The sequence below is a fragment of the Nonomuraea sp. NPDC004702 genome (assembly GCF_053601695.1).
Genome location: NZ_JBSGCE010000034.1, coordinates 1 through 113,044 on the forward strand (window position 1 = coordinate 1; position 113,044 = coordinate 113,044).

Consider the following 113,044-nt stretch of genomic DNA (forward strand, 5'->3'; position numbering starts at 1 on the left):
CGCGGGACCCCCGTGCGCACCGGCGATCGGTAACCCGGCTGACCCGATGGGGAATACGTGTGACGTGCGTTGCGTGCCGAGTTGTGCTCAGGGCGGCCGCCCCGGCCAGCACGGCCCAGGCCAGGCGGGTGCCCATGCGCCGGTTCATCGCGCGCTCCCCTCGGGAAGGGAGACCGCGCTCTGCGGCTCCCGGTGACCGTCGCCGTCCGGGTGGGCCGGGGGCCGGTCGCGGGTGGTGTCGGCGACGACGCGGCCCTCGTGCACCCGCACGATCCGGTCGGCGAGGTCGATCATCGCGGGCCGGTGGGCGACGATGACGGCGGTGCGCCCCCGCGCCAGCTGCGCGGTGGCGGCCACGACGGCGGCCTCGCTGCGGCCGTCGAGGCGGGCGGTGGGCTCGTCGAGCAGCAGCGCCGTGGCGTCCGGGCGGCAGAAGCCGCGGGCCAGCGCCACGCGCTGCCGCTGGCCGGCCGACAGGTTCGCGCCGCGCTCGCCGACCACGGTGTCGAAACCCTGGGGCAGGCCGTCCACGAAGTCGGCGTGCGCGGCGGCGGCCGCCCGCCGGACCTCCTCCAGGGTGGCGCCGGGTGCGCCCAGCCGGATGTTGTCGGCCACGGAGGTGGTGAACAGGTGGGGCCGCTGCGGCACGTACGCCAGGGCCGCCCGCCAGCTGTCCAGGTCCAGCTCGCGCAGGTCGGCGCCGTCGACCAGGACGCGTCCCTCGGACGGGCGCAGGAAGCCCAGGACCAGGTGGAGCAGGGTGCTCTTGCCGCCGCCGCTCTCGCCGACCAGCGCCACCCGCTCGCCGGGCGCGATGGTGAGCGTCACGTTCTCCAGGGCGGGCTCGTCCCTGCCGGGGTAGCGGACGGTCACGTTCTCCAGGCGGATCTCCGGCGCGCCGTGCCCGTCGTACGGGCGGGCCGGGCCGGACGGGTCGCCGGCGGCCTCGTCCAGGACGGCGAAGGCCGCGTCGGCGGCGGCCACCCCCTCCATGGAGGCGTGGAACCGGGTCCCCATGGCCCGCAGCGGCAGGTACGCCTCCGGCGCCAGCAGCAGCACCAGCAGCGCCGTCGTCAGGTCCAGCGAGCCGCCGAGCAGCCGCAGCCCGATCGGCACCGCCACCAGCGCCAGCGACAGCGACGCGCACAGCTCCAGCACCAGCGACGACAGGAACGCCACCCGCAAGGTGCGCATGGTCGCGCTGCGGTGGGCGTCGGCGACCTGCCGGATGACCGTGGCCTGGTAGCGGGCCCGCCCGAAGGCGCGCAGCGTGGGCAGCCCGCGCACCACGTCGAGGAAGTGCCCGCCGAGCCGCGACAGGGCGTGGAACTGCCGCTCGGTGACGGCCTTGGTCGTCATGCCCACCAGCGCGCCGAAGACGGGGATCAGCGGCAGCGTCACCAGGACGATCACCGCGCTGCCCAGGTCGGCGGCGAACAGCCGGACCAGCACGGCCACCGGCACCACGGCCGCCACCGCGATCGAGGGCAGGTAGCCGGTCAGGTAGGCGTCGAGGCCGTCCAGGCCGCGGCCGGTCAGCGTGACCAGCTCGCCCGACCGGTGACCGGTCAGCCTGGACGGCCCCAGCTCGCCCAGGCGGGCCAGCAGCCGGTGGCGCAGCGCGGACTTCACGCCCGTCGCGGTGCGCCCGGCGAAGACGCCCTGCGTCCAGGCCAGCAGCGCCCGGACGCCCACGACGGCGGCGAGCGCCCCCAGCGCGGCGGCGGTGAACCGGCCCGACAGCACGCCGGCCAGCAGCTCGGCCTGCGCGAGCACGAGCAGCCCGGCGAGCACGGCCGCGACCATGGTGACGGTCAGGTGGCGGCGCACCGAGCGCTCGGCCCGCATGAGCCGCAGAAGATCCTTATGCACGTGGCCTTCAGAAGAACGAGGGGAGCGGGACGGCGCCCTTACCTGGCCGGAAAGTCCGCCATACCCATACTTGCGCGCCCAGCATGATCGGCGCGAACGGCAACGCCATGACACTGAGCACATTCAACGTAGCCGCCGGCGCGCTGTGCTCCAGCAAGTACGGCATGGCCCCCGCCAGCAGGCCGATCGCGGGCAGCGCGGCCACCAGCCCGGACAGCAGCAGCGCCCGCCCCGACCGCACGGCCCCGAACGCGCCCGGCTCCCGCCAGGCCAGGAACGTCCACCCGTGGAAGGCGAACAGCAGCGTCACCAGCACGCCCAGCAGCACCCCGACCGGATTCACCGGCGAGGAGGCGAACCCGGTCGCGGCGGCGTGCAGCGCCATGCCCCACCCGAAGGACAACCCCAGCGACCCGAACGCGATCATCGCGTCCCAGAAGCCGCGCCACCTCGCGCCGTCCAGCCGCCGCCGGAACCACAGCCCGGCGTCGCGCACGATCCAGCTCAGCAGCATGGCCACCACCAGCGGGTAGAGCCCGAACAGCACCTCGCCCTCCAGACGCGGGTACACCCCGAACAGCGTCCCGGCCACCGCCACCAGCCACACCTCGTTGGCCAGCACGAACGGCGCCATCGCGGCCACCATCCGGTCGCGGTTGCCGCGCGTCCTGCCCAGCACCGGCAGCAGCAGGCCGACGCCGAGGTCGAAGCCCTCCAGGGCGAAGTACCCGGCCAGCAGCACCGCGAAGAACAGGAACCAGATCACTTCCATGTCAGCACTCCTAGTAGCTCAGCGCCGGGGCGGGCTCGGCGCCGGCCGGGACGGCCCCGAGGTCGAGGTCGCGCGGGCCGCGCCGGACGACCCGGGCGATGAGGACGTAGTCGACGACCGCCAGCAGCCCCAGCACGCCGGCGAACCCGATCAGCGAGGCCGTGACCATGCCCGAGGTCAGGCCGGGCGTCAGGGCGTCGGCCACGGTGAGCTTGTGCCAGACCATCCACGGCTGGCGGCCGATCTCCCTGGCCATCCAGCCCAGGATGGCCAGCGCGAACGGCACCGGGGTCATCACGATCAGCACGAGGTGCGTCCACCGCCAGCGCGGCAGCCAGTAGATGAGCGGCAGGAGCACGAACAGCAGCACGAACGCCAGGAGCTGGCCGATCTCGATCATGAGCCCGAGCGGCACCCCGGCGCCCGCATCGCCGTCGAACTTGCCCTCCTGGACGCCGCCGAACTGCGCGTACCCGAAGCCCAGGGCCAGGAAGGCGCCGACCGCCGCCACGCCGACCCCCGTGCGCAGCGACTTGGTGAAGAACAGCGTCTCGCGGGTGCGCCGCCGCAGCTGGTAGGCGCTGGCCCCGGCCAGCACCAGGCCGCCGGTCAGCAGCCCCGCGCCGATGACGTGGGGGAAGGAGAAGACCAGCGTCTTGTTGGTGAGCAGGGCGCCGAAGTCGACCAGCTCCAGCCGGCCGTTCCTGACCACCGAACCGGCCGGGTTCTGCAGGAAGGAGTTGGCGACCATGATGAAGAACGCGCTGGCGTACGCGGTCAGCGTCACCAGCCAGATGCAGGCCAGGTGCAGCCACTTGGGCAGCCGCCCCCACCCGAAGATCCACAGACCCAGGAACGTGGACTCCAGGAAGAAGGCCACCAGCGTCTCCATGGCCAGCGGCGCGCCGAACACGTCTCCGGCGTAGTGGGACAGCCCGCTCCACGACAGCCCGAACTGGAACTCCATCACCAGGCCGGTGACGATGCCCAGGGCGTAGTTGATGACGTAGATCTGCCCCCAGAACCGCGTCATGCCGCCGTGCAGCGCGCTGCCGGAGAGCACGTGGCGGGTGTGCATGAGCGCCACGACCGGCGCCAGCCCGAGCGTGAGCACGACGAACAGGAAGTGCAGGCTTCCCGTCACGGCGAACTGCGTGCGGGCGAGTTCGAGTACGTCCATTCGATCGACTCCGTTGTTGTGTCTACCTACATATAGGCAGCCTACATGTAGACTGGCTACATGGCGAACGGTTGTCTAGGATCAGGAGCATGAATCCAGACGCGCTGCGCGGGCACATGGACGCGTTGCTGCTCTCGGTGCTGGAGCGGGAGCCGCTGCACGGCTACGCGATCATCGAGGCGCTCCAGGAGCGCAGCGGGGGTGCGCTGAGCGTGCCCACCGGCACCGTCTATCCGGCGCTGCGGCGGCTGGAGCGGGTCGGCTACCTGGCCAGCGAGTGGGCCACGGTGGGCGGGCGCAAGCGGCGCACGTACCGGCTGACCGACCCGGGCAGGAAGCAGCTAGAAGGGGAGCGGTCGGCCTGGCGGGAGTTCACCAGCGTGATCGGCGGCGTGCTCCAGGCCGACACCCGGGCCGACGTACGGGCCGACGCGCGGGCCTCAGGCTGACGGGGCGGCGGCGGTCCGGCGGGTGCGGCTGACCCGCAGGCAGCGCGTGGCGCCGTAGATCTGCAGGCCCCAGAACGCGGTCGTGACCAGGTTCGCCAGGAACGCGGGCAGGTAGCCGGTCATCGTGCCCGGCCCGGGGGCGCTGTAGGACAGCACGAGGCTCATGGCGCCGCCGAGCGGCAGCATGCCCCACACGACGATGCCCAGCGACCTGGTCACCAGGTGCGGACGGCGGATCCAGCGCGCTCCCCGGCCCAGCGCCAGCAGGGCGAGGCCGCCGTACAGGCCGGTGGCGAGCTGGCAGATGTCGAGCAGCTTCGAGATCAGGTGGTACCAGGCCGGACGGCCCACCCACAGCGCCGGGTCGGCGGGGTAGGTGCGCCACACCATCGACCACATGAGCGCGGTCAGCGGGACGCTGATGAACAGCAGCAGACCCAGCCGCCGCCCGGCCACGGCGGTCAGCTCGCTCTGGTAGCCGGGGGCGATCTCGGTGACCGGGCCGAACTCGGCGACCGCCAGCCGCTCGGCCTCGGCGCGGTCGAGGCCGTCGGCCTCCAGGGCGTCGGCGGTGTCGGACAGGCTGTCGCGGGCCTCGACGACCAGGTCGCGCTTCGCGCCGGACGGGCCGGAGAGCGCGCGATCGAGGTCGGCCACGTAGTCGTCGATCCGCATGATCCCAGTTTACGGAGTGAGCCGCCGATGGCCTATCAGGGAAGTCCCCGATATTTCGCGCCGCGACTTGATATGTCGGAAAAATCCTACGTATAGTGTCCGACATGCTGATTTCCGGGATCCTCACCGTCACCGTGCCCGTCGCCGACCAGGCGCGGGCGCTCGACTTCTACACCGGCGTGCTCGACTTCGAGGTGCGCACCGACAACCCGTTCCCCATGGGCCGCTGGCTCACCGTCGCCCCCAAGGGTGCGGCGACCACACTCCTGCTGGCCTCCTGGTTCCCCGACATGGCCCCCGTCGGCGGGCTCGTGGTGGCCGCGCCCGACCTCGACGCCCTCGCCGCCCGGCTCGCCGCGCACGACGTCGCCTTCGAGGGGCCGAGCGAGCAGGCGTGGGGACGCCAGCTCCTCTTCCAGGACCCCTTCGGCAACGGGTTCGTGGTCAGCCAGGCATGACCGCCGACCACGTCTTCACCGCGCTGGCCAGCCCGGCCCGGCGCGAACTGCTGCGCCTGCTGCTCCAGGAGGGCCCCCAGCCCGCCGGACGGCTGGCCGAGCGCTTCGACATGAGCCGGCCCAGCGTCTCGGAGCATCTCAAGGTGCTCAAGGACGCCGGGCTCGTGGCCGAGGCCCGCAAGGGGCGCGAACGGCATTACCAGCTGGAGGCCGAGCCGCTCATGGAGATCCGCGACTGGCTCACCCCGTACGAGAGGTTCTGGCGCGAGAAGCTGACCGGCCTGTCCGCGCTGCTCGACGAGATGGAGGAAGAGGATGGCTGAGGACCGGACCGCGATCGGGCTGGACGAGTTCCTCAAGCACCCGCCGGCCAAGGTGTGGCGGGCGCTGACCGATCCCGAGCTGATGGCCCGCTGGCTGATGCCCAACGACTTCCGGCTGGAGGTGGGCCACCGGTTCACGTTCACCACCCAGCCCAGGAAGGCGGTGGGGTTCGACGGCACGGTCCACTGCCAGGTGCTGGAGTTCGAGGCGGAGAAGCTGCTGCGGATCAGCTGGAGCGACCGCAAGCAGGCCGACTGGACGGTCACCTGGCGGCTGGTGCCGGAGGGCCGGGGCACCCGGCTGTTCCTCGACCACGAGGGCTTCGACCCCGACGACCCCACCCAGCAGCTCTCCCGCCGGATCATGGGCGGCGGCTGGCCGCGGCACTTCGCCGTCATCGAAGACCTGGCCGCCACCCTCTGAGCCGGGCCCCTACATGGGCGGGAGCTCGCGGGTCAGGCGCGAGCTCCACGGGCACCAGTGGCCGCCCGGCAGGAACGCGCCGCCCGCCTCGTCGAGGTGGTCCTCCACGTACGTCATGCTCGCGTCGCAGACCTCGATGGCCACGTCGAAGAAGCCGATCGTCTCGGGCTGCAGGTGGTAGCTCCACCGGGCGTTGTAGGCGACGGGCCGCTTGACGATGCGGCCGTGCACGTGCGGCCGCTCGTCGGTGGCCCCGGCCAGCAGGTCGCGGGCGTGCTGGATGGACGCGGGGTCGGTGAGCTGCATGACGAACCCTGACCGGCCGTCGGTGTCGGTGAACTCGAAGTAGGCCTCTCCGGCCGCCTGGGCCGGGACGGCTCCCGCCGCGGCGAGCAGGACGACGGACGCCAGCACAGCGCTGATCTTGGTGACGATGCGGGGCACGGGGGACACCTCCGAAACTGTCGGCCGCACTCTGCGGCTCGTCACCCAAAGTAATCGACCGAATGCGCAAAGTCACTAGGGCGGAAGCCGGAGATGGGCCATGACCTGCGCGGCCACCTCCTGCGGCGGCCGGCCGTCGGTGTCCAGGCGCACGTCGCCCGCCCCCGCCCGGTCGAGGGCGGCGGCCTCCCGCGCCGCCCGCCCGGCCACGGCCCGCAGCGCGTCCGGGCCGAGCCCCCGCAGCTCGTCGCCGGGCATCGCCGGGCCGCCTCCCCGGCCGCGCAGCAGCACGCGATCCAGCAGCGTGGCGGGGGAGGCGTGCAGCCGGAACACGGTCGGGGTCAGGCCGGGAAGCAGGCGGGTGCAGGCGCGGACGGTCTCGTCGGAGTCGGCCCCGCCGGAGACGACCAGGCAGCCGGCCCCGGCCGCCCGGTACCCGTCCCACAGCGCGGCCAGGCCGCGTGCCCTGAGCCGGCGGCCCTCCTCCTCGGTGGACGGGCGCAGCGCGGAGATCTGCCGCAGATCGACGTAGGCGGCCCGTACGCCCGACCGGTGGACGCGGCTGAAGACCTCGTAGCCGACCGTCGACTTCCCGGCCGCCGTCGCCCCCGAGAACCACACCAGGGGAACCGGCACGCCGGAACCGGCACCGTGGCCCTGCGTGTCCGGAAAGGCCGAGGCTGGGCGGATGTCCGCGACGGGCGGCGGCCAGCCGCCCAGCCGGTCGAGCACCAGCCGGGCCGTCTCGGCCACCGTCCGGCCGCCGGTGTCCACGCACAGGTCGGCGTACCGGCTGCGGTCCTGCTCGACGGCCTCGGCCACGGCCGCCTCCACCAGGTCCGGACGCCAGCCCCGCCCCAGGAACCGTTCCCGCAGCTCCGCGTGCGGCACCCGCAACCGGCACACGGTGAACGCCGCGCCGGGCAGCAGCGCGGTGTACTGGCCGACCTCCTCGGGCGTGTCCACGAACCCGGCCAGCACCAGGCAGCGCATGCCCGCGCGCCGGAACCCGGGCCACAGGGCCGCCAGGTTGCGCGCCCGCAGGCGATGCGTGCCGCCCTCCGGCGCCGGATGGCACAGGGCGATCTGGTCGGCGTCGAGGAACGCCGCCTTGACGCCGCCGCGGCCCAGATGGTCGAAGATCTCCCACCCGGCCGAGGACTTCCCGGCGCCCGTGGGGCCCGTCAACCAGAGCAGCGGCAGCGGATCGGTACTCACCGGCGCGACCCTAGCGAGCCCGGTCCGCCGCCTGCCACCGCATTTCGGCCCGCCCGCCGGTGGCTGACCGGTGGTGGACGGCTCGGCCCGGCTACTGGTGGAGGACCGGGTTGTGGTGGACCGCCTGGCGGGCCGCGTGCGAGGTGGAGCTCCACAACACCGCCGCCGCCGTCAGCGCCGCGAGCAGCGTGCACCAGGCCACCGCGCGTCCGAGCCGCATGCCGTACCCCCACAGCAGCCACGACAGCGACAGCCACCAGTGCTCACCGGCCTGGCGGCGCATCTCCATGGCGGCGAACGCGAAGTCCGCCGAGGTGTCGCGGTCCTCGATCCGGCCGCGCAGCTCGGCGTACAGGGCGGCCAGCAGGTCGGGGGTGGTGGGCGAGCCGCCGGAGGCGTCCCAGCCGCGCAGGGCGTGCTCGTCGGCCAGCGCGCTGCGCCGCGAGATCCAGCGCAGCATCGGGCGGCGCAGGCTGACCCGCACGCCGCGCGGCGTGAGCGCGAACGTGCAGTTCCTGACCCGCACCCCGGCCGGGTGCGTGAGCCCGGCGAACCCGCATCCCGACAGGTCGAGGCCGGTCAGCGTGAGGCTGGCGGCGTCCACCTGGCGCAGCGAGCTCAGCATCGACAGGCCCTTTCCGGTCACCGAGGCGGGCCCGTGCAGCACGGCGCCCTCCAGGTCGGCGCTGGAGTCGGTCAGCCGCACGGTGGCGGCCCCGAAGACCTCGGCCCGCCGCAGGTCCACCCCGCAGCGTGCGACCGTCACGTCGAGCAGGCCGTCGGCGCGGGCGCGCGCGGCCGAGAGCCTGCCGGAGGCCGACAGGTAGGCGTCCCCGGCGAAGTGGGCGTAGTCGAACCCCGCCTGCCCGCGCACCTTGCGGAAGGAGAGCGTCCGGCCGAACCTGGCCCCGCGGAACGTGGCGCCGGTGCCCAGGCGGGCGTCGTCGAAGGTGGCGTACCCGTCGAACCGGGCGCCCTCGCAGGAGAGCCCGTGCTCGAAGACGGCCTGGCCGAACAGCGCGTCGCGGGACATCACGGCCCGGTCGAGCGAGACGTGCCCCCGGACGCGTACGCCGTGGAAGGACAGCTCGCGCGTGAACCTGGCCGCCGCCAGCGACACGTTGCCCTCGAAACGGGCCCCGAAGAAGGAGGCGAGCCGCTCGAACCTGGCTCCGTCGAGCGACACGTCCCCGGCGAAGGTCACGCCCGACAGCCTGACGTCGCCGGTGAACCTGGCCCGGTCGAGCCGGGCGCGGCCCGGTCTGCAACTCGTCGCCTCCAGGACCCGCGACAGCAGGTCGCCGTTGACGGTGGTGCCGCGGAGGTCGAGCAGCCTGCCGGGGGACAACCGGGCGAGGACGGCGGGCAGGTCCTCGGCCGGCAGATGCGCCAGGCACAGGCCGGACGGCTGTTGGGCGATTCCGGGGCAGGCAGCAGAAAACGCGCAGGTGACCCAGTCCATGCACTGGTCATACCCGCGTGCCGCCGATGTCAAGGTTCGATGATTTAATGTTCTATCCACTTTTGTGTGGAAATATGCGGTCAATAATCCCTCTAAAGTGCCGGTCATGCGCGTTTTATCCCGAGCAGCACTCGCTGCCCTCGTGGCGGGCGCCCTGACCGCCACGCCGGCCCTCGCCGACACGGCGGCGGCGCCCTGTGACACCCCGGCCGACCGCCGCGTCGCCGAGGTGCAGGGCAGCGGCGACACCGGCCCCCTGACCGGCCAGACCGTACGGGTCGAAGGCATCGTGACCGGCGACTTCCAGCGGACCGACCAGCTCAGCGGCTTCTTCCTCCAGGACCCGCGGCCGGACGCCGACCCCAGGACCTCCGAGGGCCTGTTCGTCTTCGCCCGCGAGTCGTTCAAGGACGTCAAGACCGGCGACCGCGTCCTGGTCACCGGCAAGGCCACCGAGTTCAACGGCTGGACCGAGCTGTCCCCGGTCACCGCCGTGGACGTCTGCGGCACCGGGAGCGTGGCGGCGCAGCCGTACACGCTGCCCCCGGCCGCGGACGGCCTGGAGGCCGTCGAGAACATGCTGCTCACCTTCCCGCAGCCGCTCACCGTGGACGACAACTACAACCTGGGCCGCTTCGGCGAGGTCACGGTGTCGGCGCACGGCCGGCTGTACCAGCCCACCGACCGGCCCGGCGTGGACCCCGCCGCCGACACGCGCCGCTCGCTGCTCATCGACGACGGCTCCAACCGGGAGAACCCGGCGACGCTGCCGCCCGTCACGCGGGCGGGCGCTGTGGCCGCCGGCGTCACCGGCGTGCTCGGGTACGGCTTCGGCGAGTACCGCCTCCAGCCCACCCAGCCGATCGCCTACCTGGACGCCAACCCGCGCACGCCGCGCCCCTTCCCGGTGGTGGGCAACGTGAAGGTGGCCTCGTTCAACACCCTCAACTGGTTCACCACCATCGGCTCGCGCGGCGCGAGCAACGCCGGCGAGCAGCAGCGGCAGCTCGCCAAGCTGGTGGCCGCGCTGAAGGGCCTGGACGCCGACGCGGTCGCCCTCATGGAGGTCGAGAACAACGGCCAGACCGCGCTGCAGGCGCTCGTGGACGCCGTCAACGCCGAGGTCGGCGCCGGCACGTACGCGGCCCTCAGCCACCCCTACCCCGGCACGGACCTCATCCAGGTCGGGCTGATCTACAAGCCGGGCAAGCTCACCCCGGTCGGCGAGACCAAGGCCTCCCAGGACCCGGTCTTCAGCCGTCCGCCGCTGATCCAGACCTTCCGCAGGAAGGGCGGCGGCCAGCCGTTCACCATGATCGTCAACCACCTCAAGTCCAAGGGCAGCTGCCCGGCCGGCGGCCCCGACGCCGACCAGGGCGACGGCCAGAGCTGCTGGAACCCCACCCGCGTCAAGCAGGCGCAGGCGCTGCTCGGCATCATCGGCGACCAGGACCTGCCCAACCCGCTGGTGCTCGGCGACCTCAACGCCTACGGCGAGGAGGACCCGATCGACACGCTGGAGGCCGGCGGCCTGACCAGCCTCACCAAGCGGTTCGTGCCGCAGGCGCAGCGCTACAGCTACCTGTTCGACGGCCTGGCCGGCGAGCTCGACCACGCCTTCGCCGGCAAGCAGCTGCTCAAGCGGGTGACCAGCACCACGATCTGGCACATCAACTCCGACGAGCCGCGCATCCGCGACTACAACACCGAGTTCAACCCGCCCGGCCTCTACCAGCCGGACGCCTACCGCTCCTCCGACCACGACCCCCTGGTGATCGGCCTGACCCTGCCCGGCGGCCACTGACCCGTGAGGAAGGCGCGGCCCGCGGGCCGCGCCTTCCGGCGTTCCGGAACGCCCGCCGCAGCGGGGTTGCGGGCCCCCAGGGCATGGAATGCTGGTGGGGGGTACGTGGTTGACACGGTTGCAATTTCACCGAGGAGCGAGGAGCCACTTGTGGCGACCATCGAAGTAACAGAGAAGAACTTCAACGACATCGCCGACAAGGGCATCGTGCTGCTCGACTTCTGGGCGACGTGGTGCCCGCCGTGCAAGAAGTTCGGGCCGATCTTCGAGGCGGCCTCCGACAAGCACGACGACATCACCTTCGGCAAGATCGACACCGACGCCGAGCAGGCGCTCGCCCAGGGCTTCGACATCACCTCGATCCCCACGCTGATGGCCATCCGCGACGGCATCGTGGTCTTCGCCCAGGCCGGCGCGATCCCGGCCCCGGCCCTGGAGGACCTCATCCGCCAGGTCCGCGCCCTCGACATGGACGCGATCCGGGCCGAGCTCAGCGAGGAGCTGAAGAACGCCGAGCAGAACTGACCCCGGCGGGCCCCGCCGGCACGGCGGGGCCCTCGCGTCGCCCGGCCCGCGCCAGGGCGGCGGCCAGCGGGAACAGCGCGATCACCACGAGCGTGCCGGGCAGCCCGGCCAGGCGTGACAACGCGCCCGCCACGCCGAGCCCGATCCCGCCGCCGACGAAGAACGTCAGGTTCAGCAGGCCCATCGCGCCGCCGCGCCGCTCCACCGGGAAGCTCGCCGACATCCGGGCCGTGATCACCACCTGGGCCAGCGAGAACGCCGGGAACCCGAGCGAGGCGGCCACCACCAGCAGCGCCGCGGCCCACCCCGCCGGCCCGCCGTGCCCGCCCGGCCCGCCGGTGAGCGCTCCGGCGAGCCCCGCCGCGACCAGGCAGAGCGCGAACGCCGCGGCCACCGCGGGCAGCAGCCACGACCGGGTGCCCGCGATCCTGGCCAGCACCACGCCCACCAGTGCGCCCGGCAGCAGCCAGGCGCCGATCGCCGGCACGCTCCACCCGTGCACCCCGGCCAGGAGCTGCGGGGCGGCCCACATGGTGGCGAACAGGCCGCCGTACACGCCGACGCCGATCAGGGCGGCCCCGCGGAAGACGCGGTCGGCCGGCAGGTCACGCGGGACGAACCCGCCCGCGACCGTACGGGTGCGCCGGACCAGCGCGGCCCCCGCGAGCACCGCCACCACCCCGGCCAGCGCCGCGACCGGCCAGGTCAGCCCCAGGTTGGCCGACTGGACGAGCACGAGGAACGCCGACACGCCCGCCGCCAACAGGCCCACGCCCACGACGTCCACCCGGCCGCCCGACCCCGCGCGCCGCGCCACCGGCAGGCAGAACGGCACCGCCACCAGCGCCAGCGCGGGCAGCGCGAGCGTGAGCCGCCACGACAACGCCTGGGTGACCAGCCCGCCGGCCAGCGTCGCGCCCGCCGAGAACACCGCCATCGCGCTGCCGAACCAGGCCAGCACCGCCTGACGGCGCTCCGGCTCGGCCGTCGCCGCCAGGTTCAGCGCGACCGCCGACAGCGCGCCCGACCCGGCCGCCAGCACCGCCCGCGCCGCCACGAGCGCGCCCAGCGACGGCGCCGCCAGGCAGGCCAGTGCGCCCAGCGCCAGCACCGCCGAGCCGAGCAGCAGCGTGCGGCGCACCCCCCACGCGTCCGACAGGCGCCCGAACAGCGCCGTCCCGATGCCCAGCGCCAGCGCGTGCGCGGTCAGCACCCACACCACCGCGCCAGGACGCGCCCCCAGTGCGGCGGCGACGTCCGGCAGGGCGACCCCGGCCGCCGTGACGCCGAACACGGCCGGGCCGAAGAGCGCGCCCAGCCTGATCCCGATCGATCCACTCCCGTTCATGCCGGCCAGTCCATCGCGGGAAGAGCGGGCGAACCAGGAGACGTTCTCCTGGACAGTCATCACAGATCATGATGAATGGAGACACAGTGGAGCTGCGGCAGCTCGCCTACTTCGTCGCCGTCGCCGACGAGGGCGGTTTCGGCCGGGCCGCCGAGCGGCTGCACATCGTGCAGCCCGCGGTCAGCCAGCAGGTGAGCAGGCTGGAACGCGAGCTGGGCGCCCGCCTGTTCGACCGGTCGACCCGGCACGTGCGGCTGACGGAGGCGGGGGAGCGGCTGCTGCCCGAGGCCCGCGAGGTGCTCGCCGCGGCCGAACGGGCCCGCCGGGCGGTCGCCGGCCATCTGGCCGAGGCCACCCTGCGGCTCGGCGTGTCCGCCGCGCCCGGCACCCGCCTGTACCCGATGCTCGACCGGCTCGACCCCGGCCTGCGGGTCCGGCTCGCCAAGCAGGGGCTGGCCGAGCGGCTGGCGGCGGTGCGCTCCGGCGACCTGGACGCCGCGCTGGTGCGTCTGGTGGACGCCGCGCCCGGCCTGGAGTTCTTCCCCGCCTGGACCGAGCCGCTGGTCGTGGCGCTGCCCGCGGCCCATCCGCTGGCCGGCTCCGGCACGCTCAGCCTCGCCCAGCTGGGCGACCTGCCCGTACGGCTCGCCCCCCGAGAGCGCAACCCGCCCTTCCACGACCTGGTCACCGGGGCCCTGGCGCGGGCGGCCGTGGACCCGCCGCGCGGCCCGGCCTTCACCGGCCTGCACGACACGCTCATCGACCTGGCCTCGGGCCCGCCGTCGTGGACGCTGTTCTACCCGGTCTTCGACGAGCTGCCGCCGATCCGCGGCGTGGCCTACGCCGGCCTGGACGAGCCCGAGGTGCGCACGTACCTCGCCGTGCCGGCCGGGCCGCCGACGGCCCGGGTGCGGCAGCTCCTGGCGGCCCTGCCCTGACCGGGCCCCTCACCGCGCCTTTCACTGCGGCCCTCACTGCGGCCCTCACTGCGGCCCTCACTGCGGCCCTCACTGCGGCCCTCACTGCGGCCCTCACCGCGGCCCGGACCGGGGGCCGCGATCCGGCCGTGCGTCAGGGCTTGCGGCCGACGCCGACGTAGCCGACGTCGGTGCCGTTCGTCAGGGCGGGCGGCTCGGTGGGACGCCAGTCCTGGGGGAAGACCAGGCCGGGGTCGGCCAGCTCGTAGCCCTCGAAGAAGGTCAGGATCTCCTTGTCGGTCCGCAGGCTCAGCGCGGCCGTGGCCTGGTTGTAGACCTCCAGCGCCTGCGGGGTGGTGTCCGGCTTGGCGTCGATGGCGTGGCTGATCACCAGGTGACTGCCGGGGGCGCTGACCTCGCGCAGCCGGGCCACGATGGGGTGGGCCTGCTCGTCGGGGATGAAGTGCAGGATCGCCAGCATGAGGAAGGCCACCGGCTGGTCGAAGTCGATCAGCGCGCCCAGCTTGTCCAGCAGGGTGTCCACCTCGCGGATGTCGGCCTGCAGGATGTCGACGTTGTCCGTACGGGCCAGCAGCGCCCGGCCGTGGACGCACACCACCGAGTCGTAGTCGACGTAGACCACGCGGGCCTCGGGCGCGATCTCGTGCGTGTTGCCCTGGGTCGGCAGCCCGGCGCCCAGGTCGACGATCTGCCGTACGCCCGAGTCCACCAGATGCCGCACGGCCCGCTGCAGGAACGCCCGGTTGCTGCGGGCGGCCTCCTTGGTGTTGGGGAACACCTTGAGGATCTGCTCCGCCGCGGCGCGGTCGGCCGCGAAGTTGTCCTTGCCGTCGAGGTAGTAGTCGTACATCCGCGCGACGTTGGGGACGTTGGGGTCGACCCCCTCGGGGGCACTGTCCACGATTTCTCCCGAAATTTCGGTCCTTCGGGTGATCATAGCCTCGCCGACCCCGCCCGCACTGGAATTCGGTTCGGTTGTCCGCGCGGCGCGCGTCACGAACACGCGCCGCGTGGAACCGGTTCAGCCCGGGAGCACGCCGCGCTCAGCGGTACGGCTCCCGGTACAGCTCAGCCCCGGTAGAGCTCGGCCACGCGGAAGGCGAGGTCGAGGGACTGGCCGCGGTTGAGCCGCGGGTCGCAGGCCGTCTCGTAGCGGGTGCCGAGGTCGCCCTCGACGATCTCGTGGCCGCCGCCCACGCACTCGGTGACGTCGTCGCCGGTGAACTCGATGTGGATGCCGCCCGGGTGGGTGCCGAGCGCGCGGTGGACCTCGAAGAACCCGGCCACCTCGTCGAGCACGTCGTCGAAGTGGCGCGTCTTGTGCCCGCTGGGCGCCTCGAAGGTGTTGCCGTGCATCGGGTCGCAGATCCAGGCCACCTGGGCGCCGGCGGCCGTGACCTCCTTGACCAGGGTGGGCAGGTGCTCGCGGATCTTGGACGCGCCCATCCGGGTGATGAACGTGAGCCGGCCGGGCTCGTTGTCCGGGTTGAGCTTCTCGATCAGCGCGAGCGCCTCCTCCGGCGAGGTCGTCGGCCCGAGCTTGACGCCGATCGGGTTGCGGATGCCGGCGAAGAAGTCGACGTGCGCGCCGTCGAGCTGACGGGTGCGCTCGCCGATCCAGACCATGTGCGCCGAGACGTCGTAGGGCAGGCCGGTGCGCGAGTCGATGCGGGTGAGTGCCCGGTCGTAGTCGAGGATGAGCGCCTCGTGGGAGGAGTAGAACTCGACCGTGTGGAACTCCTCGGGCTCGGCCCCGCAGGCCCGCATGAAGGCCAGCGCCTGGTCGATCTCGCGGGCCAGCTGCTCGTAGCGGCGCCCGGCGGGCGACTCGGCCACGAAGTCCTGGTTCCAGGCGTGCACCTGGCGCAGGTCGGCGTAGCCGCCCTTGGTGAAGGCGCGCGCCAGGTTGAGCGTCACCGCCGAGGAGTGGTACGCCTTGAGCAGCCGCCACGGGTCGGGCTCGCGCGACTCGGGGGTGAACTCGAACCCGTTGACCATGTCGCCCCGGTAGGCCGGCAGCTCCACGCCGTCGCGGATCTCGGTGCCCTTCGACCGCGGCTTGGCGAACTGGCCCGCCACCCGGCCGATCTTCACGACCGGCACCTTCGCCGCGTAGGTCAGCACGATCGCCATCTGCAGCAACGTCTTGAGCTTGTTGCGCACGTTGTCGGCGGTCGCGCCGGAGAAGGTCTCGGCGCAGTCGCCGCCCTGCAGGACGAACGCCTCTCCGCGCGAGACGGCCGCCAGCTGCCTCTTGAGCTGGTCGCACTCGCCGGCGAAGACGAGCGGGGGCAGGCCGCCGAGCTCGGCGACGACCTTGTCGAGCTCACCGCGATCGGGCCAGTCGGGCTGCTGGGCCGCGGGGAGGGCTCGCCAGGAATCGAGATCCACGAGATTGCTGCTCACGAGATACGAGGGTATTCCACTGACCCGGCCCCACCGACCCTCTTGTCCACGTTGTGAGAATGCATTTATCAGCTTTCGGGAGACTTCACATGCTCAGGCAGCACCCCGAGGCCGATGAAACGCCGCGGCAGCCGGTTGAACAGCGGAATCCTGGTGAGGTCACGCGGCATCCTGGACGCGTCGAACCGCCGCCCCAGCGCTGGCGTGATCACCTGGTTCTGCACCAGGCGCTGGGCCGCCTGGGTGACCCGCGTGGGCAGCATGCGCCGCCGCTGCAGCCGGTGCAGGACGGACTCCGGGATCGGCAGGCCCGCGGCGAGCGGCGCGGCCAGCAGGTTGGCGGCGGCCACCGCGTCCTGGACGGCCAGGTTGATGCCCACACCGAACACCGGCGACATGGCGTGCGCGGCGTCCCCGATGCACAGGAACCCCGGGCGGTGCCAGCGGCGCAGCCGGTTGAGCGCGACCGTGAGCACGCTGACGTCGTCGAAGCCCTCGATCTGCCCGACCCGGTCGGCCAGGTACGGCAGCAGCGTGGCCACCGGCCGCCTGAGGGCGTCGATGCCCTGCCCGGTCAGCCGCCCGAAGCCGCCCTTGGGGATCAGGTAGGCGAGCTGCCAGTAGGTCTCCCGGTTGATGGCGACCATCATGTGGCCGCTGGAGATGCGCAGGAACGTGTCGTCGGGGTCGTCGTCGTGCCGGGGGAGGCGGAACCAGACCACGTCCATCGGCGCGTGCAGGTCCTGGGGGACCAGGCCGGCGCGGGCGCGCAGCGCCGAGTGCCGCCCGTCGGCCGCCACGGTGAGCGTGGCCCGTAGCTCGTGCTCGCCGGAGGGGTCGCGGTAACGCACCCCCCGCACGGCCCCGCCCTCGCGGATCAGGTCGTGGGCCTCGGCGTTCATCAGCAGCCGGAAGTTCGGGTACGCGCTCGCGGCCGTGGTGACCAGCTTGAGGAAGTCCCACTGGGGCACGAACGCGATGTAGTCGTAGCCGCCCGGCAGGCCGCGCAGGCTGGCGAGCCTGATGTCGCCGGTGTCGGTCACCAGCCGCAGCTCGTGGGCCTTGCGGTGGGGCAGCTTCAGGAAGTCCTCCGCCAGGCCGAGCTCGGCCAGCACGCGCAGGGTGGAGGGGTGGATCGTGTCGCCGCGGAAGTCACGCAGGAAGTCGGCGTGCTTCTCCAGCAGCGTGACCTCGACGCCGGCCCTGGCCAGCAGCAGTCCGAGCACGGCCCCGGCGGGACCGCCTCCGGCTATCACACAAGTCATAATTCATCACCCAATGAGATTGTGTCACGTCCCCGGAAATGAGCAAGCCCCCGCGCCCCTCCGGCGTGCCGGAGGGGCGCGGGGAGGGGGTGGGGTCAGGAGGGCAGGGGCGGGCGGCCGTAGCGGGCGGTCCAGGCGGTGTAGACCGGGCTGCGGGCCGCCACGGCGGCGTGCGCGGCGCGGGCGCTGTCCAGCAGCGCCGGCGCGTGCGCGGCGAACGACGACCGCCAGATGAGCACCTGACGCATCCACAGCGGGTTCCCGCGCAGCGGCAGCACCGACACCCGCTCGCCCGGGTCGTAGAGCGCCTGGCAGGCCGACACCGCGTGCCCGGCCGCGATCAGCTCCCGCCGCACCCCGGCCTCCACGAGCTGGTACCGCCCGCGCGGCGTGAACCCGGCCCGCCGGCACGCCTCCAGCAGGTGCTCCGGCCAGCCCATCCCGTCGGGCGGCGGCAGCACCCACGGCTCGCCCGCCAGCTCGGCCAGCTCCACCTCGGCACGCCCGGCCAGCGGATGGGCGGCGGGCAGCGCCACGAACACCGGCTCGACCGCCACCACGCCCATCCCCATGGCCGGGCCGAGCCGCAGCTCGTGATCGGGGTAGTCGGCCACCAGCGCCACGTCGAGCCGCCCGTTGGCCACCATGTCCACCAGCACCCGGACGTAGTGCTCGGTCTGCAGCGTGATCCGGGCCTCCGGCAGCGCGCCCGCCAGGTTCGCGACGAGGGGCACCACGACGGGGTTCTCGAAGCCGCCCACCCGGATCGCCTGCCCGGCCAGCTCGTACGGCCCCGCCGCCAGCAGGTCGTCCACCCCGGCGAGCACCACCCGCGCCCTGGCCAGCACGAACTCCCCGAACGCGGTGGCCGCCACGCCGCGGTGGTCGCGGGTGAAGACCGCCCCGCCGAGCAGGCGCTCGATCCGGCCGAGCTGGGCGGTGAGCGCGGGCTGGGAGACGCCGAGCGCCGCCGCGGCCCTGGTCACACTGCCGTGGTCGGCGATGGCGCGCAGCGTCCTGAGATGTCTCAGTTCGAGCTGCATCCCGCAGAAGCTATCACTCCGGAGTTATGCCCTTATGGGATGAGACTGCCGGATCCATCGGGCCGATAGTGCATGACATGCGTAGATTCGCGGCCCTGGTACTGGCCGCCGCCGTCCTCTATGTCCCATCCGCCCATGCGTCGGCGGCCGCCGACGGGCCCGGCGCGGCCACGGTCGTGCCGGTCCAGGTCACCGGCGCCCCGGCCAAGCGGTTCAACCTGATCGTCATGGGCGACGGCTACACCGAGGCCGAGCAGGCGAAGTTCCGGGCCGACGTGGACCGGCACCTCAACGTGATGTGGTCGATCGAGCCGTTCAAGACCTACCGCGACTACATCAACGTCTACCGGATCGACATCGTCTCGGGCGAGTCCGGCGTGAGCTGCGACCCCGGCCTGGACGCGCCCCGCCGCACCACCCCGCTGAGCATGGGCTTCTGGGGCGGCTGCAACCCCGGCAGCGTGCAGCGACTGATCACCATGGACAACTCCGCCGCCACCCGGTTCGCGAACCTGGTCACCGGGACGACGTCGGGCAACCGGCAGATCCTCGCCCTGGCCAACAGCGGCACCTACGGCGGCGCGGGCGGCAGCTACGCCACCGCCTCGGGCAGCAACTCCATGTCCGCCCTGATCAGCCCGCACGAGCTCGGCCACTCCCTGGGCGGCCTGCAGGACGAGTACGACTACTACCAGCGCGGCGTCCCCGGCGGGACCTACGGCGGCTCCGAGCCCTCCAGCGCGCACCACAGCCTGCTGACCGAGCAGCAGATGCTCGACCAGCGCCGGAAGTGGTGGCGGTGGCTGGGCGAGGACAGCGAGTCCGGCGGCCCGATCGCCCGCTACGAGGGCGGCCTGTACTACACCAGCGGCGTGTGGCGGCCGAGCAGGCACTCCATGATGAAGACCCTCGGCTACTACTTCGACCAGGTCAGCCGCGAGGTCATGACCCAGCGCATCACCGCCAAGACCACGCTGATCCAGGACTCCACGCCCACCGCCGCGCCCGTCGGGGCCGACCGGGTGCTCTGGGTCGAGCCGATGCGCCCGGTGGGGCACTCGCTGACCACCACCTGGGCCGTGGACGGCAAGAACCTGCCCGGCGACGCCGACGTCCTCGACCTGCGCACGCTGGGCCTGGCCGCGGGCACGCACACGGTCACGGCCACGGTCGCCGACCCCACCGAGTTCGTCCGGGACCCGGCGATCCGGACCGCCATGAGCCGGACCCGCACCTGGACCGTGGACACCACGCTCACCACGCCGCCCGACGGCGTCCAGGCCGCCGTCGTGTCGTCCACGCCGACGGACCGCCCGGCCGGGCGCGAGGCCGTCGTGTACGTCGAGACCACCCACCCGGCGGCGTCCGTCCCCGCCGTCAGCTGGGCGCTGGACGGCCGGCCGGCGGGCACCGGCACCGAGTTCGACCTGGGCGCGGCCGACCTGGCGCCCGGCGCCCACACCCTCACCGCCACCCTCGGCGCCACCACGCTGACCTGGCAGGTCGACGCCACCGAGCCCACCACCGGGTACGAGCTGTCCGAGCCGCTCGCCCGCTCCGGCGACACCTACGTCTACAACGGCCCGTTCACGATGAAGCTCACCGGCGACGACGACCGCGACGGCTACGTGGTCTCGGAGTCCCGGGTGGACGGCGACGGCTGGTTCAACTACTTCGGCTGGCCCACCTCCTCCGAGCTGCCCTGGACGTTCACCGAGCAGGGCACCGTCATCGACTCCCTGGTCTACGGCAAGCTGCCGCGCGGCCGGCACACCGTCGAGTACCGCTCGATCGACGCCGCCGGCAACTACGGGCAGGCCAAGAGCTTCACCGTCACCACCATCGCCCCGCCGCCCGCCTGCGACCGCACGGTCACCGGCGCGCACCGGGGCCCGCTCACCGTGGCCGACGGCGTCACCTGCCTGAAGGACGCCCAGGTCACCGGCCCGGTCACGGTCAAGGCCGGCGCCTCGCTGGTGACCGACGGCGGCCGGATCAGCGGCACGCTCACCGCCGCCGGGCCCGCCGCCGTGCACCTGATCAGGACGCGCGTGGACGGCGCGCTCAGCGTCACCGGCGCGGGCCGGCTCACGGTCGTGGGCGCCGAGCTGCGCGGCGCGGCCGTGCTCACCGGCAACACCGCGCCGATCCTGTCGGGCGCCACGGTCAAGGGCGCGCTCGCCTGCACCGGCAACACCCCCGGGCCGGCCGACCTCGGCGTGCCGAACCAGGTGAACGGCGCGGGCGGCGGTCAGTGCGGCAAGCTGTCAGCGGGCGTCAAGGGGAAGCCGTACGAGGCGGTCCAGGACGTCCGTCAGTGAGCTGACGGCCAGATCGCGGACCCTGGCGTACTCGGACTCCGGGTACTGCCGGGGTCCGTTCTCCACCAGCAGGATCAGGTAGAGGTAGGCGCGGTACAGATCCAGCCGGACGCGGGCCGAGGAGGTCAGCTCCAGCGGCGTCACCTCGCGGTAGCCGGCCAGCAGCGGGTCGTCCTCGCGCAGCTCGTCGAAGATCGTCGGGGTGACGAACTCGGCGATCGGGTCGCCCCAGAACGCCCGCTCGTGGTCGATGATCGCCTGAATGCGCGGCTCGCCGGTCAGGTCGAGGAACACGTTCCCGGCCCACACGTCGAAGTGCACCAGGCACGGCGTGGTCACCTCGTTCAGCACCGGCGCGGCCCGCTCGAAGACCGCCATGATCTCGGCGGCCGGGCGGGGCAGCGGCGCCGGGTAGCGCTCGGTGTCGGCCAGCAGCGCGCCCGCCATGGCCAGGAACGCCTCCCGCCAGGTGGAGCCGACGATCCCGGCGTGCGGGTAGCCGAACACCTCGCCGGTCACCGCGTTGAAGGCGGCCAGGTGGCGGCCGAGCTCCCGGCGCAGCGCCTGCTCGCCCTCGGGCTTGACGTCGTTCCAGGAGACGCCGTCGAGCGCGGTCAGCATCAGGTAGTCGCCGCCGAGCACCGGGTCGTCGAACCCGGCCACCAGCAGCTCGGCCATCGGCACGCCCGCCGCGGCGGCCAGCTCGTAGGCGGCGGCCTCCATGCGCAGCAGGTTGCGCTCGTAGCTGAGCTGGTCGAGGTCGGGCGAGGGGGAGAGCTTGAGCACCACCTCGCGGCCGTCCTCCAGGGTCAGCCGCCACACGGCGTTGGCGTAGCCGTCGGTCAGCTCGACGGCCGTGAAGACGCCCGCCCCCACGGCCCGTCTGGCCAGCGCGTCGAGCTCGGCGGGCGATAAGCGGCGCTTGGTCCTGCTGTCCACGCGAGGCCCCTTCCGGGTTCAGGCGACGCTGATCGTCCAGCTCGCCACGTGTTCGTCGCCCGGCCGCAGCACGACCAGGTCGGTGCCGGAGTTGAAGGCGTCGGGCGGGCAGGTCATCGGCTCGACCGCGACGCCCTCGTAGCCGAGCTGCCGGCTCGTGCAGACCTGCGCCCAGGGCAGCACCGCCGGGTCCCAGGCGAGCCGCACCCCGCCGACCCGCGCCTCGCCGCGGTCGAGCCCGGTGAAGGCGTGGTCGATCACGGTGTCGCCGACCGGGCGCGGCTTCCTGAAGTCGTACGGGGTGCCCGCGACGTCGGCCAGGCCGGCCGGCAGCAGCCGGTCGTCGGTCGTCAGGTAGCGGGCGGCGGGCAGCTCCAGCTCCTCGCCCAGCAGCCACGGGTGGGGCCCGCAGCCGTAGGGGGCGTCGGCCTCGCCGGTGTTGCGGGCCGTGACCGTCGTGGTCAGGCCGCCCGCGTCGAGCCGATGCTCGGCCGACAGCGCCAGCGTGAACGGGTAACCAGGCGCCTCGGCCAGCTCGTACGTCAGGCGCGCCCGATCGGCCCCGGCCTCGGTCACCTTCCAGTCGACGACGGCGACCAGGCCGTGCAGCGCGTGACCGCGGTCGGGCTCGGTCACCTCAAGCCGGTGCGAGCGGCCCTGGAAGGTGTAGCGAGCGCCGCCCACCCGGTTGGGCCAGGGGGCCAGGACGGTGCCCGCGAAGTAGGGGACCGGGCCCTGCTCGGGCCAGGTCGTCACCAGATCGCGCCCGCCGTGCCGGAGCGTTCTGAGCGCGGCGCCGCGCGGGCTGATCTGCGCGGTGTAGCCGCCGCCTTCGAGCTGGGGCACGGGAGAAGATCCTTTCGTCGGGCGTGCGAGCGAGCCGGGCCAGGATAACGCCTGGTCAGGCGGACTCTCGGCGAACCAGGTGCGTGTCGAGGATCACCACGGGCTGGCGCAGCTCCTCGCCGTTGATGCGGGCCACGAGAAGCTGGGCCATCTGGCGGCCCATGGCCTCCGTGGGCTGGTGGACGGTGGTCAGCGGCGGATCGGCGTGCAGCGCGGCCTTGGAGTCGTCGAAGCCGATCACGGCGACGTCGCCCGGGATCGCCTTGCCCGCGGCCTTGAGCACGCGCATCGCGCCCAGGGCCATCGGGTCGGAGGCGGCGAAGACGGCGTCGAGATCGGGATGGCTCTCCAGCAGCTCCTGCATGGCGGTGGCGCCGCTCTCCTCGGAGAAGTCGCCGAAGGCCACGATCTCCGGCAGCCCCGAGGGCAGCAGCGCGTCGCGGTAGCCGGCCAGACGGTCGACGCCCACGCCCATGTCCTGGGGGCCGGCGATCGTGGCGATCGCGCCCCGGCCGAGGCCCAGCAGGTGTTTGACCGCCTGCCTGGCCCCCGCCCGGTTGTCCATGTCCACGAAGCTGTAGGGGTCGAGGCCGACGGGCCTGCCGCCGAGCACGGTCGGCACGCCCATCTCCTCCAGCCTGCCCGGCAGCGGGTCGGCGCCGTGCAGCGACAGCAGCAGCACGCCGTCGACGTGCTGCCCCGTCAGGTAGGTCTCCAGCCGTTCGTGCTCCTCGGGGGAGCGCGCCATCGCCAGGATCAGCTGCAGCCCGGTCTCGGCCAGCGCCGAGCCGATGCCGCGGATGGTGCCGGCGAAGTACGGCTCGTCGAAGACCCGGAACTGGGACTCCGACACCACCAGGGCGACCGTGTCCGTGCGGCGCGTGACGAGGGCACGCGCCGCCCTGTTGGGCACGTAGCCCAGCTCGCGGATGGCCAGCTCGACGGCCTCGCGGGCCTTGGCGCTGACGTTCGGCGAGCCGTTGATGACTCTCGACACCGTGCCCCGGCCCACACCGGCCCGAGCCGCGACTGCCTCAAGAGTCGGTCGGTTCATGTCGCCTATTCTGCCGGATGATCTCCGAGTACCAGTGCGCGCTGTCCTTCAGCAGCCGCTCCTGGGTGTCGAAGTCGACGTGGACCAGGCCGAAGCGCTTGCCGTAGCCCCAGGCCCATTCGAAGTTGTCCATCAGCGACCAGGCGAAATAGCCCTGCAGGGGCACGCCCGCGTCGATCGCCTGCCGGCACGCGCCGAGGTGCGCCTCCACGTACGCCTGCCGCTGCGCGTCGTGGATGCGGCCGTCGGCCAGCACGTCGTCGAAGGCGGCGCCGTTCTCGGAGACCACCATCGGGATCGGCGGGTAGTCCCGCGCCACCCGGGTGAGCACCTCCACCAGGCCGTCCTCGTCGATCTCCCAGCCCATCGCGGTGACCGGCCGGCCGCCGTTGACGAACGAGACGTGCTCGCTGCCCACCCACGGCGAGGCCGTGTCCGTGGGGGCCGCCGCCGCCGACGCCCTGCCGCCGGGCGCACCGGAGACCGTGAAGCGGCTGTAGTAGTTGACCAGCAGCACGTCGATCGGCGCGTTGATGGTCTTCATGTCGCCCGGCCGCACGAGGTCGTCGTCGATCGGGATGTCGTTCAGGACGTCCTCGGGGTAGCGGCCGGTCAGCAGCGCGTCCAGGAAGAACCGGTTCTGCAGGCCGTCGATGCGGCGGGCCGCGTCCAGGTCGGCCTCGCTGCCGGTCTCGGGGGAGATCGCGTACAGGTTGACGCAGCCGCCGGCGCGGCGCGCGTCCATCGCCTGGACGGCCAGGCCGTGGGCCAGGTTGAGGTGATGCGCGCCCCTGATCGCGTTGCGCGGCTCACGCCGGCCAGGGGCGTGCTCGCCCGAGGCGTAGCCGAGGAACGCGGCGCACCACGGCTCGTTGACCGTGCTGAAGGTGTGGACGTGGTCCTTCAGCGCCTCGTGCACGATCGCGGCGTACTCGGCGAAGCGGTAGGCCGTGTCGCGGTTGGGCCAGCCGCCCTTGTCCTCCAGCTCCTGCGGCAGGTCCCAGTGGTAGAGGGTCAGCCACGGGTCGATGCCGTTGTTCCGGAGCTCGTCCGTGAGCCGCTTGTAGAAGTCCAGGCCCTTCTGGTTGACCGCGCCGGAGCCGGTCGGCTGGATCCGCGGCCACGACACCGAGAAGCGGTAGGCCGTCAGGCCGAGGTCCGCCATGATGGCGACGTCCTGGCGGTAGCGGTGGTAATGGTCCATGGCCACGTCCCCGTGGTGCCCGTTGAGCACCCGCCCCGGGGTCTTGGTGAAGGTGTCCCAGATGGACGGGCCGCGTCCGTCCTCGGTGACCGCGCCCTCGATCTGGTACGCCGAGGTGGCCGCGCCGAACGCGAAACCGGGAGGGAAGCGCAGCCCGGGACGAATCTGTTCCTCTTGTGTCGTCACGCCTTGACCGCACCTTCCATGAGTCCGCCGACGATCTGGCGGCCGAATGCGACGAATACCGCGATGAGCGGAATGATGGACAGCGCGGTACCCGCGAAGATCAGCGAGTAGCTGGTCGAGTAGCGCGCGTTGAGCGAGTTGATGGCGATCTGCACGGTCGGGTTGTCCGGCGTCAGCACGATCAGCGGCCACATGTAGTCGTTCCACATGAGCATGAAGGTGTTGATGCCGAGCACCGCCATGCCCGGACGCACGGCCGGCAGCACGACGTTCCACCAGATCCGCAGCGTCGCCGCGCCGTCCACCCTGGCCGCCTCGACCAGTTCGTTCGGCACGGCCTGGCGGGTGTACTGGGTCATCAGGAACACGCCGAACCCGTTGAGCAGGTACGGCAGGATGATGGCCTTCAGGGTGCCGGTCCACTCCAGGCTCACCATCATGCGGTAGAGCGGGACCACGCCCATCTGCTGCAGCGGCACCGCCATCGTCAGCAGCACGAGCAGCAGCAGGATGTTGCGGCCCTTGAACTGCAGGCTGGCGAAGGCGAACCCGGCCAGGGTCGAGATGATCACCACGGACACGGTGACGATCGCCGCGCTGAAGAAGGAGTTGGTCAGGCCGAGCAGGAAGTGCGCGTCCTCGTTCTCCAGCACCGCGACGATGTTCTCGCCGAGGTTGCCGCCGGGCAGGAACTTCGGCGGCACCGAGACGGCGTCGGAGTTCGTGCGCGAGGCGATGACGAGCATCCAGTACAGCGGGAAGGCCGACAGGAAGATGGCCACCCCGAGCATGACCCGCGTCATGACGGTCGGTTTCCAGCCGGTCACTTGGCGCCTCCGATCCGCCGGACGAACAGGAAGTTGACGGCCGCGCCGATGAGGATCAGCAGGAACAGCAGCCAGGCGGCCGCCGCGGCGTAGCCGTAGTCGAACTCGCGGAAGCCCTGCTTGACGACGAACATCGCCACCGTCTGGAACTGGCCCTGCGAGCCGCCGTCCACGTTGCCGTTGTAGAAGGTGGTCGGCTCGGAGAACAGCGTCAGGCCGCCGATCGTGGAGTTGAGCACCACGAAGATCATGGTCGGGCGCAGCATCGGCAGCGTGATCTGCCAGAACTGGCGCCGCCGGGACGCGCCGTCGATGGCGGCGGCCTCGTACAGGTCCTTGGGGATCGTCTGCATGCCGGCCAGGAAGATGATGGCGTTGTAGCCCGTCCAGCGCCAGTCGACCATCGCGGCGATGGCCAGCCAGGACGGGCAGCGCTCGGCCCGCCAGTTGATCTTGTCCCCGCCGAACCAGCCCAGGACCCAGTTGACCAGGCCCCAGTCACGCGCGAACAGCTGGGTGAACACCACCGCGACCGCGACCACCGAGGTGACCAGCGGCAGCAGCACGCTCATGCGGATCGGCAGGCGCCAGCGCAGCTTCTTGTTCAGCGCGTTGGCCAGGAACAGGGCCATCAGCATCTGCGGGATCGTGGCCAGCAGGAAGATGCCGACGGTGTTGGTGACGGCGTTCCAGAAGTCCTCGTCGGCCAGCAGCGCGGCGTAGTTGCCCAGCCCGGCCCACTTGGTGTCGCCGGCCAGGTCGTAGTCGTAGAGCGAGTAGTAGAGCGTGAAGGCCAGCGGGAACAGCCCGAAGGCGGCGAACAGCAGGAAGTACGGGGACACCAGGGCGTACGGCATGGCCTTGACGTCGAGTCGAGAACGCCAGAGGCGGCCGGGCGGGCGGTCGCGGCGATGGTGGTTCCGCGCCGCCCGCGGAAGGGTGTCGAGGCTCATAACAGACCTTTCAGCGGCAAGCCCGGCCCGCTAGCGGCGGGCCGGGCGGGGGAAGATCAGCCCGCGGCCTTCACCGCGTCGTCGACCAGCTGCTGCCAGGCCTTGTCGTAGGCCACCGAGCCGTCGTCCATGCCCTGGATGACCGACTCGACCGCATTCTTGACCTGCGCGTGCTTCACCCCGAGGAAGACCGGCTGCAGGCTCTCCGCGGACTTGGCGAAGATCTCACCGATCGGGGCGTCGCTGAAGAACTCGTTCTTCGCGCCCTGCACGGCGGCGTCGGCCTGGGCCTTGCTGTTGCTCGGCATGTTGCCGAAGTCGGTGAAGATGCTCGCCTCGGTCTGCGCGCTGGTCAGGTAGTCGGCGACCTGCGCGGCCTCCTTCGGGTGCTTGGACTGCTTGGGCACGGCCACCCACGAGCCGCCCCAGTTGCCGCCGCCGCCGGGCACCGAGGCGACGTCCCACTTGCCCTTCATGCCGTCGCCGGCGTTGCCCGAGACCACGCCGAGCATCCAGGACGGGCAGCCGACCGTGGCGAAGGCGCCCTTCTGGGTGCCCGCCGCCCACTCGTCGGTGAAGTTGCGCAGCTTGGCCGTCAGGCCGGACTGGCTGAGCTTGGAGGCGAAGTCGAAGCCCGCCTTCACCGCCGGGTTCTTGTCGACGATGAGGTTGTTGTCCTTGTCGAAGTAGGCGACGTTGCCGTTCTTGGCCGCCTCCTGGTACAGCACCACGTTGTAGAGCGTGTTGGTGCCGTCGGTGAACTTGGTGTCCTTCACCTTCGCCTGGAACTGCTGGCCGACCTTCATGAAGTCGTCCCACGTCGGCCACAGGGCGGCGACCTTCTCGCGGTCCGTGGGCAGCCCGGCCTTCTTGAACAGGTCCGTGCGGTAGCACAGGCTCATGCCGCCGATGTCGGTGCCGAGGCCGAAGATCTTGCCGTCGGCCGTCACGCCGTTCTCCCACTTCCAGGCGGGGTAGTCGGCCTTGCGGCCCTCAAGGCCGTACTCCTTCAGGTCGGCCCACCACTCGGGGTGCGCCTTGGCCAGGCCCATGCCGCCCTCGTCGATGCCGACGACGTCGCCCGCGCCGTTGCCGGACTGCAGCCACTGGATCATCTGGGGCCAGTACTGCTGCTCGAACTGGTCGGTCAGGTGCTCTTCCTTGATCTGGATGTCCTTGTGCTCGGCGTTCCACTTCTCGATGGCGTTCTTGTAGCCGAAGTTGGAGCCGCCGCCGAAGGTCTGCACCCGGATGGTGACGGGCTCGGCCGCCGCCGCGGAGGAGGCGGGGCTGTTGCCGGCGGCCGGCGTGTCGCCGCTGCCGCACGACGCGACGGTCAGCGCCGCCGCGGCCAGGGCTGAGGCCGCGGCCAGACCGCGACGCTTGCTGATCATCATGGGGGACCCCTTCTCGGGTGACTGATGGGAGGTGCACCGCGGCACGCGCTCCGCCGCGGTGGGAGTGTTTGGGAGCGCTCCCACAAAGGGTGCACTTACCGGCTGTGTCCGTCAATCCGCCGAAACGGAACCGTTACCAATCGTGCGTTTTGCCGCCCAGAATCAGGATTTAAGGGGATGAAGGGTGTGAAGGGCTGTTTGGGAGCGCTCCCACCTCAAGAGACATCTTTCGTGCCGCATCAAGGGCATGTCGCCCGGACCCTCCAGGCTTGCTCCCGGTCAGGTGCCGCTGTCACGGAGCGTGACGACCGTCTGGCACGTTCCAACGCCTTACCTGCCGCTCGGCCCGCGCCCGGCTTCCGGAGAGGCGGGGCTCAGCAGGCGGCGGCGCGTTCGTGGAGCAGGGCGCGCTCACGGGAGTTGCGGGTCATCGAGGCCGCCCGTTCGAACTCGGCCCGCGCCTCGCCGCGCCGGCCCAGCCGGAACAGCAGGTCGCCGCGGACGCTCGGCAGCAGGTGGTAACCCTGGAGCGCCGGCTCGTCCACGATCTGGTCGAGCAGGTCGAGGCCCACCGCCGGGCCGTAGGCCATCGACAGCGCCACCGCGCGGTTGAGCTCGACGACGGGGGAGCGGGCCAGCCGGGCCAGCGACTCGTACAGGCCGGCGATGCGCACCCAGTCGGTGTCGCCGGGGTCGAACGCGCGGGCGTGGCAGGCCGCGATCGCGGCCTGCAGCGTGTACGGCCCCGCCGCGCCCGCCCGCTCCTCGGCCAGGCTCTCGGCTCGGGCCAGGGCCGCCAGCCCGCGGCCGATGAGCAGCCGGTCCCACCGGGTGCGGTCCTGTTCCAGCAGCAGCACCGGCTCCCCGGACGGCCCCACCCGGGCCGCCGCCCTGGACGCCTGGATCTCCATGAGCGCGACCAGCCCGTGCACCTCCGGCTCGGCGGGCATCAGCCCCGCAAGGACCCGGCCCAGCCGCAGCGCGTCCTCGCACAGGCCGGGCCGCATCCAGTCGTCGCCCGCGGTCGCCGAGTACCCCTCGTTGAAGATCAGGTAGATGACCTCCAGCACGGACGACAGGCGTCCGGCCAGCTCCGCGCCCTGCGGCACCTCGAACGGGACCTTCCGGTCGGCCAGGGTGCGCTTGGCCCGCACGATCCGCTGGGCGGCGGTCGCTTCGGGCACCAGGAACGCGCGGGCGATCTCGTCGGTGCTCAGGCCGCCGAGCACCCGCAGCGTCAGGGCCACCCGCGCCTCCATCGACAGCGCCGGATGGCAGGCGGTGAAGACCAGCCGCAGCAGGTCGTCCTCGATCTCGTCGGGCTCGGGCGGCTCAGCGGCGGTCTCCAGCCGGTGGCCCAGCTCGGCCAGGTTGCGGGACATCCGCTCGTTCCTGCGGATCAGGTCGACGGCGCGGCGCTTGGACACCGTCATCAGCCAGGCGCCCGGGTTGCGTGGCACGCCCGATTCCGGCCACTGCTCCAGGGCCGCGACCAGCGCGTCCTGGGCCAGCTCCTCGGCCAGGCCGACGTCGCGGACCAGCCCGGCCAGGCCGGCGATGAGCCGGGGCGCCTCGATCCGCCAGACCGCCTCGATCGCCCGGTGGGTGTCGGAAGCCATCACCGGCTCATGACACCAGCACCGTCCGGGGTCCGCAAGCCGAGGTCAGCTCTCCCGCCCGCCCAGACGCCGGCGCATGGCCCTCTCCCGCTCGACCTCCGCCGGGTCGGACGAGGCCGCGTCGGGCGCGTCGGAGGCGTCGTACACCCGCCACACGTCCAGGCCGATCCCGTCATAGCCCTCGGGGACGGGCACGCGCATCGCCCATTCCAGAGCCTCCTCCCTGGACTTCACCTGGATCAGCCAGAACCCCGCGATCAGCTCCTTGGCCTCGGCGAACGGGCCGTCGATCACCGTGGCCCGGCCGCCGCTGTAGGCGATCTGCGCGCCCTGCGAGCTCGGGTAGAGCCCTTCGGCGGCCAGCAGCACCCCGGCCTTGGCCAGCGCCTCGTTGTAGGCGTGCATGTTGTCGACGAGCTCCTGGCTGGGCAGCGCCCCGGCCTCGGTCTCCTCGTTGGCCTTGCCGACGATCATGAATTTCATCCTGCCGTCCCTTCCGTCCGCGGCCCCTGGGGCGGAGCCGGCCTCGCCGAAGCGTCGAACGGGCGCCGGCCGGATCGACACGCGGGCGGACCGTCCGCTTCCAGGGCACCGTACCGGTCGTGCGGCGGGGTGGCCGATGTGCCATCCTCGCCCCATGCCCCAACCCGCATCAGACGCCCCCGTGCCCAACCGGGCCCTGTGGGACGAGCGCGCCCGCGTCCACGGCTCCACCTCGGCCGACCGGTTCTACGACGTCGACGCCTTCCTCGCCGGCCGGCAGACCCTCTACCCGCTCGAACGCCGACTGGCCGGCGACGTCACCGGCCGGGACCTGCTCCACCTGCAGTGCCACTTCGGCCTGGACACGCTGAGCTGGGCACGTCTCGGAGCGCGGGTGACCGGCGTCGACTTCTCCCCGGTGGCGGTCGCCCGCGCCCGCGAGCTGGCGGCCAGGGCAGGGCTGGCGGCCACGTTCGTGGAGGCCGACACGCAGCGGCTGCCGGCGGAGCTGGCCGGCGGCTTCGACGTGGCGGTGGCCACGTACGGCGTGTTGTGCTGGATCGGCGACCTGGACGCCTGGATGCGCGGCGCGGCCATGGCGCTGCGGCCGGGCGGGCGTCTGGTGCTGGTCGACCTGCATCCGGCCTACCAGACGGTGGCCTCGCTCGACCCGCTGGTGGCCGACTGGCCCTACGGCGGCGGCCAGGCCCACCGGGAGACGGTGACCGGCACGTACGCCGACGCCGCGGTGGTGACCGGGACCCACGAGGCGGTCGAGTACCCGTACTCGGTGGGCGAGATCGTCACGGCGGCGGCGCGGGCCGGGTTCACGGTGGCCGAGCTGGGCGAGCACGTCGAGACCGACCTCGACCCGCGCGGCCTGCTGCCCGAGGGCGCGGACGGCCGGTACCGGTTCCCGTTCGGGGACTCGCACCTGCCGATCCTCTACTCGCTGGCGGCGGTCCGGCCCTGAGACGCGGCGAGCGCGCGTCCCTCGTGCGGGACGCGCGCTCGGAGCGGGCGGAGGTCAGCTCGCGTACTGCGGGTATCCGTAGCCGACGACCTGCGACTTCGGACGGACGCGCTCCTCGACCTTGCCGTTGCCGGTGTTGCCCTCGATCGTGGAGATCGTGCCGTCGCCGTTGTCCTTGACGACGAAGCCGACGTGCTGGATGGCGTCCAGGCTCTTGCTGCCGCCCCAGGAGAAGAAGACCACCGCGCCGGGCCTGGCCTCGGCGCCCCAGCGGTCGTTGGCGGCGAACCACTTGGCGTGGGCCACGGTCCAGGCGTCCCAGCCGACCTGCGGGCGGGCGCCGGTCTGCTCGCCGACCCAGGAGACGAAGATCGAGCACCAGGGGGCGTTCAGGTACATGGCGCGGGTGCCGCCGTCGCGGGCGATGGTCTCGGCCGCGCGCTTGGAGTCGGCGTACCACTTCTGGAACTTGGTGCCGCCGCCGTAGGCGTTCTCGGAGGTGCCGACCTGGGCCTTGGCCATCGCCAGGACCTGCTGGGCGGTGACGTTGACCTGGGTCTCCTCCGCCTTGCGGGTCTGGGCGGCGGCCTGCGGCGCGACGGCCGAGTGGCCGGCCGCGGCGGCCGGGCCGGCGCTGTCGGCGGCGGCGGCGGTGGCGTGGGCGCCGATGGCGGAGGCGAGGATGGCCGCGCCGAGCGCGGCGTGGGCGTAGGTGATCTTCGGGGCACGGATGGGACGGTGCGTGGCCATCGAGGGCATTGACTCCTTGCTTCCATGCCGCTTACCGGGTTAGCTGACGGGTTCGGACGTGGAAGCTGCCCTACGGCACCGAAGTGCCGATTCACCCCAAAGGACGTGGGTCCCCGGTTCCGCCCGGAGGCGGATTCAGCGGTCACAGGACGATCCTGTGAAATGTCTTGCGATGGTTGGACAAAGCCGGACAAACCGGACGTCTGCCGCGAGATGCCCCACAAGGTAATACATCGGGCAAGAGCCAGGCAAGTGGCTAAAGGTCCAGCTAGGAGAGTTGGGCCCGTGCTTCGGCCAGAAGCCCCATCATGGCAAGGGATTCGTCAAGCGGCATGATCTCGCTCTCCGTGCGGCCCTCGATCGTGGCCGCGCGCACCTCGCGCAGCTCGCCCGCGTACCCGTTGTCGGCCGGGTCGAGCACCAGCTCCTCCGTCTCCATCGACGGCCCCGACAGCAGCACCCGCCGCGGCGCCCAGAACGGCGCCAGGATGTCGGCCCGCATCGACGTGCCCACCACGCTCGCGTCGTTGGCGTGATGCGCCAGCAGCGACACGTCCACCAGGGCCCGCCGCCCGTCGGGGTACAGCAGCAGCCCGCCGGCCTCGGCGTCGACCCCGCTGGGCGCCAGCGAGCCGGCCATCCGCAGCTCCGCGGGCATGCCGAGCAGCAGCTGGGCCAGCCCGAACGGGTAGATCCCCAGGTCGAGCAGCGCCCCGCCGCCCAGCTCCGGCGCCCACAGCCGATGGGCGGGGTCGTAGGGCAGCGCGAAGCCGAACGAGGCCCGCACCGACCGGATCTCACCGAAGCGCGGATCGGCCGCCACCCGCTGGATGAGCGGGTTGAAGCGCATCCACATGGCCTCCATGAGGAAGACCCCGGCCGCGCGGGCCAGCGCCACCATGCGCTCGGCGTCGGCCACGTCGGCCGCCAGCGGCTTCTCGCACAGCACCGACTTGCCCGCCGCGATGGCCGCCTCGGCCACCTCCAGGTGCTGGGCGTGCGGCGTGGCGACGTAGATCGCGTCTACGGCCGGATCGGCGCACAGGGCCTCGTAGGAGCCGTAGGCCGACTCCGCGCCCAGCTCGTCGGCCAGCGCCCGCGCCCTGAGCGGGCTCCGCGAGCCGACGGCGGCCACCCGCATGCCGGGCTCGGCCACGATGGCCGCCCCCACGGTACGCGCGATGCCGCCGGTCGCCGCTATTCCCCAGGTGAAATCTCGCACGACCGAGATCGTAGAGCGCTCAGGTCAGGTTGAACGAGTCGGGGTCGGGCCCGATCCGCCGCCCCGCGTTCATCGCGCCGATGGCCGCCATGTCCTCGGTGTCGAGGATGAAGTCGAACACGTCGATGTTCTCCTCGATCCGCGACGGCGTGACCGACTTGGGGATCACCACGTTGCCGAGCTGCAGGTGCCAGCGGAGCACGATCTGGGCGGGCGTCTTGCCGTACTTCTCCGACAGCACGCGCAGCGCCGGGTCGGCCAGCAGCCCCTTGCCCTGCCCGAGCGGGCTCCACGCCTCGGTCAGGATGCCGTTGGCCTCGTGGAAGGCCCGCATCTCGCGCTGCTGGAAGTACGGGTGGAGCTCGATCTGGTTGATCGACGGCGTGATGTCGGTCTCCTCCATCAGCCGGGTCAGGGTGGCGACCGTGAAGTTGGAGACCCCGATGGCCTTGGCCCGGCCGTCCCGGTAGATCTTCTCCAGCCCCCGCCAGGCCTGCACGTACCTGTCCTGCTCCGGGACCGGCCAGTGGATCAGGAAAAGATCTACGTAGTCGAGGCCCAGACGGGCCAGGCTCTCGTCGAAGGCCTGCTCGGCGCGCCCGTGGTCGCCGTTCCACAGCTTGGTGGTGACGAACACCTTCTCCCGTGGCACCCCGGCGGCGCGCACGGCCCGGCCGACGCCCTCCTCGTTCTCGTAGGCGGCGGCGGTGTCGACGTGCCGGTATCCGGCGCGCAGCGCGGTCGTCACCGCGTGCTCGGCGTCGTCGGCAGAGACCTGCCAGACGCCGAAGCCGAGCTGTGGTATCTGCACACCGTCGGTGTTGAGCATCAGCGAGTTCATACCCTCCATTGTTCACGTGTCGTTTCTTGCGGCTTAAGCAGGCCGGGCTACCTTGAGGCGGGTCGTGCAAGGCCATCCACCGGCTGGGGGAAACAGAGTGGTCAGACAGGCGTCGGCCTGGGTGGAGTCTCCGCTCCAGATGCTGTGCGCCGTCGAGGCCCACCATGCCGGGCTGCTCGGCCCGGACACCGTGGTCGTGCCGCGCGCCGGCCTGCGTCCGCTGCGCGCCACCCGCAAGGAGCTGCGCCGCCTCGACCTGCCCGCCGGCCTGGTGCTGGACGAGCCGCGCGAGCGCATGCCGCGCCGCGTCCAGGCCGTGGGCGACGCGTTCTCCGGCAAGGTCCAGATGCGCTGGCTGACCTCCGACCCCGGCCGCATCGTCGTCGTGGACGACGGCCTGGCCACGCTGAGGCTGCTCGAACTGCTGGCCGCCGGGCCGTTCCGGCCGCTGCTGCGGGCCCGGGCGACCCCCTCGCGGGCGCGCGCCCTGCTCGGGCTGGCCGCCGCGCTGCGGCTGCGGATGAGCCGGGTGTCGGTCTTCACCGCCCTGCCCGTCCCCGACGAGCTGGCCGCCGCCGTCCGGGGGGCGGGCGTCGACCTCGTCCGCCACGACTTCGCCTGGCTGCGCGCCCAGCCGCCGAGCGCCCAGGGGCCCGCCGAGCGCACGGTCGTCCTCGGCACGTCCCTGGTCCGCAACGGGCTGGTCCACCGCGACCACTACCTGCGCTGGCTGACCGACCTGGCCGGGCGCGAGCCGCTGGCCTACTACCCGCACCGCCGCGAGGACCCCGTCGACCTGGCGCTGATCGGCGAACGTCCCGGCATCACGGTGCACGACGCGGGCGTGCCGGCCGAGCTGACGCTGCGCGGCCTCGACGCCGGGCAGCGGGTGCTCAGCCTGCCCTCGACCGCGATCACCTCGCTGCGGGTGCTGCTCGGCCCGCGCGGCGTCGAGGTCGAGCCGGTGGACGTTCCCGACGACTGGTGGACGAGCAGGGCGGCCCCCGGCCTGCGATCGCATTTGACAGGAGCTTCCAGGTGAGGGTGCTGGCGATAGCCGACTCCGACTCGTATCTGAAGTGGGCGGCCTGCCTGCTCGACGACCTGCCCGCGGGCTGCGAGAGCGAGCTGGTGGTGGTGCGCACCCCGATCGCGCCCTCGCCGGAGCAGATCGCGGCGGCGGTGGGCGGGCGCGCGGCGCCCCCGGTGTTGTCGGCGCGCTCGCTGCGCCGCCTGGCCGAGCGCACCCGCCCCGACGCGATCCTGGTGGGCTGCACGGGCCCGGTGGTGGACGTCCTGGTGGCCGACGTGCTGGCCGGGCTGCGGCCGGGGGGCCGGGCACGGCCGGTGTTCGTCAGCGGGCTGCCCGGCATCTCGGTGCCGGCCACGGAGAAGGCGTGGCTGTTCCGCAGCGGCTGCGACCTGTTCGTGGTGCACAGCGAGCGCGAGGTGGCCGAGTTCTCCGAGATCGCCGGCCGGCTCGGCGGGGGAGGGGCGGTCGGGCTGGCCAGGCTGCCGTTCCTGCGGCCCGGCGCGGTGTCCGGCGGCGGCGACCGGGTCGTGTTCGCCACCCAGGCCAAGGTGCCGCGGGCGCGGGAGGAGCGCGAGCGGGTGCTGACGGCGCTGGCCGAGCTGGCCGCCCGCCGCCCCGGCCTGGAGGTCGTGGTCAAGCTGCGCGCCCTGGAGCACGAACGCCAGACCCACAACGAACGCCACCACTACCAGCGGCTGTGGCGCGAGATGGGCGAGCCGGGCAGGCTGACGTTCGCGGCCGGGTCGATGCACGAGCAGCTGTCGCGGGCGGCCGGGTTCGTCACGGTCAGCTCGACGGCCGCGCTGGAGGCCGTCGCCATGGGCGTGCCGTCGCTGGTGCTGAGCGACTTCGGCGTCAGCGCCGAGATGATCAACCTGGTGTTCGAGGGCAGCGGCCTGCTCGGCACGCTGGACGACCTGGCCCTGGGCGACTTCCGCACGGCCGAGCCGCGCTGGTGCGAGGCCAACTACTTCCACCCGGCCGGCCGCGACGACTGGGCGGCCCTGCTGACCGGCCTGGCCGCGGACGGGGCGCGCCCGGCCGCCCGCTCGCTGCTGGACGGCCCCGAGCACGCCGCGGCCCGCCGCCGGGCCAGGTTGCGGGTGGAGGTGCCGCCCACGATGCTGCGGGCGGGCTACCGGGCCAAGCGGCGGGTGCGCCGCTACCTCAGATCGCTGACCTGATCTTCCTGCGCAGCCTGGACAGCGCCGAGGGCGGCTCGGCCAGCCCCAGCGTCTCCAGGCGCTTGCGCTTGAAGTAGCGCCCGTCGAACGCCCCGTCGAACCCCGGGCCCGACGGGCGCAGCTCGGGATAGGCGTCGGCCTGCATGCAGTAGCCGACCGCGCGCACCAGCGCGGGCAGGTCCGTGCGCGGCGGCTCGTCGATCACGCCGTCGGCGTTCAGCCGGGGCAGCAGCGCGTCCACGATCGTGGCCGGCACCCGGTTGCTGTTCTCGTACGGCGTCAGCCGGTCCAACACCAGGCCGGTGCCGAAGGAGGCGACCGGCAGGCCGAAGTAGCGCCGGGCCGTCACCAGGCCGGTGGAGAAGCAGCCCACGACCAGCTCGGGCCGCTGCGTCGCGAAGCACACCTCGGCCGGCACGCTCTCCCCGGCCACCGTCAGCCGCACCCCCAGCGGCCCGGCCGCCGCGCGCAGCAGTTGCGCGTGCCGGCGTCCGGCGGCCGGGTGCGGCTTGAACAGCACGTCGGTGCAGCCGCGGGCGGCCAGCGCGCGCAGCATCGAGGCGTGCAGCCCGGCCTCCTCCTCCGGCGTGACGATCTCCAGCGCCGACAGGTACTGGCCGAGGACGACCGCCTGCCCGGCGCGCAGGTCCGGGGCGGTGGCGGCCACCTCGTCCACGACCGCGAGGAAGCGCTCCTCGGGCAGCACCACGGGCGGCACGCCGTACTCGCTGAGCAGCAGCGGCGTCAGGCCGGGTACCAGGTCCAGGTGGAGCAGCCGCTCGATGCGCCGGGAGATCTCCGCGGGCAGCGGGTCGCGGGTCGGCCCGTAGCTCATCAGGCCGTCGGAGTAGACGGTGATCGGGCAGTCGCGCACCAGGCCGGCGATCGTGCGCGCGGGCGGCACCGCGATCGACTCCAGCACCAGCTCCTCGACGTCCTCCAGCGCCAGGTGGGAGCGGATCAGCCGCTCGAACATCGGCACCTCGATGATCCGCGCCCGCCAGTCGGAGGGGTGCAGCGGGGCGATCAGCTCGTTCCAGGAGTGCACCTCGTCGAAGCGCGAGCGCAGGGCGGCGAAGCCGGGCGTGCCGTCGAGCGGCACCGACACCTCGGGGATCGCCGCGTTGTTCGACACGATCAGCACGCGCCGGCCGGCGCCGAAGCGGCCGTCGTCGATGGCCGCGGCCAGCGACATCGCGCCGAACAGCGTCGAGGCGTAGAAGACCTTCATCAGGAGTCCTCCCGATCCCGGCGGATCCGGACGTGGGGGCTGGGGGGAATGTCGGGTACCAGGGCGCGCAGCACGGCCTCCCGCTCGACGGCCATCCGCGACACGGCGTCGGCCACCAGGGCGGGCGGCAGGCCGCGGACCATCTGCGCGCCCCGCTCCTCGAACCGGGCGCGCAGCGCGGGCGTGAACCGGCCCGCGAGCTCCAGGTGGTGGGCCAGCAGCGCGCAGAAGTTGCGCGCCGCCTTGGGCAGGAACTCCGGCTCCAGGTCCTTGAGGACCAGCTCGAAGGCGTCGAAGAAGTGCAGCTGCCGCTCGTCGCCGACCTGCGTCAGCGACCCGGACACCAGCCGCCGGTAGAACACCCCGGCCATCGGCACCACCGCGAACGTGGCCGCCTCCCGGTGCAGCCGCCAGATCCACGGCCGGTCCTCGGCGGTGTGCAGCGAGCCGGGGAAGTGCAGCAGGTCCCGCAGCGAACGCCGGTAGACCCCGGCCCACGCGTACGGGTAGTCCACCATGGTCCGCTCCCCGGCCGGCAGGATCGCCGATCGGGGGTCGAGCACGACGCCGCGGCGCGACAGCGGGGCCCGGTGCACCACCCGCCTGCGCCCCTCCACCTGGACGTGGTCGACGCGCACGAAGTCGCAGCCGAGCCCGTCGATGGCCGCCACCAGCCCGGCCAGGTAGCCGGGCGCCAGCCAGTCGTCGCCGTCCATGAACGTGACGAACCGCCCCGAGGCGGCCGACAGCCCGGTGTTGCGGGCGTCGGCCAGCCCCACGGGGGCGGGATTGCGCAGCACGGCCAGGCCGGGCAGGTCGCGGGCGAAGTCGGCGATGATGTCCGGGGTGGCGTCCACGGAGCCGTCGTCCACGACGATGAACTCGAAGTCGGGCCGGGCGTTGCGGGCGAGCGAGGTGAGCGCGTCGGCGATGAAGCGCTCACCGTCACGCACCGGCACGACGACGGAGAGAGTGGTCGGCGTCATGACTCAGACGGTCACCCGGCGCAGCCGGGCCTTGGGCGCCTCCTCGCCGGGGAAGACGCGCTTGACGCCGTCGCCCATGGCCTGCTCGATGATGCGGATGTCCCGGACGAGGTGCTCCAGCCCCGACGGCTCCAGCGAGGCGGCGTGGTCGGAGCCCCACATGGTGCGGTCGAGCGTGATGTGCCGCTCGACGCAGACCGCGCCCAGGGTGACCGCCGCCAGCGAGATCTGCAGGCCGCGCTCGTGCCCGGAGTAGCCGACCGGCACGCCGTAGCGCTCCTTGAGCGTGGTGATCGTGCGCAGGTTGGCCTCCTCCGGCGGCAGCGGGTACGTGGAGGTGGCGTGCATCATGATCAGCCGGTCGGTGCCGAGGATCTCGACCGCCTGGTCGATCTCCGACAGCGTGGACATGCCGGTGGACAGGATGAGCGGCTTGCCGGTGGCCGCCAGGGCGCGCAGCAGCTCGTGGTCGGCGACGCTGGCCGAGGCGATCTTGTGCGTCAGCACGTCCATGTCTTCCAGGAACTCCACGGACGGCACGTCCCACGGCGAGGCGAACCAGTGCAGGCCGCGCTCGTCGCAGTACTTGGCGATCTGCCGGTACTCGTCGTGGCCGAACTCGGTGCGCTCCTTGTACTCCAGGTACGTCATCTCGCCCCACGGCGTCTGCCTGATCTGGCCCTTCTGCTCCTCGGGCACGCAGATCGCGGGGGTGCGCTTCTGGAACTTGACCGCCTGGCAGCCCGCGTCGGCCGCCACGTCGATGAGCCGGCGGGCGAGGTCGAGGTCGCCGTTGTGGTTGATGCCGATCTCGCCGATCACGTACACCGGCTCGCCGTCGCCGACCTGCACGTCGCCGATCGCGACCGGGCCGAGCCGCGGCCGGGCCTTGGCCTCGGCGACGGGCGGCTCGGGCCGGGCGGCCACCACCAGGTCGCACAGCTCGCGCACCGCGCCGGAGCCGCCGGGCCTGGTCAGCACCACGCGGGCGGCGGCGCGCACGCGCGGGTGCGCGTCGGGGGTGGCGATCGGCCAGCCGACCTCGGCCATCGGGCCCAGATCGTTGACGTCGTTGCCGACGTAGGCCACGCGCGCCGGGTCCAGGCCCTCGATGGCCAGCCAGTCGCGCAGCACGATGCGCTTCTCGGCCAGGCCCTGCAGCACGGGCACGCCCAGCTTGCGGGCGCGGGCGGCCACGACCGGGTTCTGCTCGGTGGACATCACCAGCACCTTGACGCCGGAGCGGCGCAGCAGCGAGACGCCCATCCCGTCCGAGCGGCTGACCAGGACCATCTCCCGGCCGTCGGAGTCGATGTAGGCGCGGTCGTCGGTGTGCACGCCGTCGAAGTCCGTGATGACCGCGTCCACGTCGATCGGCTCGGGCTTGTCGATGAACGGCGCCAGGGCGCGCACCAGCTCCAGGTCCTCGGGGTCGTCGACCTCGATGGCGTGCTGCGGCGGCACCGGCTGCACGGCGACCTCGCCGAAGAAGCGGTGGCCGTGCTCGCGCAGGCCGGCGGTGCGCATGACGTAGAAGGCGCCGTTCTCGCGGAACTGCGGCTCGCGGTCCTGCCTGCGCGGCCGCACGGCGGGGTCGTGGTTGACGCCCGCGCCCGCGGCCGTCCACAGGAACTCGTGCGTCGGCAGCCCGGACACGACCGAGTCGGCCTCGCCGTCCAGGACCTTGCGCACGGCCGCCGACAGGTCCTCGGGGTCGATGAACGCGCTGGTGCACTGCACCAGGACGACCACGTCCGGGTCCGCGCCGAGCGCGTCCAGGGCGTGCAGCACGGCCGACTCGCTGGAGGCGGTCGCGCCGCTCAGCTCCTCGGGCCGCTCCACCACGGTCGCCCCCGCCGCGCGGGCGGTCTCGGCGATCTGCGGGTGGTCGGTGCTGACCACGACCTGGTCGACGAGCTCGGCCCGCAGGCACGCCCGTACCGCGCGGGTGACCAGCGGGACGCCCCCGACCAGGGCGAGGTTCTTCAGGGGAACGCCCGCCGAACCTCCGCGGGCGGGAACAACGGCCAGGACTCGCAAGTGACTTCTCCTCAGTGCATCGGATCGCACCCAGAAGCTAAGGGCCCGGATTGAACGGGCAGCGTCACCGCCATTAACTTTCCATGGGGATCCGGTAGAGCAACTCTGGCCGGCCCACCCCGCCGTACTGCGGCACGCGCACCGCCGTCCCCAGCTCGACCAGGTGTTCCAGGTAGCGGCGGGCGGTCACCCGGGACACCCCGACGGCCTGCGCCACGCTCTGCGCGGTGCTGCCGCCGGGCCGCTCGCGCAGCCGCGCCGACACCGCGTCGAGGGTGTCGCGGGCCAGCCCTTTGGGCAGCTCGGAGCTGCCGCGCAGGGTGCCGAGCACCCGGTCGACGTCGCCCTGGGCGACGATCACGCCGGTGTCCTGCCTGAACCGGGCGTAACGCGCCAGCTTCTCGGCCAGGGTCGCGTAGGTGAACGGCTTGAGAAGGTACTGGGAGACGCCCAGCGACACCGCCGAGCGCACCGTCGCCAGGTCGCGCGCCGAGGTGACGGCGATGACGTCGCACAGCAGCCCGCCGGCCCGCACCGCGCGGCACACCTCCAGGCCGTGCATGTCGGGCAGGTACAGGTCGAGCAGGATGAGGTCGACCGGCCGGCCGCGCAGGAACCGCAGCGCCTCGCCGCCCGAACGCGCCACCCCGGCCACCTCGAACCCGGCCACCCGCTCGACGTAGACCCGGTTGGCCTCGGCCGTGATCTCCTCGTCCTCCACGATCAGCACGGAGACCGGCCCGTCCGGCCGGCTCGCCGCGCCCGCTCCGGGCCCGGTGTCCGGCCGGTTCATCGGACCCGCTCCGGGACCGGCAGCCGCACCGTGAAGGCCGACCCGGCCACCTCGATCGTGCCGCCCAGCCGCCGCACCGCCTGCCCGACCAGCGCCAGCCCGAGCCCGTGGCCGTCGCCCTTGGTGGTCCAGCCCTTCGCGAACGCCTCCGGCGCGGTCAGCCCCGGCCCGTCGTCGGCCACCCTGATCACCACCCCGTCCCCGTAAGCGCTCAGGTGCACCTCGACCCGGGTGGCCGCGTCGAGGGCGTTGTCGACCAGGTTGCCGACGATCGTCACCAGGTCGCGCGGGTCCAGGCCCAGGTCGTCGAGGTCGCTGTCGGGCGTGAGCACCAGCTCGCCGCCGCGTTCGGCCGCCTCGGCGCTCTTGCCGAGCAGCAGCGCGGCCAGCACCGGCTCGCGCACCGCGCCCACCACCCGGTCGGTCAGTTCCTGCGCCGCGCGCAGCTCGGCCGTGCCCAGCGCGACGGCCTGCTCGGTGCGTCCCAGCTCGACCAGCGTGATCACGGTGTGCAGCCGGTTGGCGGCCTCGTGCGCGGCCGAGCGCAGCGAGTCGGCGAAGCCGCGTTCGGCGTCGAGCTGCCCGGCCAGCGCCTGCAGCTCGGTGTGGTCGCGTACGGTCACCACCGTGCCGAGCCTGCTGGCCGCGCCGTTGACGGCCAGCACCCGGTCGCCGGCCAGGTGCACGCGTTCCTCGTGGCCCTCCAGCAGCGCCGGCAGGCCCAGCTCGGCCACGTGCCGGCCCTCGGCGTCCGGCGGCAGGTCCAGGAGCTGCCGGGCGGCGTCGTTGCAGAGCGTCAGCGTGCCGTCGCCGCCGACCAGCAGCAGGCCCTCCCGCACGGCGTGCAGGACGGCGTCGTGATGGTCGTGGATGCGGCCCAGCTCCACCGGGCCGAGCCCGTGCGTCTGGCGGCGCAGCCGTACGGTGACCAGCCACGTCCCGGCCGCGCCGAGGCCGAGCGCGAGGGCGGCGACCAGGCCGCTCCAGGCGACCTGGTCGCGCAGCCGGGCGCTGATCCGGTCGATTGTGATGCCCGCGCTGACCAGGGCCCGGACCCGGCCGCCGGACCACACGGGCGTCACGGCCCGCTTGGAGGGGCCGAGCGTGCCGGTGTAGGTCTCGACGAACGTCCGGCCGGCCAGGGCCCGCCCGGTGTGGCCGAGGAAGCGCCGGCCGATCTCGGCGGGGTTCGGGTGGGTGTAGCGGGTGCCGTCCGGCTTCATGATGGTGACGAAGTCGACGCCGGTCTCCTTGCGCACCCGTTCGGCGTACGGCTGCAGGGCCAGGGTCGGCTCCGGGCCGTCGAGGGCGGCGGCCACGCCCGGCGCGGCGGCCACGCTGACCGCCACGGCCCTGGCCGTGGCGCCGGCCTCCTCGGTGAGCAGGCGGTGGGCCTGCACCAGCGCGAGCACCGCGCAGCCCGTCACGGCGACCGCGACCACGACCAGCTGCAGGGCCAGCATCTGGCCCGCCAGGCTCCAGCGGCGCATGAGCCCTCCTTGCGTGAACGAAACTTACTCAATCGTGACGTGGGTCACAGCGAGCCGCATAGTCGCACGACCAGCCCCTTTTTCCCAAGCGGTGGAGACCCCTCATGCGTGATCGCACTCGCTATCTGTACCTGGCCGTCATCGTGGCGGTCCTGCTCGGCATCCTGGTCGGGTTCGTCTGGCCGGAGGCGGGCAAGGAGCTCAAACCCCTCGGCACCGGGTTCGTGGCGCTGATCAAGATGCTGATCAGCCCCATCATCTTCTGCACGATCGTGCTCGGCATCGGCTCGGTACGCCAGGCCGCCAAGGTCGGCAAGGTGGGCGGCCTCGCGCTCGGCTACTTCATGGTGATGTCCACCGTCGCCCTGGTCATCGGCCTGCTGGTCGGCAACGTCATCGACCCCGGCTCCGGGCTGCACCTGACCGACGCCGCCCGGCAGGCCGCCGAGGCCGAGGCGGCCAAGGGCGAGGCCACCGGCGGGGTCGACTTCCTGCTCGGCATCATCCCCGTCACGCTGGTGTCGGCCTTCACCGAGGGCTCGGTCCTGCAGACGCTGCTGGTGGCGCTGCTCGCCGGGTTCGCGCTGCAGGCCATGGGGGAGCGGGGCGCGCCGATCCTGCGCGGCGTCGAGCACGTCCAGCGGCTGGTGTTCCGCATCCTGGCCATGGTCATGTGGGCCGCGCCGGTCGGCGCGTTCGGGGCCATCGCGGCCGTGGTGGGGGCCACCGGGATCGAGGCGCTCAAGAGCCTGGCCATCATCATGATCGCCTTCTACCTCACCTGCCTGCTGTTCGTGGGCGTGGTGCTGGGCGCGCTGCTGTGGCTGGTGGCCCGGGTCAACCTGTGGTCGTTGCTGCGCTACCTCGGCCGAGAGTTCCTGCTGATCCTGTCCACGTCGTCGTCGGAGACGGCGCTGCCGCGGCTGATCGCGAAGATGGAGCACCTCGGCGTGAGCCGGACGGTGGCCGGCATCACCGTGCCGACCGGCTACTCCTTCAACCTCGACGGCACCGCCATCTACCTCACCATGGCCACGCTTTTCATCGCCTCGGCCACCGGCGCGCCGCTGCAGGTCGGCGAGCAGGTCTCGCTGCTGCTGTTCATGATGGTCGCCTCCAAGGGCGCCGCGGGCGTGACCGGGGCGGGCCTGGCCACGCTCGCCGGCGGCCTGCAGTCGCACCGCCCCGAGCTGGTGGACGGCGTCGGCCTCATCGTCGGTATCGACCGGTTCATGTCCGAGGCCAGGGCGCTGACCAACTTCGCGGGCAACGCCGTGGCCACCGTCGTGGTCGGCACCTGGACCGGCGACTTCGACCGGGAGCGGGCCGCCGAGGTGCTGGCCGGGCGGGCGCCGTTCGACGAGTCCACGCTGATCGACGAGGAGGACGACCGCCCCGAGCCGGAGCCCGATCGGCAGGCCGCGCGCGTCTAGGGTCGCCGGCTCTCGGCGCTCGCCGCTCTAGGGTTTGCAGCCGATGCCCGCGTACCCCATGCGGGCGAAGTCGTCGTCGTAGAAGGGCGGGCTCTCGGGGTCGGTGAACGGGAAACCGAGCTCCGGCCCCTTGCCCGTGGCCAGGCCGGGCGGGATCAGCTCGAAGTCGCCGAAGAAGGCGGCGATCTCCTTGCCCGGCCGCGGGCAGAACGGCGCGTTGGCCCGCCGGTAGAACTGGCTGACGCGGGCCACGCGCTCGGGCGCGTGGTCGGTGCCGACGTGCGACAGGGCCAGGTAGCTGCCGGGCGCGAGCGCGTCGCGGTAGGCGGCCACGAAGCCCTGCGGGTGGTCGGTGTCGGGGATCAGGTGCAGCAGGAACATCATGAGCACGGCGACGGGCCTGCCGAAGTCCAGCAGCCCGCGCACCTCGGGGCTGTCCAGCACCTCCCGCGGGCGCCGGACGTCGCCGTGCAGCATGGCCACCTGCTCGGGGCCGGCCAGCAGGGCCCGCCCGTGGGCGGCCACCACCGGGTCGCTGTCCACGTAGACCACGCGGGCCTGCGGCGCGTACCGCAGCGCCACCTCGTGCACGTTCTCGGCGGCCGGCAGGCCGGAGCCCAGGTCGAGGAACTGGGTGACACCCTGCTCGCACAGGTACCGCACCACCCGGCCGATCAGCAGCCGGTTCTCCCGCGTGCCGTCCCTGACCTCCGGCATCGCGCTCAGCACCAGCTCGGCCAGCTCACGGTCGGCCGGGAAATTGTTCTTTCCGCCCAGGAAGTAGTCGTACATGCGCGCGGTGTTGGGGATGTGAGGATCCACGCCCTGGGGGACTTCTTGCGTCATGAGGGCATGATCCACTAACCGGCTGCCGGAAATCTACGCTTTCGACATCAGATGGCGGGAAGCCGCAGGACGAACCGCGCCCCGCCCGGACGGTCCTCCACCCGCACGCTGCCCCGGTGGGCCATCGCCACGTCCCTGGCGATGGCCAGGCCGAGCCCGGTGCCGCCGGAGTCGCGGCTGCGGGCGGCGTCGAGGCGGGTGAACCGCTCGAAGATGCGCTCGCGGTCGGCCTCGCGGATCTCCTGGCCGTCGTTCTCCACCGCCAGCACGGCGGTGCCGCCCCTGGCCGGGCCCGCCTCCCTCGTGACCACGACCCGCACCATGGTCTCGGCGTGCCGCTGGGCGTTGTCCAGCAGGTTCGTCAGCACCCTGGCCAGTTGCAGGCGCACGCCCTCGACCACCACGCCCTCGGTCAGCTCCAGCCGGGTGGGCAGCTTGTCGCTGCGCACGGCCAGCTCCTGCCGGACGAGCTGGGCCAGGTCCACCGGCTCCCTGGCCACGTCCACCCGGGAGCCGATCCTGGCCAGCAGGAGCAGGTCGGTGATGATCGCCTCCAGCCGGTCGGTGTCCCGCAGGGCGCTGTCCACCAGCGCCTCGACGTCGGTGTCCTCCGGGTAGAGCTGGGCGCTCTCCAGCTGGGCGCGCAGCCCGGCGATCGGGGTGCGCAGCTCGTGGGAGGCGTCGGAGGCGAACTGGCGCTGCTGCAGCGCGGAACGTTCCAATCGGGCCAGCGTGTTGTTGACGGCCTTGGCCAGCATGGCGACCTCGTCCTCGCCGCCCGGCTGGGTGACCCGGTGGCTCAGGTCGCCGGCGCTGACCGCGTCCAGCTCGGCGCGCATGGTCGCCACCGGGCGCAACGCGCGGCCGGTGACCAGCCAGGTCGCCCAGGCGGTGAGCGCGATCAGCACCGCCACCTGGGAGAACACGATCACCTCCAGCGTCTGCGAGGCCAGCACCTCCGGGGTGCTGCGGCCGGCGTAGACGATGGGGGAGTCCTCCGACATGCCGGCCTTGACCGCCGACAGGTGCACGCACTCGGTCGGCAGGCAGTTGGTGGTGTTGACCACCCGGCTCTCGGCGGTGGGCCGCACGTCGCTGAGCGGCGGCAGGTTCCTGGCCGCGTCGCTGCTGGCCAGGACGCGGCCGTCGGTGCCGACGATCTGGATCAGGTCGATGGACGGGTTGGGCACCGGGATCGTGGCGCCCTGCGGCGGCAGCCCGCCCGCGCGCATCTCGGAGGCCACCCGCTCGGCGGTGTCCCGCGTGTCCCGGTAGACGCCGGCCGTCACCAGCGAACGCGAGACGATGCACCCGGCGACGCCCACGGGGATCAGCACGAGGGCGGCTACGGCCGTCGCGATGAGGGTGACGCGTCCGCGCAGGGAGCGGGCCCACAGGGGTGGCACTCCCCGAGACTACTAACCGTCATTGCCGCCAAATGCCGCGTCAAGGGAAAGGTTCCCCCAACCTCAACGCTGGATCCACACGGTGGTGTCCGGCGGGATCGAGCCGTCGGCCGCCAGCGGGCCGCTGGCCAGCAGCACCGTGCCGGGCACGACCGGGGCGACCGGGCGCTCGCCGGTGTTCAGCATCACGACCAGGCCCGGGTCGCGCTGGACGGCCAGCACGTCCTCGGGGGCCTCCAGCCACCGCAGCGTGCCGCCGCCGAGCGCCGGGTGCTGCTTGCGCAGCCGGAGCGCGGCCCGGTAGAGGTTCAGCGTGGAGTCCGGGTCGTGCTCCTGGGCCTCGGCCGACAGCCGCGTCCACGACGGCGGGATCGGCAGCCACGGGTCGCGCCAGCCGCAGCCCGGCTCGCTCGTCCACGGGATCGGCACCCGGCAGCCGTCGCGGCTCTCGCCGGTGCGCCGGAAGGCCGGGTCCTGGCGCAGCTCGTCGGGCAGGTCGAGGACCTCGGGCAGGCCCAGCTCCTCGCCGTTGTAGAGGTAGGCCGAGCCGGGCAGGGCCAGCATGAGCAGCGTCGCCGCGCGGGCGCGGGCCAGTCCGCCGTGCCGGGTGACGTGGCGCGGCTTGTCGTGGTTGGACAGCACCCAGGTGGTGGGCGCGCCGACCAGCTCGGCCTCCGCCAGCGACTTCTCGATCACCGTACGGAACGACTTGGCGTGGAAGTCGGCCATCATGAACTCGAAGTTGAACGCCTGGTGCAGCTCGTCGGGCCCGACGTAGCGGGCCAGCCGCTCGGGCGAGGACACCCACGCCTCGGCGACGGCCATCCGCCCGCCGGGGTAGGAGTCGAGGATCGGCCGCCACTCCCGGTAGATGTCATGCACGCCGTCCTGGTCGAAGTAGGGCACCTGCTCGTCGCCCAGCATCTCGGCCTGGCGGCCCTCCTTCGGGCCCACGTCGGGCAGGCCCTCGGCCTTGACCATGCCGTGGGCCACGTCCACGCGGAAGCCGTCCACGCCCCGGTCCAGCCAGAAGCGCAGGACGTCGCGGAACTCGGCGCGCACCTCGGGGTTGTCCCAGTTGAGGTCGGGCTGCTCGGGCGCGAACAGGTGCAGGTACCACTGGCCGTCCTCGACCTGGGTCCAGGCCGGGCCGCCGAAGATCGACTCCCAGTCGTTGGGCCGGTCGCGGAAGATGTAACGGTCGCGCAGGCCGGCCTGGAACCAGGGGTGCCGGTCCGAGGAGTGGTTGGGGACCAGGTCCACGATCACCCGGATGCCGCGCTCGTGGGCCTCGGCGATCAGGGCGTCGAAGTCGGCCAGCGTGCCGAACATCGGGTCCACGTCCCGGTAGTCGGCCACGTCGTAGCCGCCGTCGGCCATGGGCGAGGTGTAGAAGGGGCTCAGCCAGATCGCGTCCACGCCCAGCCGCGCGAGGTGGCCCAGGCGTTCCCGCACGCCCTTCAGGTCGCCGGTGCCGTCGCCGTCGGCGTCGGCGAAGCTCCGGGGGTAGACCTGGTACACGACGGCGTCCCGCCACCAGTCGTCGTTGCCGAGCATGGCTTTCCTTCCCCCGATGTCCGTGATGTCTGGTGCAGGATGTCGCGCGTCCTTGCGACAGGTCAAGTGCAAGTTTCGGAAAGTTGCAGATTCCCGGTGCGCCCGTTATCGGAGGTGCAACGAGGTCAGCGGGTCGTGGGTCGGATGTGGTTCCGGTAACGCTCTTTCGCAAGTTCTTCCAATTCTTGCAAAGAGCCGCTAACGTCCCGGAAACGTAAGCCGTGAACAGCGGCGGAAAACGATCTTCGGCGGCGGCGCACGCAGGCGCCGCCGCTCCTCCATGACCTCGGGAGGTCTCATGCGTGTTCGGGTCCTGGGAGTGGCCGCCCTCTCCACCCTCGCGTTCGCCGCCACGGCTTGCGGTGACTCCGGCTCGACCGCCCCGTCGGCGCAGCCCAGCGGCTCGGCCTCGGCCTCGGCCCCGGCCGCCGCGGCGGGCGGCACGCTGGTCATCTGGGCCGACCCGAGCCGGGTCAAGCCGCTCAAGCCCTTCGCCGACCAGTTCGGCACCGAGAACGGTGTGACCGTCGAGGTGAAGGAGATCAGCAAGGACAACCAGATGACCTTCCTGACCGCCTCCCAGCAGGGCAGCGGCCCGGACATCATGATCGGCGCGCACGACTGGATCGGCAACCTCGTCCAGAACGGCGCCATCGACCCCGTCACGCTGACCGACGAGCAGAAGGCGGCCTTCTCGGAGATCGCCATGAAGGCGGTCACCTTCAACGGCCAGGTGTACGGCGCCCCGTACGCGGTGGAGAACATCGCCCTGATCCGCAACACCAAGCTCGCCCCCGACGCCCCCGCCACGCTCGACGAGATGATCGACAAGGGCAAGGAGCTGAAGAAGGCCGGCAAGGTCAAGGAGGTGCTCTGCCTGCCCGTCGGCGTCAAGGGTGACGCCTTCCACGCCTACCCGCTGTTCGCCTCCGCGGGCGGCGCGCTGTTCGGCCAGACCGCCTCCGGCGACCCGGACCCCAAGCAGGTGCTGCTCGGCTCCGAGGGCTCGGTCAAGGCGTTCGGCAAGCTGAAGGAGCTCGGCGAGAAGGGTGACGGCGCGCTCAAGACGTCGGTCACCAACGAGAACTACATCGTCAACTTCGCCGCCGGCAAGTGCGCCTACCTGATCTCCGGCCCGTGGGCCATGAGCGAGGTCAAGAAGGGCGGCATTTCCTACGACATCACGCCCGTCCCGGCGTTCAAGGACGGCAAGCCGGCCACGCCGTTCGTCGGCGTCCAGTCGTTCTTCGTGGCGGCCAAGGGCAAGAGCAAGGCCCTGGCCCAGGAGTTCGTCGCCAACTACGTCACCAACAAGGACGTCGCCAAGGCCCTGTACGAGGCCGACCCGCGTCCCCCGGCGCTGACCGCCGCCCTCCAGGAGGTCCAGGCCGCCGACCCCGACGCCGCCAAGTTCATGGACGCCGGCAAGAGCGGCATGCCGATGCCCGCCATCCCCGAGATGGCCGCGATCTGGGAGCCGTTCGGCATCGCGGAGACCGCCGTGGTCAAGGGCGGCGACGCCGCCAAGGCCGCCGCGGCCGCGCAGAAGGCCATCGACGGCGCGCTCAAGAACTGACATGGCCCAGGACGTGCACGAGGCCGTGGGGACCACCGCGTCCCCGCGGCCTCGCCGGGAGCTCACCACGGCGTTCGTGGTGAGCAGGATCGCGGTGCTGGCCGTGGCCGCGGCGATCCTGCTCTACGCCGTGCCGCCGCTGGTCGCCGCGGAGTCGTGGGTCTCGCTCACGCTGCTGGGGCTGGCCGCCGCGGCCATCTCCTACCTGTACCTGACCCGCCGCTTCATCCCGGCCAAGTACCTCGTCCCCGGCACCGTCTTCCTGATCGCCTTCCAGGTGCTGCCCGTGCTCTACACGGTGACCACGGCGTTCACGAACTTCGGCGACGGGCACCGCGGCGACAAGGCCGACGCGGTCACCGCCATCGAGACCGGCTCGGTGCGCCAGGCCCCCGGCTCGCCCGAGTACGGCCTGACCGCCGCCCTGCGCGGCGACGAGCTGGTGTTCCTGCTGGTCGACCCCACGACCAAGCAGGTCCGGCTGGGCACCGCCGAAGGGCTGACCCCGCTCGCCGGCGCCCAGGTCGGCCTCACCGGCAAGGTCCTGTCGGCCCCCGGCGTGACCGTGCTGAAGGCGCCCGAGGCGGCCGCCCGCGGCCAGGAGATCTCGGCGCTGTCCGTGCCGACGCCGGGCGGCGCGATCAAGGCCAACGGCCTCAGCCGGGCCGTGGAGGGCAAGGCCGCGCTGGTCTACGACGCCGCCTGCGACTGCGTCAAGGGCAACGGCGACACCTGGACGGCCGACGAGGCCCAGGGCTACTTCGTCAACGCCGAGGGCGAGCACCTGGCGCAAGGCTGGCAGGCGAACGTCGGCCTGGACAACTTCGCCCGGGTGCTGACCAACCCCACCATCTCCGGCTACTTCGTCGGCGTGCTGGGCTGGAACCTGGTGTTCGCGCTGGCCTCCGTGGCCGGCACGTTCGGGCTCGGGATGGCCGTGGCGCTGGCGCTGCACCACCCGCGCATGCGCGGCACGAAGATCTACCGGATCGCGCTGATCCTGCCGTACGCGATGCCGGCCTTCGCCATGCTGCTGGTCTGGCGGGACATGTTCAACCGCGACTTCGGCCTGATCAACCAGTTCTTCGGGCTGAGCGTCGACTGGCTCGGCGAGCCCGTCACCGCCCGCTTCGCGGTCATCCTGGTCAACCTGTGGCTCGGCTTCCCGTACATGTTCCTGGTCACCACCGGCGCGCTCCAGGCGATCCCGCGCGAGCTGACCGAGGCGGCCTCCATCGACGGCGCCACGCCGTGGAAGGCGTTCCGCCGGGTGACGCTGCCGCTGCTGCTGGTCGCGCTGACGCCGCTGCTGATCTCGTCGTTCGCGTTCAACTTCAACAACTTCAACGCCATCGCGCTCACCACCGACGGCGGGCCGTTCCCGGCCGAGAGCCCGCAGGTGGGGGCCACCGACCTGCTGATCACCTACACCTTCCGGCTGGCGTTCGGCGCGGGCGGGGCGCAGTTCGGGTTCGCGGCGGCGATCTCGGTGTTCATCTTCGCGATCGTGGCGGTCATCTCGGCCGTGGCCTTCCGCCGTACCCGCAAGCAGGAGGAGGTCTACGCATGAGGATCGCGCTCAGGCACGTGTTCGTGCTGGCGGTGTGCGCGTTCGCGCTGTTCCCCATCCTGTTCGTGGTCTCGGCCGCGATCAACCCCATGGGCACGCTGGCCTCCACCGACCTGCTGCCGTCGGGGGCGAGCCTGAACAACTTCGCCAACCTGCTCACCTCCGACGACTATCCGTTCGGCCGGTGGTTCTTCAACTCGGTGTTCATCGCGCTGGTCTCGTCGTTCGCGAGCCTGCTGCTGTCGATGCTGGCCGCCTACGCCTTCAGCCGCATGCGCTTCACCGGCCGCCGGGTCGGGCTGCTGGCGCTGCTGCTCATCCAGATGTTCCCGCAGTTCCTGGCCATCGTGACGATCTTCATGATCTTCACCAGGGTGACCGAGCTGTACCCGGCGTTCGGCTTCAACACCGTCTGGGGCCTGCTGCTGCTCTACCTGGGCGGCGCGCTCGGCGTGAACACCTGGCTGATGAAGGGCTTCCTCGACACCGTGCCCAAGGAGCTCGACGAGGCCGCCACCGTGGACGGCGCCACCCACGCGCAGATCTTCTGGCGGATCATCATGCCGCTGGTCACGCCGATCCTGGCGGTCACCGCGCTGCTGGCCTTCATCGGCATCATGAGCGAGTTCCTCATGGCCAACGTGTTCCTGCGCGACCCCGAGAGCAAGACCCTGGCCGTCGGCATGTACGGCATGATCGCCGGCGACCACCGCAACGCCAACTTCGGCATGTTCGCCGCCGCGACGTTGCTCACCGCCGTACCCACGGTGAGCGTGTTCCTATGGCTGCAGAAGTACATCGTCTCCGGCCTGACGGCCGGGGCTGTCAAGGGATAGGTCCATTGCGTCATGTCGGCGAGCCGCACCACGACGGCTCAGCTCTCTACGTCTCCAGCCGGGAACCGGCGCTCGGCTCGCGGGTGACCCTCTGGCTGCGCGCCCCGCGCGCCGCCGGGATCACCGGGGTGCACGTGCGCACCGTCTGCGACGGCGAGCCCCGCTACGCCGAGGCCCGCGTCGACGACTCCAGGACCGGCACGCCGGTCGCCGGCTACGGCGCGGACGACGTGTGGTGGCAGGCGGAGATCACCCCCGTCAACCCGGTCACCCCGTACCGCTTCCTGCTGCACACCCGCCGCGGCCAGCTGTGGCTGACCGCGGCCGGCCCGGTCGCCCACGACGTGACCGACGCGAGCGACTTCCGCCTGGTCTGCCACCAGGCGCCGCCCTCGTGGATGTCGGACGCGATCGTCTACCAGATCTTCCCCGACCGCTTCGACCGCTCCGGCCCGATGCCGGACCTGCCCGACTGGGCGCTGCCGCGCGACTGGGACCGCGACCCGGTGATCCCCAGCGGCCCCGGCACCGCCCAGCAGTTCTACGGCGGCGACCTCGACGGCATCACCCGGCGCCTGGACCACATCCAGGGGCTCGGCGCCGACACCGTCTACCTGACGCCGATCTTCCCGGCCCGCTCCAACCACCGCTACGACGCCGCGAGCTTCGAGCACGTCGACCCGCTGCTCGGCGGCGACGAGGCCCTGCACCGGCTGTCCGGCGCGCTGCACGCCCGCGGCATGCGCCTGCTCGGCGACATCACCACCAACCACTGCGGCGACGCCCACGAATGGTTCACCGCCGCCGTCTCCGACGTCAACGCCCTCGAACGGGAGATGTTCTACTTCGACCCCGACACCGGCGACTACGAGTCGTGGTGGGGCGTCAAGTCGCTGCCCAAGCTCAACTGGGGCAGCGAGCTGGTGCGCTCCAGCATGCGCGCGGTGCTGAAGAAGTGGCTCGGCCCGCTGGACGGCTGGCGCGTGGACGTCGCCAACATGACCGCCAGGCTCGGCGCCGACGACCGCAACCACGAGGTCGCCGCCATGCTGCGCCGGCAGCTCGGCCCCGAGGCCGCCTTCATCGCCGAGCACAACCACGACGCCTCGCTCGACCTCGACCGCGACGGCTGGCACGGCACCATGAACTACGGCGGCTTCACCCGTCCGGTCTGGGCCTGGCTGCGCGGCCCCGACCTGGACCTGCCGCACTTCCTCGGCGTGCCGGGCGGCGTGCCCGAGCGCGACGGCACCGACACCCTGGCCACGTTCAGGTCCTTCGCCTCGCACATGTCCTGGCGCTCGCTCACGCACTCCTGGCAGCTCCTGGACTCCCACGACTCGCCGCGCATCCGCACGGTGACCGGCTCGCGCGAACGCCACCTGCTGGCCCTCGGCCTGCAGGCCACGCTGCCCGGCACGCCCATGGTCTTCGCCGGCAGCGAGTTCGGCCTGACCGGGATCAACGGGGAGCACTCGCGCACCCCCATGCCCTGGAACCGGCCGCACGACCAGGACCTGGCGACCCTGTCGGCCTACCGGGAGCTGCTCGGGCTGCGCCGCGCCGAGCCCGCGCTGCGTCACGGAGGGTTGCGCTGGCTGCACTCCGACGCCGACTGCCTGGTCTTCGCGCGCGAGACGTTCGAGGAGTCGCTGCTGGTGGCCGTCCGCCGGGCGCCCGGCGCCGCGCTGCCCATCGGGACGCAGGCCCAGGGCGTCCACAATGCCCAGGACGGAGACGTGATCCCGGGGGACGGTCCTTCGGTGAGTGTGTGGCGCATCACACGCTGATCACGCTACGGTATGGCCTGGCCCCGTACCGTCTTCAACTGGATAGTGGTGTGCCCGCATGAGGTTGCTCTCCGTAGCCGTCGCAGCTTCGCTTCTTACCGCCGTACCGACCGCCGCGGAAGCCAGGGCGGCCACCACCTACTACGTCGACTCCAGGGCCGGTGACGACTCCGCCGCCGGCACCAGCCCCGACAAGCCGTGGAAGTCGCTGGAGAAGGTCGGCTCCGCCGAGCTCAAGCCGGGCGACATCGTCAGCTTCAAGCGGGGCGGCAGCTTCACCGGCCCGCTCCGGCTCACCGCCAGCGGCACCGCGGCCCGCCCCATCGTCATCCGCTCCCACGGCACCGGCGCCCTGCCCCGCATCAGCGGCGACGAGCGCGACTGCGTGGTCGTCAAGGGCGCCTACTGGCAGATCAGCGGCCTGCGCGCCACCGGCTGCCGGTTCGCCGGGTTCCAGCTCGGCGGCCACCACATCGAGCTGACCGGCGTCGCGGCCGACGGCAACGTCGCGGGCGTGTGGGTCACGCCGTCCGGCTCGCACAACACCGTCCGCGACAGCACGCTCACCGCCAACAACCGCATGAGCGTCGACGACGAGGGCGGCGACAACGACTCCGGCGCCTTCGGCGTGCTGCTCAACGGCGACGACAACCTGGTGACCCGCAACACCATCACCGGCAGCTACGCCAGGAGCCACGACTACGGCACCGACGGCGCCGCCGTCGAGATCTTCAACGGCGACCGCAACCGCATCACCTACAACCACGCGCGCGACAACGAGACCTTCACCGAGCTCGGCGCCCAGAAGGGCAAGACCGCCACCGGCAACGTCTTCGCCTTCAACGTCGTCACCTCCGGCCGCAGCCGCGGCTCCTTCCTCATCACCCGCGGGCCCGGCCACGTCGTGGGCCCGGTCAAGGGCACGATCGCCGTGCACAACTCGGTCTACCTGCCGGCCAAGGACACCATCGGCTGGTCCTGCCACGACGGCTGCGGCCCCTCCATCCTCAGGCTGCGCAACAACGTGATCGCGGTCGGCGGCGAGGCGGGCTGGGCCGACGGCAAGGGCGTCGACGACGGCGGCAGCGTCTACTACGGCCGCAAGCTCACCTTCAAGCTGGGGCCGAAGTCGGTCAGGGCCGACCCGCTGTTCGTCTCCCGCACCGACCTGCGCCTGCGTCCGGGCTCCCCGGCGCTGGGCCGCGGCCTGCCGCTGTCGCCCACCTGGTACGGCGGCGCCGCCCTCGGCAAGGACATGCTGGGCCGGCCGCTGTCCGGGTCGCCGGACGCCGGGGCCTACCAGCGGTAGCGGTGTAACCTACGGGGCATGGTCCCGGATCTTCGCCTGCCGCTGGTCAAGCAGCTCGCCGAGGCCGACGTGCCCCACCGCTTCTGGCACACCGCCGGCCCCGGCGGGCGCGTCTGGCTGTTCGAGAGCGTCGAGGGCGACGGCGAACACTGGGCGATCAGGCAGATCGAGGTCGACACCGACCGCGTCGCCCACCGCTACTGGTGGGGCCGGCTCCAGGACGATCGCGGCTTCCTCACCGACCAGCCGCTGGAGATCTGGGAGCTGACCGAGATCACCCAGGCGGCGTTCGAGGCCGTCTGGGCCGCCGCCTGAGCCTCAGCCGGCGTTCTCCAGCACGAGCGCGTTGGCCAGGCCGCCCGCCTCGCACATGGTCTGCAGGGCGTAGCGGGCGCCGCGCGTGCGCATGGCGTGCACGAGCGTGGTCGTGATGCGGGCGCCGCTGGCGCCGAGCGGATGGCCGAGGGCGATGGCGCCGCCGTTGACGTTGACCTTCGCCGGGTCGGCCCCCGTCTCCTGCAACCAGGCCAGCACGACGCTGGCGAAGGCCTCGTTCACCTCGAACAGGTCGATGTCGGACAGCGCGAGCCCGGCGCGGCGCAGCACCTTCTCCGTGGCCGGGATCACGCCGGTGAGCATGAGCAGCGGGTCGGAGCCGGTGACGGCGAAGCTGTGCAGCCGGGCCAGCGGGCGCAGGCCGAGCCGGGCGGCGGTCTCGGAGCTGGTGATCAGGACGGCCGCCGCGCCGTCGTTGATCGGGCTGGCGTTGCCCGCGGTGACCGACCAGCTGATCTGCGGGAAACGCTCGGCGTAGCCGGGGTCGGCGTAGGCCGGCCGCAGCCCGGCCAGGATCTCGGGCGTGGTGGCGGGCCGGATCGACTCGTCGCGGTCCAGGCCGGCGATCGGGGCGAGCTCGGCGCCGAAGTCCGCGGCGGCGGCCTTGGCGTGGGAGGCGGCGGCGAAGACGTCCATCTGCTCGCGGCTCAGCGACCACTTGGCGGCGATCAGCTCGGCGCTGATGCCCTGCGGGACCAGCCCGCCGGGGAAGCGCGCGGCCACCGAGGGCCCGAACGGGTCGGCGCCCGGCGGCACGTTCGACCACATGGGCACCCGGCTCATCGACTCCACGCCGCAGGCCACGACCAGGTCGTACGCGCCGGACATGACGCCCTGCGCGGCGAAGTGCACGGCCTGCTGGGACGAGCCGCACTGCCGGTCGACCGTGACCGCGGGCACCGAGTCGGGGAAGCCGGCGGCCAGCCAGGCGTAGCGGGTGGTGTTCATGGCCTGCTCGCCCACCTGGTCGACGCAGCCGCCGATCACGTCGTCGACCAGCGACGGGTCCACGCCGCTGCGCTCGATCAGGGCGCGCAGGGCGTGGGCGAGCAGGTCGACGGGGTGCGTCCCGTGCAGCCCGCCGCCGGGTTTGCCCCTGCCGATCGGGGTGCGTACGGCTTGCACGATGACGGCGTCGCGCATCGCGGCCTCCTGTCCGTTGGAAATTCCAACTCACTCTAACGCGAGCGGGTTGGAGTTTCCAACGCAGGCGTCACCGGGCGGCCAGGCCGTTGATGATCATGTGCAGGGCGACGTCGAAGCTGCGCTCGACCTCCTCGGGGTCGCCGCTCAGATGGCCCCGCGTCTCGGCGAAGACGAACCCCGAGACGAACGCGTGCAGCACCTCGCTCGTCCGCCGCAGCTCCTCCTCGGGCACCCCGGAGGCGCGCAGGATGCGGTAGAGCGCCTGCCACAGCGGCAGCCGCCGGTCCTCGCTGAACTCGGGATGGTTGTGCAGGTAGTTCCACATGGCCGGATGTTCCCGGGCGTGCCGGTGGTAGGCCAGGGCCAGGGCGCGGAGCTGGTCCTGCCAGGGGGTGCCGTCGTCGGGCGGCAGCGGCAGCCGGACGCTGACCGTCTCGCAGATGCGGGCCAGCAGCGCCTCCTTGCTCGCGACGTGGTGGTAGACCGACATGGGGTTGACGTCGAGCTCGGCGGCCAGTTTCCGCATCGACAACCCCTCGACGCCGGCCTCGTCGATCAGGCGAAGCGCCGTGGAACAGATCTCGTCAAGACTCAGGGGAGCTCCCCTGCGCGCGCTCACTGCCATACAGCGTATGGTAGCGTCAGCCATACGGTGTATGGCTACCCGAAGGGAGCACTCATGAGGCGTATCCCCGCCCCGCAGGGCCTGCCGATCCTGGGCAACACGCTGCAGATCCCGGCCCACTCGCCGGTGGAGCACTTCGTCAAGGTCGCCGAGCGGTACGAGGAGGGCATCTTCCGGCTGGAGGTCGCCGGCCGCACGATCGTGCTGGTCTACGACCCCGACCTGGTCGCGGAGGTGTGCGACGAGAGCAGGTTCGTCAAGCGCATCAAGCCGCCGCTGTCGATCGTGCGCGACTTCGGCGGCGACGGCCTGTTCACCGCCGAGCCGGACGAGCCGGTGTGGGGGCAGGCGCACCGCATCCTGCTGCCCGCCTTCAGCCAGCGCTCGATGAAGGCGTACTACCCGCAGATGCTGGAGGTCGCCGAGCAGCTCGTCGCCTCGTGGGCCGGCCGCCAGGGGCAGGACCTGCCCGTGGCCGACGACATGACCCGGCTCACGCTGGACACGATCTCGCTGACCGGGTTCGGCTTCCGGTTCGACTCCTTCGCCTCTCCCGAGCTGCACCCGTTCCTGCAGGCCATGGGTGGCGCGCTGACCGAGGCCATGCTGCGCAACCAGCAGCTCCCGTTCGTCACCAAGCTGAAGCGCGGCCACGAGGACGCCTACCGCCGCGACATCGAGACCATGCGCGCCCTGGTGGACGACGTGATCAAGCAGCGCCGCGCCGAGGGCGCCGGCGACGCCAAGGACCTGCTCGGCCTCATGCTGGCGGCCGCCGACCCGCAGACCGGCGGCCGCCTGTCCGACGAGAACATCCGCAACCAGGTGCTCACCTTCCTGATCGCCGGGCACGAGACCACCAGCGGCCTGCTCTCCTTCGCCCTGTACAACCTGCTGCGCGACCCGCACACCCTGGCCAGGGCCTACGACGAGGTCGACCGCCTGCTGCCCGGCGACGAGCCGCCCAGCTACGAGACGATCATGAAGCTCGACGTCATCCCCCGGATCCTGGAGGAGACGCTGCGGATCTGGTCGCCGATCCCCGCCTTCGCCGTCAGCGCCGTCGAGGCCACCACCATCGGCGGGTACGAGATCGAGGCCGACCAGAGCGTCGCCGTGCTGCTGCCGTCGCTGCACCGCCACCCCAAGGCGTGGGAGCGGCCGGCGGAGTTCGACATCGACCGCTGGCTGCCGGAGCACAAGAAGGCCCACCACCCGGCGGCGTACAAGCCGTTCGGCAACGGCGAGCGGGCCTGCATCGGCCGCCAGTTCGCGCTGACCGAGGCCCGGCTCGCCCTGGCCATGATCCTGCGCCGGTTCGCCGTCTCCGACCCCGACGCCTACCGGATGAAGATCAAGCAGACGCTGACCATCAAGCCCGACGGGTTCACCCTGCGGGTGCGCGAGCGCCGCGCCCACGAGCGCACCGCCCCCGCCGCCGGCGTCCAGGCCGCCGGTGAGGGGGAGCGGCACGACCTCGCGGTCACCGGCGTGCCGCTCACCGTCGCCTACGGCTCCAACCTGGGCACCGCCGCGAACATCGCCGAGCGGCTGGCCGAGCGGGCCGGCCGGTCCGGCTTCGCCACCACCCTGACCACCCTGGACGACCTGACGCCGCCGTCGCAGGGCCTGCTCGTCGTGGTCGCCTCCTCCTACAACGGCAAGGCCCCCGACAACGCCCAGCGCTTCGACGCCCTGGAGGAGCTGCCCGACCTGTCGGGCGTGCGCCTGGCGGTGCTCGGCTGCGGCAACTCCCAGTGGCCGACGTACCAGGACTTCCCGCGCCGGGCCGGCGAGAAGCTGACCGCTGCCGGGGCCGTGCCGCTCGTCGAGCGCGGTGAGGCCGACGCCGACGGCGACTTCGACGGCGACGTCTCGGCGTGGACGGCCGGGCTGTGGGCGGCGCTGGCCGACGAGTACAGCGCCCCGGCGGGCGCGGCCGGGCCGCGCTACGAGATGGAGGTGCTCGGCGAGAGCGAGGTCAGGCCGGCCGTCGTGTCCGAGCGGGCCGTGCCGATGACCGTGGTGTCCAACGAGGAGCTGACCGGCGACCCCACCGGGCTGTGGGACTTCTCGGCCGAGGCGCCGAGGCCCGGCGTGCGCTCCATCGTGGCCCGCCTGCCCGAGGGCGTCACCTACACGGCGGGCGACCACCTCGCCGTCTTCGCCAAGAACGACCCCGAGCTGGTCGAGTGGGCCCTGCGCTGCCTGCGGGTGCCGCGCGAGCAGGTGGTGCGGCTGCGCGCCGCCGGCGCCACCCACCTGCCCGTGGACACGCCGGTGACGGCCGGCCTGCTGCTGACCGAGTTCGCCGAGCTGCAGGAGGTGGCCACCAGGGCCGACCTGGAGGCCCTGGCCGCGCACACCGGCTGCCCCTGGACGCGTGGCCAGCTCGCCGAGCTGACCGCGAACTACGCCGACGAGATCCTGGCCAAGCGGGTCTCCCCGCTGGCCCTGCTGGAGCGCTTCCCGGCCGTCGAGCTGCCGCTGCCGGTGTTCCTGGAGATGGCCGGGCCGATCCGGCCGCGCTACTACTCGGTGTCCTCCTCGCCGCTGGCCGATCCGGGCCTGGTGCGGCTCACCGTCGGGCTGGTCGAGGGGCCCGCCTGGTCCGGCAGCGGCACCTACCAGGGCATGTGCTCGGCGTACCTGGCCGGGCTGCGGCCCGGTGAGGTGTTCTACGGGTACGTACGCGTGCCCGCGCCGCCGTTCCGGCTGCCCGCCGATCCGGCCACCCCGGTGATCCTGGTCGGCCCCGGCACGGGGTTCGCGCCGCTGCGCGGCTTCCTGGAGGAGCGGGCGCTGAGCGGGGCGGGCGGCCGGGCCGAGGTGTTCACCGGCTGCCGCCACCCCGACCACGACTGGCTGTACCGGGACGAGGTGACCGCCTGGGCCGCCCGCGCGGAGGTGAACGTGCACACCGCGTTCTCGGCCGTGGCCGGGCATCCGTACCGGTACGTCCAGGACGCCGTGGCCGATCACGCCGAGGAGGTGTGGGAGCTGCTGGAACAGGGCGCGTACGTGTACGTCTGCGGCGACGGCCTGCGCATGGCCCCGGCGGTCCGCCAGGCGCTGCTGGACGTCCACCGGCGGCACACCGGCGCGGGCGGAGAAGGCGGCGAGGACGGCGCGGCCTGGCTGGCCGCCCTGGAGGCGGACGGCCGCTACCAGCAGGACGTGTTCGCCTGACCCCCGCCCGATCCACTGCCTGATCCCCGCCTGATCCCGCGCCCGATCCCCACGTGCGGGGATCGGTCTGCCTGATCCTTGAACGATCCTTGGTCGTTTTTGGGAAAACACCTGCTCAAACCGCCACCCAGGTTCGACAATCCGGACTTAGCGCCGGATCCTGGGATATAAGCGCAGCATGCGCGACATATCCGTGGAACATGCGCGAAACCTGTCCACGGCACTGTGAGAGCCTCTGGAAAGGGGGCGGCCAATGCTGCTGCGACTGAGGGTGTCCCTGCCGGACCGGCCGGGCGGCCTTGGCCAGGTCGCGAAGGCGCTGGGGACACTCGGCGCCGACATCCTGCAGGTCACCGTGCTGGAACGGGAGACCGGCCGGGCGGTGGACGACTTCATCGTGTCCTGGCCGGGCCCGATCAGCGCGACGGAGGTCTGCGAGCGGCTGTCGGCGACGCCGGGCGTACGCGTCGAGGGCGTCTGGCCCACCCGCGACGTGCCCGGCTCCGCCCCCGACTACGACCTGCTCATGCACGTGGCGACGGAACCGGCGCGCGGTCTGGCCACGCTGGTGGACGCCCTGCCCGCGCTGTGCGGCGCCGAGTGGTCGGTCGCGGTCGAGGACGGAGCCGTCCGGCACGCCTCGATGGCCGCGCCGGAGGTGCTGAACCTGCCCGACCCGCCGCCGCGCGCGATCACGCTGGACTCGGCGGACCTGCGGCTGATGTTGCTGCCCCTCGTCCCGCAGGGCATGCACGTCGTCGTCGCCCGCGCCGGCGGGCCCGTCTTCCACCGGGCCGAGCTGGAACGCGCGGTCCGCATCGTGGACGTCGTCGCCAAGCTGGCCGCCCGCGCGCCCGAACGATTGACCGGCCAAACATCAGACGAATAACGTGAGCCTCGACCGTCCCTCCCGCGCAGAGGACCTGAGGCCATGGATTTCGAGCTGACCGACGAGCAGAAGGCCTTCCGCGAGACCCTGCGCGCCTTCGTGGAGAAGGAGATCCTGCCCGTGGCCACCGAGTGGGAGCACTCGGGCCGCTACCCCACCGAGATCGTCGAGAAGATGAAGCAGATGGGGCTGTTCGGGCTGACCGTCCCCGAGGAGTACGGCGGCCTCGGCGCGGACATGGTCTCCTTCGCGCTGGTCTTCGAGGAGATCGCGCGCGGCTGGATGGGCGTGGCCGGCACGATCGGCTCCCACTCGCTGGCCTGCTGGATGATCGCCAGACACGGCACCGACGAGCAGAAACGCCTCCACCTCGCCGACCTGGCCGCGGGCGTCCGGCGTACCGCCATCGCGCTCACCGAGCCCGGCGCCGGCACCGACCTGCAGGGCATCCAGACCCGCGCGGTCCGCGACGGCGACCACTACGTGGTGACCGGCACCAAGACGTGGATCACCAACGCCCGGCACGCCGACCCGCTGCCCGTCCTGGTCAAGACCTCGATCACCGAGCCCGCCCACAAGGGCATGTCGGTGCTGCTCGTCGATCCCGCCTCACCCGGCTTCGGCGTCAGCCGCGACCTGCCCAAGCTCGGCTACAAGGGCACCGAGACCTGCGAGGTCGTGCTCGACGAGGTGCGCGTGCCGGTCTCGGCGCTGCTCGGGGGCGTCGAGGGGCGCGGCATGCAGCAGGTGCTGGGCGGGCTGGAGATCGGCCGGGTCAACATCGCCGCCCGCGCGGTCGGCGTCGCGCAGGCGGCCTACGACGCCGCCCTGGAGTACGCGCGCGAGCGCACCGCGTTCGGGCAGCCCATCGCCGACTTCCAGGCCGTCCAGCTCAAGCTCGCCGACCTGGCCACCGAGATCCAGGCCGCCCGGCTGCTCACGTACTGGGCCGCCGCCCAGGCGGACGGCGGCAAGCGGGTGGACATGGAGGCGGGCATGGCCAAGTACTTCGCCTCCGAGGTGGCGCTGAAGGCGTCGCTGGAGGCGATGCGCATCCACGGCGGCTACGGCTACTCCCAGGAGTTCGTGGTCGAACGGCTCTACCGGGACGCGCCGCTGATGGCGATCGGCGAGGGCACCAACGACGTGCAGCGCCTGGTGATCGCCCGCGCCCTCGTCTCCGGCAAGGGCCGGGTGGGCTGGTAGCTAGTCGTGCCGGGGCAGCCCCGAGACCTCGTGGTCGGCATGGGACAGCGCCTCGGCGATGAGCGTCCGCACGTGCCCGTCGCGGGCGCGGTAGAGCACCCGGCGGCCGTCCCTGCGGGTGTCCACCAGACCGGCCAGCCGGAGCTTGGCCAGGTGCTGCGACACCGACGGGCGCGCCGCGCCGACCGCCTCGGCCAGGGAGTTCACGTCCAGCTCACCGGCTGACAGTTCCCACATCAGCCGGAGCCGGGTGGCGTCGCTGAGCATGCGGAAGGCGTCCACGGCGGCGTTGACCTGGGCGGGAGTGGGTTGCTCCTGCGAGTGGTCCGCACCTGAGACGTTGTCGCGTGCGTACATGACTACATATCCTGGTCGGAGCGGACGAGAAGCGCAAGCGAAGGGGTGCTCATGTCTGATTCCGATACCCATCCGCACGGCCACGGTCACGGCCACGCACACGGTCACGGTCATGGTCACGGTCATGGGCATGGCCACGGGCACGGTCCGGGGGAGCGGCGGGGGCTCAGGGCGCTGGCCGCCAAGGCCGCGCACGTGTTAACGCCGCACAGCCACGACAGCGCCGCGAGAACCGATGGCGCCCTGGAGTCCAGCAGCCGGGGCATGCGCGTGCTGGCCGTGTCCTTCGCGGTCCTCATGCTCACCGCCGTGGTCCAGGCCGTGATCGTCGTGGCGTCGGGGTCGGTCGCGCTGCTCGGCGACACCCTGCACAACCTGGCCGACGCGCTGACCGCCGTCCCGCTGGCCATCGCGTTCTCGCTCGGCCGCCGGGCCGCCACCCGCCGCTTCACCTACGGCTACGGCAGGGCCGAGGACCTCGCGGGCATCGCCATCGTCGTGCTCATCGCCGCCTCGGCCGCGCTCGCCGGGTACGAGGCCGTCCGGCGGCTCGTCGAGCCCCAGGACGTCCGGGCGCTCGGCTGGGTCGCCGCCGCCGCGCTGGCCGGGTTCGTCGGCAACGAGTGGGTGGCGCGCTACCGCATCACCGTGGGCCGCCAGATCGGCTCGGCCGCGCTCGTGGCCGACGGCCTGCACGCCAGGACCGACGGCTTCACCTCCCTCGCCGTGCTCCTCGGCGCGGGCGGCGCGGCGCTCGGCTTCCCGATCGCCGACCCGGTCGTGGGCCTGCTGATCACGGTCGCCATCTGCTTCGTGCTGCGCGACGCCGCCCGGGAGATCTACCACCGCCTCATGGACGCCGTCGACCCCGCCCTGCTGGACGAGGCCGAACGCATCCTGGCCGGCGTCCCCGGCGTCGAGCGCGTCGGCTCGGTGCGCCTGCGCTGGCTCGGCCACGCCCTGCACGCCGAGGTCGAGATCCTGGTCGACCACGCCATGTCGGTCGTGGACGCCCACGCCGTGGCGGTCGAGGCCGAGCACCGCCTGATCCACGACCTGCCGCGCCTGCGCGCCGCCACCGTCCACACCGACCCCTGCGGCCCCGACGGAGCCGACCACCACGCGTCCCTGACGACCCACCGCATCACCTAGCCCGCTGCGGGTAAGTTGGGGCGGGTGCCGACCGCCGCGACCCCCCACACGACCACGCCGGGCGCGCCGTCCAGGCTCGCCTGGCTCGACGCCCTGCGCGGCATCGGCGCGCTCGCGGTGGTCGCCGAGCACCTGCTGCCGTGGTTCCTGCCCGCGCTGCGCCCCTACTGGTTCAGTCTCGGCGTCTACGGCATCCTGGTGTTCTTCCTGGTCAGCGGGTACATCATCCCGACCTCGCTGGAACGCCACGGCGACGTGCGGGCCTTCTGGGCCAGCCGTGCCTTCCGCCTCTACCCCCTCTACCTGGCCGTGATCGCGCTGGTGCTGGCCGCGTCCTGGTGGGTGCCGGTGCGCGAGGGCGTGCCGCGCGACGGGAGCGCGGTGGCGGCCCACGCGACCATGCTGCTCGACGTCGTGAGCGTGGGCGGGGTGGCCGACACGATGTGGACGCTGTCGTACGAGATGGTGTTCTACCTGCTGGTCACGGCGCTGTTCCTGATCGGGGCGCACGAGCGCAGCGGGCTGGTGTCCGTCCTGTTCGCCGGGGCGTCCGTGGCGGTGGGGCTGGTGGTGTCGGGGGCGGTGCTGCGGGGCGGATGGCCGGCGTACGTGTCGTGCGCGGTGTTCGCCGCCGGGCTCGCCTGCGTGGTCGGCGGCTGGTTCCGCCGGACCGCGGCGTGCCTGCTCGGGCTGATGGCGCTGGCGTTGCTGCTGCTGAGCAGCCGGGTGCCGTGGCTGGGCGCGGCCGTGGTCGCGGTCATGTTCGCCGGCACGGCGATCCACCGCTGGGAGCGCGGGCGCGGCGGCCTCTGGCCGGTCGCGGTGACGGCGGCGCTGGTCGTCGTGGCTCCGGTGTGGGCGATCGAGAGCGGCTGGTGGTGGGTCGAGGCCGACGTGTGGCTGACCACGATCGCGCTGGCGGCGGCCACCTTCGCGGGCGCGATGGCGCTGCGCGGGCGGCGGCTGCCCGCCGTGCTCACCTGGCTCGGGCTGATCAGCTACTCGCTCTACCTGGTGCACCATCCGCTGCTGAAGTACTTCGTGGAGGTCACCGGCGACCTGCGGCGGGCGCCGCTGCCGTACCAGCTCGCGATGGCCGGGCTGGCCCTGGCGCTGATCCTGGCCGTCAGCGCGCTCTCCTACCGTTACGTCGAACGCCCCATGCAGGCGCTGGGCCGACGGGTCTCCAGGCGGTCCGCCGCCGCGGGCGCCGCGCCGCGCGCGGTCCCCGTCACGGGAGCCTCGGCCGTGGGCGGCCAGGGCGACGGCTCGGGGCACGTCGCGTAGGCCGCACGATGTAGGGCCGCACGATCCTCTCGCCGGGCTCGTGCCGCCGGCTCGTGGAGTGCAAGATGGGGTGCGGGTCATCGGCGCGGACCCCGCCGGGCCGTCGCGCGGCCTCCTCGGGGCTCTCGCCGGGCTTGGGCTGGTCAGGGCGCGTGCCGGGACCCCCGCGGTCGCCGGCGGGTGGGAAGGGGCCGAGGTCATGCCGGGTTCGCTGGTGCTCATGGGGTCGGGAGAGACGAGCCCGACCATGGTCGAGGTCCACCGGGCGGCGGCCCGCGGGCTGCGCGCGGGCGCCCGTGCCGTGCTGCTCGACACGCCCTACGCCTTCCAGGAGAACGCCGCCGACATCTCCGCCCGAGCCCGCCGCTACTTCGCCCGCAGCGTCGGGCTGGAGGTCGAAGCGGCCACCGCGATCACGGGCGCCGACTGGGTGTTCTCCGGGCCGGGCAGCCCCACGTACGCGCTCGACCGGTGGGCCGCCTCCGGCGTGGCCGGCGACCTGCGTGCCCGGGTGCGCTCCCGGCAGGGGGTGACCGTGCTGGCCTCGGCCGCCGCCTGCACCGCGGGCCTGGCCACCGTGCCCGTCTACGAGATCTACAAGGTGGGCGCCGAGCCTCACTGGCGCGAGGGGATCGGCCTGCTGGAGCAGCTGGGCCTGCGGGCCGTGCTGATCCCGCACTTCGACAACGCCGAGGGCGGCACCCACGACACCCGCTACTGCTACCTGGGCGAGCGGCGGCTGTCGCGGATGGAGCGGGAGCTGCCGCCGGAGACCGCCGTCCTGGGGCTCGACGAGCACACGGCGCTGATCATCGACCTGGAGTCGGAGGCGGTGGAGGTGGCCGGGCGCGGCGGTCTGACCGTACGGCGTCCGGGGGCGGTGACCGTCCTGCCGGCCGGGACGCGGACGAGCCTGGCCGCCGTCCGTGACCTGGCGGCGGGCGCCATGTCCGGCGCGGTCCCGCCGTTACCGCCCGCCGCCCGCGCCGCCGCGGGGCCCGCCGTCACGCTGGAGGAGACGATCCGCTCCTGCGAGCGGCTGTTCGAGGACGCGGTCGGCAAGCCGGACCTGGCGGCGGCGGCGCGGCTCGTGCTCGACCTGGAGGCGGAGATCGTCACGTGGGCGGCCGACACCGAGGAGGACGCCGGCGGGGTCGACCAGGCCCGGGAGCTGATGCGGCTGCTGATCGCCCGGCTGGGCGAGGCCGCCGCGACCGCCGGCCTGCGCCCCCTGGTCGAACCCCTGCTCGACCTGCGCGCGCGGCTGCGGGGGGAGGGGCGGTACGAGATCGCGGACGCGCTGCGCGAGGCGATGGCGCGCGGCGGCGTGGCCGTGGAGGACACCCCGGCCGGTCCGCGCTGGAGCCCGGCGACGGTCTAGAAGGTTCTGGCTACGCGGCGGGCGTGCTCGTCGGCCTGCTTGCGCTCGGCGTCGTAGGAGCCGGTGAGCGTGGGGTGGTGGCGGATCTCCTGCACGTCGGCGATGCCCGTCCAGCGCAGCCAGTCGCTGAAGAACGTGGACTGGAAGTCCGTGCCGAACTCCGGGCCGAGCCGCGGCCCCCACACCGCGCTGGTGTAGACGACGGCCGCCCGCTTGCCGGTCAGCAGCGCGCGGTACCCCGTCTCCGGGTGCACGTCGAAGATCATCGCGGGCTGGCTGACCACGTCGATGAACTGCTTGAGCTTGTACGGCACGCCCGCGTTCCACATCGGCACGCTGAACAGGTAGCGGTCGTAGGCGTCGAAGCGCTCGAACGTCCTGACCGCCGCGGCCCAGGCCTCGGCCTCCTCGCCCGCGGGGGTGCCGCCGCCGAACACCGTCATCTTGGCGCGGGCGGCGGCGGGGCCGAACTCGGGCAGGGTGCCGTCCCAGAGGTCGAAGCGGTCCACGGTGTGGGTGGGGTGGGTGGCGAGGTACTCCTGGACGAACGTCTCGGCGATGGCGGCGGAGATCGACTCCGTGCCGCGGGGTGAGGCGGAGATGTGCAGCAACCTGAACATGGCGGACACCTTTCTGGACTGCGGTCCGTTTAGTGTCGCCAACGATACGGACCGGGGTCCACTTGGTCAAGGTGCGGCTGCGCCGGGGCATGGCGAAAGCCGGGCCCGCGCGGCACGGTGGGTGCGGCGCGAGTCCGGCGGGGCGGCAGCTCGGTGCGCTCGACGGTGGTGACGGGGGATGTCGATCCCGCTGTGCTTTCGAGGCGCGCCAGGGGTCAGCGGCGCGGCGGGTCGATGCGGGCGCCGTCCAAAGTGAAGATCATGAGGCGGGACAGGTCCACCGCGACCTTCGCCGCGTCCCCCGCCCGCCACATCGGCCGGTTGCCCAGCCGAACGATCAGGTCGGAGCGGCGGTGGAAGCCGCTGCCCACGTTCTGGCCGACCTGTTCCTGCTCCTCGTGCTCCTGCGCGCGCTGCGAGAAGAGCCGCCGCACCATCCCGGTCAGCCCGCCCGCGCCGTCGCGCTCGCCGTTGAGGCGGGCGCGCGGGTCCGGCGGCTCGGGCACCGGCATCGCCGGCATGCCGCACTCCAGGTACGCCAGCCACTCGTGCCCGTGGTACTCCAGCGCCCGCACCCGCCCGTAGAAAGACGGCCCGTCATACGACTCCGGCACCGGCGCCAGCCCGTCGGGACGCATGCCGACCAGCACCTGCCCGCCCGTGTGCTGAGAGATCGCGTACGCCCTGGGATCGCTCCAGGGCATCGTGAGCCGGTGCGGGCCGAAGTCGAGCATGACGTACTGGTTCTGCGGCGTCCTGACGCCGGCCGCCAACAGGTTCAACTGCTGGGAGTTGAGGAAGGCGGCCACGAACGCCGTCGCTGGATCGTTGTAAATCTGGGCCGGAGTGCCGACGTCCTGCAGGACGCCACGATTCAGGATCGCGATCCGGTCGGCCAGGGTGAGCGCCTCGACCTGGTCGTGCGTGACGTAGATCGTGGTGACCCCGAGCGACCTGACCAGCGCGGAGATCTCCATCCGCAGTTCGGTGCGCATGCCGGCGTCAAGGTTCGACAGCGGCTCGTCCATGAGGAACAGCTTCGGCTGCCGGACGATCGCCCGGCCCATCGCCACACGCTGCCGCTGGCCGCCCGACAGAGTGCCGGGGCGGCGGTCGAGCGTCTCGTCGATGTGCAGCGCCTTCGACAGCTCGGTGACGCGGTCGCGTACCATCGCCGGGTCCGACTTGGCGATCTCCAGGGGGAAGGCGATGTTCCCGCGCACGGTCCGGTGCGGGTAGAGGGCGCCGTTCTGGAACACCATGGCCACGTCGCGGTCGCGTGGCGGCAGGTGGTTGGCGAGCTGGCCGTCCAGCCAGAGATCGCCTTCCGTGATCTCCTCCAGGCCGGCGATCATCCGCAGCAGCGTGGACTTGCCGCAACCGGAAGGACCGAGGAGGACGAGGAACTCGCCATCCTCGGCCTGCAGGCTCAGCCGGTCGACTGCCAGGTAGTCGCCCGGATACACCTTGGTCACTTTGTCGAGAACGACCGAGCTCATGGGCCCACACCTTGCGCGCGTGTCACCTGTGACGAGGCTGATTGAAGAGGTAGTACATCGCGCCTTAACGCTGGATGTCCACCCTTGACATAAAGAATCTCACCCGCAGGGGTTTCGGCCAGGGGTTTTAGGCGGCCGTATACCCATAAATCCGGATACGAGGTGCATGGAAGGGCTTGCGTAAACTTGCGGCAAGGGCTTTCATGGTGCGGGAACCCGGGGGGAGATCCATGAACATGTGGTGGCGTGACGCCGTGATCTACCAGGTCTACGTGCGCAGTTTCGCCGACGGCAACGGCGACGGCGTCGGCGACCTGATAGGCGTGCGCGATCGCCTGCCGTACCTGGTCGAGCTGGGGGTGGACGCCGTCTGGCTGACGCCCTTCTACACCTCGCCGATGGCCGACTTCGGCTACGACGTGGCCGACTACCGGGACGTCGACCCGCTGTTCGGCTCCCTGGCCGACGCCAAGGCGCTCATCGACGAGGCCCACGGCCACGGCCTGCGCGTCATCGTGGACGTCGTGCCGAACCACACCTCGTCGGCGCACGCCTGGTTCCAGGCCGCGCTGCGCGGCGAGCGGCGCGATCGGTACATCTTCCGCGACCAGCCCAACGACTGGGAGTCGATCTTCGGCGGCCCGGCCTGGACCCAGGTCGAGGACGGCCAGTGGTACCTGCACCTGTTCGACCCCGCCCAGCCCGACCTCAACTGGGACGACGACGAGGTGCGCGGCGAGTTCGAGTCGATCCTGCGCTTCTGGCTCGACCTGGGCGTGGACGGCTTCCGCGTGGACGTGGCGCACGGCATGGTCAAACCGGCCGGCCTGCCCGACATCGGCCACCCGAACCAGACCAGGATGATCGGCCGCGAGCCGGTGCCGTACTTCGACAACGACGGCGTGCACGAGATCCACCGGGCCTGGCGGCGGGTGCTCGACTCCTACCCCGGCGAGCGCATCGGCGTCGCCGAGGCGTGGGCGCCCACCGCCGAACGCCTGGCCATGTACGTCCGGCCCGACGAGCTCCACCAGGCCTTCAACTTCCACTACCTGTTCACCCCGTGGGACGCCGCCGAGCTGCGCGCGGTGATCGACTCCTCGCTCGCCACGGCCGGCTCCGTGGGCGCGCCCACCACCTGGGTGTTGTCGAACCACGACGTCAAGCGGCACGTCACCCGCTACGGCAGCCTGGCCAGAGCCCGCGCCGCCGCGCTGCTGACCCTCGCGCTGCCCGGCTCGGCCTACGTCTACCAGGGCGAGGAGCTGGGCCTTCCCGAGGTGCTCGACCTGCCGGACGAGGTGTGCCAGGACCCGCAGCGGCTGCGTGACCCCGACAGCGGGCGGGACGGCTGCCGCGTGCCGCTGCCGTGGACCCGCGAGCTCGGCTGGCGCGACCCGTGGCTGCCGATCCCGGCCGACTGGGCGGACCTCAGCGTCCAGGCCCAGGACGGCGTCACGGGCTCCACCCTGGAGCTCTACCGCGCCGCACTGCGCCTGCGCCGCTCCCTGGACGGCGACCTGGTCTGGCACGACTCGCCCGAGGGCACACTGGTCTTCTCCCGCGGCGACGTCCTGTGCACCGTCAACCTGACCGGCGCGCCCGTCGACTTCGGCGTCGAGGGAGAGCTGCTGGTCGCCTCCGATGTCCCCGGAGCAGCCGATTCGGCCGCCTGGTGGAAAGTAAAGTGTGTTCCATGAACGGTCACGCTCGCCTAGCCGACATCGCCGCCCAGGCCGGGGTGAGTGAGGCCACGGTCAGCCGGGTGCTCAACGGCAAGCCCGGAGTCTCGGCAGGCACCCGGCAGGCGGTGATGACGGCCCTCGACCTCATGGGTTACGAGCGACCGCCCCGCCTCAGGCAGCGCAGCAACGGGCTCATCGGGCTCGTCACGCCCGAGCTGGACAACCCGATCTTCCCGGCGTTCGCGCAGGCCATCGAGAAGGCGCTGACCCAGCACGGCTACACGCCCGTGCTGTGCACCCAGCTGCCCGGCGGCGCCCCTGAGGACGAGTTCACCGAGCTGCTGGTCGACCGCGGTGTCAGCGGCATCGTCTTCGTCTCCGGCCTGCACGCCGACACCACAGCCCGGATGGACCGCTACACCCGCCTGATCGACCGCGGCCTGCCGATCGTGCTGGTCGACGGCTACAGCGAGCACATCGACGCGCCCTTCATCTCGCCCGACGACCGTCTCGCGGCGCGGCTGGCCGTCCAGCACCTGGTCGACCTCGGCCACGAACGCGTCGGGCTCGCGCTCGGGCCGCGCCGGTTCGTCCCGGTGATCAGGAAGATCGAGGGCTACAAGCAGGCGATGGCCCACCTGCTCGGCGCCACCGACGTCGACGACCTGATCTCCCACTCGCTGTTCTCGGTCGAGGGCGGGCAGGCCGCCGCCGCGCAGCTGCTGGCCCGCGGCTGCACCGGGATCGTGTGCGCGAGCGACCTGATGGCGCTCGGGGCGATCCGCGCCTGCCGGCAGAAGGGGCTGGCGGTGCCGGGCGACGTGTCGGTGGTCGGGTTCGACGACTCTCCGCTGATCGCGTTCACCGACCCGCCGCTCACCACCGTGCGCAAGCCGATCGGGGCGATGGCCTCGGCCGCCGTGCAGACGCTGCTGGAGGAGGTCAGCGGCGCGCCGGCCAAGCACGTCGAGCTGATCTTCCAGCCGGAGCTGGTCGTGCGCGGCTCCACCGGTTCCGGTCCGCTGGTCAACCGCTGATCCCGGACGCTCTCTGTGAAAGGCTCCCGGACGCTCTCTGTGAAAGGCTCTCTGTGAAAGGCCGACCCACCGATGACGCCTGACGTGCTGGTCCTCGGCGGCGCCGGGGTGGACACCACTGTCTACGTGCCCGCGCTGCCTCTGCCGTACCAGGACACCTACCACGTGCCGCCCGTCGTCGACCGCGTCGGCAACACCGGGGCCGGGGTCGCCCTCGGCTGCCACGCGCTCGGGCTCGGCGTCGCCTTCGCCGACCTCGTCGGCGACGACCCGCAGGGCGCGCTGATCAGGCACGCCCTGCGCGACATCGACTGCAGGTGGGGGGTGGCGCAGGCGGGCACCCGGCGCAGCGTGCTGCTCGTCGGCCCCGACGGGCGGCGCACCTCCCTGCACGACCCCAAGGTCACGCCGGGGGAGCGGCTGCCCCGCGAGCTGTACGCCGGTTTGCGCCCCAGGCACGCGCACATCTCGATCATGGACTTCTGCCGCCATGTCTACCCCGACCTCGACGGCGTCCCCATCTCCACCGACCTGCACGACTGGGACGGCGTCGCCGACTACCAGAAGGACTTCGCCTACGGCTCCGACCTGGTGTTCCTGTCGGCCACCGCGCTGGCCGACCCGGCGGCCACGATGCGCGACATCATCGCCGAGGGGCGCGCCCACACGGTCGTCTGCACGCGGGGCGCGGACGGCTGCCTCGTCCTGACCCGCGACTCGGCCGACGTACGCGCCTTTCCCGCCGCGCCCCTGCCCGGCCCGGTGGCCGACAGCAACGGCGCGGGCGACGCCTTCGTCTCCGGCTTCCTGTACGGCCTCCTGAACGGCCGGACGATCCCCGAGTGCGTCGCACTGGGCGCGGTCGCAGGTGCGCACGCGTGCACGGTCGAGGGCACTCACGAATCCCCGATCACCGAGAAACTGCTGCTCAGCAGGGCGTCCCAGCTCTGAGTGAGCGTGGCCGCTCCGAGTGAGCGTGGCCGTGACCAAGGTTCGGTAGATTCGGGGCGAGAAGCCATGGATTGTGAGGCAAGAGTGTCGGACGAACGCGGCCCGCAGGAGACCAGCCGGGGAAGGCGGCCTCGCGCGTGGATGATCGTGCTGGCCGTGGTGGTGCTCCTGGTCGATCAGGCGTCCAAGTTCTGGGCGATGTCGGCTTTGTCCAGCGGTGAGGAGATCACCGTGATCCCGCGGCTGCTCTCGTTGCGGCTGCTGCTCAACCCCGGCGCCGCGTTCTCCCTGGGGGAAGGCGTGACCTGGGTGTTCGCGCTGGCCGCCGCCGGGGCGGTCGCCGGCATCCTGTACGCGTCCCGGCGGCTGCGTTCGCCGGCCTGGGGTGTGGTGCTGGGCGCGCTGCTCGGCGGGGCCACCTCCCACCTGCTCGACCGCCTCTTCCGCCCGCCCGCGTTCGCCCAGGGGCACGTGGTGGACTTCATCGACTACGGCGGGTTGTTCGTCGGCAACGTCGCCGACATCGCCCTGACGGGCGGGTGCGCGCTGCTGTTCCTCCTCAGCGTCCGCGGGATCCCACTGGGGGACGCTCCCGGCGAGGAACGCCTGTCCTCGACGCCTCCGGCGTCCCCGGGGTCCTCGGCCGCCTGATCGAACGGCCGGAGACCGGACGGCGACGGACCGCCGCCCGGCCCCACCACTACGCGAAGGCCCTGCGCTTGACGGAGGCCCCTGCGCTTGACGGAGGCCCACGCGCTTGACCGAGGCCCTGCGCCTGATGGAGGCCCATGCGTCTGGTGGAGGAGACCGGCTGGCAGGAGGCTCTCACCGCAGCCCTGTGCAACGCCGGCGCCACGTACGCGACCTGGGCATGCTTCGCGAGGCCGTCGGTCACCTGGAATGCGCCCTCAGGCTTCGCGAGGCTGTCGATCACCTGGAACGCGATCTCATGCTTCGCGAGGCCGTCGAACACCTCGAACGGGCCCTCATGCTGAACGAGGCCATCGCCCACACCCTGGCCCAGGCCGTCAATCTGGGCAACCTCAGCTGCCTCTACCTGGAGGTGGGACGCCTTCACGACGCCGAGGCCAGTTTGAACCGCTCGCTGGCCCTGTGCCGCGAGCTGGAGCACCGGGCCAGCGAGGCGAACGGCCTGGTGATCATGGGCAAGGTCCTGCACGGCGTGGACCGGCTGCCCGAGGCCCGCGACACCCTCCTGCCCGCGGGTCACGATCGGGGCGTGATGTGCCAGATGGTGTTTCCTGCGTCGTCTGCGACCAGTAGGCGGCCGTTCTTGCCTGTGATCACGCCGACCGGCCGGCCGTACGTGGTGCTCTCGTCGGGGGCCGGTTTGAATCCGGTCAGGAAGTCCTGGGGCTTGGCGCTGGGCATGCCGTTCTTGAAGGGGACGTACACGACCTTGTAGCCGACCGGATCGCCGCGGTTCCAGGAGCCGTGTTCGGTGATGAAGGCGCCGCCACGGTAGGCCTCGGGGAACGTGGGGCTCTCGGAGAAGGCCAGACCGAGGGGAGCCGTGTGAGCGCCGAGGGCGTAGTCGGGGCGGAGCGCACGAGCCACCATCTCGGGACGCCGTGGCTGGACCCGCTCGTCTACGTGCTGCCCCCAATAACTCCAGGGCCAGCCGTAGAAGTCACCAGGGCGTACACGTGTGAAGTAATCAGGTGCGGCATCGTCGCCCAGAAGATCGCGTTCGTTGACGACTGTCCAGAGTGTCCTGGACTGCGGTTCGAGGGCCAGGCCATTGGGGTTTCTGAGGCCGGAAGCCAGGATGCGCTCACCGCTGCCGTCAGGGTTGATCTCCAGGATGGCGGCGCGCCGTTGTTCGGCATCCAGGCCATGTTCGCCCGCGTTGCTGGACGAGCCAACCGTGACGTAGAGCTTGGTGCCGTCAGGGGCGGCGAACAGGTTACGGGTCCAGTGGTTGTTGTAGCCGCCGGCCGGCAGGTCGAGGATCTTCTTCCCAGCGGCCGTGACCCGGGTTTCGCCCAGCTTGTACGGAAATCGCCAGACGCCGTCCGTGCCCGCGACGTAGAAGGCCGCCTGGGTGCCATTCGGGGCCGCCGGGCCGAGCGAGTATGGGGCGGACGCGGCCAACAGTGCCATCCCGAACGGCTGGTTGAGGTTCTCCAAGAACACGCTGCGGAAGTCGGCCACGCCGTCGCCGTCGGTGTCGCGCAGCAGCGTGATCCGGTTGGCGCTGCGTTCGATGGTGGAGCCGTCGTTGCGACGCAGCCAGTAGAACAGCCCCATGATCGGGGACTCCGGGTCCTTGGGCAGGGTGGCCGACTCGGCCACGAGCACATCGCCGTTGGGCAACTCGTAGAGCCAGCGGGGATGCTCCAACTCGCCCGCGAACCGCGTGACCATGAACCCGGCCGGTGCCTTCGGCACTCTGCCGGAGGGCCAGCCGACCACGTCGGGGGCGTTGACCTTGGGGATGGGGAACGTCTCGCGTTCCCCGAGCTGGGGCTCGGAGCCCAGGTGGGCGGCTGTCTGCGGGGCTCCGCCCCGGTTCACCGCGTAGGCCGCGCCGGCCACCGCGAGGACCATGAGCAGGAGCAGCACAAGCAGGGCTCGCATCAGGATCCGGCGTCTTGGGCGGCGCGGGCCCGTCGCCGGCGCTGTCACTTTGGATGTCGTGGACACGGGGGTGTCTCCCAGTGAGCGGCTGACCATGGATGGATGACCGGAGGGCACGTAAGAGCGGCAGCCGAGAAAGCTCTCTCCTCGGATAAGCTGTGCGGAGTTAACGGCCGTTAGATTTCTAACATGTGTTAAGCGCGAGGTCAATTCTGATGCTCACCCGTCACAAGATCCTGGAAGCCGGCCTGGAGGTCCTCGAGGCGGACGGCGCTCATGGGATCAGCATGCGTAAGCTGGCCAAACGTCTCGATGTGACGGCGACGGCGATCTATCACTACTTCGACGGGCGCGAGTCGCTGCTGGAGGCCATCGTGGACGAGGTGTGCAGCAAAATCGTCTCCCAGGCCCCTCGTGAAGGGGGATGGAAGGATCAGCTTCGCGGGCTCATGGCCTCGATGGTCAGGCAGTCGCTGGAGCATCCCCGAGCCTCGGTCTGGTCCATCACCACATACGCCCGGCGCGCGCCCGTGATGAGCCTCCACGAGGCCATCTTCGGGATCCTCTTGGATGCGGGCTTCCCTCCTGACCAGGCGGATCATGTGAAGGGGGCGGTGCTGCGCGTGTGCGTCGGGCATCTCGTCCTGCACGAGGCCGCCGCGCGGGACTGGACCGAGCTGCCTGCCGACAGGTATCCGCACTATCACGCGGTCGAGGCCGCCCGCCTGCGGGCCGATCAGGTCGAACACTTCAAGTTCGCGCTCGACGCCGTCCTCGCCGGGTTGCCCGACCCCAGCGATGAAGGTGAACCCCCTGCTTGACGGCCGTTGGGGCAGGCCCTTGCGCGATGTGGCCGCCCAGTGAAGCCGGTAGCCGCACGAGTTAACGAGTGTTAGAGTTCTGCTCGGCTCCGCATCCAGCCGGGCGGAGTCAGGGGGCGTCCCGATGAGGGGAGGCGTGACCAATGGCCGGAGGTTTCCCGCTGGGGGAGGAGGCCGGAGGTGGTTCGAGGCGCGGGCGCGGGGTAAGGCAACCGTTGGCGCGGACGCGGCCCAGGAACGCCTTCGAGGTGCAGCGTGACCGAGAGCAGCAGCGGATTAACGACCGTCGAGCACAGAGCCCAGGTGCGCAAGGCCGCGACGGCCAGCGTGGTCGGCACCGCCATCGAGTGGTACGACTTCTTCCTCTACAACACGGCCGCCGCTGTGGTCTTCGCCGAGGTCTTCTTCCCGAAGTCCACGCCGTACGCGGGCACGCTCGCGGCCTTCGCGACCAACGCCGTGGGCTTCGCGGCCCGGCCCGTGGGCGCGGCGATCTTCGGACATTGGGGCGACCGCATCGGCAGAAATGCGACACTCATCGTCACCCTTCTGACGATGGGCGTGGCCAGTGCGCTCATCGGTGTGCTGCCGGGCACCGACAGCATCGGCATCGCCGCGCCGATCATCCTGGTGGTCCTGCGCGTCCTGCAGGGCATCGCGGTGGGCGGCGAGTGGAGCGGGTCGGTGCTGCTGTCGATGGAGTGGGGCGACCAGCGCAGGCGCGGGCTCATGGCGAGCTGGCCACAGGTGGGCGTGCCCATCGGGCTGATCCTCGGCACCGGCGCGATGTCGCTGCTGGCCGCCACGACGGGCGACACCTTCAAGGACTGGGGGTGGCGGGTGCCGTTCGTGGCCAGCTTGGCGCTGGTGGCGGTCGGCCTGTGGGTGCGGCTGAAGGTGCTGGAGACCCCGATGTTCGCGCGGGTGCTGGAACGGCGGCAGGTGGTCAGGCTCCCGGTCGTCGAGGTGCTGCGCCGGCATCCGAAGGAGGTGGTGCTCAGCGCGTTGCTGCGTGTGTCGGAGCAGATGCCGTTCTACCTCTACACGACGTTCGCCATCACGTACGTGACCCAGCAGCTCGGCCTGTCCCGGACGGTCGCGCTGTCGGCGGTGACGTGCGCGGCGGCGGTGGAGTTGGTCGCGATCCCGTTCTTCGGGCACCTGAGCGACCGTGTCGGCCGGCGGCTCGTCTACGCGACCGGCGCAGCGCTGTTGGCAGTGGTGGCGTTCCCGTACTTCGTGCTGCTCAACACCGGCGTCGTGCTGGTGGTCTTCCTGACGATCATGATCACGCAGATCCAGCACGCCATGGAGTACGGCCCACAGGCCTCGCTCATCGCCGAGAGCTTCCCGACCAGCCTCAGGTACGGCGGCGCGGGACTCGGCTATCAGCTCGCCTCGATCATCGCCGGCGGCCCCGCGCCGCTGATCGCGACATGGTTGTTGCACGACTACGGCTGGCAGGCGATAGCGATCTTCATGATCGTCGGTGCGGTCGTCGGGTTCGCCGCCGCGCTGGCTCTGCCCGACAGATCCAGGATCGACATCTCCCAGCCCTCCTCCTACAAGACGACCTGAGTGATCCTTCTCTTGGCCTTCATGACGTGATAGCACCGTTGACGGATCCGGAACGACAGGAGATGGGCGAGTCATGAGCATCGTGGTGTGCGGTGAGGCCATGCTTCTGATGCTGGCCGAGCCCGGCATCCCGTTGGAGCGTGCCACGGTGTTCCGTCGCTCCATCGCGGGCGCGGAGTCGAACGTGGCCGCGGGGCTTGCCAGACTGGGCCATGACGTGCGCTGGCTCGGCCGGGTCGGCGTTGACCCGGCGGGCCGGGCGGTCCTGTCCATGCTCAGAGCTGAGGGTGTCGACACCCGGCACGCGGTCATCGACCCCGGTGCGCCGACCGGGCTGCTGGTGCGCGACAGTCATCCCTTCCGGGCCATCGACGTGCAGTACTACCGTTCCGGGGCCGCCGCGTCCAGATTGAGGCCGGACGAGCTGACGCCGGAGATGGTGAACGGTGCGAAGATCGTCCACGTCACGGGCATCACTCCGATGTTGTCGGATTCCGCGCACCTGGCGACCCTGCGGCTGCTGGAGTTGGCCGGGCAGGCCGGAGCGCTCGTCTCCATCGACCCGAACATCCGATACAAGCTGGGCGAACCCGCGGCGTGGCGCGAGCGGGTGGCGCCGCTCCTGTCCAGGGCGGACGTGGTGCTGGCCGGCGAGGACGAACTCGACCTGCTCCACGTCGACCCGGCGACGCTGCCCGGCCTCACCGTGGTCAAGCACCGGGACAAGTCCGCCACGTGCGCAGGGCTGCGGCAGGAGGCGTTCACGGTGCCGGTGACCGATCCCGTGGGAGCAGGGGACGGCTTCGCCGCCGGGTTCCTGTCGGGGATGTTGCGCGGTGAGTCGTACGAGGTGTGCCTGCGCGAGGCGGCGGCGGTGGCGGCACTCGTCGTCCAGTGCGCCGCCGACACCGACGGCCTTCCGGACCGGCCAGGCCTGGATCGTGCCTTGGCCGCCTTCACGGGGCACGCCGAAACGGTCCATCGATAGCCCGCGAACCAGCCGAAGATTCTCCGCCGCCAAGAGCGCGATCACTACCGAAGAACCGCCACTGCTGATCAATGATTCATCGAAGTCGTTTGTTACCAACCACGAGCCTGTCGAAGGCGGTCGAGTACGGAGCTCGAGGCCGTCCACGCCGCAGGTTCGTGGCGCTGATGTCGGTCTGCTGATGATGTACATGGCGACGGGGGCCTGCGCTAACTGGCCTCTCGCGCCGTATGAGCCCGTTGAGGAACGAGCGAAGGTGAATTGCGAGTCTGCTGGAGGGGTTTGTCCGGATAGGTGAGGTCGCCATGTCGGTCGCCTCGACGAACGGGGATCCGAAGACGGTATGCCGAAGGCGAGGAGCCCGTGGAGGGCTGCTGGTTCGAAGAGGGTGCATGCGGAAAGCGGCCATCGAAGGATGCGAGCTTCGGGCGAAGGAACCTGTTCCGGGTTGAGGCGACTGAAGGACATTTCGACGGTGGACCGGCAAGTGCGGTGCAGGCGGGTTCACCTGAGGGTGGCCATGCGTGAGGCGGTCCGTTCGTGGGGTGACGAGGTCGGGGCTGGGGCGGGCATGTGAGAGGCGGTCCGTCCGGGAGCCGACGATTTCCGGCGGAGGTGGGCATGCGTGAGGCGGTCCGTTCGGGAGCCGACGATTTTGGGCTGAGGCGGGCATGCGTGAGGCGGTCCGTTCGTGGGTTCACGAGGTCGGAGCTGAGGTGGGCATGCGAGAAATGAGTCCGTCCATGAGCTGACGAGGTCGGGATGAAGGTGGTTCGGGGGGAGACGGGCCGGGCGTTGGGTGGCCAGGCGGGGATCGTGCGTCACCACGGAGGGCGGCTCGCCGTAGCTGTTCGCTGGTGAGGAAACCTAGGAAGGAAGTCATGTACCGCTGGGAGATCGTCCAGGCTGTCACAGAGCAACGCGTGTTCGGCATCGTCAGGGCCGCCACGCCCGAGGCGGCGCTGACGTCGGCCGAGGCCGTGCTGGATGCCGGGTTGCGTGCCGTCGAGGTCGCGCTCACCACGCCCCGCGCCCTCAGCGCCGTGGCGAGGCTCACCGAGCAGCGGCCCGACGCCCTGGTCGGGGCGGGGACCGTCCTCGACCCGGCCGCCGCCAGGGCCGCTGTGGAGGCCGGCGCGCGCTTCCTGGTCTCACCCAACCTGGACCCTGAGGTGATCCGCGCCGGGCACCGCTACGGCGTCCCGGTCTTCCCGGGCGTGGCGACCCCGACCGAGATCGTTCGTGCCCTGGAAGAGGGGGCGGACGCAGTCAAGATCTTTCCGGCGTCGGGCGTTTCACCCGCCTGGCTGCGCGACGTGCGGGCTGCCCTTCCGCAGGCGCCGGCGATCCCCACCGGCGGCGTGACCGTGGACGATGCGCCCGAGTGGATCGCGGCCGGCGCCGTGGCCTGCGGCATGGGATCGGCGCTGACTTCGGGCGGCCCCGGTGCCGCGGTTGAACGGGTTGCGGCGCTGCTGGCCGGGTTGGCGGGGGCCCGATGAGCGTGGAGACACTACGAGGCCTGCACGGGCAGGTGCTCGACGCGGTCGGCAGGTCGCTGGCGGGCGGGGAGATCCGTGCGGGGCAGGTGTTGCGCCTGGAGGACGTCCAGGAGCGGTACGGGGTTTCCCGGACCGTCGCGCGCGAGGCCGTCCGCGTGCTGGAGTCGAAGCGCGTGGTCACCAGCCGTCCTCGTGTCGGGGTCACCGTACGGCCGATGAGCGCCTGGAACCTCTATGATCCCCAGGTGATCCGCTGGCGGCTGGCCTCGCCGGGGCGTGAGGCGCAGCTGCGTGAGCTGGCCGAGCTGCGCGCCGCGGTCGAGCCTGCCGCCGCCGCGCTCGCCGCGTCCAGGCCCGACCTCCGCGTGCCGGACGAGCTCGCCACCCACGCCCGTGCCATGGACGCCGCCGCTCGTGAGGGTGACAGCCAGGCCTACGTCACGGCAGACGCCGCCTTCCACCGGGTGCTGCTGACCGCGTCGTGCAACGGCATGTTCGCCCAGCTCGCCGAAGTGACCGAAGTGCTGCTGGAAGCCAGACGCGAGCTGCTGCTCCTGCCCGAACGCCTGGAGACGACCGCCATCGGACTCCACCACGAGATCGCCGAAGCGGTTGCCGCCGGGCGGGCTGCCGAGGCGGCGCAGGCCGCCGCGGACATCGTCGGACGGGCCCGCGACGAGGTCGAGCAGATCCTGGCAGACAGCCGAGAGCACGTCACGGAGGTACCCCGATGAGCGTCGCCGTCCACGTCGGCCCTGAGCCGGTCCCCATGTTGGTCGACGCCGTACGGCGGTCGGGCGGCAGCGTCGTGCCGCTGGAGGAGGCCGAGGCGATCGTCTACTACGGGCGCGGCGGCCCCGAGGAGCTGCGGTCCATGATCCATGACGGCATCCGGTGGGTGCAGATGCCCGCGGCGGGAGTCGAGCGGTACGCCGAGGCCGGAGTGATCACTGAGGAGCCCGTCTTCACCGCCGCCACCGGCTCCTACGGTGTGCCCGTCGCCGAGCACGCGCTCGCGCTCATGCTGGCCGCGGCCCGCAACCTGCCTCGGCTGGCCAGGGCCACAGAGTGGGGGAGGAACGAGTCGAGGGAGTTCGCCGGCTCGACGGTCGCGATCATCGGCTGTGGAGGCATCGGGCGGGCGCTCATCAGGATGCTGGAGCCGTTCGGCTGTCCGGTGATCGCGGTCACCGACAGCGGCCGGGCGCCCGGCGCGCACCGGATACTGCCCCGTGCCCGTTATCGGGAGGCGCTGCCGGAGGCCGCGTACGTCGTCCTCGCCGCTGCGACCACGCCGAGCACCAAGGGCATGATCGGTGCTCCCGAGCTTGACCTGATGCGTACGGACGCCTGGCTGGTCAACATCGCCCGGGGTGCCCTCGTCGTGACCGATGACCTGGTGACGGCGCTGCGCGAGGGACGGATCGGTGGTGCCGCACTGGACGTCACCGACCCGGAGCCGCTGCCGTCCGGGCACCCGTTGTGGCACATGGACAACGTCCTGATCACGCCGCACACGGCGAACCCGCCGTCGTCCTACTGGCGCGGCCTGGCTGAACGCGTGGCCGCGAACGTGCGCCACTTCGCCGACGGCGCCCCGATGGAAGGGGTGGTGTCGCCGGAGCAGGGGTTCTGAGGGGGAAGAGCCTGGGAATCATCGGAACGGGGGAGTGCCCTTGTCGCGAGCCGTGCCTTTTGTCCGGAGTCCCGCGGCGACGACGTGCCTTCTCAGCCGGAGTCCTGCCTTTTCGAGTGACGCCGCCATCACACCGCCAACAGACCATGGCCCTGATGGAGCCTGATTGAGAGGGCTTGGCTTGGGGCTGCTGGCCGGTGCTGGGTGGTGAGGGGGGCGGTCCAGGGCGGCGTTTTGCCGGGATGTGAGGGTTGGTTCTTGGTTGGCCCACGGGCTACTTGGGCTCTGGCGGTCAGGTCTGAGTCACTGGTTAGCTCGGGGCTGTTCGGGCTCTGGGGCTTATGCGTGGGGTGCTGGTTAGCCCTGGGCTGGTTGTGTTCTGGCGTTCAGGTCTGAGTTGCTGGTTTGCCCCGGGCTGTTCGGGCTCTGGGGCTTATGCATGGGTTGCTGGTTAGCCCTGAACTGGTTGGGCTCTGGCGCTCAGGTCTGAGTCGCTGGTTAGCTCAGGGCGACTCGGGCTCCGGCGCTCAGGCCTGAGTCGTGTACTTCCAGGCCCGTCGGCTCGGCGCTTTTCGGCAGGTCGAATACCAGCGTGCCGATGAAGGACTGGCTGGGGGCGATGCGGACCGGGGTGATCTCCGTGCCGCTCTTGTCCAGGAGCTTGCTGCCGCCGTGCAGGGCCTCGTCCTCGTCGATCAGCTTCTGCTGGCCGGGGTAGAGGACGCGGGCGTCGGGGCCCACGTTGTTCACCTTCACCGTGACCTGGCAGGTACGGCGGGAGGCGGACTTCGCTGGCTTGGGGCACTTTGTGCCGGTTACCGCGAACTTCAGCTTTCCGTCCTGTACCGGGCCCTCCTCGCCTATGGCGGGGGAGCGGAAGATCCAGGCCAGGGTGGCCAGGAGCACCACGAACAGGACGATCACGATCACCAGCGCGGTCATGCAGCCGGTGAACACGCCGCGCTTGCGGCGCGGAGGCGGGTACCCGGGCAGCGGTCCCTGGCCCGTGGTGTGCGGCGGTAGGGGGGCCTGGCCCGTGGTGTGCGGCGGTAGGGGGCCCTGGCTGGTGGTCTGGTGGTGGGGGAGCGGGATGTTCCCGGTCCGGTCCACGGGAGGCGGCATCTGCGGCGCGCGAGGTGCCGGGTGCTCCGTGGGGGCGGGCATGGGCGGGCGAGGGCCCGTGCGTTCGGCAGGGGAGGGCATCTGCGGCGGACGCGGTCCGGTGCGCTCGGCGGGCGACGGCATGGGGGACTGCTGTCCAGGGTGCTCCATGCCCGAAGGCATGGGGGGCCGCTGCCCCATGTGCTCTGCGGCGGCGGGCATGGGCGGGCGGGGGCCGGTGCGTTCGGCAGGGGAGGGCATGTGCGGTGGACGCATGCCGGTGTGCTCGGTCGCCGGAGGCATCTGGGCGGCGTGGGGTGCCGCCGGGTCGGCCGTGGACGGAGTCTGCGATGTGCCTGGCCCTGGGTGGTCCGCCGGGATGGGCATGGGCGGGCGGGGGCCGGTGCGTTCGGCAGGGGAGGGCGCGTGCGGTGGACGCGGGCCCGTGCGCTCGGCGGAAGGCGGCATCGCGGAGCCCGCCCCCGTGCGTTCGGCCGCGGGTGGCAGCGGAGGGTGGGATCCCGTGCGTTCGGGTGCGGGGGGCATCGGAACGGCGGATCCCGTGCGTTCGGCAGCGGGGGGCATGGGGGAGCGGGACCCCGTCCGGTCGGGAGACGGGGGCATCGGGGGGCGAGAACCCGGCGCGGAGGGCATCGGAGGGCGAGGGCCCGTGCGTTCCACAGGCGGAAGCAGATGGGGGGAGCCCGTGCGTTCCGCCGGTGAGGGCTGGTGCGGAGGCCCCGTGCGTTCCGCGGGTGAGGGCAGGTGGGGAGGCCCCGTGCGTTCCGCGGGTGAGGGCTGGTGCGGAGGCCCCGTGCGTTCGGCGGGTGGGGGCGTGTGGCCGAGGGGGCGGAACTCCGAGGGGTTCCATGCGTTCGTCAGGTGTTCGGTGGCCGCCAGCTGGGCTGCGGGCTCGTCGGCCGCGCCGACCAGTTCCAGCAGGAGCTGCTTGGCCGCGGGCCGGCGCGCCGGGTCGGGGTGGATGGCCGCGGCGACCAGCCGGTCCAGGGGGGCGGGCAGGCCGCGCAGGTCCGGTGGCGCGGTACGGGCCCGCGCCGCCATCACGTACGCGTCCCCCTCACCGAACGGATGGCCGCCGAGCCCCGCGTACGCGATCAGCGAGCCCCAGGCGAACACGTCGCCGGCCGGGCTGGTGTGCCCCTCGAAGACCTGCTCGGGAGCGATCCAGCCGGGCGTGCCCATCACCATGCCGGCGTTCGTGTGCCGGGACGCGACGTGCGTGGAGCGCGCCAAGCCGAAGTCGATCACCCGCGGCCCGGCCAGCGTCAGCATGACGTTGGCCGGCTTGAGGTCGCGGTGGACCAGCCCCGCGGCGTGGATGGCGGTCAGCGCCGCCGCCACGCCCACGGCCGCCGAGTGCAGCACCGACGGCGGCAGCGCGCCGTGCTCGATCAGCTGGTCTTCCAGCGAGATGCCGTCGATGTACTCGGTGACCAGGTAGAGCACCCCGCGGTCCTCGCCGTGGTCGAGCACCCGCGCGGTGCAGAACGAGGCCACCTTGCGCGCGTTGGACACCTCTTCGTGGAAACGCGCCCGGTAGACCGGGTCGGCCGTGAAGTCACGCCTGATGGCCTTGAGCGCCACCTTGACCCCGTCGGCGCCCCTGGCGAGGTAGACGGTGCCCATGCCCCCCGAGCCGAGACGGCTCAACAGCTCGTAGGGGCCGATCGCCGGCGGATCCTCAGGCTTCAGCGGAGTGCCTGCCGAGCGCCCCACGGTCGCCGTCCTCTCGCCGTCGTCATCCCGTCGCAAACCGAACCGTTTCTTCCGCCGGTACGCCTTTTTCCACCCCAGACTCTAACGGAGAAGCCGCCGCCCGGTGGCGACGAAGCCCGGTCAGCTCTGGCCCGGACGCCGCTTCAGCGGGCGCATCGTCACCCGCAGGCGGGCGGCGTTGAGCGTCTGGGGCAGCGGGCGGTGCGGGGACAGCGGCCGGCCGGTCGCCTTCGGGCGGGCCGAGGCCAGGATCCCGCCCAGGAAGGCCGTGCCGACGCCCAGCATCAGGTGCACGCCGTCGCAGCGCGGCAGGGCCCACCATTCGCCGGCGGCGGTGCCGTCGAGCCAGATCTCGGGGGCGAAGGAATCGGCGTAGTGCAGGCGGGGGCTGCGCTGGTGGGGGGCGAACGGGAGGATCACGTGGGTGCCGGCGGGCACCGGGACGCCGTACCAGTCGGTCTCCTCGGTGGTGAGGCGGGACAGGGCCGGGACCGGCGGCCACAGACGCAGGCCCTCGCGCAGGCAGGCGCGCAGGTAGTCGGGGTCGGCGCGGGCGCACTTGCGCTGGACCGGGTAGGTGGCCAGCAGGGCGAGGGTGCGCATGAGGCTGGCGGCGGTCACGCTGAAGCCGAGCAGCCAGAACGCCGCCTGTCGCAGGCCGCGCGCCTCCGGGCCGCTGGTCTCGGCGAGCAGACCGGCGAGGGTGCCGGGCTCGGCGCGGCGCAGATGGTCGAGGATGCGGGCGTCGTAGCGGCCGGAAAGGATCTCCTGGCGGCGTCTGGCCCGCCCCCTGCCTGCCCGTCTGACCTGGGCGAGCAGTGCGCTCAGCTCCTCGTCGCCGGCCGCGCCCGCGCCGTAGACGCACCGCCGCGCCACCCGCTGCCAGCACGACTCCAGCCGGGCGTAGTCGACGACGCCGTCCGTCAGCGCGGCCGCCTCCTGCCGGGCCACCTCCGCGAACGCGGGCCGCAGCACGTCGTAGGGCAGGCCGGCGGCCCGTTCGCGCACAGTGGGGACGAAGGCGGGCTCGGACAACACGCGTTCGGCGTCCCGCTGGGACAGCACCACCAGCGCCGTGCGGCGCGGGCTGCGGACGAGCACCGGACGGCCGCCGTACCGGACGTGCAGGCCGGTCAGCAGGGAGCGGGAGCGCAGCAGGTCGAGGCCGGCCGTCGCGTGCGGCGTGCCCGGCGGCAGGAGGGCCCCGGCCAGGCGCAGGGTCTCCAGCACCGTGGCCCTGTGCAGGCCTCTAGGCACGCGTGGCCTCCCCGTCTCCGGCCTGCGCCCGCGTGCCCAGGGTCGTCCGGGCCTGATCTGGCGGGGTCGCGGGCGCCTCCTCGGTGGCCGGGACGGGAAGGAAATCCATGGGGTCATGCGATCGCCCGTCCGCCGGGTGCGCAAGCGGGGGTCTCGCTGGGCGGAACGTTTTCGGGACGCGTCCCGTGGAGCGTTCCAGGGGCCGGAACACGTCAGGCCACCACCAGCGCGGCCGAGATCGCCTGCGCCGCACCGCGTACGGTGAGGCCCAGCCGGGCCAGCGGCGCGGACGGGCCCGGCGCCGCCACCCCCACCGACATGCACACGCCGCCGCCCGGCCCGAACACCGGCGCGGCCACGCACGACACGCCCTCGGTGTACTCCTCCTGGGCGTAGGCCACGCCGTACCGGCGGACCTGGGCCAGCTCCCGCTCCAGCGTGGCCACGCCGGTGATCGTGCGGCTGGTCAGCCGCTCGAAGCCGCCCCGCCCGAGCACCTCCTCGCGCAGCCCGGTGTCGAAGGCCAGCAGCGCCTTGCCGGTCGCCGTGCAGTGCAGCGGCGCCAGGTCGGTGCCGTCGGAGCGGGACCGGACGCGGTCGTGGCCGTACAGGCGCTCGACGTAGCGGGCCTCCAGGCCGGCGGTCACGGCCAGGTTGACGGTCTGGCGGGTGGTCTCCTGCAGGCAGAGCAGGTACGGCAGGACCACCCGCCGCGACCCGGGGATGCGGTTGCGGGCGATGCCGGCCATCGTCTCCAGCTGCCGGCCGGGCAGGTAGCCGGTGCCCACCCGGCGGGCCAGCTCGCGCGCGCACAACACGCCCAGGATCCGGTGGGCCGTGGACTTGGGCAGGCCCGTGCTCCGGCTGAGCTGGGCCAGGCTGACCGGCCGGGGCGCGGCGCTCAGCGCCAGGAGGATGTCGATGCCCCGCTCCAGGCTCCCGATCGGCGTCACCGGGCGCGTGAGGTGTTCCTGACGGGCCGTTTCCAGCGGCATGGTGCTCCCTTTCGCTCTCCGAGGAGCGGATGGGGCTTCCCGGGGCTACGGCTTGGCATTCCTTGCCCTACCCCGCCGTCACGCGTCCGAATACCCGGTTCGGCGCAGGCTGATGATCTCCGAGTGGCCGGAAAGGGCCAGTTCAGCGGGGGCTCTGGGAGAAAGGTCCAGAGTTGCGGCATATGCGCCCGCCAGCCCCCGCCGTCGTTGACGCGTGCCTGTGCTGCCGGTGCATCGGCGGGACGGACCGCCGGTGCGAGCGCCCGGCAGTGCGCAGCGCCTGCGCGGCCGCCGTCCACGAGGACTGCCGCACGCGGTCATCGTCCAGAAGGGCCGCAACACGCGATCACCGTCCACGAGAGCTGCAACACGCGCGCGCCCGTTCACGAGTGAGAGAAGGCGCGCGGCGACGCCAAGGCCCACCACCCGTGAACGAACGCCAGAAAGCACAGGGCCGCCGAGGCGGCCCTGGAAGCTACCGGGGCAGTGCCGCCGCGGCGGCCGCGAGCTTCTCCACGCGGGCCCAGTCGCCCGCGGCCAGCGCGTCGGCGGGGGTGAGCCAGCTGCCGCCCACGCAGCCCACGTTCGGCAGCCGCAGGTAGTCGGCGGCGCTCTCGGCCCGGATCCCGCCGGTCGGGCAGAAACGCACGTCCGGCAGCGGCCCGGCCAGCGACTTCAGGTACGCGACGCCGCCCGCCGCCTCGGCCGGGAAGAACTTCAGCTCCTTGATGCCGCGCTCGGCCAGCGCCATCACCTCCGAGACGGTCGCCGCGCCCGGCAGGTACGGCACGCCGCTGGACTCCAGCGCCTCCACCAGCGACAACGTCGTGCCCGGCGAGACCAGGAACCGGGAACCGGCCGCCACGGCCGCCGAGATGTCGGCGGTGGTGCGGATCGTGCCCGCGCCGACCGTGGCCCCCGGCACCTCCGCGGCGATCCGCTCGATCGCTCCGAGCGCGGCCGGCGTGCGCAGCGTCACCTCGATGACGGGCAGCCCGCCCGCCACGAGAGCCTCGGCCATCGGCACGGCGGTCGCCACGTCGTCGATCACCACGACGGGGATCACGGGGGCGAGGTCGAGCAAGCTCATCAGAGTCTTCTCCTCATCGGCCGGGGTCACGGCCGTCTAGTGGTGATCAGGGTGGGCCTCAGCCCACGAGTTCGGTGGTGGCCCGCGCGCGCAGCCAGGCGGCCGCGCCGGTGAGCGCCGGCTGGGGCGCGACGATCAGCGTGGTGGCGATCGCCTCCAGGTATCCGGGCATGTCGGGGTTGCCGACGAACCGGGCACGGAAACCGCTGGTCCGCACCCGTTCCACGATACGGGGCAGCACTCCGCCGCCCAGGTAGACCCCACCCCTGGCGCCCAGGGTGAGCGCCACGTTCCCGGCGAAGCTGCCCAGCATCTCGCAGAACACCTCGACGGTCTCCGCGCAGAGCGAGTCGTCGAGCCGGGCCACGATGTCGGAGGCGTTCAGGTCGGGCGCGCTCACGCCGTTGACCTTGGCCAGCGCCCGGTGCAGGCGTACCAGGCCGGGGCCGGACAGCAGGTGCTCGGCCACGACGTGCGGCAGCCCCTCGGCCTGCAGCACCCGGACGATCTCCAGCTCGCGCCGGTCGATCACCGGCACCGTGACGTGCCCGCCCTCGCCCGGGACGGGCGTCCAGCCCCGGTCCGTGGGCACGAGCCCGCCGACGCCGAGCCCGGTCCCGGGGCCCAGCACGGCCTTGACGCCGTGGGAGGGGTCGGGCCCGCCCAGGGACACCAGGTCGGGGCCCTCCAGGTGGGGCAGCGACACGGCCAGCGCCTCGAAGTCGTTGAGCAGCACCGCGTACGGGATGCCCAGGTCGCGTACGGACCCGGCCCACGCCGAGTTCGTCAGCCGGTAGCGGTCGCCGTCGATCGGCCCGGCCAGCGCCAGGCACGCCGCGCCCGGCCGCGCCCCGCCCGCGTGCTCGGCGAGATAGGCGTCGACGGCGTCGGGCAGCGTGGGGTAGGCGGAGCCGGCCAGCACCGCGACGTTCGACGGCCGGGCCTGCGGCGAGGTGACCAGCCCGAACCGGGCGTTGGTCCCCCCGATGTCGGCGACCAGCCAGGGAAGGTCAAAGGCACTCATCCCACACCTCCGATGCTCACGCCTCCGATGCCCACGACGACGGGGCCAAGATCGCACGCCGTCGTCACCGGAAGGATGCCACGGACGCTCACCGGCCCAGCCCGGCGGCCCGCGTGCCCACGGGCGCGCCGCTCTCCAGGTGCGAGGCGCCCGCCTCGGCGGGGAAGCCCAGCCCGGGGCCGTGGTGCGGCGACTCGGCGCCGCTCACCCCGAAGATCCCGGCGCCCTGCTCGGCGTGCCCGGCCATGCGGCGGAACGTGGCGAACAGCTCGCGTCCCGTGCCGACCCACTCCGCGTCGCTCAGCGGCCGGCCCTCGGGCGTGCGCCGGGCCAGCTCCTCGGCGGGCACCAGCAGCTCCAGCGTCCCGGCGGCCGAGTCGAGCCTGATCACGTCGCCCTCGCGGACGATCGCGATCGGCCCGCCGTCGGCGGCCTCGGGCGACAGGTGGATGGCCGCGGGAACCTTGCCCGACGCGCCCGACATGCGGCCGTCGGTGACGATCGCCACCCGCTGCCCGCGGTCGAGCAGCACCGCCATCGGCGGCGTGAGCTTGTGCAGCTCGGGCATGCCGTTGGCGCTGGGGCCCTGGTAGCGGATGACGGCCACGAAGTCCTGCCCGTCCAGCTCGCCGGCCTCGAAGGCGCGCAGCAGGTCGAGCTGGTCGTCGAAGACCTTGGCCGGGGCCTCGATCACCAGGTGCTCGGGCTTGACCGCCGACACCTTGCTGACGGCCCGGCCGAGGTTGCCCTCGACCATGTGGATCCCGCCGTCGGCCGAGAACGGCTCGGCGACCGGGCGCAGCACGTCGCGGTCCTTGCTGCCGCCCGTGACCGGCTCCCAGACCAGCTCGCCGTCCACCAGCGAGGGCGCCTCGCGGTAGCGGTCGAGGCCGGGGCCGGCGACGGTCAGCACGTCGCCGTGGAGCAGGCCCTCGTCCAGCAGGTCGCCGATGAGCACCTGCATGCCGCCGGCGTCGCGGAAGTGGTTCACGTCCGCCTGGCCGTTGGGGTAGATCTTGGTCAGCGACGGCACGACGCGCGACAGGCAGGCCAGGTCGTCCCAGGTCAGCACGATGCCCGCGGCGGCGGCCATGGCGACCAGGTGCAGCGTGTGGTTGGTGGAGCCGCCGGTGGCCAGCAGCGCCACGCAGGCGTTCACGATCGACTTCTCGTCCACCAGCTCGCCGATCGGCGTGTACTCCGGACCGTGGGCGGTGATCTCCACCGCGCGGCGGCCGGCCGCCGCGGTCAGGGCGTGCCGCAGCTCGGTGTGCGGGTTGACGAACGTCGAGCCGGGCAGGTGCAGGCCCATGACCTCCATCAGCGCCTGGTTGGAGTTGGCGGTGCCGTAGAAGGTGCAGGTGCCGGGGGAGTGGTAGGACTCGGCCTCGGCGTCCAGCAGCTCCGCCCGTCCGACCTTGCCCTCGGCGAAGAGCTGGCGGGTGCGCGCCTTGACCTTGTTCGGCAGGCCGGAGGTCATCGGCCCGGCCGGCACGAAGATCGCCGGCAGGTGCCCGAAGTGCAGCGCCCCGATGAACAGGCCCGGCACGATCTTGTCGCAGACGCCCAGCAGCAGCGACGAGTCGAACATGTCGTGCGACAGCGCGATGGCGGCCGCCATGGCGATCACGTCGCGGCTGTAGAGGGACAGCTCCATGCCGGCGCGGCCCTGCGTGATGCCGTCGCACATCGCGGGCACGCCGCCGGCGACCTGCGCCACGCCGCCCGCCCTGCGCACCGCCGCCTTCAGCTCGGGCGGGTAGGTCTCGTACGGCTGGTGGGCGGAGAGCATGTCGTTGTAGCTGGTCACGATCGCCACACCGGGCTTGGCCGTGCCACGCAACGAGGGCTTGTCCTCATCGGAGGCGGCGGCGAACCCGTGCGCCAGGTTCGCGCAGCCCAGGTGGGCGCGCGCCGGGCCCTTGGCCCGCGCCGCCTCGCCGTCGCGCCGGATCCGCGCCAGGTAGGCGGTACGGCTGGCCGCGCTGCGCTCGGCGATCCGATCGGTGATCTCCTGGATGACGGAATTCACAGGTCTTCCTCCTCGTGCCAGGCGCGACCGCTGCGGCCGAGCAGTTCGTGGGCCCCGGCGGGGCCGGTGGTTCCTGCGGGGTAGGGCTCGGGCAGGTCGGCGGAGGACTCCCAGGCCGCCAGGATCGGATCGATCCAGCGCCAGGCCGCCTCCACCTCGTCACGCCGCATGAACAGCGTCGGGTTGCCCGCCAGCACGTCGGTCAGCAGCCGCTCGTAGGCCTCCGGCACCCGCGCGGTGAACGTCTTGCCGAAGCTGAGCGACAGCGGCACCGGCTTCAGCGTCACCTCGCCCGCGCCCGGCTCCTTGGCCATGATGTGCAGCTCGATGCCCTCCTCGGGCTGCAGCCGCAGCACCAGGCGGTTCGGCGTGCCGCCGGGGAAGATGGAGTGCGGCACGTCCTTGAACTGCACCACGATCTCCGACCGCCGGTACGGCATGCGCTTGCCGGTCCGCAGGTAGAACGGCACCCCCGCCCAGCGCCAGTTCTTGATCTCGGCCCGGATCGCGGTGAACGTCTCCACCCGCCGCGAGGCCTCGGTCGTCGGCGTGGAGGCGGGCTCGTCCAGGTAGGACGGCATGCCGCCGGCCTCGGTGTACTGGCCGCGCACGGTGAACCGGTCCACCTCGGTCCTCACGATCGGCCGCAGCGACTGCAGCACCTTGACCTTCTCGTCCCGGATGGACTCGCGGTCGTTGCGCGACGGCGGCTCCATCGCGGTCAGCGTGAGCAGCTGGAGCAGGTGGTTCTGCACCATGTCGCGCAGCGCGCCGGCGTGGTCGTAGTAGCCGCGCCGTCCCGGCGTGCCGACGGTCTCGGCGGCGGTGATCTGGACGTGGTCGATCCACAACGAGTTCCAGATCGGCTCCAGGAAGGCGTTGGCGAAGCGCAGCACCAGCAGGTTCTGCACCGTCTCCTTGCCCAGGTAGTGGTCGATGCGGAAGATCTGGCGCTCGTCGAAGATGGCGCCGACCTCGTCGTTGATCCGCTGGGCGCTGGGCAGGTCGCGGCCGAGCGGCTTCTCCAGCACCACCCGCGACAGCGGGGTGACCAGGCCGGCCTCCTCCAGCTCGCGGCAGAAGGGGCCGAACGTCATCGGCGGGCTGGCCAGGTAGAACACCCGGTCGCGCTGCTCGTGACCGGCCAGCAGCCTGGTCAGCGCGCCCCAGCCCGACTTGTCCTCGCCGCCGACGTCCACCGAGACGTGGTGCAGGCGGCCCAGGAAGCGCTGCCAGACGGCGGGATCGTCCACGGGGACCTGGTCGCGTACCTCGGCGTCCACCTTGCCGCGGAAGTCGGCGTCGGTCAGCCCGCCCCGGGACATGGCGATGACGCGGGTCTCGGGGGACAGCCGGCCGTCCCTGTCGCTGTGGTAGAGCGCCGGGATCAGCTTGCGCATGGACAGGTCGCCGGTGCCGCCGAAGACGACGAGATCGGCGGTATGGGCGGGGCTGGCGGTCGAGAGGGGGGACAAGGCGAAGCTCCGTTGATCTACCAAGCAAGGACAGAACGGACACTAACGAGAGTTTGGGTCGTGCACAAGCAGGGTTTTGGCATCTGAGATGAAAAAGTCTTCACTTTTCATTACCGAAGCCCATGTGATTCACTTAGCCGATGCCTCGACGTACCGCCGCGACCCTCGCCACGAGTGGCGAGGTGCTCCGCCTCATCCGCACGGGTGAGGCCGTCACGCGCGCCGACCTCGGCCGCGTGACCGGTCTGTCGCGCCCGGCGGTGCAACTGCGCGTCGGCGAGCTGCTCGACCGCGGCCTGGTCGTCGAGCGCACCGACGCCCCCTCGACCGGCGGGCGGCCGCCGGTCCGGCTGGAGTTCAACGCCGGGGGCGGTGTCGTCCTGGTCGCCGCGCTGGGCGCGAGCCGCACCCGGGTCGCGGTCTGCGACCTGGCCGGGCGCGAGCTGGCCGGCCGCGACTTCTTCATCGACGTCGAGCAGGGCCCCGACGTCGTGCTCCCGCTGCTCATGGACACCTGGGACGAGCTGCTCGGCGACCGCCCCGGCTCCTGCGTCAGGGGCGTCGGCATGGGCGTGCCGGCCACCGTCGAGTTCGCCCAGGGCCGCACCGAGAGCGCCCGGGTGATGGCCTCCTGGACCGGCGTGGTCATCCCGCCGATCATCCGCGAGCGGTTCCCCGTGCCGGTGCTCGTCGACAACGACGTCAACGTGCTGGCCATCGGCGAGCACCGCGGCGCCTACCCCGACCTCGGCGACCTGATGTTCGTGAAGGTCTCCACCCGCATCGGCGCGGGCGTGATCGCCGGCGGCGAGATCCTGCGCGGCGCGCTCGGCGCGGCCGGCGAGATCGGCCACATCCCCGTGCTCGACGGCGGCGGCGTGTTGTGCCGCTGCGGCAACACCGACTGCGTCGACTCCGTCGCCAGCGGCACCGCGCTGCTGCGCGACCTGCGCGAGGCGGGCAAGGACGTCGGCACCATCGCCGACGTGACCGCCCTGGTGCGCGCGGGCGACGCCGAGACGATGGCCATCGTGCGCACGGCCGGCCGCCGCATCGGCGAGGTGCTGGCCGGGGCGGTCAACATCCTCAACCCCTCGGTCGTGGTGCTCGGCGGCGACATGGCCGAGGCGTTCGGCCCGCTGGTGTCGAGCATCCGCGAGGTCGTCTACCGCCGCTCCACCGCCCTGGCCACCCGGCGGCTGCGCATCGAGCCGAGCCGGCTCGGCGCGGGCGCGGGCATCAGCGGCTGCGCGGTGATGGTGCTCGACCACGTGCTCTCGCCCGAGGCGGTCGACGAGACGATGACGGTCTCGACGCTGCGCCGCGAGCGCGGCCTGGCCGGCGCCGGCTAGAGGTCCCAGCGAGGTTCGGGGCTCTCCCGCAGCACGCCGTCCGCGCCGAAGCAGGGCGTGGCCGGGCTGACCATGCGCCTGGCCGAACGCCTCGACACGGGCTCGACCACCCTCTACTGGCACGTCCGGACCAAGGAGAACGCCCTGGACCTGGCGCTGGACGCCGTCTTCGGCGAGGTGCCGCTCCCCGGGGAAGCACGGCCTCGGCCACGACTGGGACGCCACCTTCGCCACGGGCCTCGGCTACCTGTTGCGCGGCATGACGCACGACGCCGGCTGAACCGCCCGCACACCGCCGTCGGCGCCCGTCGCACACCGGCGACGGGCGGTCATCTCCCGGGCTTGTGGGTCCTGGACGGGTGGCGGCCCGGCGGGGTGCCGTGCGGGTGCGACGGCGGAGTCGTCACCGGACCGGCGCTCCAGGACGGCGTCGGCGCCGGGCTGGGACGAGAGCCCTGCGAGGGCGACGACGACGGCGAGGGGGCCGGGGTCCGGCCGGGGGAGGTGACGACGGCGCCGGGGGTGGCGCCGGGGACGGCGCCGGACGTGGTCGAGCGCGGCGTGCGCGTCCCCCGCCCGCCCTCGGGCCGGACGCCCTCAGGCGTGGAACCGGTCACGGCGGGCCCCGTGCGGACCCTGGTGGGCCGGGTCGTGGCGGTGGCGGTGGCGGTGGCGGTGAGGGGGGTGGCCGTGGCCCGTTCGGAGCCCACCGCGACGGGCCCCGGCTCCCCGGAGGTCCGGCTCGCGTCGTGCGGCCAGTGCACCGGGTCGAGGCCGGGCGAGCTGAACGCGTCGCCCATCAGCGCCCCCGCCCCGGCCAGCATGAGCGTGCCGAGCAGCACCCCGGCGGCCATCAGCGCCCGCCCACGCCGCGCGCCCCCCTCCGCCGGGGAGGAGGCGGTCCGCGTCGTCGATCGATGGGTTCCGCTCACGTACCCCGATGGTAGTGACGTGCGGGCATGGGTCGGCCCGTGGCGGACGTCCAGCGGGGAAATTCAGCGCCAATCGTGATCAACAGCCGCACAGCAGCCCGCGCAGCGCCGTCTCCAGGCACGGCCCGGACCGGGCGGGGACCGGCCACGGGAAGCGCACCAGCGACTCGTCCACGCGCACGGTGGCGCCGTACCGGTCGAGCTCCCACAACCACACCTCGCCGGGCTCCTCGCCGAGCTGCCTGGCCACGCCCGCGGTGAGCTGCGGCCGGTGGGAGTCGTTGACGTGCGCGATCACCCGTTCGGCCGTCTCGGTGAGCGGGTCGGGGGCCGCGCCGAGGTAGTCGTCGGCGTCCAGCACGCCGGACTCCTGGCCGGTCAGATAGACGACCTGGGCCACGTCCAGGCGCAGCAGGCGCGGGGCGTCGGGACGGCCGTACCGCTCCAGGGCGTCGAACAGGCCCTCGTCGGCGCTGTGCGCGGCCACCGCCACCGCCGCGGAGCGGGCCTGCGACTCCGGCACGGCCTCCGCCCATCCGTGCACCTCGATCATCGCCCGCGGGTGTGTCACCGCGCCGAGCTGCCGCATGGCCGTCAGGTTCACCGCGACCACGGCGTCCTCGCGCAACCCGTGCAGCGGTTCGCCGGGCCGGACCAGCAGCACCGGGCGGCCGCTCTCGTCCACGCCGCCCCGGACGGGGGAACAGGCGCCGTTCACCGTGAGCTTGGCCGGCGTCGAGGTCGAGGCGAGAGTACGGATCCGCTCGGCGAGGGGCAACATTGAGATCACATCCATTGGTAGGTTAGCCTTACCTAAGTAAGGATTACCTAACCATATCGAGGTGAACGTGCGCTACACCGGCCCGAAGGTGCGACTGTCGCGTCGCGCGGGCGTCCCGCTGACCAGGAAAGCCGTCCGCTACTTCGAGCAGCGCCCCTACCCGCCGGGCGAGCACGGCCGCAAGACCAACCGCCGCACCACCGGCGACTACGGGCTGCGGCTGATGGAGAAGCAGAAGCTGCGCTGGTACTACGACGTGTCGGAGCGGCAGCTGCGCCGCTACTGGGACCTGGCGGTGCGCAAGCCGGGCGCCTCGGGCGCCGAGCTGGTCGCCATCCTGGAGACCCGCCTGGCCTCCCTGGTGCTGCGGGCCGGCCTGGCCCCGTCGATCTACGCCGCCCGCCAGTACGTCAACCACGGCCACATCGCCGTGGACGGCCGCAAGGTGGACATCCCCAGCTACCTGGTCAAACCCGGCCAGATCATCACCGTGCGGGAGCGCTCTCGCCGGATGCAGCCCTTCGTGGCCGCCGCCGAGGGCGTGCACGCCGACGAGCGCGTCGCGCCCTACCTGTCGGTCGACCACGCCGAGCTGCGCGTCACCCTCCTGCACCGGCCCGAGCGCGAGCAGATCGCGGTCCCCGTGGACGAGCAGCTCGTGGTGGAGTTCTATTCTCGTTAGCCGTGACTGAAGCGGGAGAGCGCCACGCGAGCTGGCTTGAGCTGTTCTTCGACCTGGTCGTCGTCGTGGCGGTCGCCCAGCTCGCCCATCGGCTCCAGCATCCGACCTGGACGAACGTCGTCCTGTTCGTGGTGCTCTACTACGCGGTGTGGAGCGTCTGGACGTCCTTGACGCTCTACTCCAACGTCCGGGCCGGCAAGACGCGGGTGCCCAGCATGCTGGTCGGCATGTTCGGCATCGCGGTGATGGCCGCCGCCGCGCCCGACGTGGCCCACGAGATCGACAAGGCGGCCGGCACGCACGACGGGTGGTTCATCGCGGCGTACATCGTCTGCCGGATCAGCGCCTCCCGATCGATCCAGCACGCCGGCACGATCATGACGGCCTGGCCGGCGGCCCAGCTCGGCGCCGGGCTGTTCCCCTGGGTCGCCTCCATCTGGGCGGACGGCTCGACGCGCTACGGCCTGTGGGCCCTCGGCATCCTGCTCGACGTGGTCTTCTCCGTCGTCAACAGCCGCCGGCCCGAGCGTTTCCTGGCCGAGATGCGCGGTCAGGCGCACCGGCTGGCCGAGCGCGAGGAGCGCCGGGTCAGGGCCGGCCGCCCGGCCCGCCCGCTGCCCAGGCCCGCCGCCGCCGTGCTCGACCCGGCCCACCTGGGGGAGCGGCTCGGCCTGTTCGTGATCATCGTGCTGGGCGAGGCGGTCATGCAGGTCGTCGTCTCGGCCTCGGGCCACTCGTGGGGGCCGGAGCTCGCCGTCGCCGCCGCGGCCGGCTTCGGGCTGATCGTCGCCCTGTGGTGGCTGACCTTCCAGTACGGCCTGACCACCGTGCCGGGGGCCGCCGAGCGCGGCCTGCCGCCGTACGTCGCGCTGCCCGCGCACTTCGCCATGACCGCCGGGGTGACGGCCACGGCGGCCGGGCTCGGCGTCGTCGCCGCCCAGCCGGCGCAGTCCCTGCACCACGGCGCCGGCTGGGTGCTGGGCGGCGGGCTGGCGCTGTACTTCGCCGCCTCGGCCGTGCTCGGCGTGGCCCTGCGCGCCGGATGGCGCTGGATCTGGGGGTGGGCGGTGCCCACCGCCCTCGCGCCGCTGGGGGTCGCCGCGCTGTCGGGGCTCGTCCCCGGGTACGTCTCGGTCACGCTGCTGCTGGCCGTGGCCCTGTGGCGGCTGGTCTACCGGCCGGGCCGGACCGGCTCCGAGCATTCCGGCCAGGTGCGCTCAGCCGGCGACGTCCTGCCGGCGTAGTTCCGCGACCTCGCGGCGCAGCGCGGCCAGTTCCTCCAGGATGCGCTGGGTGTGCAGGGTGTTGTCCTGCTCCAGCGCGGCGCGCTCCTCGGCCGACTCCTCGTCCATGGCGCTGACCACGACCGCCATGAACAGGTTCAGCACGACGAACGTGCAGACCAGGATGAAGATGGTGAAGAAGATCCAGGCCGTGGGGTGGGCGCCCATCACCTCGCGGGCGATGTTGCCCCAGTCGTCCCCGGTCATCGTCTGGTAAAGGGTGAACAGCGAGGTCGGCAGGCTGCCGAAGCGCTCGGGGGAGTCGCCGCCGTACAGCTTGGTGGCCATGACGGCGGCGACGTACAGGACCAGGGAGAGCAGCAGCACGATCGAGCTCATCCCGGGCAGGGCGCGCAGCAGCGCCGAGACCACCCGGCGCAGGCTCGGCACCACCGACAGCAGCCGCAGGGCCCGCAGGATGCGCAGCGAACGCAGGACCGACAGCCCGCCGGTCGCCGGGACCAGGGCGATGCCCACGATCAGGGTGTCGAACAGGTTCCACGGGTCGCGCACGAACGCCGAACGCTCGACGTAGAGCTTGGCCAGCAGCTCGGCCACGAAGATGTAGAGGGCGGCGTGGTCGATCACGACCAGCAGGTGGCCGAACTCCCCGACGACGGCGGGAACGGTCTCCAGGCCGAGGGTGGCCGCGTTGACCAGGATGACGCCGACGACGAAGCGCTGGAAACGCCGGTCGGCGAGGAAGGCGCGGACGCGTTCACGCACGGGGGCAAGCTCCTAAAGATCGGTCATGTGCCGTTCCATGATGCAGCAACATGATCAAGGAGGTGCCTGTGGTATAAATCGCACCTGACAGTCACAGGGGCAAGGGGGCACAAGGGGCATGTCGTATCCGAACTACGGTCCGTCCTATTACGGGCCGCCGCCCCAGAGCCACCCCAACGGCACCACGATCCTGGTGCTCGGCATCCTCAGTCTGGTGGTCTGCGGCATCCTCGGCCCGTTCGCCTGGTCGATGGGCAACAAGGCGCTCAAGGAGATCGACGCCAGCGGCTACGCCTACGACAACCGCGGCGCGGTGCAGGCCGGCCGCATCTGCGGCATGATCGCCAGCATCCTGCTAATCCTCGGGGCCGTGTTCATGGTCCTCGGGCTCGGGGCCGGCATCCTGTCGGCCGTCTTCTCCAACTGAGGGCCGCACGCAGTAGTCGCCGATGCCCGACTCCAGCAGGTCGAAGGCCGCCGTGGCCTGGGCCCGCAGGTCGGGCGCGATCGTCTCCCAGCTCTCGCCGGCCAGCATCCGGGTCACCGCGTGAGTGGTGAGGATCCTGGTCGTGCCGAGGATCTGGGTGGCCACCATCTGCGGGGTCAGGTCGTCGGGGTCGGCGTCGAGCTCGTCGGCCAGGGCCCGGGCCAGCGCCCGCTCCCGCGCGACGTGCAGCTCGCGCAGCTTGGCCACCAGCGACGGGCTGCCGTTGACGATGCGGGCGAACACGTCGCCGCCCTCGTTGAGGCCGTAGCGCCAGTGGCGTGAGTCGAGGGCCTCCAGGAAGTCGCGCCGGAAGGCCCGCGCCACGCTCTCGCCGGGCCGCCGCCCGCGCACCACCTGCTGCGGCAGGTCGGTCACCAGCTCCTGCCGGTCGGCGAACAGGTCTTCCTTGGTCGGGAAGTAGTTGAACACCGTGTTGACGGACACGTCCGCGGTGCGGGCGATCTCGGCCACCGTCACGGGGTCGAACCCGCGCGTCATGAACAGGCCCATCGCCACGTCCGCGATGCGCTGCCTGGTCTCCCGCTTCTTGCGCTCCCGCAGCCCCTCTTCCATGCCGTCATGATACCCAACTTGCAGTGACTCCAAAATTGTGGCTACCCTAATTTTGGAGGCGATCACATGTTGAGAACCACAGGTCTGACCAAGACCTTCGAAGGCGGCGTGCAGGCCGTCAAAGGCGTCGACATCTCGGTGGCGGCCGGCGAGATCGTCGGCTTCCTCGGGCCCAACGGCGCCGGCAAGACCACGACCATGCGCATGCTGACGACCCTGCTCCGCCCCACCTCGGGCACCGCCACCGTGGCGGGCCGCGACCTGCTGGGCGACCCGCGCGAGGTGCGCCGCCGCATCGGCTACGTCTCGCAGGGCGGCGGCGTCAACGTCATGGCCCCGCTCGCCGAGCAACTGGAGCTCCAGGGCATGCTGTACGGCCTGACCAGGGCCGCGGCCAGGACCCGGTACCGCGACGTGCTGGCCCGGCTCGGCCTGTCCGGCCTGGAGGAGCGCGTGGGCGCCGCGCTGTCGGGCGGGCAGCGACGCCGCTTCGACATCGCCTTCGCCCTGCTGCACGACCCCCGTCTGCTCTTCCTGGACGAGCCGACCACCGGCCTGGACCCCCAGAGCCGCGCCAACCTGTGGGAGCACGTCCGCTCCCTGCGCGAGGAACACGGCGTGACGATCTTCCTGACCACCCACTACCTGGACGAGGCCGACGCGCTCTGCGACCGGCTCCTGATCATCGACGACGGCCGGATCGCCGCCGCGGGCACCCCGGCCGAGCTCAAGGCGGGACGCACCCTCGACGAGGCGTTCCTCGACATCACCGGCCGGTCGCTGCGCGAGGAGGCGGGGGTCTGATGCTGCGCGACACCTGGGTGCTGTTCCGCCACTCCCTGCGCGCCACGCTGCGCCAGAAGCTCGGCATCGTCTTCGGCGCCGTCCAGCCGCTGCTGTTCCTGGTGCTGTTCGGGCCGATCTTCGCCACGTTCGGCACCTGGGAGGTGCTGGTGCCGGGGCTGATCGTCCAGCTCGGCCTGATGAGCATGGGGCTGGCCGGGTTCGGGGTGGTCTTCGACAAGCGCTTCGGCGTGCTGGAACGGCTGCGCGTCACCCCGGCCAGCCGCCTGGCCCTGCTGCTCGGACGGGTGCTCGACAATGTCGTGACGATGGCCGTCCAGACGACGATGGTGCTGGCCGCCGGGTTCGCCTTCGGGATGCGGGTGCCGGTGGCCGGGCTCGCGGCCGGGTTCGTGCTGGTCGTGGTGCTGGGGGCGAGCCTGGCCGCCCTGTCGTACGCCGTCGCGCTGACCATCGGCGAGCAGCTGTTCGCGCCGGTGATGTCGACGGCGGTCATCCCGCTGGTGCTGCTGTCGGGCGCGTTCCTGCCGATGTCGATGGCGCCCGGCTGGCTGGACGCGCTCTCGCACCTCAGCCCCTTCAGGTACGTCCTGGAGGCGCTGCGCGACCTGTTCGCCGGCCACTACGCCACCGGCACGGTCGGGCTCGGCGTGGCCGTCACGGCCGGGCTCGCCGTGGTCGGCCTGACCGTCGGGGCCCGCGTGTTCAACCGGGAGACCGCGTGAGCGGGCCGCTCCGGGACGGCCCGCCCGCCCGTGCCCAGGGGAGTGGGCGGGACCGTGCTCAGGCCGCGGCCTTGGCCCGCCGGTGCAGCGCGGCCAGGATGCCCGCCGGATCGACCGTCCCGTAGCCGTAGTCGTAGTCGAAACCCACCTCGCTGCGGTCCTCGGCGGTGCGCCGCAGCAGCGCCCGCAGCTGCGCCGGCGACAGCTTGGCGGCCGGCCACCGGGTGCGCACCGCGGCCACCAGCCCGGCGGCCACCGGCGTCGCCGCCGAGGTGCCCGTGTCCGGCTCGCCGTCGCCGAACGCCCGCGACCCCGAGAAGTGCGTGTACGCGCACACGTCGGGCTTGCGCGCGGTCAGCCGTCCCGGCCCCTGCGAGGAGTAGCCCACCCGCTCGCCGTTGACGTCGACCCCGCCGATCGACAGCGCCTTGGGATGGGAGTTGGCGCCCCCGATGGGCCGGTTGGGGAAGGCGCACCGGCCGTCGGGGCACTGCCTGCCGCAGTTGCCCGCCGCGAACAGCACGTCCGCGCCCGCCCGGTCGAGACTGGCCACGACCAGGTTGAACGGGTGGGCGGCGTTGTCGGAGTAGTTGCCCGGATGCCCGACGGGGAAGTCCCACTCGGGGGAGAACGACCCCCACGAGTTGCTCACCACCAGCGACCTGGACGCCGCGGGCTGGGCCTCCAGCACCGTGCGCAGATGGGTGAAGGCGGCCACCGCGTCCGACAGCAGGCCGTCGAGCGCCGAGCCGCCCGGCCGGGCCGACCGCAGCAGCGGCACGTCGATCAGGGACGCCTGCGGCGCGGCGATGAGCGCGTCGAAGGCGCACATCGTGCCGTGGTCGACCTCGAACTGGCCGGCCCGGCCGGTGACGCCGGAGGGGTTCCAGCTCCGCTCGGCGTCCAGCGTGACGCCGCGGCCGAGCTGGCGGGCCACGTGCGCGGCGTTGACGCCGGTGTCCAGGACGGCCAGCGCCACCCCGGCGCCGTCGAGCCCCTCGGCGTGCAGCCCGGCCACGTTGAGCAGGCGTTCGACGTCGTGCCAGTCGCCCACGGGCGGATCGCCGCCGCAGGTCAGGCTGGACTCGATCACCGGGTCGGCGAACACCCCGACGACGTCGGGGCGCAGCGTGGGCAGCAGCGTGACCCGCGAGGTCAGCTCGTCGTCGGAGATCGTGCCGCGGACCAGGACGGAGGCGTCCTCGGCGGCCAGCGAGAAGTCGAGGGGCTGGTGGAGGGAGAGGGGATCGCCGCCGGCCGCGGGGACCGGCCTCGGCACGGCGACCGGTGTGAAGCCCGTGTCGAGTTCGACGCCGGGCAGGCCGTCGGCGACGTCGGCCGTGGTGGCGGTCTGGCCGGGATCGGCGACGGCCGCGACCAGATCGGGGGAGGGACGGAGCTGGATCAGGACCCGCATGAGTCACCACCGAACGTAATGGGGGCAAACGAACGACCCAACATTCCTGCATCCGTCAAGGCGCGTCCAGCCCCTTACGGCGGTTGTGACCTGCGAAAACACCGCATAAGTGGCGAAGCGGACCATAATTGTTTCCGGGGCGTCAGGCTTCCTTGTCTTCGGTCTGTTCACTACGGTGATGCATCATGACGCTCCAGGCGCAGACGCCGGTTTCCGACGGGGAAAGACAACACTGGCTGCCGGTCCGGCCGAGGCTCGTCCTCGCCAGTGCCTTCATGCTCTTCCTCGAACTGGCGCTCATCAGATGGACAGGCTCGAACATCGTTCATCTGAGCTATTTCACCAATTTTGTCCTGCTCGGTTCTTTTCTTGGAATCGGGCTCGGATTTCTGCGCGTGGGGCGCTCGCGCCGCCAGCCCTATTACTCGCCGGTCGTCCTGCTCGTCCTGGTGGCCCTCGTGCTGGCCTTCCCGGTGACGGTCGACCGCAACACCGAGGGCGTCCTGTACTGGACGAGCCTCGGAACCGTCGGGCCGCCCGCCTGGCTGATCCTGCCGGTGATCTTCATCGCCGCGGCGGCGGTGCTCATGGGGCCCGCCGAACTGGTCGGGCGCTGCTTCCCCGAGCTGCCGCGCCTGGAGGCCTACCGCTACGACCTGATCGGCAGCCTCAGCGGCATCGCCGCGTTCACGGCGCTGTCGTTCCTGTCGGCGCCGCCGGTGTTCTGGGGCGTCGTCGCGGCCCTGTGCTACGGCCTGCTCCTGGTGCCCCGGCCCCGCTCGCTCTACCTGGGCCTGGTGGTCCTGCCCTCGCTCCTGGTCGCCGGCCTGCTGCTGTCGGAGACGCTGACGGCCGGGGCGCTGTGGTCGCCGTACTACAAGGTGACCTACAAGGCGATGCAGATGCTCGGCGTGCCGGTCACCGACATCTCCGTCAACGGCATCCCGCACCAGCAGGCCGTGCCCGCCTACGCCCGTCTGCAGTGGGAGCGCCAGTACGGGCTGCCCTACGAGCGCACCACCAGGCCGCCCAAGGACGTGCTGATCGTCGGCGCGGGCAGCGGCACCGACGTGGCCATCGCGCTGTCCAAGGGCGCCCAGCACGTCGACGCCGTCGAGATCGACCCCAAGCTGCGCGAGCTGGGCGGCAGCCTGCACCCCGACAAGCCCTACGCCGACCCGCGCGTCACCACCCACATCACCGACGGCCGCGCCTTCCTGGAACGCAGCGGCGACCGCTACGACCTGATCCTGTTCGCCCTGCCCGATTCGCTCACCCTCGTGTCCGGGGCCAGCTCGCTGCGCCTGGAGAGCTACCTGTTCACCGCCGAGGCCATGCGGGCCGCCCGCGCCCACCTGCGGCCGGGCGGCACGTTCTCGATGTACAACTACTACCGCGAGAGCTGGCTGGTCGACCGCCTGGCCTCGACCATGCAGACCGCCTTCGGCCACAAGCCGTGCGTCGACGTGGTCAGCACCGCGGGCCAGCAGGCCGTCATCACCGCCGGCCTGACCGCCGCCGACCAGCGCTGCGCGAGCCAGTGGCCCGGCGCCGCCGCCGGCACCCCGGCCCCCGCCGACGACGACCGCCCCTTCCTCTACCTGAAGGACCGGACGATCCCGCCGATCTACATCATCACCCTCGGCCTGATCCTCATCGTCAGCCTGCTGGCCGTCCGCGTGGTGGCGGGCCCCTACGGGCGCATGAAGCCCTACGCCGACCTGTTCCTGCTCGGGGTGGCGTTCATGCTGCTGGAGACCAAGAGCGTGACGGGCTTCGCGCTGCTGTTCGGCACCACCTGGGTGGTCAACGCGATCGTCTTCGCCGGGGTGCTGGTCGCCGTGCTCGCCGCCGTCGAGGTGACCCGCCGCTTCCGCACCCCGCCGCTGCCCGTCATGTACGCCGTGCTGCTGGCCGGCCTGCTGCTGGCCTGGCTGGTGCCGAACGCGTGGCTGTTGTCGCTGCCGGTGCCGCTGCGCGCCGTGGCGGCCGTGACGGTGGCCTTCCTGCCGATCTTCGCCGCCAACGTGGTCTTCGCCAAACGTTTCTCCGACACCGCCGACGCGACCACGTCCTTCGGCGCGAACCTGCTCGGCGCGATGGTCGGCGGCTGCCTGGAATACCTGGCGCTGGTGATCGGCTACAAGGGCCTGCTCATCGTGGCCGCCCTGCTCTACCTGGGCGCCCTGGCGCTGATGCCGCGAAAGACCGCGCTCGTGTGACAAAGGGAATTGGCCTGCGGCGGTCCTGTGTAATGCCTTGACCGGTGGTCAGGGTGAATTGTCGGCGGCGCGGGTTGATTTGTCGCCGTGGGCGAGGTGAGCTGGAGACGTCATCGAATCCGGAAAAAGATCGAACGATATTCAGAAAGGCGGGCACACGAATCGGGGGTCACATCCGGTAACCCACGAGAAAAGGTGACAGTCATGGCGACACCAGGGGCGGCCAGGATCGACGTCGAGCGCATTCAGGCACAGGAGTCCGGGCCCGCGCCCGCCGGACGCGCGCAACAGGTCGCCGCAGCGCTCCCCACGGGGGTGTTCTTCGCGCACGACCCCGCCGGCTCCGGGGAGCACCGCGCGCCCGACGCGCGGTGGGAGCTCACCTCCGCCTGGCCCTACCAGGGCCGGCTCGCCACGGGGACGGCCGCCGTCCATCTCGCCGCGGGCCACGACGCGCTCGTCCGTCCCATGATCTTCGCCGACGGGTTCGGCCACGGGCCCAGCGACCTGGCCGGGCTGTGGGGACGGCTCGACGCGCCGTACCCGCCGCACGGCGACCGGCTGCTCAGCCGGCTGCTCGCCCAGGGCATCGACGTCGTGCTGCTCGGCTTCGCCGCCCGCCACACCCACATCCAGGCCAACGCCGGGGTCGCGGCGACGTGCGTGGGCCGCGCGGTCCGCGAGCGGCTGGGCACCACGCCGCTGATCGTCGGGGGCCTCGGCGCGGGCGGCCTGGTCACCCGGTACGCGCTGGCGGAGATGGAACGCCGCCGCGAGGACCACCAGACGATGACCTACCTGTCCTACGACTCCCCGCACAACGGCGCCTGGATCCCGCTCGTCCTGCAACAGCTCGCCTACTTCGCCGAGGCCCTGGCGCCGGCCGCGCCCGGCCAGGCCGCGCTGATCAGGAGCCCGGCCGCGCAGCAGCTCCTGTGGGGCTGGGTCCCGGACGGGCGCTACTCCGGGCCGGTCGCCACGGCCAGCCCGCTGCGCCTGGCGTTCATCGAGGACCTGCGCGCCGCCGGCTGGTTCCCGCTCAGGCCGCGCAAGCTCGGCGTCTCCAACGGCGCCGCCGACGGCACCGGCCGCAACGTCCCGCCCGACGCCCTGGCCTTCGAGTGGACCGCCCTGGACGGGCTGGCCGGCGCCACCGTGCGCACCCAGCCGGACCGGGGCGCCCGCCAGCGGGTGGGCGGCATGCGAGCCGTCCCGCTGTGGGCCGGCACCAGCCGCACCAGCGGCGTCGCGGCCTTCGACGGGGCGCCCGGCGGCACGCTGCCCTCCTACGGCATGGTCGCCGACGCGTTCGGCGCGCCGATCGCCGGCCGGTTCCGGTCGGCCTGCTTCGTCCCCACCGTGAGCGCCGTCGCGCTCCAGTACGACCCCGTGGACTGGACCGTGGACCTCTACACCGACATCACCGCCCTGTCGCCGGAGCACAGCGAGCTGGACGACTACCAGTGCGACTCCGACAACTCCGAGCACGGCACGGTCACCGGCACGCTGGCCGACTGGATCCTCGGGCACCTGACGAAGTGACCTGAGGCCGCGGGCCTTCGCCGATCAGAGCTCCCGCCGGAGCCGGGCTCCGGCGGGGGTGGCGGTCACAGGCCGCACAGCTCCGTCAGGGACTTCGCGCCGCCCCGCTGGCTGTTGCGGGTCGGGGTCTCGGTCGGCGTGCCCCCCTGGGCCTGCGTACGGGTCCGCGACGGCGTGGCCGTCGGGGAGCCGGGGGACGCGGTCACGTTGGCGGTCTGGGCCTGGCGGGCGGAGCGGTCGGAGTCGGCGATCGCCTTCTTCGCGGCCGCGCGGATCTTGACCCAGTCGGGCCTGCCCGAGTAGAAGTCCGGCGGCACGAACTGCAGGCTGGTGATCTTGGCGTCCTTGACCTTGAGCGCCAGGTCCGCCAGCGGCGCGACGAGCGGACGCGGGATGTTCGTCTGGGCCAGCCGCTTGGCCGCCCCGGCGATCTTGGTGAAGTTCGTCAGGATCACGCCGGGCGTGGCCTGCTGGGCGAAGGCGCCGATCACGCAGCGCTGGCGTCCCATGCGGGAGAAGTCGTCGCTGTTGACGCGGGAGCGGCCGTACCACAGGGCCTCCTCACCCGACAGCTTGCGGTAGCCCGCCTTGATCGTGCCCGCGGTGCCGAAGTGGCCGCCCCACTTGACGTCCTCCTCGACCCGGATCTTCAGGCCGCCGATGGCGTCCACCAGGGCGGCGAAGCCGTACATGTTGATCAGGGCGTAGTAGTCGATCCTGAGGTTCAGGGTGTAGCCGATGGCGTCCATGAGGGCCCGCGGGCCGCGGTTCTTGCCGCCCATGAGCTGCGGGTTGTCGTTGGCGTACTGCCAGACCTCGTTGAGCAGGCCGCCGTTGGGCAGCTCGGCCATGTAGCCGTTGGGGAAGTGCTTGTGCAGCGGCGAGGACGGCGGGAAGCGCACGTGCTGCAGGTTGCGCGGCAGGCTGAACAGCACGGTGTTGCCGGTCCTGGTGTCCACGCTGGCCACCGTCATGCTGTCGGTGCGCACGCCCACGCGGTTGCCCGCGGCGTCCCCGCCGACCAGCAGGAAGTTCACCCGGGTCTTGCCGTCCCAGGGGTCCTCGGGGTTCTTGATCTGGACGGGGTTCTCCGGGTCCGGGTGCGAGGGGAAGATCGCGTTGACGGCGTTCCGCCCGGCCAGCACGTAGTTGGCCGTCAGCGCGAACGGCGACATGACGGCCACGCACAGCACGCCCACGACGATCCCGGTCACCACCTGGCCCTGCTGGTTCAGCCTGTTGGGGCCCAGCGCCACGTACGAGACGGCGATCACGGCGAACCAGGCCAGCGCGCACGCGGCCGCGATGACGATCACCGTGACCATGGCGCCGTCCTCGGCCAGGCCCGTCAGGTTGCTCAGATCCCGGGTCAGGCCGAAGGCAAGGGCCGCGAGCAGCAGCACCGCGTACGCGCCGATCATGATCAGCCCGGTACGACGGCGCCCGGCCCGCAGATGCGCGGCGCCGGGCACGAGGGCGGACAGAGCCGTCCAGCCGATGACGGAGGCGGTCGTCAGGGGTTTGGCGAAGCGCGGCGCGGGGGAGGAGCCCTTGCGCGGGCGTGGAGTCCGCCGTTTGGCGCCTCCGGGCACGGCGTCCACCCGATCGCGCTTGCTCACACCGGCTCCTTCACACGCCTACCAGGCAAAAATGACGTTTGCCCCATGTCGGGCACAAGATTGCCGTGATTCTAGCCCCCATACCTGGACATCAGAGACAACTCTTCAACATGAGATGAACGCCACGTGTCGCTCAGGAGGTCGTCGAGGACGGCGCCAGCCACGTGTTGCACTGGTACGTCTTGTCCCGCTCCCACCCCTGCCGGAACCAGCGGTTGTTGTTGGCGGGCGTGCCGTGGTCGCGCGGGTAACCGGGATAGTCGCCCACCTGCGCGTAGAACCAGAACAGCCGCGAGCGCAGCGAGGACGGGACCGGGTAGGACGAGGCGACCGAGCGCATCCACATGCCGCCGAGACAGGTGGCCTGGAGCTCCAGTTTCCTGCTCAGCGCCAGCTTGCCGCTCTGGCTGGAGGAGTTGACGGTGCCCTGCCACCAGGAGTCCATCACGCCGGTGATGTTCTGGACGTGGTGGCCGTACTCGTGGGCCATCATGCTGATGATGCCGCCGTGCCAGGAGATGATCTGGCCGTAGCCGCGGGCGTTGCCGTTGCCCCTGGACATCGCCGAGGTCGAGGCGTAGATCGTGTTGTTGCGCGGGCAGTAGTACGGCACCATGCTCCCGGCCGACGGATAGTCGCCGCACGCGCCCCGTCCGCGCCCGGCCGCGACGGCGTAGTTCGGCGGGCTGAACGCGATGCCCTGCCGCTGCAGGATCGGCCCCCACGCCTTGTCCATGCACCGGCCGGTCTTCAGGATCAGCGCCTTGAGCTGGCTGTGGCTGAAGATGTTGGTGTTCCCGGCCCGGCAGTTCACCCGGGGCAGGCTGCCCGCCCGGTAGAGGGTGTTGTTCTTCAGGCTGGTGTTGAGCGTGACCTGCTTGGGCGGCGTCACCGTCTCCTGGGTCGGCTGCTCGGTGGGCTGCTGCGACGGCTGCTGGGTCGGTTCCTGTGTCGGTTCCTGCGTCGGTTCCTGGGGCTGTTCCTGGGTGGGCTCCTGCGACGAGGTGTCGTGCGTCGGCTCGTGGCTGGGGAAGGGCTCGTCGGTGTGCGTCGGCTCGTACGACGGGAGCGCGACCGGCGTGGTCGTGTCCGGGTGCGAGGACGACTTCAGCATCGCCGCCCCGATGACGATCAGCACGAACAGCGCCGCCAGCGACCCGAACACCGCCCCGAGGACGCCGGCGACCCCCATGCCGGACTTCTTCCTCGGCTGCTGCGGCCACTGCCTCGTGGGCATGGGCGGCATGGGCGGGGGCGGGGGCGGCGGCTGGTACTGCTGCCCGTACTGCGGCGGCGGATACTGCGGGCCGCGCGGCGGATGGCCCTGCGGCGGATACCCCCGCGGAGGCTGCGGGGGCCCCTGAGGGGGGCCCTGCGGGGGTGGCGGCTGCGGCGGATAGCCCTGCGGCTGGGGGTGCTGCGGCGGATAGGGACGGCCGGGCGGCGGACCCTGAGGCGGGCCCTGGGGCGGGGTCGGCGGCGCCTGCGGGTAGGGCTGACCGCCCTGCGGCTGCGGCTGCCGGTAGCCCGGCGGCGGCCAGGGCCGCGAAGGGGGCCGCAGGGGCTGCCCGGGCCCTTGTGGCGGAGGTGGATATTGCCCGTTTGCTGTCACCGTGTCTCCCCGTTAACCCGCTTGTCTGCAATGCACGGCTTTGCGGCAGACCCCAAAGGATCTTTGCCAAATTTGGGGCAAAAGCATACTGATTTATCACCCGTCACGGATGTAGCGGTACTCGGTCACGCTCCGAAATCAATCGAGGTGATCTCCGCTATCTACCGGTCCCGGAGCAGGGCGGTGTCCTAGCTTCGTTGGCATGAATCTCCAGCAGCTCCGCTATGTGGTCGCGACTGCGGAGCACCGCACCATGACCGACGCGGCCAGGTCGCTCTACATCGCGCAGCCTGCGCTGTCCCGCGCGATCCGCGATCTTGAGCGAGAGCTCGGCATGACGCTCTTCGCCCGCTCCGGCCGCGGCGTGGTGGTCACCGCCCAGGGCCGCCGCGTGGTCAAGCTGGCGAGGGAGGCGCTCGACGCCGTGCACGAGATCGAGAGCCTGGCCAACCACGCCGGCGTGACGGAGGCCGAACTGCGCATCGCCTCCACCCCGAGTCTCGAACCCGGACTCGCGGGGCGGCTGCTCCCTGCCTACGCGGCCGAGCACCCAGGGGTACGCGTGCACATCGTGCGCTGCGACGGCCGCGACGGCGTCGTCAGCGCCATCCGGGATCAGCGGGCCGACCTCGGGCTCACCGATCTGCCCGTGCCCACCGACCTCATCACCCACCCGCTCGAACGCCAGGAGATCGTGCTGATCTCCCCGCCCGGGCTCGACCTGCCCAACCCGGTCCCCATGGGCAAGCTGCACGGCATGCGCCTGGCGCTGCCCGCCCGCGGCAGCTCGCGGCGCAGAGAGCTCGACGCCATGTTCGGCAAGTACGCCGTCACCCCCGTGGTCGTCCTGGAGACCGACGAGCGCAACGGCTGGCTGAACGCGGTCCGCGCCGGCCAGGCCTCACTGCTGTGGTACCGCGGCATGGCCGACCAGGCCGCCAGGGCGGGCCTGGTGGTGCGCTCACTCGAACCGGCCGTGCGGCGCGTCATCGCCGTGGTGCACGCACGCCGCCGCCTGCCCCTCATCGCCCAGGACTTCCTGTCCACCGCGGAGAAGGGCACAGCCGCCTGACCAGGAACGTTCCATGATCCCCCGCAGTCCCCGCCGTTGACCCCCAGCCCGCCGGCGCCCCAAGCGCGTCGCGCGGGCGAGCGTCCCCGCCGATCGCTCCCGCCGATCGCTCCCGTCGGTCGCTCGGCCCCGGCACCCGCCTAGCGGGACACCGGAAGGCGGACCACGGCGCGCAGGCCCGGCGCCGCGTCCTGCAGCACCACCGTCCCGCCGTGGGCGCGCACGGTCTCCCGGACGATCGCCAGCCCCAGGCCGGCCCCGCCCTCGTCCCTGCTGCGCCCGGAGTCCAGCCGGGTGAACCGGTTGAACACCCGCTCCCGGTCCTGCTCGGGGATGCCGGGCCCGTCGTCGGTCACCGTCAGCACGCCGTCGGCGGTCAGCGCCACCTCGACCTTCGAGGAGGTGTGCCGGACGGCGTTGTCCATCAGGTTCGTCAGCACCCGGCTCAGGTCGAGGGCGTCCCCGCGCACCACCACGGGGTCGCACGCGGTCAGCCGGGCCTCGCCGTACCGCTCGGCGACCTGGCGCACCACCTCGTCGAGGTTGACCGGCTCGTCGCGGGCCGGCACGCCGCCGCGCTCGTCCAGGCGGGCCAGCGCGAGCAGGTCCTCGGCCAGCCGGGACAGCCGCAGGGCGTCCTCCAGCACGCCCTCGGCGGTCTCCCGCCACTCCTGGCCCTCCGGATGGCCGAGCGCCACCTCCAGCTGGAGCCGGATGCTGGCCAGCGGGCTGCGCAGCTCGTGGGCGGCGTCGGAGACCAGCGCGCGCTGGCGCTGCTCGGCCTCCTCCAGCCGGGCCAGCATGCCGTTGAGCGTGGTGGCCAGGGCGTACACCTCGTCGCGCGACTGCGGCACCGGCAGCCGCCGGGACCGGGCCGTGTGCGTGATCTCGGCGGCGACCCGGCGCAGCGACGAGATCGGGCGCAGCGTCCTGCCGATCATCAGCCAGCTCGCCACCGCCAGCAGCACGACCAGCGCGGGCGTGCCGACCAGCAGGACGCGTCCGGCCACGCCCAGGCTCGTCTGGATCTCGCCGATCGGCCTGGCGGCCAGCACCGTCTGCCCGTGGTCGGCGCTGAGCACCACCACCCGCAGCGGCCCCGGGATCGCGTACGGCCGCCCGTCCAGGAACGTCGCCCGCCCCTCGCGCAGCACCCTGGCCCTGGCCGCCGCGTCCAGCAGCGGCACCAGCCGGTCGGTGCCGTACGTGACGTGCGTGATCCGCCCGCTGCGGTCGAGCACCTGGACGATCGTGCCGTCGTGCGTGGTGATCGGGCTGGTCAGCGTCCCGGCGTCGGCCGCCACGCGCACGGTCTGGGCCTGCTGCCTGGTCGAGGTGTCGACCGTGTCGATCAGCGCCCGGTCGAGCACCGACAGCAGCACCGAGGCCGACAGAGCCAGCGCCAGCCCCAGCACGGCGGCCGCCGCGACCGTCAGCCTGAACCGCAGCCCCTGACGCCGCCACCAGGCCATCGGGGTGTCAGCCACCGTCGCCCGCCAGCCGGTAGCCCGCGCCGCGCACGGTCTGCAGCGCGTTCCTGCCGAAGGGGGCGTCGACCTTGCGCCGCAGGTAGCCGACGTAGACCTCGACCACGTTCGGGTCGGTGTCGAAGGTGTCCCACACGTGTTCCAGGATCTCCGACTTCGACACCACCTCGTCACGGCGGCGCATCAGGAACTCCAGCAGCGCGAACTCCCTCGGCGTCAGCTCCACCGGCGTCTCGCCCCGCTGCACCTTCCGGCGGGCCGGGTCGAGGGTCAGGTCGCCGGCCGCCAGCACCGACGGCCGCCGCCCCGAGTCGCGCCGCAGCAGGGCCCGGAGCCTGGCCACCAGCACCACGTACGAGAAGGGCTTGGTCAGGTAGTCGTCGGCGCCGAGGTCGAGGCCGTCGGCCATGTCGTACTCGCCGTCCTTGGCCGACAACATGAGGATCGGCACCCAGTTCTCCTCCGCGCGCAACTGCTTGCACACGTTGTAGCCCGACAACCTCGGCAGCATGATGTCCAGCACCACGACGTCGTAGTCGCCCTGCCGGGCCGCGTGCAGGCCCTCCTCGCCGTCGTGGGCGAGGTCCACGGCGAACCCCTCGGCCTGCAGCCCGCGCTGGAGGGCCGCGGCCATCCGCCGCTCGTCCTCGACGACCAGTACTCTCATGTGCTGATTCTCCCGTCCCTGAGCTGAGACGCCGCTGAGAAGGCTGAGAGGCGTCTCAGACAGTCTCAGGCCGGCCACAGGATGCATGCCGCAGGCTCTGGTCATCGACATACCGTTAAGGAGTGAGATGCGCAGAGGCACGTTCGTGAGGTGGGGAGTCCCGATCGCCGCGGCGGCGCTGATCGGTGGCGCGATCGGAGCCGGCCCGGTCATCGCGGCGGTGAGCGGCGAGCCCGTCCTGCCCGAGCGTTCGGCCCAGCAGCTGCTGGCCGACGCCGTGGCGGCGACGAGCAAGGGAGGCGGCCTGCCGCCCATGTCCGGCACGGTGCAGCAGACGGCCTCGCTCGGCCTGCCGTCGCTGCCCCAGACCGGCGGTGAGTCGCCGCTGAGCCTGCTGTCCGGCTCGCACGAGATCAAGGTCTGGTACGGCGGCGCCGACCGGTTCCGGGTGGCCATGCCGACCCAGCTGAACGAGACCAACCTGATCGTCAACGGCGACCAGGGCTGGTACTGGGAGAGCGCCACCAACACCGCGACCAGGTTGACCATCAAGCCGGGCACGG

The 113,044-nt window shown here is 72.2% G+C and carries 99 protein-coding genes and 1 riboswitch (1 of these 100 cut by a window edge); of the genes, 44 read left to right on the top strand and 55 right to left on the bottom strand.

Annotated elements, in window-relative coordinates; translation table 11 throughout:
* Positions 1-144 precede the first annotated feature (144 nt).
* Genes cydD through ACWEJ6_RS33560 form a run of 3 tightly spaced genes read right to left on the bottom strand, consistent with a single transcriptional unit; the run spans position 145 to position 3,824 of the window.
* A complete protein-coding gene (gene cydD, locus ACWEJ6_RS33550; protein WP_364333801.1) occupies positions 145-1,872 on the bottom strand; it encodes a thiol reductant ABC exporter subunit CydD in 1,728 nt (575 codons plus the stop codon).
* A 7-nt stretch (positions 1,873-1,879) separates the two neighbouring features.
* A complete protein-coding gene (locus tag ACWEJ6_RS33555) occupies positions 1,880-2,644 on the bottom strand; it encodes a cytochrome d ubiquinol oxidase subunit II (RefSeq protein WP_364333798.1) in 765 nt (254 codons plus the stop codon).
* Positions 2,645-2,654: 10 nt separating this feature from the next.
* Positions 2,655-3,824 (bottom strand): cytochrome ubiquinol oxidase subunit I, encoded by a 1,170-nt coding sequence (locus tag ACWEJ6_RS33560; RefSeq protein WP_387669868.1) that lies wholly within the window; start codon positions 3,822-3,824, stop codon positions 2,655-2,657.
* A gap of 89 nt (positions 3,825-3,913) precedes the next feature.
* Here ACWEJ6_RS33560 and ACWEJ6_RS33565 point away from each other — a divergent pair, with 89 nt between their 5' ends.
* Positions 3,914-4,273 (top strand): helix-turn-helix transcriptional regulator, encoded by a 360-nt coding sequence (locus ACWEJ6_RS33565; RefSeq protein WP_397164280.1) that lies wholly within the window; start codon positions 3,914-3,916, stop codon positions 4,271-4,273.
* Here the strand turns inward: ACWEJ6_RS33565 and ACWEJ6_RS33570 are convergent.
* Entirely contained in the window at positions 4,265-4,948 is a 684-nt protein-coding gene (locus tag ACWEJ6_RS33570; RefSeq protein ID WP_452428974.1) for a permease prefix domain 1-containing protein, read from the bottom strand. The genes ACWEJ6_RS33565 and ACWEJ6_RS33570 overlap by 9 nt on opposite strands.
* A gap of 104 nt (positions 4,949-5,052) precedes the next feature.
* Between ACWEJ6_RS33570 and ACWEJ6_RS33575 the strand changes: the two genes are divergently transcribed.
* The 3 genes from ACWEJ6_RS33575 to ACWEJ6_RS33585 are packed head-to-tail and all read left to right on the top strand — an operon-like array spanning position 5,053 to position 6,153.
* Positions 5,053-5,406, top strand: coding sequence for a VOC family protein (locus tag ACWEJ6_RS33575; RefSeq protein WP_387669864.1), 354 nt, complete (start codon positions 5,053-5,055; stop codon positions 5,404-5,406).
* A complete protein-coding gene (locus tag ACWEJ6_RS33580) occupies positions 5,403-5,729 on the top strand; it encodes an ArsR/SmtB family transcription factor (protein ID WP_358293072.1) in 327 nt (108 codons plus the stop codon). The genes ACWEJ6_RS33575 and ACWEJ6_RS33580 overlap by 4 nt, the downstream gene beginning before the upstream one ends.
* On the top strand, positions 5,722-6,153 hold the full coding sequence (locus tag ACWEJ6_RS33585) for an SRPBCC family protein (protein ID WP_452428977.1): 432 nt from the start codon (positions 5,722-5,724) through the stop codon (positions 6,151-6,153). The genes ACWEJ6_RS33580 and ACWEJ6_RS33585 overlap by 8 nt, the downstream gene beginning before the upstream one ends.
* A 9-nt stretch (positions 6,154-6,162) precedes the next feature.
* On the opposite strand, the gene ACWEJ6_RS33590 is transcribed toward ACWEJ6_RS33585, so the two are convergent.
* The 3 genes from ACWEJ6_RS33590 to ACWEJ6_RS33600 all read right to left on the bottom strand — a co-directional run bounded on the left by ACWEJ6_RS33590 (position 6,163) and on the right by ACWEJ6_RS33600 (position 9,277).
* Positions 6,163-6,597, bottom strand: coding sequence for a BP74-related protein (locus tag ACWEJ6_RS33590; protein ID WP_452428979.1), 435 nt, complete (start codon positions 6,595-6,597; stop codon positions 6,163-6,165).
* 75 nt (positions 6,598-6,672) lie between these two features.
* The gene (locus tag ACWEJ6_RS33595; protein ID WP_452428981.1) at positions 6,673-7,815 is read right to left on the bottom strand and encodes a hypothetical protein; all 1,143 of its coding nucleotides are present in this window, start codon (positions 7,813-7,815) and stop codon (positions 6,673-6,675) included.
* A 91-nt stretch (positions 7,816-7,906) separates the two neighbouring features.
* Complete coding sequence (locus ACWEJ6_RS33600) at positions 7,907-9,277, bottom strand: pentapeptide repeat-containing protein (protein ID WP_358293061.1); 1,371 nt, start codon at positions 9,275-9,277, stop codon at positions 7,907-7,909.
* Between the two features lie 106 nt (positions 9,278-9,383).
* On the opposite strand from ACWEJ6_RS33600, the gene ACWEJ6_RS33605 reads away from it, so the two are divergent.
* The gene (locus ACWEJ6_RS33605) at positions 9,384-11,081 is read left to right on the top strand and encodes an ExeM/NucH family extracellular endonuclease (RefSeq protein WP_387669859.1); all 1,698 of its coding nucleotides are present in this window, start codon (positions 9,384-9,386) and stop codon (positions 11,079-11,081) included.
* A gap of 150 nt (positions 11,082-11,231) precedes the next feature.
* A complete protein-coding gene (locus ACWEJ6_RS33610; protein ID WP_352351738.1) occupies positions 11,232-11,606 on the top strand; it encodes a thioredoxin family protein in 375 nt (124 codons plus the stop codon).
* On the opposite strand, the gene ACWEJ6_RS33615 is transcribed toward ACWEJ6_RS33610, so the two are convergent.
* Positions 11,572-13,014: an MFS transporter gene (locus ACWEJ6_RS33615; RefSeq protein WP_452428985.1), complete on the bottom strand. Its 1,443-nt coding sequence runs from the start codon at positions 13,012-13,014 to the stop codon at positions 11,572-11,574. The genes ACWEJ6_RS33610 and ACWEJ6_RS33615 overlap by 35 nt on opposite strands.
* 26 nt (positions 13,015-13,040) lie before the next feature.
* Between ACWEJ6_RS33615 and ACWEJ6_RS33620 the strand changes: the two genes are divergently transcribed.
* Positions 13,041-13,892, top strand: a complete 852-nt coding sequence (locus tag ACWEJ6_RS33620) for a LysR family transcriptional regulator (RefSeq protein WP_452428987.1) — start codon at positions 13,041-13,043, stop codon at positions 13,890-13,892.
* Positions 13,893-14,025: 133 nt separating this feature from the next.
* On the opposite strand, the gene ACWEJ6_RS33625 is transcribed toward ACWEJ6_RS33620, so the two are convergent.
* The 4 genes from ACWEJ6_RS33625 to ACWEJ6_RS33640 form a co-directional block, all read right to left on the bottom strand.
* The gene (locus tag ACWEJ6_RS33625) at positions 14,026-14,793 is read right to left on the bottom strand and encodes an SAM-dependent methyltransferase (RefSeq protein ID WP_452428989.1); all 768 of its coding nucleotides are present in this window, start codon (positions 14,791-14,793) and stop codon (positions 14,026-14,028) included.
* Positions 14,794-14,960: 167 nt separating this feature from the next.
* The gene (locus tag ACWEJ6_RS33630) at positions 14,961-16,298 is read right to left on the bottom strand and encodes a class II 3-deoxy-7-phosphoheptulonate synthase (RefSeq protein WP_352351730.1); all 1,338 of its coding nucleotides are present in this window, start codon (positions 16,296-16,298) and stop codon (positions 14,961-14,963) included.
* A 68-nt stretch (positions 16,299-16,366) separates the two neighbouring features.
* Complete coding sequence (locus ACWEJ6_RS33635) at positions 16,367-17,563, bottom strand: FAD-dependent oxidoreductase (protein WP_449926190.1); 1,197 nt, start codon at positions 17,561-17,563, stop codon at positions 16,367-16,369.
* Between the two features lie 95 nt (positions 17,564-17,658).
* Positions 17,659-18,606, bottom strand: a complete 948-nt coding sequence (locus tag ACWEJ6_RS33640; protein ID WP_452428992.1) for a LysR substrate-binding domain-containing protein — start codon at positions 18,604-18,606, stop codon at positions 17,659-17,661.
* Between the two features lie 77 nt (positions 18,607-18,683).
* Here ACWEJ6_RS33640 and ACWEJ6_RS33645 point away from each other — a divergent pair, with 77 nt between their 5' ends.
* Positions 18,684-20,927 (top strand): M64 family metallopeptidase, encoded by a 2,244-nt coding sequence (locus tag ACWEJ6_RS33645; protein WP_452428994.1) that lies wholly within the window; start codon positions 18,684-18,686, stop codon positions 20,925-20,927.
* On the opposite strand, the gene ACWEJ6_RS33650 is transcribed toward ACWEJ6_RS33645, so the two are convergent.
* The 9 genes from ACWEJ6_RS33650 to ACWEJ6_RS33690 form a co-directional block, all read right to left on the bottom strand.
* Positions 20,874-21,866, bottom strand: coding sequence for a phosphotransferase family protein (locus tag ACWEJ6_RS33650; RefSeq protein WP_452428996.1), 993 nt, complete (start codon positions 21,864-21,866; stop codon positions 20,874-20,876). The two genes, ACWEJ6_RS33645 and ACWEJ6_RS33650, sit on opposite strands and share 54 nt — an antisense overlap.
* A gap of 18 nt (positions 21,867-21,884) precedes the next feature.
* Positions 21,885-22,712, bottom strand: a complete 828-nt coding sequence (locus ACWEJ6_RS33655; RefSeq protein WP_452428998.1) for an aldose 1-epimerase family protein — start codon at positions 22,710-22,712, stop codon at positions 21,885-21,887.
* A 55-nt stretch (positions 22,713-22,767) separates the two neighbouring features.
* Positions 22,768-23,766: a LacI family DNA-binding transcriptional regulator gene (locus ACWEJ6_RS33660; protein ID WP_352351719.1), complete on the bottom strand. Its 999-nt coding sequence runs from the start codon at positions 23,764-23,766 to the stop codon at positions 22,768-22,770.
* Complete coding sequence (locus ACWEJ6_RS33665) at positions 23,747-25,156, bottom strand: GH1 family beta-glucosidase (RefSeq protein ID WP_397164299.1); 1,410 nt, start codon at positions 25,154-25,156, stop codon at positions 23,747-23,749. The genes ACWEJ6_RS33660 and ACWEJ6_RS33665 overlap by 20 nt, the downstream gene beginning before the upstream one ends.
* Complete coding sequence (locus ACWEJ6_RS33670; protein WP_358293033.1) at positions 25,153-25,983, bottom strand: carbohydrate ABC transporter permease; 831 nt, start codon at positions 25,981-25,983, stop codon at positions 25,153-25,155. Before ACWEJ6_RS33670 ends, ACWEJ6_RS33665 begins: the two co-directional genes overlap by 4 nt.
* A complete protein-coding gene (locus ACWEJ6_RS33675) occupies positions 25,980-26,936 on the bottom strand; it encodes a carbohydrate ABC transporter permease (protein ID WP_452429001.1) in 957 nt (318 codons plus the stop codon). Before ACWEJ6_RS33675 ends, ACWEJ6_RS33670 begins: the two co-directional genes overlap by 4 nt.
* A gap of 56 nt (positions 26,937-26,992) precedes the next feature.
* The gene (locus ACWEJ6_RS33680; protein ID WP_358293029.1) at positions 26,993-28,333 is read right to left on the bottom strand and encodes an ABC transporter substrate-binding protein; all 1,341 of its coding nucleotides are present in this window, start codon (positions 28,331-28,333) and stop codon (positions 26,993-26,995) included.
* A gap of 374 nt (positions 28,334-28,707) precedes the next feature.
* The gene (locus ACWEJ6_RS33685; RefSeq protein ID WP_452429003.1) at positions 28,708-29,952 is read right to left on the bottom strand and encodes an RNA polymerase sigma factor; all 1,245 of its coding nucleotides are present in this window, start codon (positions 29,950-29,952) and stop codon (positions 28,708-28,710) included.
* A 45-nt stretch (positions 29,953-29,997) separates the two neighbouring features.
* The gene (locus ACWEJ6_RS33690; protein WP_387669841.1) at positions 29,998-30,435 is read right to left on the bottom strand and encodes a YciI family protein; all 438 of its coding nucleotides are present in this window, start codon (positions 30,433-30,435) and stop codon (positions 29,998-30,000) included.
* Between the two features lie 154 nt (positions 30,436-30,589).
* Here ACWEJ6_RS33690 and ACWEJ6_RS33695 point away from each other — a divergent pair, with 154 nt between their 5' ends.
* A complete protein-coding gene (locus tag ACWEJ6_RS33695; RefSeq protein WP_452429005.1) occupies positions 30,590-31,408 on the top strand; it encodes a class I SAM-dependent methyltransferase in 819 nt (272 codons plus the stop codon).
* A gap of 54 nt (positions 31,409-31,462) precedes the next feature.
* Here the strand turns inward: ACWEJ6_RS33695 and ACWEJ6_RS33700 are convergent, their stop codons facing one another.
* The 3 genes from ACWEJ6_RS33700 to ACWEJ6_RS33710 form a co-directional block, all read right to left on the bottom strand.
* Positions 31,463-32,158 carry a CHAP domain-containing protein gene (locus tag ACWEJ6_RS33700; RefSeq protein WP_452429007.1) on the bottom strand — a complete coding sequence of 232 codons (696 nt, stop codon included), beginning with the start codon at positions 32,156-32,158 and terminating at the stop codon, positions 31,463-31,465.
* Between the two features lie 13 nt (positions 32,159-32,171).
* Positions 32,172-32,309: riboswitch (cyclic di-AMP (ydaO/yuaA leader) on the bottom strand.
* Between the two features lie 117 nt (positions 32,310-32,426).
* On the bottom strand, positions 32,427-33,380 hold the full coding sequence (locus ACWEJ6_RS33705; protein WP_397164309.1) for a Gfo/Idh/MocA family protein: 954 nt from the start codon (positions 33,378-33,380) through the stop codon (positions 32,427-32,429).
* A 19-nt stretch (positions 33,381-33,399) separates the two neighbouring features.
* Complete coding sequence (locus ACWEJ6_RS33710) at positions 33,400-34,221, bottom strand: aldo/keto reductase (protein WP_452429010.1); 822 nt, start codon at positions 34,219-34,221, stop codon at positions 33,400-33,402.
* Between the two features lie 97 nt (positions 34,222-34,318).
* Here ACWEJ6_RS33710 and ACWEJ6_RS33715 point away from each other — a divergent pair, with 97 nt between their 5' ends.
* On the top strand, positions 34,319-35,263 hold the full coding sequence (locus tag ACWEJ6_RS33715; protein ID WP_358293011.1) for a hypothetical protein: 945 nt from the start codon (positions 34,319-34,321) through the stop codon (positions 35,261-35,263).
* Entirely contained in the window at positions 35,260-36,438 is a 1,179-nt protein-coding gene (locus tag ACWEJ6_RS33720) for a DUF6716 putative glycosyltransferase (RefSeq protein WP_452429012.1), read from the top strand. The genes ACWEJ6_RS33715 and ACWEJ6_RS33720 overlap by 4 nt, the downstream gene beginning before the upstream one ends.
* Here the strand turns inward: ACWEJ6_RS33720 and ACWEJ6_RS33725 are convergent.
* The 5 genes from ACWEJ6_RS33725 to ACWEJ6_RS33745 form a co-directional block, all read right to left on the bottom strand.
* Positions 36,422-37,669: an alpha-2,8-polysialyltransferase family protein gene (locus ACWEJ6_RS33725; protein ID WP_452429014.1), complete on the bottom strand. Its 1,248-nt coding sequence runs from the start codon at positions 37,667-37,669 to the stop codon at positions 36,422-36,424. The genes ACWEJ6_RS33720 and ACWEJ6_RS33725 overlap by 17 nt on opposite strands.
* Positions 37,669-38,655 carry a glycosyltransferase family 2 protein gene (locus ACWEJ6_RS33730; RefSeq protein WP_358293003.1) on the bottom strand — a complete coding sequence of 329 codons (987 nt, stop codon included), beginning with the start codon at positions 38,653-38,655 and terminating at the stop codon, positions 37,669-37,671. Before ACWEJ6_RS33730 ends, ACWEJ6_RS33725 begins: the two co-directional genes overlap by 1 nt.
* A gap of 3 nt (positions 38,656-38,658) precedes the next feature.
* A complete protein-coding gene (locus ACWEJ6_RS33735; protein ID WP_452429016.1) occupies positions 38,659-40,695 on the bottom strand; it encodes an N-acetylneuraminate synthase family protein in 2,037 nt (678 codons plus the stop codon).
* A gap of 73 nt (positions 40,696-40,768) precedes the next feature.
* Positions 40,769-41,488 (bottom strand): response regulator, encoded by a 720-nt coding sequence (locus ACWEJ6_RS33740; RefSeq protein ID WP_387669829.1) that lies wholly within the window; start codon positions 41,486-41,488, stop codon positions 40,769-40,771.
* The gene (locus tag ACWEJ6_RS33745) at positions 41,485-42,978 is read right to left on the bottom strand and encodes a sensor histidine kinase (RefSeq protein WP_452429019.1); all 1,494 of its coding nucleotides are present in this window, start codon (positions 42,976-42,978) and stop codon (positions 41,485-41,487) included. The genes ACWEJ6_RS33740 and ACWEJ6_RS33745 overlap by 4 nt, the downstream gene beginning before the upstream one ends.
* Positions 42,979-43,082: 104 nt before the next feature.
* Here ACWEJ6_RS33745 and ACWEJ6_RS33750 point away from each other — a divergent pair, with 104 nt between their 5' ends.
* A complete protein-coding gene (locus ACWEJ6_RS33750) occupies positions 43,083-44,411 on the top strand; it encodes a cation:dicarboxylate symporter family transporter (protein WP_452429021.1) in 1,329 nt (442 codons plus the stop codon).
* Between the two features lie 27 nt (positions 44,412-44,438).
* Here ACWEJ6_RS33750 and ACWEJ6_RS33755 read toward each other — a convergent pair whose 3' ends face one another.
* From ACWEJ6_RS33755 to ACWEJ6_RS33765, 3 genes are all read right to left on the bottom strand, one after another.
* Positions 44,439-45,257, bottom strand: coding sequence for an SAM-dependent methyltransferase (locus tag ACWEJ6_RS33755; protein WP_452429023.1), 819 nt, complete (start codon positions 45,255-45,257; stop codon positions 44,439-44,441).
* A 47-nt stretch (positions 45,258-45,304) separates the two neighbouring features.
* On the bottom strand, positions 45,305-46,663 hold the full coding sequence (locus ACWEJ6_RS33760; RefSeq protein ID WP_387669823.1) for a sensor histidine kinase: 1,359 nt from the start codon (positions 46,661-46,663) through the stop codon (positions 45,305-45,307).
* Between the two features lie 63 nt (positions 46,664-46,726).
* Positions 46,727-48,220, bottom strand: coding sequence for a glycoside hydrolase family 13 protein (locus tag ACWEJ6_RS33765; RefSeq protein WP_452429025.1), 1,494 nt, complete (start codon positions 48,218-48,220; stop codon positions 46,727-46,729).
* Between the two features lie 298 nt (positions 48,221-48,518).
* Here ACWEJ6_RS33765 and ACWEJ6_RS33770 point away from each other — a divergent pair, with 298 nt between their 5' ends.
* From ACWEJ6_RS33770 to ACWEJ6_RS33795, 6 genes are read left to right on the top strand one after another with little or no spacing between them, the layout of a single operon-like run.
* A complete protein-coding gene (locus ACWEJ6_RS33770; protein ID WP_358292986.1) occupies positions 48,519-49,796 on the top strand; it encodes a sugar ABC transporter substrate-binding protein in 1,278 nt (425 codons plus the stop codon).
* Position 49,797: 1 nt separating this feature from the next.
* Positions 49,798-51,366 (top strand): ABC transporter permease subunit, encoded by a 1,569-nt coding sequence (locus ACWEJ6_RS33775; RefSeq protein WP_387669819.1) that lies wholly within the window; start codon positions 49,798-49,800, stop codon positions 51,364-51,366.
* Entirely contained in the window at positions 51,363-52,202 is an 840-nt protein-coding gene (locus tag ACWEJ6_RS33780) for a sugar ABC transporter permease (protein WP_358292982.1), read from the top strand. The genes ACWEJ6_RS33775 and ACWEJ6_RS33780 overlap by 4 nt, the downstream gene beginning before the upstream one ends.
* 5 nt (positions 52,203-52,207) lie before the next feature.
* Positions 52,208-53,992: a glycoside hydrolase family 13 protein gene (locus tag ACWEJ6_RS33785; RefSeq protein WP_452429028.1), complete on the top strand. Its 1,785-nt coding sequence runs from the start codon at positions 52,208-52,210 to the stop codon at positions 53,990-53,992.
* Between the two features lie 58 nt (positions 53,993-54,050).
* Positions 54,051-55,301, top strand: coding sequence for a right-handed parallel beta-helix repeat-containing protein (locus ACWEJ6_RS33790; RefSeq protein ID WP_452429030.1), 1,251 nt, complete (start codon positions 54,051-54,053; stop codon positions 55,299-55,301).
* 18 nt (positions 55,302-55,319) lie between these two features.
* Complete coding sequence (locus tag ACWEJ6_RS33795; RefSeq protein ID WP_357969202.1) at positions 55,320-55,616, top strand: hypothetical protein; 297 nt, start codon at positions 55,320-55,322, stop codon at positions 55,614-55,616.
* Positions 55,617-55,619: 3 nt separating this feature from the next.
* Here ACWEJ6_RS33795 and ACWEJ6_RS33800 read toward each other — a convergent pair whose 3' ends face one another.
* Together ACWEJ6_RS33800 and ACWEJ6_RS33805 are read right to left on the bottom strand one after the other, a co-directional pair.
* Positions 55,620-56,780, bottom strand: a complete 1,161-nt coding sequence (locus ACWEJ6_RS33800) for a thiolase family protein (RefSeq protein WP_387669815.1) — start codon at positions 56,778-56,780, stop codon at positions 55,620-55,622.
* A 70-nt stretch (positions 56,781-56,850) separates the two neighbouring features.
* A complete protein-coding gene (locus tag ACWEJ6_RS33805) occupies positions 56,851-57,408 on the bottom strand; it encodes a TetR/AcrR family transcriptional regulator (RefSeq protein WP_452429032.1) in 558 nt (185 codons plus the stop codon).
* Positions 57,409-57,462: 54 nt separating this feature from the next.
* On the opposite strand from ACWEJ6_RS33805, the gene ACWEJ6_RS33810 reads away from it, so the two are divergent.
* From ACWEJ6_RS33810 to ACWEJ6_RS33820, 3 genes are all read left to right on the top strand, one after another.
* The gene (locus tag ACWEJ6_RS33810) at positions 57,463-60,597 is read left to right on the top strand and encodes a bifunctional cytochrome P450/NADPH--P450 reductase (protein ID WP_452429034.1); all 3,135 of its coding nucleotides are present in this window, start codon (positions 57,463-57,465) and stop codon (positions 60,595-60,597) included.
* 253 nt (positions 60,598-60,850) lie between these two features.
* A complete protein-coding gene (locus ACWEJ6_RS33815; protein WP_387669811.1) occupies positions 60,851-61,486 on the top strand; it encodes an ACT domain-containing protein in 636 nt (211 codons plus the stop codon).
* Between the two features lie 42 nt (positions 61,487-61,528).
* Entirely contained in the window at positions 61,529-62,692 is a 1,164-nt protein-coding gene (locus ACWEJ6_RS33820) for an acyl-CoA dehydrogenase family protein (RefSeq protein WP_452429037.1), read from the top strand.
* On the opposite strand, the gene ACWEJ6_RS33825 is transcribed toward ACWEJ6_RS33820, so the two are convergent.
* Entirely contained in the window at positions 62,693-63,049 is a 357-nt protein-coding gene (locus ACWEJ6_RS33825; RefSeq protein ID WP_452429039.1) for an ArsR/SmtB family transcription factor, read from the bottom strand. It abuts the gene before it with no gap.
* 51 nt (positions 63,050-63,100) lie between these two features.
* Here ACWEJ6_RS33825 and ACWEJ6_RS33830 point away from each other — a divergent pair, with 51 nt between their 5' ends.
* The 3 genes from ACWEJ6_RS33830 to ACWEJ6_RS33840 all read left to right on the top strand — a co-directional run bounded on the left by ACWEJ6_RS33830 (position 63,101) and on the right by ACWEJ6_RS33840 (position 66,869).
* Complete coding sequence (locus tag ACWEJ6_RS33830; RefSeq protein ID WP_452429041.1) at positions 63,101-64,201, top strand: cation diffusion facilitator family transporter; 1,101 nt, start codon at positions 63,101-63,103, stop codon at positions 64,199-64,201.
* Positions 64,202-64,225: 24 nt separating this feature from the next.
* Positions 64,226-65,488, top strand: coding sequence for an acyltransferase family protein (locus ACWEJ6_RS33835; protein ID WP_452429043.1), 1,263 nt, complete (start codon positions 64,226-64,228; stop codon positions 65,486-65,488).
* 199 nt (positions 65,489-65,687) lie between these two features.
* Complete coding sequence (locus tag ACWEJ6_RS33840; RefSeq protein WP_452429045.1) at positions 65,688-66,869, top strand: hypothetical protein; 1,182 nt, start codon at positions 65,688-65,690, stop codon at positions 66,867-66,869.
* Here the strand turns inward: ACWEJ6_RS33840 and ACWEJ6_RS33845 are convergent.
* Together ACWEJ6_RS33845 and ACWEJ6_RS33850 are read right to left on the bottom strand one after the other, a co-directional pair.
* Entirely contained in the window at positions 66,866-67,489 is a 624-nt protein-coding gene (locus tag ACWEJ6_RS33845; RefSeq protein ID WP_452429047.1) for an FMN-dependent NADH-azoreductase, read from the bottom strand. The two genes, ACWEJ6_RS33840 and ACWEJ6_RS33845, sit on opposite strands and share 4 nt — an antisense overlap.
* Positions 67,490-67,704: 215 nt before the next feature.
* Complete coding sequence (locus tag ACWEJ6_RS33850) at positions 67,705-68,988, bottom strand: ABC transporter ATP-binding protein (protein WP_387669804.1); 1,284 nt, start codon at positions 68,986-68,988, stop codon at positions 67,705-67,707.
* 230 nt (positions 68,989-69,218) lie between these two features.
* Here ACWEJ6_RS33850 and ACWEJ6_RS33855 point away from each other — a divergent pair, with 230 nt between their 5' ends.
* From ACWEJ6_RS33855 to ACWEJ6_RS33870, 4 genes are all read left to right on the top strand, one after another.
* Positions 69,219-70,688: a glycoside hydrolase family 13 protein gene (locus tag ACWEJ6_RS33855; RefSeq protein WP_452429049.1), complete on the top strand. Its 1,470-nt coding sequence runs from the start codon at positions 69,219-69,221 to the stop codon at positions 70,686-70,688.
* Positions 70,685-71,710, top strand: a complete 1,026-nt coding sequence (locus tag ACWEJ6_RS33860; RefSeq protein ID WP_352328468.1) for a LacI family DNA-binding transcriptional regulator — start codon at positions 70,685-70,687, stop codon at positions 71,708-71,710. The genes ACWEJ6_RS33855 and ACWEJ6_RS33860 overlap by 4 nt, the downstream gene beginning before the upstream one ends.
* Positions 71,711-71,782: 72 nt before the next feature.
* Positions 71,783-72,661 carry a carbohydrate kinase family protein gene (locus tag ACWEJ6_RS33865; RefSeq protein WP_452429052.1) on the top strand — a complete coding sequence of 293 codons (879 nt, stop codon included), beginning with the start codon at positions 71,783-71,785 and terminating at the stop codon, positions 72,659-72,661.
* Between the two features lie 84 nt (positions 72,662-72,745).
* Positions 72,746-73,312: a signal peptidase II gene (locus tag ACWEJ6_RS33870; RefSeq protein ID WP_452429054.1), complete on the top strand. Its 567-nt coding sequence runs from the start codon at positions 72,746-72,748 to the stop codon at positions 73,310-73,312.
* 49 nt (positions 73,313-73,361) lie between these two features.
* On the opposite strand, the gene ACWEJ6_RS33875 is transcribed toward ACWEJ6_RS33870, so the two are convergent.
* The gene (locus ACWEJ6_RS33875; protein ID WP_452429056.1) at positions 73,362-73,892 is read right to left on the bottom strand and encodes a hypothetical protein; all 531 of its coding nucleotides are present in this window, start codon (positions 73,890-73,892) and stop codon (positions 73,362-73,364) included.
* Positions 73,889-75,247 carry a PQQ-dependent sugar dehydrogenase gene (locus tag ACWEJ6_RS33880; protein ID WP_452429058.1) on the bottom strand — a complete coding sequence of 453 codons (1,359 nt, stop codon included), beginning with the start codon at positions 75,245-75,247 and terminating at the stop codon, positions 73,889-73,891. Before ACWEJ6_RS33880 ends, ACWEJ6_RS33875 begins: the two co-directional genes overlap by 4 nt.
* Before the next feature lie 230 nt (positions 75,248-75,477).
* On the opposite strand from ACWEJ6_RS33880, the gene ACWEJ6_RS33885 reads away from it, so the two are divergent.
* From ACWEJ6_RS33885 to ACWEJ6_RS33910, 6 genes are all read left to right on the top strand, one after another.
* Entirely contained in the window at positions 75,478-76,083 is a 606-nt protein-coding gene (locus tag ACWEJ6_RS33885) for a TetR/AcrR family transcriptional regulator (protein WP_452429060.1), read from the top strand.
* 255 nt (positions 76,084-76,338) lie between these two features.
* Complete coding sequence (locus ACWEJ6_RS33890; protein WP_452429062.1) at positions 76,339-77,661, top strand: MFS transporter; 1,323 nt, start codon at positions 76,339-76,341, stop codon at positions 77,659-77,661.
* A 73-nt stretch (positions 77,662-77,734) separates the two neighbouring features.
* Complete coding sequence (locus ACWEJ6_RS33895) at positions 77,735-78,649, top strand: sugar kinase (RefSeq protein ID WP_452429064.1); 915 nt, start codon at positions 77,735-77,737, stop codon at positions 78,647-78,649.
* Positions 78,650-79,530: 881 nt separating this feature from the next.
* Positions 79,531-80,151 carry a bifunctional 4-hydroxy-2-oxoglutarate aldolase/2-dehydro-3-deoxy-phosphogluconate aldolase gene (locus tag ACWEJ6_RS33900; protein WP_387669793.1) on the top strand — a complete coding sequence of 207 codons (621 nt, stop codon included), beginning with the start codon at positions 79,531-79,533 and terminating at the stop codon, positions 80,149-80,151.
* A 2-nt stretch (positions 80,152-80,153) separates the two neighbouring features.
* On the top strand, positions 80,154-80,885 hold the full coding sequence (locus ACWEJ6_RS33905; protein ID WP_452429067.1) for a FadR/GntR family transcriptional regulator: 732 nt from the start codon (positions 80,154-80,156) through the stop codon (positions 80,883-80,885).
* On the top strand, positions 80,882-81,787 hold the full coding sequence (locus ACWEJ6_RS33910; protein ID WP_452429069.1) for a D-isomer specific 2-hydroxyacid dehydrogenase family protein: 906 nt from the start codon (positions 80,882-80,884) through the stop codon (positions 81,785-81,787). Before ACWEJ6_RS33905 ends, ACWEJ6_RS33910 begins: the two co-directional genes overlap by 4 nt.
* A gap of 498 nt (positions 81,788-82,285) precedes the next feature.
* Here ACWEJ6_RS33910 and ACWEJ6_RS33915 read toward each other — a convergent pair whose 3' ends face one another.
* From ACWEJ6_RS33915 to zwf, 7 genes are all read right to left on the bottom strand, one after another.
* The gene (locus tag ACWEJ6_RS33915; RefSeq protein ID WP_452429071.1) at positions 82,286-84,625 is read right to left on the bottom strand and encodes a protein kinase domain-containing protein; all 2,340 of its coding nucleotides are present in this window, start codon (positions 84,623-84,625) and stop codon (positions 82,286-82,288) included.
* A 120-nt stretch (positions 84,626-84,745) separates the two neighbouring features.
* On the bottom strand, positions 84,746-85,882 hold the full coding sequence (locus ACWEJ6_RS33920) for a cytochrome P450 (RefSeq protein ID WP_452429073.1): 1,137 nt from the start codon (positions 85,880-85,882) through the stop codon (positions 84,746-84,748).
* A 212-nt stretch (positions 85,883-86,094) separates the two neighbouring features.
* Positions 86,095-86,877, bottom strand: a complete 783-nt coding sequence (locus tag ACWEJ6_RS33925; RefSeq protein ID WP_397210256.1) for an IclR family transcriptional regulator — start codon at positions 86,875-86,877, stop codon at positions 86,095-86,097.
* A gap of 475 nt (positions 86,878-87,352) precedes the next feature.
* Positions 87,353-87,967: a bifunctional 4-hydroxy-2-oxoglutarate aldolase/2-dehydro-3-deoxy-phosphogluconate aldolase gene (gene eda, locus ACWEJ6_RS33930; protein WP_352351613.1), complete on the bottom strand. Its 615-nt coding sequence runs from the start codon at positions 87,965-87,967 to the stop codon at positions 87,353-87,355.
* Positions 87,968-88,025: 58 nt separating this feature from the next.
* Positions 88,026-88,991 carry a glucokinase gene (gene glk, locus ACWEJ6_RS33935; RefSeq protein WP_452429076.1) on the bottom strand — a complete coding sequence of 322 codons (966 nt, stop codon included), beginning with the start codon at positions 88,989-88,991 and terminating at the stop codon, positions 88,026-88,028.
* 88 nt (positions 88,992-89,079) lie between these two features.
* A complete protein-coding gene (gene edd / locus ACWEJ6_RS33940) occupies positions 89,080-91,023 on the bottom strand; it encodes a phosphogluconate dehydratase (RefSeq protein ID WP_452429079.1) in 1,944 nt (647 codons plus the stop codon).
* Entirely contained in the window at positions 91,020-92,423 is a 1,404-nt protein-coding gene (zwf, locus tag ACWEJ6_RS33945; protein ID WP_452429107.1) for a glucose-6-phosphate dehydrogenase, read from the bottom strand. Before zwf ends, edd begins: the two co-directional genes overlap by 4 nt.
* Before the next feature lie 215 nt (positions 92,424-92,638).
* Between zwf and ACWEJ6_RS33950 the strand changes: the two genes are divergently transcribed.
* Entirely contained in the window at positions 92,639-93,850 is a 1,212-nt protein-coding gene (locus ACWEJ6_RS33950) for an ROK family transcriptional regulator (RefSeq protein ID WP_364333604.1), read from the top strand.
* A gap of 329 nt (positions 93,851-94,179) precedes the next feature.
* Here ACWEJ6_RS33950 and ACWEJ6_RS33955 read toward each other — a convergent pair whose 3' ends face one another.
* A complete protein-coding gene (locus tag ACWEJ6_RS33955) occupies positions 94,180-94,782 on the bottom strand; it encodes a hypothetical protein (RefSeq protein WP_452429081.1) in 603 nt (200 codons plus the stop codon).
* 79 nt (positions 94,783-94,861) lie between these two features.
* Positions 94,862-95,563: a DUF2470 domain-containing protein gene (locus tag ACWEJ6_RS33960; protein ID WP_452429083.1), complete on the bottom strand. Its 702-nt coding sequence runs from the start codon at positions 95,561-95,563 to the stop codon at positions 94,862-94,864.
* A 67-nt stretch (positions 95,564-95,630) separates the two neighbouring features.
* Between ACWEJ6_RS33960 and rpsD the strand changes: the two genes are divergently transcribed.
* Together rpsD and ACWEJ6_RS33970 are read left to right on the top strand one after the other, a co-directional pair.
* Positions 95,631-96,245 (top strand): 30S ribosomal protein S4, encoded by a 615-nt coding sequence (rpsD, locus tag ACWEJ6_RS33965; protein WP_452429109.1) that lies wholly within the window; start codon positions 95,631-95,633, stop codon positions 96,243-96,245.
* A 2-nt stretch (positions 96,246-96,247) separates the two neighbouring features.
* Positions 96,248-97,489, top strand: coding sequence for a low temperature requirement protein A (locus ACWEJ6_RS33970; RefSeq protein ID WP_452429085.1), 1,242 nt, complete (start codon positions 96,248-96,250; stop codon positions 97,487-97,489).
* Here the strand turns inward: ACWEJ6_RS33970 and ACWEJ6_RS33975 are convergent.
* Positions 97,463-98,254, bottom strand: coding sequence for an ion transporter (locus tag ACWEJ6_RS33975; protein ID WP_387669765.1), 792 nt, complete (start codon positions 98,252-98,254; stop codon positions 97,463-97,465). The two genes, ACWEJ6_RS33970 and ACWEJ6_RS33975, sit on opposite strands and share 27 nt — an antisense overlap.
* A 118-nt stretch (positions 98,255-98,372) precedes the next feature.
* On the opposite strand from ACWEJ6_RS33975, the gene ACWEJ6_RS33980 reads away from it, so the two are divergent.
* Positions 98,373-98,681 carry a DUF4190 domain-containing protein gene (locus tag ACWEJ6_RS33980; protein ID WP_387669764.1) on the top strand — a complete coding sequence of 103 codons (309 nt, stop codon included), beginning with the start codon at positions 98,373-98,375 and terminating at the stop codon, positions 98,679-98,681.
* On the opposite strand, the gene ACWEJ6_RS33985 is transcribed toward ACWEJ6_RS33980, so the two are convergent.
* Positions 98,610-99,314: a TetR/AcrR family transcriptional regulator gene (locus tag ACWEJ6_RS33985; protein WP_452429087.1), complete on the bottom strand. Its 705-nt coding sequence runs from the start codon at positions 99,312-99,314 to the stop codon at positions 98,610-98,612. The two genes, ACWEJ6_RS33980 and ACWEJ6_RS33985, sit on opposite strands and share 72 nt — an antisense overlap.
* Before the next feature lie 66 nt (positions 99,315-99,380).
* On the opposite strand from ACWEJ6_RS33985, the gene ACWEJ6_RS33990 reads away from it, so the two are divergent.
* Entirely contained in the window at positions 99,381-100,118 is a 738-nt protein-coding gene (locus tag ACWEJ6_RS33990; RefSeq protein ID WP_452429089.1) for an ABC transporter ATP-binding protein, read from the top strand.
* Complete coding sequence (locus ACWEJ6_RS33995; RefSeq protein WP_452429091.1) at positions 100,118-100,843, top strand: ABC transporter permease; 726 nt, start codon at positions 100,118-100,120, stop codon at positions 100,841-100,843. Before ACWEJ6_RS33990 ends, ACWEJ6_RS33995 begins: the two co-directional genes overlap by 1 nt.
* 58 nt (positions 100,844-100,901) lie before the next feature.
* On the opposite strand, the gene ACWEJ6_RS34000 is transcribed toward ACWEJ6_RS33995, so the two are convergent.
* Positions 100,902-102,260, bottom strand: coding sequence for a S8 family serine peptidase (locus tag ACWEJ6_RS34000; RefSeq protein ID WP_387669759.1), 1,359 nt, complete (start codon positions 102,258-102,260; stop codon positions 100,902-100,904).
* 395 nt (positions 102,261-102,655) lie between these two features.
* Here ACWEJ6_RS34000 and ACWEJ6_RS34005 point away from each other — a divergent pair, with 395 nt between their 5' ends.
* Positions 102,656-104,482, top strand: coding sequence for a spermidine synthase (locus tag ACWEJ6_RS34005; RefSeq protein WP_397155951.1), 1,827 nt, complete (start codon positions 102,656-102,658; stop codon positions 104,480-104,482).
* A gap of 204 nt (positions 104,483-104,686) precedes the next feature.
* Positions 104,687-106,024 carry a hypothetical protein gene (locus ACWEJ6_RS34010; RefSeq protein ID WP_452429094.1) on the top strand — a complete coding sequence of 446 codons (1,338 nt, stop codon included), beginning with the start codon at positions 104,687-104,689 and terminating at the stop codon, positions 106,022-106,024.
* 65 nt (positions 106,025-106,089) lie between these two features.
* Here the strand turns inward: ACWEJ6_RS34010 and ACWEJ6_RS34015 are convergent, their stop codons facing one another.
* Both ACWEJ6_RS34015 and ACWEJ6_RS34020 read right to left on the bottom strand, forming a co-directional pair.
* Entirely contained in the window at positions 106,090-107,643 is a 1,554-nt protein-coding gene (locus ACWEJ6_RS34015; protein WP_452429096.1) for an LCP family protein, read from the bottom strand.
* Between the two features lie 133 nt (positions 107,644-107,776).
* On the bottom strand, positions 107,777-108,880 hold the full coding sequence (locus ACWEJ6_RS34020; protein WP_452429098.1) for a neutral zinc metallopeptidase: 1,104 nt from the start codon (positions 108,878-108,880) through the stop codon (positions 107,777-107,779).
* A gap of 577 nt (positions 108,881-109,457) precedes the next feature.
* Between ACWEJ6_RS34020 and ACWEJ6_RS34025 the strand changes: the two genes are divergently transcribed.
* Positions 109,458-110,327: a LysR family transcriptional regulator gene (locus ACWEJ6_RS34025; protein ID WP_387669748.1), complete on the top strand. Its 870-nt coding sequence runs from the start codon at positions 109,458-109,460 to the stop codon at positions 110,325-110,327.
* Between the two features lie 140 nt (positions 110,328-110,467).
* Here the strand turns inward: ACWEJ6_RS34025 and ACWEJ6_RS34030 are convergent, their stop codons facing one another.
* Positions 110,468-111,814 (bottom strand): sensor histidine kinase, encoded by a 1,347-nt coding sequence (locus tag ACWEJ6_RS34030; RefSeq protein ID WP_352351573.1) that lies wholly within the window; start codon positions 111,812-111,814, stop codon positions 110,468-110,470.
* Positions 111,807-112,481 carry a response regulator transcription factor gene (locus ACWEJ6_RS34035; RefSeq protein WP_352328085.1) on the bottom strand — a complete coding sequence of 225 codons (675 nt, stop codon included), beginning with the start codon at positions 112,479-112,481 and terminating at the stop codon, positions 111,807-111,809. Before ACWEJ6_RS34035 ends, ACWEJ6_RS34030 begins: the two co-directional genes overlap by 8 nt.
* A 127-nt stretch (positions 112,482-112,608) precedes the next feature.
* Between ACWEJ6_RS34035 and ACWEJ6_RS34040 the strand changes: the two genes are divergently transcribed.
* Positions 112,609-113,044 carry the 5' end (the start) of a LolA family protein gene (locus ACWEJ6_RS34040; RefSeq protein WP_452429101.1) on the top strand. Its footprint extends 728 nt past the window's final position, so the window shows 436 of its 1,164 coding nt (coding positions 1-436); its start codon is at positions 112,609-112,611; its stop codon lies beyond the right edge, outside the window.

Coding starts and splice junctions, on each gene's coding strand:
- ACWEJ6_RS33555 (WP_364333798.1), bottom strand. CDS start 2,644: ATGGAAGTGATCTGGTTCCTGTTCTTCGCGGTGCTGCTGGCCGGGTAC.
- ACWEJ6_RS33560 (WP_387669868.1), bottom strand. CDS start 3,824: ATGGACGTACTCGAACTCGCCCGCACGCAGTTCGCCGTGACGGGAAGC.
- ACWEJ6_RS33565 (WP_397164280.1), top strand. CDS start 3,914: ATGAATCCAGACGCGCTGCGCGGGCACATGGACGCGTTGCTGCTCTCG.
- ACWEJ6_RS33570 (WP_452428974.1), bottom strand. CDS start 4,948: ATGCGGATCGACGACTACGTGGCCGACCTCGATCGCGCGCTCTCCGGC.
- ACWEJ6_RS33575 (WP_387669864.1), top strand. CDS start 5,053: ATGCTGATTTCCGGGATCCTCACCGTCACCGTGCCCGTCGCCGACCAG.
- ACWEJ6_RS33580 (WP_358293072.1), top strand. CDS start 5,403: ATGACCGCCGACCACGTCTTCACCGCGCTGGCCAGCCCGGCCCGGCGC.
- ACWEJ6_RS33585 (WP_452428977.1), top strand. CDS start 5,722: ATGGCTGAGGACCGGACCGCGATCGGGCTGGACGAGTTCCTCAAGCAC.
- ACWEJ6_RS33600 (WP_358293061.1), bottom strand. CDS start 9,277: ATGGACTGGGTCACCTGCGCGTTTTCTGCTGCCTGCCCCGGAATCGCC.
- ACWEJ6_RS33605 (WP_387669859.1), top strand. CDS start 9,384: ATGCGCGTTTTATCCCGAGCAGCACTCGCTGCCCTCGTGGCGGGCGCC.
- ACWEJ6_RS33615 (WP_452428985.1), bottom strand. CDS start 13,014: ATGACTGTCCAGGAGAACGTCTCCTGGTTCGCCCGCTCTTCCCGCGAT.
- ACWEJ6_RS33635 (WP_449926190.1), bottom strand. CDS start 17,563: ATGACTTGTGTGATAGCCGGAGGCGGTCCCGCCGGGGCCGTGCTCGGA.
- ACWEJ6_RS33640 (WP_452428992.1), bottom strand. CDS start 18,606: ATGCAGCTCGAACTGAGACATCTCAGGACGCTGCGCGCCATCGCCGAC.
- ACWEJ6_RS33645 (WP_452428994.1), top strand. CDS start 18,684: ATGCGTAGATTCGCGGCCCTGGTACTGGCCGCCGCCGTCCTCTATGTC.
- ACWEJ6_RS33660 (WP_352351719.1), bottom strand. CDS start 23,766: ATGAACCGACCGACTCTTGAGGCAGTCGCGGCTCGGGCCGGTGTGGGC.
- ACWEJ6_RS33675 (WP_452429001.1), bottom strand. CDS start 26,936: ATGAGCCTCGACACCCTTCCGCGGGCGGCGCGGAACCACCATCGCCGC.
- ACWEJ6_RS33680 (WP_358293029.1), bottom strand. CDS start 28,333: ATGATGATCAGCAAGCGTCGCGGTCTGGCCGCGGCCTCAGCCCTGGCC.
- ACWEJ6_RS33685 (WP_452429003.1), bottom strand. CDS start 29,952: ATGGCTTCCGACACCCACCGGGCGATCGAGGCGGTCTGGCGGATCGAG.
- ACWEJ6_RS33690 (WP_387669841.1), bottom strand. CDS start 30,435: ATGAAATTCATGATCGTCGGCAAGGCCAACGAGGAGACCGAGGCCGGG.
- ACWEJ6_RS33695 (WP_452429005.1), top strand. CDS start 30,590: ATGCCCCAACCCGCATCAGACGCCCCCGTGCCCAACCGGGCCCTGTGG.
- ACWEJ6_RS33700 (WP_452429007.1), bottom strand. CDS start 32,158: ATGGCCACGCACCGTCCCATCCGTGCCCCGAAGATCACCTACGCCCAC.
- ACWEJ6_RS33710 (WP_452429010.1), bottom strand. CDS start 34,221: ATGAACTCGCTGATGCTCAACACCGACGGTGTGCAGATACCACAGCTC.
- ACWEJ6_RS33725 (WP_452429014.1), bottom strand. CDS start 37,669: ATGAAGGTCTTCTACGCCTCGACGCTGTTCGGCGCGATGTCGCTGGCC.
- ACWEJ6_RS33730 (WP_358293003.1), bottom strand. CDS start 38,655: ATGACGCCGACCACTCTCTCCGTCGTCGTGCCGGTGCGTGACGGTGAG.
- ACWEJ6_RS33740 (WP_387669829.1), bottom strand. CDS start 41,488: ATGAACCGGCCGGACACCGGGCCCGGAGCGGGCGCGGCGAGCCGGCCG.
- ACWEJ6_RS33745 (WP_452429019.1), bottom strand. CDS start 42,978: ATGCGCCGCTGGAGCCTGGCGGGCCAGATGCTGGCCCTGCAGCTGGTC.
- ACWEJ6_RS33750 (WP_452429021.1), top strand. CDS start 43,083: ATGCGTGATCGCACTCGCTATCTGTACCTGGCCGTCATCGTGGCGGTC.
- ACWEJ6_RS33755 (WP_452429023.1), bottom strand. CDS start 45,257: ATGACGCAAGAAGTCCCCCAGGGCGTGGATCCTCACATCCCCAACACC.
- ACWEJ6_RS33765 (WP_452429025.1), bottom strand. CDS start 48,220: ATGCTCGGCAACGACGACTGGTGGCGGGACGCCGTCGTGTACCAGGTC.
- ACWEJ6_RS33770 (WP_358292986.1), top strand. CDS start 48,519: ATGCGTGTTCGGGTCCTGGGAGTGGCCGCCCTCTCCACCCTCGCGTTC.
- ACWEJ6_RS33775 (WP_387669819.1), top strand. CDS start 49,798: ATGGCCCAGGACGTGCACGAGGCCGTGGGGACCACCGCGTCCCCGCGG.
- ACWEJ6_RS33780 (WP_358292982.1), top strand. CDS start 51,363: ATGAGGATCGCGCTCAGGCACGTGTTCGTGCTGGCGGTGTGCGCGTTC.
- ACWEJ6_RS33790 (WP_452429030.1), top strand. CDS start 54,051: ATGAGGTTGCTCTCCGTAGCCGTCGCAGCTTCGCTTCTTACCGCCGTA.
- ACWEJ6_RS33795 (WP_357969202.1), top strand. CDS start 55,320: ATGGTCCCGGATCTTCGCCTGCCGCTGGTCAAGCAGCTCGCCGAGGCC.
- ACWEJ6_RS33800 (WP_387669815.1), bottom strand. CDS start 56,780: ATGCGCGACGCCGTCATCGTGCAAGCCGTACGCACCCCGATCGGCAGG.
- ACWEJ6_RS33805 (WP_452429032.1), bottom strand. CDS start 57,408: ATGGCAGTGAGCGCGCGCAGGGGAGCTCCCCTGAGTCTTGACGAGATC.
- ACWEJ6_RS33810 (WP_452429034.1), top strand. CDS start 57,463: ATGAGGCGTATCCCCGCCCCGCAGGGCCTGCCGATCCTGGGCAACACG.
- ACWEJ6_RS33815 (WP_387669811.1), top strand. CDS start 60,851: ATGCTGCTGCGACTGAGGGTGTCCCTGCCGGACCGGCCGGGCGGCCTT.
- ACWEJ6_RS33820 (WP_452429037.1), top strand. CDS start 61,529: ATGGATTTCGAGCTGACCGACGAGCAGAAGGCCTTCCGCGAGACCCTG.
- ACWEJ6_RS33825 (WP_452429039.1), bottom strand. CDS start 63,049: ATGTACGCACGCGACAACGTCTCAGGTGCGGACCACTCGCAGGAGCAA.
- ACWEJ6_RS33830 (WP_452429041.1), top strand. CDS start 63,101: ATGTCTGATTCCGATACCCATCCGCACGGCCACGGTCACGGCCACGCA.
- ACWEJ6_RS33840 (WP_452429045.1), top strand. CDS start 65,688: ATGCCGGGTTCGCTGGTGCTCATGGGGTCGGGAGAGACGAGCCCGACC.
- ACWEJ6_RS33845 (WP_452429047.1), bottom strand. CDS start 67,489: ATGTTCAGGTTGCTGCACATCTCCGCCTCACCCCGCGGCACGGAGTCG.
- ACWEJ6_RS33850 (WP_387669804.1), bottom strand. CDS start 68,988: ATGAGCTCGGTCGTTCTCGACAAAGTGACCAAGGTGTATCCGGGCGAC.
- ACWEJ6_RS33855 (WP_452429049.1), top strand. CDS start 69,219: ATGAACATGTGGTGGCGTGACGCCGTGATCTACCAGGTCTACGTGCGC.
- ACWEJ6_RS33860 (WP_352328468.1), top strand. CDS start 70,685: ATGAACGGTCACGCTCGCCTAGCCGACATCGCCGCCCAGGCCGGGGTG.
- ACWEJ6_RS33865 (WP_452429052.1), top strand. CDS start 71,783: ATGACGCCTGACGTGCTGGTCCTCGGCGGCGCCGGGGTGGACACCACT.
- ACWEJ6_RS33885 (WP_452429060.1), top strand. CDS start 75,478: ATGCTCACCCGTCACAAGATCCTGGAAGCCGGCCTGGAGGTCCTCGAG.
- ACWEJ6_RS33895 (WP_452429064.1), top strand. CDS start 77,735: ATGAGCATCGTGGTGTGCGGTGAGGCCATGCTTCTGATGCTGGCCGAG.
- ACWEJ6_RS33900 (WP_387669793.1), top strand. CDS start 79,531: ATGTACCGCTGGGAGATCGTCCAGGCTGTCACAGAGCAACGCGTGTTC.
- ACWEJ6_RS33910 (WP_452429069.1), top strand. CDS start 80,882: ATGAGCGTCGCCGTCCACGTCGGCCCTGAGCCGGTCCCCATGTTGGTC.
- ACWEJ6_RS33925 (WP_397210256.1), bottom strand. CDS start 86,877: ATGCCGCTGGAAACGGCCCGTCAGGAACACCTCACGCGCCCGGTGACG.
- eda (WP_352351613.1), bottom strand. CDS start 87,967: ATGAGCTTGCTCGACCTCGCCCCCGTGATCCCCGTCGTGGTGATCGAC.
- glk (WP_452429076.1), bottom strand. CDS start 88,991: ATGAGTGCCTTTGACCTTCCCTGGCTGGTCGCCGACATCGGGGGGACC.
- zwf (WP_452429107.1), bottom strand. CDS start 92,423: ATGCGCAAGCTGATCCCGGCGCTCTACCACAGCGACAGGGACGGCCGG.
- ACWEJ6_RS33950 (WP_364333604.1), top strand. CDS start 92,639: ATGCCTCGACGTACCGCCGCGACCCTCGCCACGAGTGGCGAGGTGCTC.
- ACWEJ6_RS33960 (WP_452429083.1), bottom strand. CDS start 95,563: ATGTTGCCCCTCGCCGAGCGGATCCGTACTCTCGCCTCGACCTCGACG.
- ACWEJ6_RS33980 (WP_387669764.1), top strand. CDS start 98,373: ATGTCGTATCCGAACTACGGTCCGTCCTATTACGGGCCGCCGCCCCAG.
- ACWEJ6_RS33985 (WP_452429087.1), bottom strand. CDS start 99,314: ATGGAAGAGGGGCTGCGGGAGCGCAAGAAGCGGGAGACCAGGCAGCGC.
- ACWEJ6_RS33990 (WP_452429089.1), top strand. CDS start 99,381: ATGTTGAGAACCACAGGTCTGACCAAGACCTTCGAAGGCGGCGTGCAG.
- ACWEJ6_RS33995 (WP_452429091.1), top strand. CDS start 100,118: ATGCTGCGCGACACCTGGGTGCTGTTCCGCCACTCCCTGCGCGCCACG.
- ACWEJ6_RS34000 (WP_387669759.1), bottom strand. CDS start 102,260: ATGCGGGTCCTGATCCAGCTCCGTCCCTCCCCCGATCTGGTCGCGGCC.
- ACWEJ6_RS34010 (WP_452429094.1), top strand. CDS start 104,687: ATGGCGACACCAGGGGCGGCCAGGATCGACGTCGAGCGCATTCAGGCA.
- ACWEJ6_RS34020 (WP_452429098.1), bottom strand. CDS start 108,880: ATGCCCACGAGGCAGTGGCCGCAGCAGCCGAGGAAGAAGTCCGGCATG.
- ACWEJ6_RS34025 (WP_387669748.1), top strand. CDS start 109,458: ATGAATCTCCAGCAGCTCCGCTATGTGGTCGCGACTGCGGAGCACCGC.
- ACWEJ6_RS34035 (WP_352328085.1), bottom strand. CDS start 112,481: ATGAGAGTACTGGTCGTCGAGGACGAGCGGCGGATGGCCGCGGCCCTC.